Origin of the sequence: Thermobifida alba, assembly GCF_023208015.1 — a bacterium.
Taxonomy (GTDB): domain Bacteria; phylum Actinomycetota; class Actinomycetes; order Streptosporangiales; family Streptosporangiaceae; genus Thermobifida; species Thermobifida alba.
In genome coordinates this window covers 3,428,156-3,543,498 of sequence record NZ_CP051627.1, presented here as the reverse complement: position 1 = coordinate 3,543,498, position 115,343 = coordinate 3,428,156, and the positions used below count along the sequence as shown (strand labels likewise).

Sequence of the window (115,343 nt, the reverse complement as noted above, 5' to 3'; positions counted from 1 at the left end):
AGGAGGGCACTGGGGCCAAGATCATCGGGAACCCACCGGGGGGGTCGGGGGCGGGGGTGCGGATGGTGCGGGTGAGGAGGTTCAGGGGACGGTGTGACCACGGTCCGCGTCGGCCGGGGATCTTTGCTCTCTTGGATTCAAGAGTCGGTTCCCAGGTCTGTGTCGGAGGAGTGGAGTAGCATCCGGCCTGGCTTCTTCCCCGGGGCGGTCTTGTTGGTGCTGTGGTTGGGAACCTGAAGTGGTCATGGATTTACAGGGGGGTTCTCAAGGAGGTTTGTGTCTGCTTGGGAACTTTCACCCTTTTTTGAGTCGTGAGCGTCGCCAAGCAATGTGGTGTTTGCGCACTTCAGGTGCTGTGGCAGCCACCCTCCGGGGTGGCTGAGGATCGCAACCCCGCACCGGCTTGCAGCGTGTACACGGGACAGGTGTGGCAGCCACCCTCCGGGGTGGCTGAGGATCGCAACCCCACTACAGAACCAAGGCGTCGTCGTGCGGGAGCGTGTGGCAGCCACCCTCCGGGGTGGCTGAGGATCGCAACTCCATAACCGCTCCACTACGGAGTCCCGGCTGCTTTCTGCAAGGGCCCCAGGGCTGCGTTCGGCGAGGTCGTCGCGGATCGTGCGGAGTTCCGCCACGAGGGGCGCGATCGCGTCGATGCCCTGGGCACGGACGGCGTCCAGTTCAGCGCACACATAGCCCAGGGTGTCCAGGCAGGTCATCGGCGGCCACAGGCTGCTCACAAGCAGGTTCTGGTCGATCAGGCCGTCCAGGACCGCCCTGATCCGGTCCTCTCCCGCGGTGGGGAACAGTCGGGCGAGACGAGCGCAAAGCTCCCCGTAACGGATCGGGGTACGGGCCTCTTCTAGGGCCGCTGCCACAGGGCGAGTGCGGCGTACCGATACTTCGAGCGGAGCCATGTGCCGTGCGCGGCCGTCAGCGGGCGGTCCAGGCGCCACGAACCGGTCGCCCCGTGCCTGCCCGGTGTCGTTGGCAACGACATGCAGCCGTTCACGCAGCTCACGGCACTGGTCCAAGCGGCTGATGACGTCGGTGAGCCATTCGCCGTCCGGCCGGGCTGACACCTGGTGTTTTCCACCCCAGGCCACACTGGGTTCGTGTGCGGTTCCTACGGGGGCGACGCCCGCGAACAGACCGAAGGGGGTAGCGCGCCGCTGCCAGCGCAGCAGGTAGGAAACCAGCGAAAGGACGGTTCTGCGCACTCGCCGCGGTTCCGTGCATGCTCCTGACACCACGGCCTCGACCTGCCGACACAGTGCCGGGCTGGCGGCAGCCAAGGCGTCCCGTACGTCCTTGCGAGCCCAGACGTCAGCGATCCAGGCCCGTTGCCGGGGCACGGCCCCGTCGTCGAGCAGAGCCGGGTCGCGGGGCACGTCCAGTCCAGGGGGTGCAGTGCTGGCCCGCAGCAGCGCCCCGCCTCGCCACCGGTAGCCGACCGCTGACCGTCGCACTGCGGCTCCCTTCCTCAGGTGGAGCGCTGGTGTGCCGCACAGGACGTCCGGCACACCAGCACTGCGAACAAGTGATCAGGACAGGGGAGGCTCGATGCTGGAGTTGCAGGCCGAGGCGCCGTCGTTACAGGTGCTGCCGCAGCCGTCACTGGTGCTGCACTGCAGCTTGCCGTTGGGGTGGGTGGCCAGGACGACCTTCACATCGAGCGCGAACTCGTCGTCGATTCCGGGGGGATCGGCCAGTGCCGTGCTACCGCCAGCGAGGCTGGTGCTCATCACCGGTGATCGTCTCCTTCCGAAGAGGCGGGTGGAACGGCCTGGTCCGCGGCTGTTGCCGAGGGCCAGGAGAACGTGACGCGGCTGTGCTTCTTGTCGAGGACCAGGTGTCCCGGCAGTTGCTCGTCGGGGGTGCGGGCCGGGAAGACGCGGATCTGCGGGCCGGGACCGCCGCGGTGCTCGCGGGCCCAGGTCCGCACGTGTCCGGCCATCTTCTCGGCGAACGCCTCCCGCTGCGGGCCGAAGGCGTGGATGCCGTACTCCACGGACCGGTCGTCGGCTGTGGGACGGACCCGCAGGTAGGCGAAGTTGCCGCCGTCGACTGCCGCGAGGGAGAACGAGGGGTGGTTGGGCTCGACCAGGCCCGTGTCCAGTGCGGGGTCGACAGCCATGATGCAGAACCCGGGCAGGGCCGTGGCCAGGTACAACTGCAGGGTGTCGACCAGTTCGGTGCGCCCGACCACCACCCCGGTCCACACCTCCAGCCGGGGGGTGCGCACGGTGTTGTCCAGCAGGCTCGGGTCCCCCGGCAGCCCGTCGTCGAAACGCAGGCCGATCTCGTCCGTGCCGCACAGCAGTAGCAGTTGCTCCTGGTGGGCGCCGGCGCCTTGCATGGGGACGAATCCGCACGCCCGGGCGGAGAGGCCGAGCAGGTGGCCACCGCGGCGCTCGAACGCGATCGAACGGGTCAGGCCCCGCAGCCGTAGCGGCACCACGAGCCGCCCCCGCTCGGTCAGTTGCGTGATCCACGCCGGAGGGATGTCCCACGCCCCGGCGGTGACGATGATCCTGTCGTAGGGGGCGTGGGCAGCGAGTCCGTCCTCAGCATCGGCGAGGACGACGCGCACCTGCGGGTATCCGTTCTCCGCCAGCAGCCGCTCGGCCCGGGCCGTGACGTCCTGGTCGATGTCGACAGTGGTGACCTGGCCGGAATCGCCGACGAGTTCAGCGATCAGGGCTGCGTTGTAGCCGCCCGAACCGATCTCCAGAACCCGCATTCCCGGCTCGATGGCGGCCTGTTCAAGCATCATCGCCTGGATCTGGGGAGCTGAGACCGAACTGATGGAGATCCCGTGCTCATTCTTCTTGGTGACTACGGCCGCATAGGGGCGGTAGGCCTCCTCCACGGTTGCCTCCGGCGTGAACCGGTGCCGTGGAACCCTGCGCATCGCCGCCTCGACCTGTGGGGAGACGATCACGCCGTCCCGGATGAGGGTGTCCACGACCTGGTCCCTTAGTTCTGCCGCGTTCTCGGGATCGGCGGCCACATCAGTCATGGGCTTCCTTTGCTTGTTGGGAGTCGGTGAAGATTGGCGGCGCGGACAGCGAAGACACGCGGATTTCGATGCCGCCTTTTTTCGCCGTGCGATTGCGTGGACCAATGTACATCCCCCGGAGCCAATGCGTAAACGGGAATGGAGAAAACAGCTTCTACCAGTATCGATGTACCGCTGTCCTCTTTGTGGAAAGCGGGTCCTGAAAGGGTAAAAAAGGAGAGCTGTTCCAAGGTCGGACTGAAAATCCATCCTTGGCTTCTTTGGAGGATGCCGGGGAAATAGCCAGGGGTGAGGGCAGGGAAAAGGCAGTGGGAAGCAGTTTTCCAGAAGGTGTCTGAAAGCCCTGGAGCAGGCAGCGGGACGGGGGCTGGCGGAGACGGTCAGGATGTCCGGCAGCGTGCCTGCCCCGCTGGGCCACCGGGCGCGGAGCGGGAGGCGTCCACCGCGCCGGTCCAAGGATGGGACACCTGGCAGTGATCGCCGCGTGGTCGTCAGCGCACGGGCAGTCGGGCAGGCAGGAGGTGCCTGGTGACTGCTGCTTCGCCTGTGTCCAGTCCAGGCAGCCCAAGGCTGCGGTCGGCAGGCGTGAGCAGACTGGGCCCGGTGGTACGACGAGCGGAAGCCGGTGCCACGCAGGGCCTTCTGGAAGGCTGTCCGTTCAGGGGCAGAGAGTGAAGCCCTGGTGGGCACCAAGCGTGTGGCACCGGCGCTCAGCGGCAGGACTCGGACGGCGGTGTCTGGGCGCCTGGTGCGCCCTCCGGGCGGAGAAGTCGGGCGAGGCTGTCGTCGTGCCCGTCCCATCAATCATGCTGTTCGGCCCCGCTGCCGGTTGGGCGGGGAATGGACGAGCGGGTGCACGCCCGTTCCCTCCCCCGGCTCCTGTCGGTGCTGTCTGTGCTTCAGAGGGCTGCCAACGCGGGAGTCTCAGAGCGCAGCCAGGGGGCGGAGTTCGCCGTGGACGACTCCGGCGTGGAAGGCGTCCCATTCGGCGCGGGTGAAGACCAGGGTCGCTTGGGTGGCGGTGTCGCGCAGGATGAAGCCGCCGTCGGGTTGGAAGACGGGGATGAGGCGGCCGGAGTAGTCGGAAGTTCCGGTGGCGACCTGGTCGAGGAAGGTGGTCCAGTCGGTGTTGGTGACGGTGAGGACGGGGCCGTTGGGGTTCTTGGTGTCGCCGACGATGACGTGCCCGTTGCCGGTGGCGCGTACCTGGACGCATCCCTCTCCGGTGGTGGAGAAGGAGGACTTCGTCCACGGGCGGTCGCGGTGGGGTAGAGGTCCGCCAGCAGCCACGTCTGGCTGCCTGCGGGCAGCAATGCCAGCAGTCGGCGGGCGAACTTGTTGGTCGAGTTGAAGGTCAGCGGGCACGCCAGCACCACGTCGGCAGGGGGAAGGCTCTTTCCGGTACCGGGCCTGCGGAAGTCCACCCGCACCGGTTCCCCGGTCAGCTCCGCCAGCCGGTCCAGGTCATGGAAGCGGGTTCCGGCGGGTGTGGACAGCACGGTGATCCGCCACCCGTCTTCCTGGAAGAGTTCCACCAATTCGGGAACGCCCTCGGGAGCCGAGGAGCCGGAGACGACGAGGGAGCAGACACGCTGATCGGCCATGCCCGGCAGTGTAGACACCGTGTTCTCCCCCACTGTGGAGACGATCTGGACTCGAGGGTCGCTGGTCTGTGTACCGGGTCAGGCTCCGATGAGGCGGCTGGTGCATCCGGCTTTGACGAGCGCCTGGTAGGCGGTGTGGACGTCGTCGGGCACGTGCTGTTCGACGGCGAAGCTGCGGTCGGGGTATTCGATGATCCGTTGCGGGTCGCCGACCATGGTGTCGATGACGAGCCGGTCGTCGCCGATGCCCACCAGGGAGTCGCGGAAGGCCACCGGCTCACAGGCGCACACCACCTCCACCTCGGGCCAGACCTTGCGGGTGGTGGCGTAGCCGCGCCGCTGCATGGAGGGCATGGTCGCCAGCATCACCGAGGCCGGGCGGAGGCCCGCCCCGGCCAGCACCCGCCGGGAGAAGGCGATGTTCTGCCCGGTGTCGGCCGCATCAGGCTCCACCGGGATTGCCTTTGGTACTTTCGCTGATGGCTATCCGACCGGTGCACCGTTTTCCAGGTAGCGGGTGGTGTTCTCGACGCGGGCCTGGATGGCCTGGGTGATTCTGCGGGCCAGTCGGGGGATGGTGTGTTCGTGGATTCGGGTGGCGTCGCAGAACTCGTAGCTGGTCAGCTCGGCCGGATCGAGGGCGATCGCATCCAGGTACTCCTGCTCCAGCGGGCCGCCGTCGAAGACGAAGAGCTGCTTGTCGCCTTCGGTGGGGGTGGGGGCCCAGTCGACGACCAGTAGTCTGCCCAGGGGTGGGGTGATGCCCAACTCTTCGCGGACTTCGCGCTGCGCCGCCTGACGGGGAGTCTCGCCGTGTTCGACGTAGCCGCCGGGGATATCGCGGTAGTGCTTGTAGGAGGGCACCACCAACAGCACTCGGTCCTGCTCGTCGAAGAACAACACCCCGGCAGCCACCCGGGGCCGAGCAAAGGACTCTGCGGGATCAACGCTCATACGAAGACCTTAACGGCACAGTCAGAGAGCTTTCATCCGTATGGCCAGCGACACCAGGTCGCGGTTTCGCTTTCCGGACTTGGTCTGCAGCATCGCTGTGACTATCTGACGGCTCATCACGTGTCGCCGAGTCTGTTCGGGGGACAGCTTTTCTGCTTCGAGTACCTGGCCTACCGCCGCATCGATCTGGTTGCGCTTAACGTAGGCTGAAGCCAACTCCAGCGCGTGCCGCACCTGTCGTTCAATGGGGAGCCCTGAAGGATCGATTCTTCGACCGAGTTGGATAGCGGCGTCCACGTCACCGAGGGAGTTAGCCACCACTACACGGTGGACAGCGACGTTTGTCGGCCCGAAAGACGTCCACAGGTCGTTTCGATCTATCCCCAGACGCAAAGCCACCTTCTCGGACTCTTCCAGGTAGTCACGGGCCGCGCGTCGGTCTCCTTCGCGTGCGGCGGCAACGGCTCCGGGCAGCAGAAGAGTTCCGTACACGGAGAGTTCTTTAGGAGATGACCAGTCCATTTCTCCTCGAAGGTAAGCAGCGGCCTGCTCGGCCATCTCCACGGAGGTTGCGCCCTGCCCATAAGAGTGGAGCGAATGCACGCCTGACCTCAACAGCGAACCTATGACGGCAGTATCCCCGGATCGTTGCGCTGCCTGGAGTCCACGCTCCGCCGCGATCCAAGCCAGGTCGGTTTCTCCGAGCTTCGTCAGAATCATCGCTGCCGCTTGTGCGCTCAAAGCCAACAGTTGTTCCGCTGCGAGCAACTCCTTCCCTCCAACTTGTCACCCGGACCCGCCAGGGGTGAACAGCGCCAGAAGACCAAAGGGCTCCCAGGGGGAAGGCTCTGCGGATCGGCTGTCCAAGGATGGTCGTCGAGTCGTCTGTCCGCCAAGGGCACCGGACGGTCACGGCGTGGCCCTGCCGTGAGAGCGGGGTGAAGCCGTGGCTGTGATGTCCGACTTCTACTTCCGGCCTGCCCGGAGTTCCGTCGCTCGGTGTTTCGAGCGCCGGGCAAGTGTCCTGGCAGGGCCTTCGACCACTCATGTCCTTGCCCAGGCTTTCTACAGCGCTGATGCCTGAGGGTCAGATCGCTACCGGGAAGGCACCACCGGAGGGCCTTCGGGGCTGGCGTGGCCTGCCACGATGATGGAGCCGCCTGCCAGATCCTCTCAATTCTGTCGAAGGTTTCTCCACATAGGTTCTTCCGTCTTCACAGGGAACCCTTGAGGCCAGAAAAGCGGCAAACTGGTCAAATGGTGTGAAAAGCGGCTCTTTCTTGGTGGTGTGAAGAAGTACGCCGAAATTTATGACAGCTCGGCATGGACCTCCATGCCCCGTGCCCAGAAACTCGTTTTCACGTCACCTCTCCGCGTACCACTTCGGTGAAGACGAGGAGAGGGAACCCAATTTCACGAAGACCGGATTCCCCGTGCACCTCCAGCCGGTGGACTTCTCCCGCCGGCCCCAGAACGCGGAAGACCACCGAATGAGAGAACATCAAGATACGAAGACCAGCAGCACCGGCGAGACCGACCGCGCTGAGTACCTGCGCGAGAAGATGGTGGGTGAACTGCGTGATCTGGGAGCGGTCCGCAGCGATCCGGTCGCTGCTGCTTTCAGCGTGGTGCCGCGGCACCTGTTCGCCCCGGGCGAGCCGCTGGAGCGGGCCTACGCCACCATGACCACGCTGCACCGGAAGCAGGACGGTGCGGGGACGGCCACCAGCGTGGTGTCCGCGTCGGAGATCCAGGCCGTGATGCTGGAGCAGGCCCGGATCGAACCGGGCATGCGGGTACTGGAGATCGGTTCCGGCGGCTACAACGCGGCACTGATCGCCGAACTGGTCGGTCGGACCGGGAGAGTGGTCTCCGTCGACATCGATCCGGAGATCACCGGCCGAGCCCGACGCTACCTCGACGCCACCGGATACGGGTGGGTCGACGTGGCGCTGGGCGACGCCGCCCACGGTGTTCCAGAACACGCCCCGTTCGACCGGATCATCGTCACCGCGGGCGCATGGGACATCCCACCCGCATGGATCGAGCAGCTCACCGAGGACGGAAGGCTCGTCGTTCCGCTGCGGCTGCGCGGGCTGACGCGCTCGGTGGCCTTCGAGCGTGCAGGTGAGCGCCTGGTGAGCCGGGACTACCAGCTCTGCTCCTTCGTGCCGATGCAGGGAGCCGAGGCCCACAGCGAGCAGGTGGTCACGTTGGACGAGGACAGGGTCAGCCTGCTGATCGACACCGACCGGCCCGTTGACACCGACGGCCTGCGCAAGGCCCTGCTCGGACCGCGGACCGAGCGCTGGGGAGGCATGGAGTTCGGCGACAGCGAGCCACTCCACGACCTGGACCTGTGGATCGCCACCGTGGCCGACGGCTTCGGCTTGGTCAAAGCCACGAAAGAGGCGGTCGACAGCGGGCTGACCAGCAGGTCTGCGCTGTACGGCGGCAAAGCGATCGTGTCGGGGAGCAGTTTCGTCTACCGGGCCTCGGCACGTCCGGTCGACGAGAGCCGCACCAGGTTCGAGTTCGGCGCCTACGCACACGGCCCCGACTCCGAACGCCTCGCCGAGGAGTACATCGACCACATCCGGACCTGGGACCGCGACCACCGCGGGGGACCGGGAGCGCGCATCGAGGTGTTTCCCGCAGCCACCCCCGATGCCGCACTTCCCGCCGGAAGGGTCGTCGACAAGAAGCACACCCGCATCGTCGTCTCCTGGCCCTGACCGCAGGGAAGCCGGGCCGGAAGCCCTGGAACATTTCGGGCAACGTCACTACGAGGAGGAATGCATGACCGTCCAGACCCCTCAGACCGCGATCGATGGGGAAAACACCCAGTTCGACCTCGACATCAGCATCGTCGAGTCCGGTCCCGTCATCAACGACCTGATGCGGCTCACCGACGACGGGTGCGGGACCACCTGCGAGAGTGCCTGCCCGGCCCAGAGCGGTTGCTGACCCCTCCAGCCTCGACTCCCATACGCCGCGGGGTGGCGGACGCCACCCCGCGAGTACCCAACCCTGAGGAGTGGATTTGTACAGGTTCGTGGACGCGGCCGTGGTGCGAGCAGCAGCCCGTTGCCCCGGAAGCGTGCCACCGTGGCCGGACCTGACCGATGACGCGGAGAAAAACCTGACGTCCTGGGTGGACTGGCTGCGGCAGGTGTGGGCATCCGACGGGTTCGCGGCGAGTGTCGAGATCGCCAGCCCAGACCTGGCTCGTCGAGTCCAAGAGGTGTGTCAGGGGAGCCGAGTGCGGAGGCAAGAGGTCCGCCGAGCGGTGCTGTCGCTGATTCGGTACCTGTTACGGTCGACAAGCCGGGCGACACCGTTCGGTCTGTTCTCCGGGGTGGCACCTGTCCGGCTCGGTCACACACCTGCGGTGCGGTTCGGTGGAGGGCATCGCGCCGTCGCGCGGGTCGACTCCACCTGGCTCGACGGAGTGATCACGCGTCTGGAAGCCATCCCCGAGTTGAGGTACCGACTACTGGTCGTGCGCAACAACCTTGCGTTCGTTCGGGACGGACGGCTGGTGGTGGGATGTTGGCAGAGCGGAGCGGTGCACGGAACCGGGCCCGCAGAAGTATCGGTCCGCTACACCGAAGCGGTTCACACCGTTTTTCAGGCTGCTCAGACCCCGGTTCGTCTGGGGGACCTGGCCGACAAACTGGCATCCAACTTTCCGGACAAGCCGGACTCTGTGATCAACGAAATGCTGACCAGGCTGGTGGAACATCGTCTCCTGGTCACCAGTCTGCGTCCACCGATGACGGTCACCGACCCGCTGGGCCACGTCATTGAAGCGCTGACCGCGGTACAAGCCGACACGGTGCAGGGGGCGGCAGGTCTGCTGGACGAGTTGTGCGGGATCCACGCCGATCTGCTCCACCACAACGCGACCCCTCCTCTGCGGGGACGCAGTCTTCGATCGCATGTCTCCCGGAGAATGGCTGCCCTCTGTACCGCAGAGCGGCCGATCGCGGTGGATCTTCGGCTCGACGGTGACTTGGTCCTGCCGCATGCGGTGGTGCGGGAAGCCGAGCGTACGGCGGAGGCGCTGGCCAGGCTGGGACCGCACCCCCACGGAACTCCGGCCTGGCAGGACTACCACCGAAGGTTCTGCGAACGGTACGGACTCGGCTCCCTGGTCGGCATCCGGGAACTGCTCGATGCCGACAGCGGTCTCGGTTTCCCCCACGGTTACCGGAATTCACGTCTGGCTCCTCCGAGCGTTCCCGGCCTGTCCAAACGCGACATGGCCCTGCTCGTCTTGGCGCAGAACGCCGCGGTGCAGCAGCACACCGAAGTCGTCATCGACGACGCACTGGTCGACAACCTTGCGGCTGCCAGCCTTGGCGAGTACCGGGTGCAGCCGCATACCGAACTCCGGTGCCGCATCTACTCGCCCAGTACCGGTGCGCTCGGTCGAGGCGAGTTCCGACTTGCGGTCACCGGAATGTCCCGCGCGGCTGGCACCACGGCCGGGCGGTTTCTCGACCTGTTCGACACGGGTGACCAGGAACGAATGTTCCGGGCCTACGCCGAACTACCCGCAGTCTGTCAGAACGCACTGCGGGTGCAGGTGTCCGGCCCAACGGTGTCCCGGCGGGCCGAGAACATCACAAGAAGTCCCGCTGTGCTGCCTCTCCTGGTCCCCTTGGCCGAACAGTGCCCGGACGGCAAGGAAGCCGTCTCGTTGGACGACCTCGCGGTGACCGCTGATGCCCAGCGGCTCTACCTGGTCTCTGTGTCCCGCCGACAGCCGGTGGAGCCGATCCTGTTCAGCGCTGTGGAACTCACCCACCACGCTCAACCGCTCCTGCGGTTCCTCTGCGAGATCTCTACGGCTCGTACGGCAGCGTGCGTTCCGTTTTCCTGGGGAGCGGCCAGCAGGTTGCCGTTCCTGCCCAGAATCCGCTACCGGCGTTCGATTCTGTCTCCGGCTATGTGGACGCTGACTGCGACAGACTTTCCCGGTTCTGCCGAACCATGGCGGAACTGGAAGGACAGGTGGGACGCGTGGCGGGACCAGTTTCGTGTGCCCGCCTCGGTCTATCTCGGCGACGGTGATCGCCGAATCCGCCTGGACTTGGACGAGTCCGCCCATCTTGCTGTGCTCCGGGCCGACCTGGCGCGCAACGGACACGCAACCATACGCGAGGCACCGGAAGAAGATGAGATGGGGTGGATCGACGGACGCGCTCACGACATCGTCATCCCCCTAGCCGCCACAGCTCCACCCGCTGCACCGCAGCGAACCTGGTCGAGGTGCGTGCTCAGCCGTGCCCACGGGCACCTTCCCGGAAGCAGTGAGTGGCTCTACGTCAAGCTGTACGGGAACCCCGGCCGGCAGACCGCTCTTTTGACCTCGCATCTGCCAGCCCTGCTGGCCGCGTGGGAAAAGGAACCCGAGTGGTGGTTTCTCCGCTACCACGATCCGGACAAGCATCTGCGCTTGCGTATCCGACTTCGGGAAGCCGACGACTTCGGGCAGGTCGCTGCTCGGGTCACCGCGTGGACGACTGAGCTGTACGAGCGTGGCCTCGTGAGCCAGGTGCAGTTCGACACCTACTATCCGGAGACCGGGCGCTTCGGACAGGACGTGGCCATGGCTGCAGCAGAGTCGGTGTTTGCCGCCGATTCTGCCGCAGCAGTCGCGCAACTGCGAGCGGTCGACCACCGTGAGGGCCCGCATCTGCACGCCGTCACTGCCGCCAGCATGGTCGACATCGCCGTCACGGTCGCAGGCAGCGTCAGTGACGGAATGCGCTGGCTGATTCGTCACTGGCGCGCATCTTCAGCTCCCGCACCGTCTCGCGAAACACGCGACCAGATGATCCGCCTGGCAGACCCGAGTCGCGGACGGTCCGCGCTTCTGGAGGTGCCAGGTGGTGAAGACATCGCGGCGTCGTGGGAACTGCGGCGCGCGGCGCTTCTCCGGTACCGCGCGGCACTCACCGCCGAGAAGCAGATTTCCCCGGACACGGTGCTTGCAGACCTTCTGCACCTGCACCATGCCCGCATGGTGGGCATTTCCCCGGACTCGGAGTGGGCCTGCCGTCGTCTGTCCCGCGCCGCCGCCCTGAGCTGGACAGCGCGAACCCAAGGAGCCCTATGAACAGCCCTTGTTCGGAAGCGCTGGCCGCGGCCAGCGCTGTTGCCTCACGCCTGGTCGATCCGTCCGTAATCGGTAGTCGTGGCGTCGCTTCAGGGGGGAGAGGACGTCGGCGTCCCCAGTCACTGGCCGGGGGAGCGGCGGGAATCGCCCTGTTGCACATTGAACGCGCCTATACCGGCCATGGTGACTGGACGACCGTGCACACATGGCTGTCCGCTGCCGTGCACGAGGAGTTGAGCGCTGGTCCCAACGCCGGACTGTACTTCGGAGTTCCCGCCTTGGCGTTCGTGATCCGTGCCGCCGCAGGCCGGTCCAGCAGGTACAGGCATGCTCTCACCCAACTCGACACCGCCATCACGGCCATGACCCGTCATCGCCTCAGCCAAGCCCACACCCGCATCGACCAGGGAATCCGGCCCCGTATGGCCGAGTTCGATCTGGTTCGCGGCCTGACCGGTCTCGGCGTCTACCACCTGCTACGCCACCCCGATCATGAGATCACACAGGCCGTGCTGGCCTACCTCGTCAGGTTGACTGAACCGCTTCCGGAGCACGCCGACGACCTACCGGGATGGTGGACCGACGTCTCCCTCAACGGTGATCCTGCACCGGACTTTCCCGGAGGCCACGGCAACCTCGGCATGTCACACGGCATCGCGGCCCCGCTGGCACTGCTGTCACTGGCTGCGCTGAAAGGAATCACAGTCGAAGGGCACACCGAGGCCATCGGTCGTATCTGCGCCTGGTTGGACGTATGGCAGCAGGAACACCCCTGCGGCCCGTGGTGGCCGGGATTCGTCACCCGTGAACAGGCCCGTCGAAAGCACGTAGAGGCATCCAGCCGCCAACGTCCGTCGTGGTGCTACGGAACACCCGGGCTCGCCAGAGCCCAGCAACTTGCGGGCTTGGCCACTGGTGACCTCGAACGGCAACGCACAGCCGAGGCCGCTATGCTCGGCTGCCTCCGCGACCCCGCGCAGCTCAACCTGCTCCCAGACGCCGGCTTGTGCCACGGCACGGCTGGACTGCTCCAGGCCGCGTGGCGGATGGCGGATGACGCCAGCACACCGGACATCGCACAGGAGCTGCCCAGGCTTGCGGCGCGACTGCTTTCCCAGCTCCCATCCCTGCCCGAAGATGTCGAATTCCTCGACGGGCACGCAGGCGTGGCGCTCGCCCTGCACACCGCTGGAACCGGTACCGCCCCAATCAGCCGTTGGGACGCCTGTCTGCTTCTCATCTGATCGGGAACCGGATGAAAGGACCCCTGAGCGCATGAACCACGCCCCCGAAAGGGTACGGGAAGACGCCCTGTGGCACCAGGTGACCGTCAACTTCGCCGACTACTCCGTGGCCGAACACGTCGGTGCCGTCCACATCGGTCCGATAATGACCGGCGCAGAGACCGCTGGAAGGACCAGGGCATGGTTCTTCGTCAGAAAGGCCCCCTGCTGGCGGATTCGTTTCCTGGTAGCACACGGCACCGGCCAGGAAACAGTGGTTTTCCTCCACGAAAGACTCGACGCGTTGCGAGACGGCGGTCACATCGCCGGCTGGGCCCCAACCATCTACGAGCCGGAGATACACGCCTTCGGCGGTCCGTTGGGCATGGAGTTGACCCACCGTCTCTTCCACGTCGACAGCCGACACGTCCTCGCCTACCTCGGCCGTCAGGACGTCCCGCCCACCGGCCACGGCGACCAGCGGCGCGAACTGTCTGTTCTGCTGTGCAGCATGCTGATGCGCGGGGCAGGACAGGACTGGTACGAACAAGGAGACGTCTGGGCACGCGTCGCCGGAATCCGTCCGGATCCTCCCGACATCCCTGCGGAGCGGATGAACAGGTTGGAAGCCGACTTACGGCGGCTGATGACCGTGGACGCAGGCCCCACAAGCCCTCTCCTGCGCGAGAACGGACCGCTGGCTTTTCTGACCGAATGGGCTGTCGCTTTCGCTGAAGCCGGTCAGAGACTAGGTGGCCTTGCTCGAAACGGTCTACTCACCCGCGGATTACGAGCCGTCCTCGCTCACCAGATCATCTTCCACTGGAACCGGCTCGGCCTGCCATACACCGTGCAAAGCCTGATCGCCCACACCGCCAAGACAGTAGTCCTGGATCGTGACGAATGGCCTACCACTATGACGCCGCTGAGACTTCCAGGAGCCCGCGGTGACAGGAAGTGACGCCACCACGGCGGCCCCCGCACACAGTGCCACCCCGGACAGCAGGCACCAGAGACGTGAAGAAGTACACCCCATTGAGCTGTTCGCTTCCCGTTTCCCGCTCGTCGCTCGCCCTCGCCCGGTCTGCACTCCTCTTGCCCAGCGCGTGGCGGACCTGTGCGACCGGGCCCGCGCAGCCGAACGGGACAGCGACTTGGCCGCTGCCTCAGCCGTACACAACCTGGCAGCGCTCCTCGCTTCGGACTGCGGTCTGCCAGATCTGGCCCGGCAGTGGTGTCATCGGCACGCGAACGTCTACCTCCGCGCTCACCCTCTGGGGGCCCAAGCGGCACGTCATGCCCTCGAACCACTGATCAACCTCGCCCGCCTCCACATCCGTGACGGCCGGGGCGGGTGCGCTTCCGACCTCATCGACACCCTCTACACCGCGGTCTCCTCCTGCGCCAGCGCCACTGTCGACAGCGTCGAGCTCCCCGCTCGCCTCACCGACTCGCGAGAGGCGCACCAGCAAGTACGCCGTTGGCTGTGGGCGGTCATGCTGGCCACCACTTCCAGAGCACTCGCCACGGCCGGACTCTGGCAGGAGGCCTACAAACGCCTGCGTGACCACCGGGGCATCGGCCGCCGCATGCTCGACGGCCGCCAGGTCGCCGTCATCGCTCACGCCGCATCCGGAGACGGCGACGGGGCCCTCGCTCTTCTGGAAGACACCGAGCCAGGAGAGCCCTGGGAGAACGCCGTGACCGCCTGCCTCACCATCCGGTGTCGACGCAGCGGTTCAGACGACGCGGGTCTGGGGCCCTTGCTGGACCTGTACTACATGCTCGACACCTCGGCGCCGGGCCTGGCGGTCTTCCACACCCGGCTGGGCCTGTCCTTCATCGATGCCCTCGGCACTGCCGACAATCCCCATGCATACCGGATCGCCGCCGGCCTCATCCGCCGCACCGCTGCTTCACAGGACGGATACGCCGCCCGCGACCTACTCGACCACGGCGGTTGCCGCAATCTCCTGACCTCCGCCCAAGCGCAGGAACTGAACGCCCTGGTCGACACGTGCGCGCTCGGCCGCGGCACACTGCCCGCAGCTTTGCTGGACGACCTCACAACCGCACTGACCAGTGCCGAAGAGACCATCACACGCATAGTCAGCCGTTGAGAAGGGGAACGTTGGCTTCCCTGGACGAAGGGCAGGCCTCCTGACCGAGTCCGGCCTCGTGTGTCCCGGGGCGGGAATGCCGGAATACGGGCTGCAAGAAACCCCGTGAGCCCTGAGCGAATGCGGCCTCGGCGGTCTCAGAAGAGTCCGCCGTCGCACAGGGCTTTCCGGAAGGCTGTCCATGCGTCGCGGGTGAAGTGCAGGACCGCGTCTTCGGGGTGTTTGGAGTCGCGCAGCGCCATGCCGCCGGAGGGCAGGCGAGCCGCCTCGACGCAGTTGCCGCCGGCACCTCCGGAGTAGGAGGACTTGCGCCAGATGAGCGGGGAGCCGTCGAGCGTCACTTGTCTGTTCCTTATCTTCCGTATCTGCTGTTCAGCAGGTGTTGGATGCGCTTGGCCGACTCGCGGGGGTCCAGCGCGGTTGCCTGCAGCCGTTCGAAGACTCTGGAGAAGGGCTGGGTCTCCTGTTCTGCTTCGAGGTAGAGCGCGCCGACCCGGTACTCGATCAGCACGACATCTCCGAAGGTGACGTTCTCCAGCAGGCTGGGGAACTTCATGATGACGAAGGAGCCCTCGCTGGCCGTGTGCGCTCCGGATTCGAACGGCAGGATGCGTGCGTCGACGTTGGGAAGCTCCATCCGTTCCAGCAGGAACTTGAGTTGTTCGCGCATCACGTCGGTGCCGCCGACGCTGCGGTGCAGCGCGGCTTCGTTGACCACCACGTTGAAGGCGAGCGGAGGGTCGTCGGTGAGCCGCTGCTGTCGCCGCATCCGCACGGTGACCCGGCCTTCGATCTGGTCGGGGGACCTGCGCAGTCTGCGTCAGGTCCCTTCTCCGGTAGGGCGGTCAGGCGTCGAACTCGCCGGTCTTTACGCTTGCGAGGAACGCTCCCCATGCTTGCGTGGGGAACAGGAAGCCGCCGAGGTGGCGGTTCTGGCTGTCGCGAACAGCGTGTTGACCGTCGGGAAGGTCGGCGATCTCGACGCAGTTGGCGGCGGCGGTGGAGTAGTTGGACTTACGGAACAGGGGTTCGTAGTCGGTGGGGAAGAGGTCCATGGAAGTCGGCTCTCTAGGAAGACTGTCTGAGCAGGCCGCTCAGTAGCTCGATGGATTTCTCCGGCGGAAGCGCCCTGCCGCAGGCGTGGGTGAACATGGTGCGGTACAGGGCTACGTCTGCTTTGTCTTCAAGGTAGGCGCTGCGTGCCGCTGACTCGGTGTAGACGATCGAGAGATCGAAGTCGCCTGCGAAGTCGAGGAGGGTGAACGACGGTCCCAGCGCACCGTGCAGGCCCGACCGCAGTGGCATGACCTGGAGGGTGACGCGGTTGGCTGCCTCGGCCACGTCGATCAGGTGCTGGATCTGAGCTCGGGCGACCGGTGTGTCGACCAGGCGCTGCACCACGGCTTCCTCGATAACGAACGAGACTTCGGGCGGGGTGTCGCGGTCGAGGATCCGCTGGCGCTGCATCCGCGCCTCCACCCTGCGCTCGACCTCGCCGGCAGTGAGGAACGGGTAGGTGCGCAGTAGCGCGGCGGTGTACTCGGGTGTCTGCACCAGGCCGGGAATGACGGCGGGCTCATAGCTGCTGATCTGGGAGGCCTCGTCTTCGAATGCGGGCAGTGCACCATCGAGCGCGTCGCCGTACTCCACCCACCAGCCCCGCTTCTTGGCGTTGCGCATGAGGTCTTCCAGGGCGGTGCGCCGCTGCGGGTCGGTGACGCCGTAGAGGTCGAGCAGGGCGCGCAGGTCTGTGAGGTTGCCGCGGGTCCAGTGGCCGTTCTCCAGGTTGTGCACCTTGGTCTTGGCCCAGTCCAACTCCTCCGCGACCCGGTCGAGGGTGAACTTCGACGCCTCACGCAGTGACCGGAGTTCACGCCCGAGTTGCCGTTTGCCCACGGTTGGCATCACCGGTTGCCTCGCCACACCAGCCTCCCTTGCTTCTGTGTCGATCATAGATCTTCACACCAAGCTCCGAACGGGACATATCGGAAACATTGAACAGTGACTTGAAAACTATGAACTTCCTAGTTCAAGATTCTAAGTGAACGAGTTCCTTGTTGCGCCGTCTTTTGAGGTGCCTCTTCCCGAGTGGGTGAGCTGATGTCACACCGGGCCCGCATCCCCGAGTCGCTGAGCAGTTCCGAGCACAGCCCGATGACTGACTGGTGGCTCCCTCCTCCCTGGGTTGAGGTGGACCTCACCGGTCTTTCAAGGGCGCAGCAGATTGCATACGCCTTCGTTGAAGGCGTCATGCGGAAGCTGGGACTCGACGCGGACACCGCCCACAACGCGGGCTGGGCCAGTTCCGAACTCGTCGGCAACGCCATCCGCCACGCCACACGACCTCACCGGCTCCGCCTCCACGGAACAACGGGAAAGAGCATCACCGTGTGTGTCACCGATGGGCTTCCCAGTCCTGTCGACATCCAACTCCACGCCGCCTCTCCGCTTGAGTTGGGCCTGGACGACATCGACGCTCTGCCTTTCGACGCACCGGAGATCGAACACCGACGCGGGCTCTCCACCGTCGCGGCGATCAGCCAAGGGCGACTGGGCTGCCTGATAGCACCGGGAGAGAAAGGCGTGTGGTTCATGCTGCCCATCCTGGACAGCGCCGTGCTGGCCCCACAGCAGGTCGAGAGCCTCCTCAAAAGTTTGGACTGCCCTCCCGTCACATGGGCTGTCTCTCCTGCCACTGCCGTCGGTTTGGGGAGTCGGCCATGACCCTGAAGACACGCCCCGCCGAGCAGCGGCGGGTGGCTGCTGGTGGGGACGGGGCCTGTGTGTGCACCGTGGACGGGCGGTGGCTGCTGGATGCCACCGCCGCCGGTGACCGGGTGATTTTGGGCTATGGCTGGGATCCGCTGCGTGCTCTGGCCCGTACCGCCCGGCTGCCGCTGCTGCCCGAGGGGTACACGGCCCTGGCCGAACTGCTGCTGGTTGCGGACCTGCACGCCGTGACCGGGATGGCGCACGCGGTCCTGGTGGCCTCCGGGACGCGGGCGGCCGACAGCCTGGCCCGCATCGCCGCCACCGGCCCCGGCGGGCAAAGCGGTGCACTCGTGCACGTCGTGTTCGACCACGGCCCGGCCCGCCTCCGCCTCACCGGAAGCAGCAGCCGGGACGCATCCGCCGTGCCGGCCCCGGTCACCACAGGAGATCTGGTGGAGCGGGTGCGCTGGGCCATCGACCGCGCACACGCCACCGGCACACCGGTCCAAGGAATCGTGGTGCGCCTGCTGACCGCCGTGCCGCCCGAGGTCGAGACGATGCGAAAGCTGCGGGGACTGTGCGACGAGTACGGTCTTGTCCTGGCCTGGGACGAGACCCCTGTGGGTCTGGGGCGTTCCGGGGCGCTGACCCTGCTGGGCGGCCTGCCCGCTGATGCGCGCCCCGACGCGGCGGCTTTGGGCGACAGCCTGGTGGCCGGCTACGGCGCCTGCGGCGTCCTCCTGGCCGCCCCGCGCCTGGCCGCCGCCGTCGAGCACGCGGCCGACCACTGTCCCGACCAGGATCCGCATCCTTTCGCCGCGAGCGTGGCCGCCGAGGTCCTGCACCACCTCACCGGCCACGCGCTGAGCGCGCAGGCCGCCAAGGCCGGGGCCTTCCTCGCCGACCAGATCGAACGCCGCCTGGCCGACCGCATCCACACCACCCGCTACGGCTTGGACCTGCAGGTGGTACCGCTGGCCACCGACACCGCCCCCGCACCCCCGGTCGAGGCGGTGGTCGCGGCGGCCGCGACCGCGACCTGCTCCTGGGCCTTACCCACGGGCAGACGGGCCTGCGCCTGACCCCGCCGCTCACCAGTACCAGCGAACAACTGGAGGCCATCGCCGAGCACCTGGCCGCAGCCTTCGACCACGCCTGCGCCGAGACGGCGCACGGCGGCCGCTGAACCCCCGACCCGAGAAAAACCAAGACCCCGGCAGGCGCAGCAACCGCCTCCGGGGCACGGCCTCCGACCTGAGAGCACAGGTGGTGACATGGCACAGCGTATCGGTGCTGCCCGGCATCGGAAACCGAAACCGCCAGGTCCGTTCTGGCGGGCCTGCCAGTGGCTGGGCGCACTCCTGCGACACCTCTTCGTCAACGAACCCGCCGCGACCCAGCAGCCCCGCCCAAGAGCCAGGACCCGGGCAGCGGACATCGCAGCCGAAATCCGACAGCCCACGCCGGTGCGAGTCCCGCGCGGCCGCGTTCCTTCCGCGACGGTCGAGGGCGCCCCGCCCATCCAGCGACCGGTCGAGAAGCCGGGCCAGGACCCGGCAGACCACCAACTCGCCGCACTGATCCGCCAGTGGGCCGCCCAGCGCGACCACCAAAACCCTGCTCCCGGCCCCGGGCCGAACAGACAGCCCTACCGGGGACGCCACCGCGGAACCGAACCGGCCGCGGTTCCCACCCCCCGCCGATCCGCGGGCGTCGAAGACGACGACCCCGGACCACTCGTCCGCCCCTACCTGATCGCGGCAGAACAGGGCACATGGATGGCCGCTGCCGGTTGCCTCCGATGACGTGGAGAACCCGCGAGTAAGGGGTCGGCCCGCGCGGACGTTGGAGGTGCGAACTTAAGAGCCGACACGGAGCCGACACAGCGCGAAACCCCAGGCCGCGGAGCCGACGAAACCGGCTCTGACCTGGGGTTTTGTGGTGGGCCACCAGGGGATCGAACCCTGAACCCGCGGATTAAAAGTCCGCTGCTCTGCCAGTTGAGCTAATGGCCCGCGTGCCGCACCGCCCAGGGTGCCATACACGTCCCTTAAGCGTAACGGGTTTTCGGGCCGGATGCGGCATCCGGGGGCGTAAGACCGGGGTTGTGCCTTCCGAAGAGGAAGGTCAGGGCACGGCGGCGCCACGCGGTCCCACCTGGCCGCATGCGGTCAGCGGCGTTGGACGCCGGAATCGTGAACGTTACGGTGGGGAGCGCGCCGACTCCCGCGCCGGCTCCCGCGAAGACGGCGCGGGGACGGTCCGGAGAGGACACCGCCCACTGTCCGGGCGGGGCGCCGAACACCGCGGCGGTCCCGGTCACGCCCGGCACCGCCGCGACGCCCGGGTCCGCCCCGGGGGCGCCACCGGCCGGGGACGACCACCGCGGTTTCGAGTCGGCCGCCCGCGCCGCCGCACCCCGTGAACGGCGGACCGCCCCTCACCCCGAGAACACAGGGAAAGAAACCCGTGCATCCCCAACAGCCCACACCGCCGCCCCCGCCCGGGGACGGCGTACCGCAGTTCACCCCGCCGCCTCCGGCCCCCCACCCGCCGGGACCGCCCGCGGCGGCCCACCCCCGGGTCGTGGCGGCGCAGACGCCCCCGGACCGGCTCTACCAGGTGCCGTCCCCCGCGCCGGGGCATCCGCCGGTGCTGCCGCTCGCCGACCCCTTCATGCGCCTGCTCGCCCGCATCATCGACGGATTCGTGGCGTTCTTCTGCAACATCGTGGCCGGACTGGCGGCGACCGCCGGCCTCCTGCTGCTCAACGGCGGCGACATGGACAACGCGCCCCTGTGGCAGGCGCCCATCCTGGTGGGGGCGCTGGTCGGTTCGGGGTTCTGCTACGAGTGGCTGATGGTCCGCGCGGCCGGCCAGACCGTCGGCAAGCGCCTGCTGGGCCTGCGGATCGTCGACGCCGCCGACGGAGGCCGCCTCCCCTCCGGGCGGGCCGCGCTGCGGGCGCTGTGCTACTCCCCGAGCATCTACTATCCGATCAGCTGGTTTCCCGTGCTCGCCCAGCTCAACGTGCTGTGGATGCTGTGGGACCGGCCGGGGCGGCAGTGCCTGCACGACAAACTCGTCAAGACCGTGGTCATCGACGAGAAGCAACTCCACGCCCTCTACCCGCCGCAGCCCCCGGCCTTCCCCCCGCACCCGCCGCACCCGTACGGCGGCCCCCACCCGCAGTACCCGCAGCCGCCGCACGGCGGCTGACCACGCGGTCCGGGCGGCGGAAAAACGAGGTGCCGCCGCCCCGGGGTCCTGTTACGATGCCTCGCATGGGTGCATTCGCAGCATCCGGGTCCCACGCCGGTGCGGCGCCTCACGCTGCCCGGCTCCACCTGCCACGCGGAGCCACACCCATGTCCTCTCCTTCCCGTCACGGCGGACGCCACGAACTCGGTCAGAACTTCCTCACCGACCGGGCGGTCATCGCCGACATCCAACGCCTCGTCGCCGCGACCCGCGGGCCGATCGTCGAGCTCGCCGCGGGCGACGGCGCCCTCACCGTCCCCCTGGGCCGGCTGGGCCGCCCCGTCACGGCCGTCGAACTCGACCCCCGGCGCGCCCGGCGGCTGCGGCGGCGCGTCACCGGGAACGTCACCGTCGTCAACGACGACCTGCTGCGGTTCCGGCTGCCGAACGTCCCGCACGTCGTCGTCGGCAACCTCCCGTTCCACCTCACCACGGCCGCGCTGCGGCGCCTGCTCGCGGCGCCGCACTGGCGCACCGCGGTCCTGGTGGTGCAGTGGGAGGTCGCGCGCCGCCGGGCCGGGGTCGGCGGCGCGACGCTGCTGACCGCCTCCTGGTGGCCCTGGTACGAGTTCGCCGTCCACGCGCGGATTCCCGCCCGCGCGTTCCGGCCGGTCCCCTCGGTCGACGGCGGCCTGCTCACCGCCACCCGCAGACCCGAGCCCCTGGTCGCTGACCGGAAGGGGTACCAGCGGTTCGTGTCCCGGGTGTTCACCGGGCCGGGCCGCGGCCTCGGCGAGATCCTCCTCCGGACCGGGCAGGTTCCCCGTCCCGTGCTGCGCGGCTGGCTGCGCGCCCACCGGGTGTCCCCGCACGCGCTGCCCAGGGACCTCACCGCGCGGCAGTGGGCCGACCTGTGGACGCGGGTGCGGCCGGACGCGGACCCGGCCGGGCCGCGGCCCAGGGGTTTGACGGCCTCGCGGCGGGATGGTCATATCGAAGAATGGTGATCTCCGCTGGTCGAGGCGGCGACGAAGCCGTGGTCGAGCTGTCCGGCGGCCCGCTGCGTGCCCCGGGGCGGACCGGCCTGTGCCACCCGACGACGCCGTTGGAGCCCGGGCCGCGGGGCCGCCGCGCCCCCGGCCGGACGCGCGGCTCCCGTCGGCCGTGCTGACGCCGGAGCCCGGGGAGTACGACGTCGTCGTGGTCGGCGGCGGCCAGGCGGGCCTGGCCGCCGGGTACTTCCTGCGCCGCTCCGGCCTCACCCACGTCATCCTCGACGCCGAGCACCGCCCCGGCGGGTCCTGGCAGCACTACTGGGATTCGCTGCGGCTGTTCTCGGCCGCCGAGCACAGCCCGCTGCCCGGCTGGTGGATGCCGGAGCAGGAGGGGGAGGAGTATCCGACCGCCGACCACGTGGTGCGCTACCTCACCGCCTACGAGAAGCGCTACGCGCTGCCGGTGCGCCGCCCGGTGCGGGTGACGGCGGTGCGCCGCGCCGGGCGGCGGCTGGCCGTGGAGTCCGACGCGGGGACGTGGCGGGCGCGTGCCGTGGTGAGCGCCACCGGGACCTGGCGTGCCCCGTACGTCCCGCACTATCCGGGCCGCGACGTCTTCGCCGGAAGGCAGTGGCACACGGTCGACTACCGGCGTCCCGACCCGTTCGCGGGGCAGCGGGTGCTCGTCGTGGGCGGCGGCAACTCGGCGGCGCAGATCCTCGCCGAGCTGTCGCTGGTCGCCGACACCGTGTGGGCGACGCTGCGTCCGCCCCGCTTCCTCCCCGACGACGTGGACGGACGGGTGCTGTTCGACGCCGCCACCCGGCAGTTGCGGGCCCGCGCCGCGGGAGCGGACGGCGACGGCGGGACGGGGGAGCAGCCCGGTGGCATCGTGGTGGTGCCCCCGGTGCGGGAGGCGCGCGAGCGGGGCGTGCTGAAGGCCGAACCGGTGTTCGCGCGGCTGACCGAGCGCGGGGCGGTGTGGCCGGACGGAACCGCCCACGACTTCGACGCCGTGCTGTGGTGCACCGGGTTCCGCCCGGTGCTGGACCACCTGGCGCCGCTGGGGCTGCGCGGCCCGCACGGGCGGATCGCCACGGAGGGGACCCGCAGCACGGCCGAACCGCGGCTGCACCTGGTGGGCTACGGCGACTGGACCGGTCCGGCGTCGGCCACGATCATCGGCGCGGGCCGGGCCGCCAGGAACGCGGTCGCCGAGATCACCGCGGCACTGCGGGCGGACCCCTGACGCTCGGCACCGGTCCGCGACGGCACGGGGGACGCCGGGGCCGGTGGGCGGGGCCGCGGCGGCGCCGTCAGCGGCGGGAGGGGAGCGACCACGCCGCCAGGACGGTTCCGGTCGCCGTGACCGCCGCGAGCAGGACGAAGAGTGCCGGATAGCTGCCGAGGAGGTCGGCGAGCAGCGTGCCCGCCCCGGGGCCCAGGGCGATGGCGATGGTCGCCGGGGTGTGCAGGACACCGCTGAGGGTCCCGTAGCGGGCGGTTCCCCACCGGTCGCTGACGGCGGTGGCCTGGAACAGGATGAACAGTCCGCGTCCGGCGCCCGCCAGCGCGGAGACGGCGAACAGCGCCGCGGCCGGGCCGGGGACCGCGGCGAACAGCAGAACGGTGGACGCGCAGAGCGCGAGGACGGCGACCGAGCAGGTGCGGACGCCGGTGCGCCGGTGCAGCGGGCCGTAGGCGATCCGGCCGAGCAGTTGGCCGAGTCCGCCGACGCTCAGCACCCACGCCGCGACGCCCGTGTCCTGGCCGCGCTCGGCCAGCAGCGGCACCAGGTTCATCGGGACCGCGTAGGCGCCGAAGGCGGCCAGGGCCAGTGCGCCGGTCAGGGCGACGAAGGCGCGGCTGCGCAGGACGGAGCGGACGGTGTCGGAGTCGGGTGCGGCCTCTTCCGGCGGGGGAGCGGGGAGCGGCGGCCAGGGGAGGCGCAGCGCGAGGGCGTGCAGTGGCACGGCGGTGACCAGCAGGGCCGCCGCCAGCACCAGGTAGGTGCCCCGCCAGCCCAGCCAGTCTTCCAGGGCGGCGGCCAGGGGCGCGAAGATCGTGCTGGCGAGCCCGGCGGTCAGGGTCAGCGTGGTCAGCGCCCGTAACCGGTCGGGGCCGTGCCAGCGGGTGAGCGCGGCGAACGCGGGGGAGTAGGACAGGGCGGCCATCGTCGAGCCCGCCACGAGCCATCCCGCGGCGAAGCACCACAGGTCCGGTGCGAGCGCGACGACGACCAGGGCGGGGGCGGCGACGGCGGCGCCGAGGGTCATGACCACGCGCGGGCCCCGCCGGTCCAGCCACCGGCCCACGGGGATTCCGGTCACCGCCGCCACGACCTGGGAGAGGGAGAACACGACCGTGGTCGCCGCGAGCGGCCAACCGGTGTCGGCGGTGATGGGCAGGGCCAGTACGGGGAAGGCGTAGTACAGCACGCCGCGGCTGAGGGTGACGGTGACGCACAGGGCCACCAGGGGGGCGGTACCGCTATGGGAGAGTCTGTGAGCTGGGCTTATCGCATAAGAGTAATCTCCCGATTGCATAGGGTAATTTGACCACGGGTTGGCGTGTCGAGGTGGCGGTTCGCGAAACTTCGTCTCTTCGGGGCGCCCTGGTCCACCGTCGCGATCATGTCCCCGGAGTCACACTGCGCGTCGGGCATGGCCCTGGTGTCAGAACAGACGGTCGGGAAAGGGAGACCGCCCCGGAGGGGAGGAGGCTCCGGGGCGGTCTCGTGTTGTGGCTGGTCAGTGGGAGACGGCTTTCTCCGCTCCGGCGCCGGTGAGGGACCGGACCTCCATCTCGGCCTGCTTCTTGGCGTCGTGCTCCTTGGAGAGCACGGTGCCGAGCCAGCCGAGGAAGAAGGCCAGCGGGATGGAGACCAGACCCGGGTTGGACAGCGGGAAGAACGCGAAGTCCAGGTCCGGGAACATCGCCTTCTCCGAGCCGGACACCGCCGGGGAGAACACGATCAGCGTGATCGTGACGATCAGACCGCCGTAGATGCTCCACAGCGCGCCCTGGGTGTTGAAGCGCTTCCAGAACAGCGTGTAGAGGATGGTCGGCAGGTTCGCCGAGGCGGCGACCGCGAAGGCCAGCGCCACCAGGAACGCCACGTTCTGCTCCTTGGCGAAGATGCCGCCGACGATGGCCACCGCACCGATCACCAGGGAGGTGATCCGGGCCACCCGAACCTCGCTGCCGGGGGTGGTGTTGCCCTTCTTCACCACGTTGGAGTAGACGTCGTGCGCGAACGACGCCGACGCGGTGATGGTCAGGCCCGCGACCACCGCGAGGATGGTGGCGAAGGCCACCGCGGCGATGAAGCCGAGCAGCACCGGGCCGCCCAGGGCCAGCGCCAGCAGCGGAGCCGCCGAGTTCACGCCGCCGGGGGCCGACGCGATCTCCTCGGCGCCCACCAGCGCGCCCGAGGCGTAGCCCAGCACCAGGGTGAACAGGTAGAACAGGCCGATCAGGCTGATCGCCCAGACCACCGAGCGGCGCGCCTCCTTGGCGGTGGGCACCGTGTAGAAGCGCATCAGCACGTGCGGCAGGCCGGCGGTGCCCAGCACCAGCGCCAGGCCCAGCGACAGGAAGTCGAGCTTGGTGAGCGCGTTGACGCCGTACTGGGCGCCGGGGGCCAGCAGCGCTTCGCCCTTGCCGCCCTCCATGGCCACCGCGTCGGCGAGCAGGGAGGAGAAGTTGAACCCGTACATGCCCAGCACCCACAGGGTCATCCCCGCCGCGCCCGCGATGAGCAGCGCCGCCTTGATGATCTGCACCCAGGTGGTGCCGCGCATGCCGCCGACGAGCACGTACAGGATCATCACGACGCCGACGGTGGCGATGATCGCGTTCTGCGCGGCTTCGCCCTCGATGCCCAGCAGCAGGTTGACCAGCGCGCCTGCACCGGCCATCTGGGCCAGCAGGTAGAAGAAGGAGACCGCGAGGGTGGAGATGGCCGCCGCGGCGCGGATGGGACGCTGCCGCATGCGGAAGGCCAGCACGTCGCCCATGGTGAACTTGGCGGTGTTGCGCATCAGCTCGGCGACGAGCAGCAGCGCCACCAGCCAGGCCACCAGGAAGCCGATCGAGTAGAGGAAGCCGTCGTAGCCGTTGACGGCGATGGCGCCGCAGATGCCGAGGAAGGACGCGGCGGACAGGTAGTCGCCCGCGATCGCCAGACCGTTCTGCGCGCCGCTGAAGGACCGGCCGGCCGCGTAGTAGTCGGCGGCGGTCTTGGAGTTGCGGCTCGCCCGGAACACGATCACCAGGGTGATCAGGACGAACGCGGCGAAGACACTGAAGTTGAGGGCAGGGTTGACGGAGTCCAGGACCTGCGCGAACTGCATGTCGGTCACTTGTCCTCACCTTCGATCTCGTGACGGATCTTGTCCGCGATGGGGTCGAGGCGACCGCCGGCGTAGCGCACGTACAGGCCGGTGATGACGAAGGTCGACACGAACTGGAGCAGGCCGAAGACGAGGCCGACGTTGATGTTGCCGACGAGGCTGATCGCCATGAAGTCGGACGCGTAGGCGGCGACCAGCACGTAGAGCAGGTACCAGACGATGAAGAAGGCGGTCATCGGGAACACGAAGACGCGCAGCCGCCGGCGTAGTTCCGCGAAGTCGGGACTGGCCTGCACCGCCTCCCAGTCGGGTTCGGGGCGCTGTCGGACGGGTTTTCCGTACTCGGTATGGGTCACGGGTGGACCTCCCCAGCAGTGAGGATGTGCGGGAGAACACATGTGGCTTGCGCCACAGTAGGCGTGCCGGGGTAGGGGCGATAAGACCCGGAAGCTCGAAGGACGAGAGGTGCGACGAGGCGCACGACCAACGGTCGACGAACGGCATACGAACGTGCCGCAGCGGTCCGCAGCGGTGGGACCACCCCCGGTCGCCGTCGGGGAGGCGGGCGCACAGGGGTGCGCAGGGCCGTGGCGGCGGGGGCTCCCGCAGGAGTGGACGCCCGCCGGGCCCTAACGGTTCGGAGGATCGCTGCGGGGAGGCTCGTCCAGGTGCAGGCGGAGCATCGCGGTCCGCGACCACGGCGGAGCCTGGCCGCGCAGTGAGACCACCACCATCGTGGCGAACGCGAGCGGCACCGTCCACGGCGCCGGCTGGGTGATGAGGATCGCCTGCCAGCCCTCCAGCGGGGGGCCGAACAGCGCTGCCGCGATCGCGCCCAGCGTACTCGACAGCCCCACCAGCACCCCGCTGACCGCCCCCGCCTTGGTCAACCGCGGCCACCAGATGCCCAGCACCAGCAGCGGGCAGAACGTCGACGCGGCCACCGTGAACCCCCAGGTCACCAGCATGCCCGCGGCCAGCGGCGCGGACGGCAGCGCCAGCAGCACCAGCGCGGCCGCCGCCAGCAGCACCGTGATGCGCAGCCGGCGCAGCCCCCCGGGCAGCAGGTCGTAGGAGATGGCCCCGGAGATGACCAGCAGCAGCCCCACCGAGGTCGCCAGGAACGCCGCGAACGCGCCCACCGCCAGCAGCGTGGTCATCAACACGCCCACCCAGTCGCCCGACACCTGGGACGGCAGCGCCACCACCACGGTGTCGGTGACCCCCGACAGGTACAGTTCCGGCACCAGCACCCGGCCCAGGGCCCCGTAGACGCCGGGGAACAGGTAGAAGACCCCCAGCAGCGCCACCGTGAACGCGGCGGTGCGCCGCGCCGAACGCCCGTCGGGGCTGGTGTGGAACCGCATGAGGACGTGCGGCAGCCCCATCGTGCCCAGCGCGGTGGCGGTCAGCACCGCCAGGGTCGCCAGCAGCGGGTACCCGTAGTCGCTCAGGTTGAGCAGCGGGCGGTGCCACCGCTCGCCGCCCGGGACGCCGCCGCCGGCCACCTCGGGCACGGGCGCCCCCTCCGGGAACACCAGGGTCTGCTCCGCGGCCACGGGCACCTCGCCCGGACCGAGCACCGCCTCGGTCCCGTCGGGGGAGCGCACCGTCACCTCCTCGGACAGCGTCAACGTGACGCCCACCTGGAACTCCACGGCGGTCTCCGCCGGGAAGCGGGTGAACTCCACCGGGTGCACGGCCGCGTGCCGCACCTGCGGCCCCACCACCACGACCAGCCACACCGCGGGCACGATGAACAGCAGCAGTTTCACCAGGAACTGGAACGCCTGCACGTAGGTGGCGGCGCGCATGCCGCCGAGCGCCAGCGTCGCGCTCACCACCACGCCCGCGATGACCACGCCCACCCAGTAGGGCAGGTCGCTGACCGTGCTGAGCACCAGCCCGGCGGTGCGCAGCTGCGGCACCAGGTAGAGCGCCCCGATGACCAGCACCACCGCCGCGCTGAGGCGGCGCAGCCCCGGGGAGGCCAGCCGGGCCTCGGCGAAGTCCGGCACGGTCAGCGCCCCCGAGCGGCGCATCGGCGCGGCGACCAGGATGAGCATCGCGATGTACCCCGCGGTGAACCCCACCGGGTACCACAGTGCGCCGATGCCGTCGCGGACCACCAGGCCCGCCACGCCCAGGAACGACGCCGCCGACAGGTACTCCCCCGACACCGCCGCGGAGTTCAGCAGCGGCGAGACCCGGCGCGAGGCCACCAGGAAGTCCGAGGTGGTGCGCATGGCGGCCACCCCGTGCAGCCCGATCAGCAGGGTCACCACCATGACGGCGGCGACCGAGACCAGGGCCGCCATCAGCGCCGCTCGATCCGTTCGGCCCGGTGCAGCTGCCAGAAGGCCAACGCGGCCAGGGTCGGGTAGGGCAGCACCGCCAGCATCAGCCAGGACAGCGGGATGCTCCACAGCCGGACCTCGTCCAGCGCCGGCCAGGCGGCGAAGACCAGCGGCAGTCCCGCCAGCGCCGCCATGCCCGCCACCAGGGCGAGCAGGCCCTGCCCGCGCTGCTTCCGGTAGAGCACGGCCGCGCGTTCGGCGTCGTCGGGGTCCAGCCTCGGCACCCGCCACCGGCCGCGCGCCCTGCCGCGCAGGTGCGCGAGCCGGGTCTGCGGGCTCGTCACCGCCACCCGCTTGGGTCGGTGCGGCATCACGCCCCCCGCTCGGAGCCGTCGAACATGCCGGTCTGGGCCGCGCGGAGCAGCTGCTCCCGCAGTTCGCGGGCGTGGCGGCGGCTCACCGGGACGTCTCCCAGGTCGGTGTGGGCCAGCAGGCCGCCCGCGGAGTCGCTGCGCAGTTCCCGGATCGCGCCCAGCGCCACCAAGTAGCCGCGGTGCACCCGCAGGAAACCCGAGTCCGACCAGTACTCCTCCAACCGGGAGATCGGCATCCGCACCAGGTGGACGCCGTCGGGCGTGTGCAGGCGCACGTAGTCGCCGTTGGCCTCGACGAACCGCACGTCGCTGCGGCGCACGTAGCGGGTGCGTCCCGCCGTCTCCACCGGCAGCACCGCCATCGCGTCCGGCCGCCGCACGGGGCTCGGGGACGCCGGGGAGCCGCCGGCCGAGGCCATGCGCACCACCTTCGTCAACGCCGTGGCCAGCCGTTCCGCCCGCACCGGTTTGAGCAGGTAGTCCACCGCGCCGATGCCGTAGGCGGTGACCGCGTGCTCCTCGTGCGCGGTCACGAACACGATCACCGGCGGCTCGCTGAGCTTGGCCAGCAGCGAGGCGAGCTCCACTCCGTCGAGTCCGGGCATGGAGATGTCCAGGAACACCGCGTCGAACCGGTCGCCCTGGATGCTCCGGAGCGCGCTGATCGGGTCGTCGGCGGCGACCACCTCACCGACCTCCGGCGCCGCGCGCAGCAGGCGGCACAGTTCGGCCAGCGCCAAGGGGACGTCGTCGACCGCAAGCACACGTAGGCCGTTGGGGGAGGGCAGCATCACGGCATCACTCCTGGCTGGAATCTGGGGACGCGCACGACCACTCGGGTGCCCGCGTCCACCGCGGTCTCCACGACAAGTCCGTACCAGGGACCGTAGACGTGACGCAGTCGACGGTCCACGTTCGCCAGCCCCACGCTGTCGGAGCCGCCCCGGCCCGCCAGGATGGCCCGGGCGTGCTCGGGGTCCATGCCCACGCCGTCGTCCTCCACGCTGATCACGCAGTCGTTGCCCTCGGCCTCTCCGGTGACCTGGATCAGCCCGGCGCCCGCCCGCGGTTCGATGCCGTGCCGGACGGCGTTCTCCACCAGCGGCTGCAGCACCAGGTAGGGCACGGCCACCCCGAGGACCTCGGGGGCGACCCGGACCTGGACGCGGAGCCGGTCGCCCAGCACCGCCCGCTGCAGGGCGAGGTAGGTCTCGATGGCGTGGAACTCGTCGGACAGCGTCGTGTAGTCGCCGCGCTGGGCGAGGCTGTAGCGGGTGTAGTCGGCGAAGTCGAGCATCAGCTCGCTGGCCTGGTCCGGGTCGGACCGCATCAGCGAGGAGATCACGGTGAGCGCGTTGTAGACGAAGTGCGGGGAGATCTCGGCGCGCAGCGCCCGCAGCTCGGCCTGTTCGGCGCGGTCCACGGAGGCTTCCATGCGGCCGCGCTCCACCGCGTCGGCGACCCAGGCGGCGGCCTCGCGCACCGCGGAGCGGCGCACCTGGCCGACGACCACCAGCGCCCCGGCGAGTCCGTCGCCCGCGTACACCGGGACCGCCACCAGGGGCGGGCGGTCCTTGGCGGTCTCGCCGTGCAGCACCTGGTCGACCAGTGCGGAGACGGCGTCGGGGTCGGCGGTGCGCCCCGACCACACCAGGGTGCCGGACAGGTCGGCCAGGCCCAGGCCGGTGACGTTCAGCAGCCGCCGCAGCCGCCGCGCGGCCCGGCGGGCGCCCGGCCCCGAGAGCCCGTCCTTGAGGTCGGCCACGACGGCGCGTGCGGTGCGCAGCGTGTGCAGGGGGTCGTGGCGTGCTCGGGTCCGCCACGGCCTGGACGGCTCCCGGCGGGACGGTGGACCGGCCGACGGTTCTTGGGACGGCCTCAGCATCGATATGACCGGCGACTCCCGTGAGACGGATATGTCAAGGTAAATACTAGTTTGTGACCGGCCGCAGGGGGAGTCTTCACCGACCGTTCGTCCCGTTTCAACGACTTTCCGTCGCGAGAAACCCGCACTTCGCCGCACCACCTGTTTCCTATGAAACACCTCACGCCCTACGGTGGGGGACAGTAGCGTGCATCACACCGGTCAGGAGTTGACATGGGCGACGAAGTGCTGGCGAATCTGATGCAGCAGAGCCAGGTCTTCCCTCCCGACGAGGCGTTCGCGGCACAGGCCAACGCCACCGCGGACCTTTACGCCGAGGCGGAGGCCGACCGGGAGGCCTTCTGGGAGAAACAGGCCGAGCGGCTGCACTGGGAGACCCGGTGGAGCCAGGTCCTGGACTGGTCCGGCGCACCGTTCGCCAAGTGGTTCGTGGGCGGACGGCTCAACGTCGCCTACAACTGCGTGGACCGGCACGTCGCGGACGGCCACGGCGACCAGGTCGCCATCCACTGGGTGGGGGAGCCCGGCGACACCCGCGACATCACCTACGCCCAGCTGAAGGACGAGGTGTGCAAGGCCGCCAACGCGCTGTCCTCCCTGGGGCTGCGGGCGGGCGACCGGGTGGCCATCCAGCTGCCGATGATCCCCGAGGCGATCGTGTCCATGCTGGCCTGCGCCCGGCTGGGCCTGGTGCACAGCGTGGTCTTCGGCGGCTTCTCCCCGGCCGCGCTGCGCTCCCGGGTCGAGGACGCCGACGCCAAGGTCGTCATCACCGCCGACGGCCAGTACCGGCGCGGCAAGGCCGTCCCGATGAAGGAGAAGGTCGACGAGGGGCTCGCGGGCGTCGACACGGTCCGCAACGTCATCGTGGTCCGGCGGACCGGCATCGACGCGCCGTGGACCGAGGGCCGCGACCTGTGGTGGCACGACCTGGTGGACTCCCAGTCCACCGAGCACACCCCCGAGGCCTTCGACTCCGAGCACCCCCTGTTCGTCCTCTACACCTCGGGCACCACCGGAAAGCCCAAGGGCATCCTGCACACCTCCGGCGGCTACCTCACCCAGGTCGCCTACACCCACCACGTGGTGTTCGACCACAAGCCGGGCCAGGACGTCTACTGGTGCACCGCCGACATCGGCTGGGTCACCGGGCACAGCTACATCGTCTACGGTCCGCTGGCCAACCGCGCCACCCAGGTCGTCTACGAGGGCACCCCCAACACCCCGCACGAGGGCCGCCACTGGGAGATCGTGCAGCAGTACGGGGTGACGATCTACTACACCGCGCCCACCCTCATCCGCACCTTCATGAAGTGGGGCGAGCAGATCCCCGCGGGCTACGACCTGTCCTCGCTGCGCCTGCTGGGCAGCGTCGGCGAGCCGATCAACCCCGAGGCGTGGCTGTGGTACCGCAAGCACATCGGCAACGGCTCGCTGCCGATCGTCGACACCTGGTGGCAGACCGAGACCGGCGCGATCATGATCTGCCCGCTGCCCGGCGCCAGCGCGCTCAAGCCGGGCTCCGCGCTGCGGGCGCTGCCGGGCCTCAGCGCCAAGGTCGTCAACGAGAAGGGCGAGGAGGTCCCGCGCGGCTCCGGCGGCTACCTGGTGCTGGACCAGCCGTGGCCGGCGATGCTGCGCGGCATCTGGGGCGACGAGGAGCGCTACCGCGACACCTACTGGGCGCGCTTCGCCGACCTGGGCTTCTACTTCGCCGGCGACGGCGCCAAGTACGACGACGACGGCGACATCTGGCTGCTGGGCCGGGTCGACGACGTGATGAACGTCTCCGGGCACCGCATCTCCACCACCGAGGTGGAGTCGGCACTGGTGTCGCACCCCACGGTGGCGGAGGCCGCCGTGGTGGGCGCCTCCGACCCGACCACCGGGCAGGGCATCGTGGCGTTCGTGATCCCGCGCGGCGGCGTCGCCCAGGACGAGGCCAGCGGCGAGGAGGCGATCAAGGCGCTGCGCGACCACGTGGCCAAGGAGATCGGCCCCATCGCCAAGCCGCGGCAGATCATGGTGGTGCCGGAGCTGCCCAAGACCCGTTCCGGCAAGATCATGCGCCGTCTGCTGCGCGACGTGGCCGAGAACCGCGAGATCGGCGACGTCACCACGCTGGCCGACTCCTCGGTGATGGACCTCATCGCCAAAGGGCTGCGGGGCGGCAAGGAGGAGTGATCTGAGCTGACGGTCGGACGGGGCGTGCCGGGCAGGGGCCGGCGCGCCCCGTCGTCGTGGGATCGGGGCGTGGCGCTCCGGTGAAGAATCCGTGAATTCCTCCTGGGTGCGGTGACCGACTGTGGACGCTGCGGAGGTTTCTGCGAACACTGGGAGGCCCCGTCGGCAACCGGCCACCGAAGCAGCAGTGCCCCGGCGACACAGGAACCCTGATTGTCGGTGAACGATCCCCCTCGCCCACCGCGGACAGCCCCGCTCCGGGCCTCCCCGCCGCCCCCGGGCACGGCCGGAGGCGGCGCTGGAGCTCCCTGCCCCTCCTGAGCGCGCTCGGCATCGCCGGAACCCTCCTCACGGAACTGGGGGATCAGCTCCCCGGCGACAACTGGATGTGGAGCGTGCTCGTCCTCGCGGCCGGCGCGGTGCTCACGGTCGTCTTCGACCTCGTGCTGTCCCTCCGGGACGACGGCGGGGAGTCCCGGCCCGGGACCCGGTCGCCGCACCGCGTCCCCGGCCGCGTGCTCCGTGAGGAACTGCCGCCGCCCAGCGAGCACTTCACCGGCCACACCGAGACCCTCGACGAGATCGTGCGGCTGTTCCGCCGCTTCCCCCGCGGACGTGCGCGCTGGCGGACCAGGGTCCGCTCCCGTTTCACGCGCACCGCCGCCTCCCCCCTGGTCGTCGTGGTCACCGGAGAGGGCGGAACGGGCAAGACCGAGCTGGTCAACCAGGTGATCAGCCGGATCGAGGACCGGTTCCCCGACGGCAAGCTGGAGTTCCAGCTCTACGGCGAACCGGCCGAACCGCGCGACCAGAGGTACCGGGGGCTGGCACCGGCACGGCACACCCCCCGACGGCCCGAGCGGGTCCTCGCGCAGCTGCTCGCCCAGATCGGCGCCCCGCCCCACCCCGACCTGCCGCTGGACGAGCTGCGGGGGCAGTGGCGCACCCTCACCCGGAACCACCGCCTGCTGCTCGTGCTGGACAACGCCAAGGACTTCGCCCAGGTGGAGCCGCTGCTCCCCAAGGGGGCGGGCTGCGCGGTCCTCATCACCAGCCGGAACTCGTTCGCCGACAGCACCGGCTACACCGTGCGGCGGTACCCGCTGGACCGGCTCCCCGTGGCGCAGGGGGTGCGGCTGCTGCGCCGCCTGATGGGCGACGCCGCGGCGGCCCCCCGCGTCGCGGGGAATCGGCCGCGCGATCGCGATCCGGTTGGCGGAGGAGGGAGCCGACGTCGTCGTCAACTGGCACCGCGACGCCGAAGCCGCCGCCGAAACGGTCCGGCGGATCACCGACAGGGGCGGGAACGCCGTGGCGGTCCGGGCGGACGTGGCGGTCCGGGAGGACGTGGCGCGCCTGTTCGCCGCGGCCCGGGAAGCGTTCGGCGGCGTCGACGTGGTGGTCGGCAACGCGGGCCACAACATCGTCGGCGCCACCGCCGACCTCGACGAGGCCGAGTTCGACCGGGTGATCGCGGTCAACGTCAAGGGGATGTTCCTGGTGCTGCGGCAGGCCGCGGCCACGGTTCGCGACGGCGGCCGCATCATCATCGTCTCCAGCGGCAACACCCGGGCCACCCTCCCCGCCACCGGCGTCTACGCGGGCACCAAGGCGTTCGCCGAGCAGATGGGGCTGGCCCTGGCCAAGGAGCTGGGACCGCGCCAGATCACCGTCAACTCGGTGCTGCCGGGGCTCACCGACACCGAGGGGGTGCGGCCGGACATCCGCGCCAACGCGGAGGAGGTGATCGCCATGACCCCGCTGGGCCGCATGGGGCGTCCGGAGGACATCGCCGACGTCGTGGCGTTCCTCGCCGGGGACGACGCGCGGTGGGTCACCGGGCAGCGGATCGGGGTCTCCGGAGGGCTGGCCTGACGTTCCCGGCCCCCGTCAGGGTCGGTTCAGGGACGCTCCAGGGTGCTTCCCGATGGGAAAACCCGCCTGTAGCGGGCACGCTCGAAGTATGAACGAGAACCTCTCGAAGAAGAAGACCCTGCGACGCAGCAACAGCAACCGGATCCTCACCGGCGTGTGCGGCGGCATCGGCGAGTTCCTCGGCGTGGACGCCAACCTCGTCCGGCTCGCCTTCGCCGTCTTCACCCTGCTGGGCGGCAGCGGTGTCCTGGTGTACCTCATCGCCTGGCTGGTGATTCCGGAGGAGGGGGCGGGCTCCTCGGTGCTGGAGCACATCATCCGCACCTTCCAGGGCAAGGAGTCCAAGCTGTGAACTGGACCCTGCGCGCCCTGTCCGGACGGGTCTCCCGGCTTCCCCGCGACCTCTTCCAGCGGGCAGGGGAGCCGGGGGACACGACCGGAGCACCGGAGCGGTCGGAGTGCGCGTACCGACGGGACCGGCCGGAGGAGCCGGCCGACCGCCGCTGATCACTCGGGGTCGTGCATCATCTTCACGGCGCCGGCGGACAGGCGGGACCAGGGCAGGGCCAGGGCCGCGGCGCCCGCGGTGCCCACGACACCCGCCACGGTGACCACGAGGTGGGTGCCGACGTACTCCACCATGAGGCTGGCCACCGCGATACCGACCCCCTGGGCGACCTGGAGTCCTGCCGCCACCAGCCCGAACGCCGTGCCACGGCCCACCGGGGGCGCGCACAGCACGAAGGTGGCGTTGGCCACGAACTGGTAGGACGCGGCCATTCCGGAGACCACCAGGAGCAGCACCATCGCCCACAGTGGCGGCTCCAGCACCCACACCGTCAACGGGAACGACGCGACCACCGCCAGCAGGCCCAGCAGGCGGGTGCGCACCGGGGGCGGAACCATGCGGGTCAGCGGCAGGCCGCCGAGGACCGCCCCGATCGCCGGGGCCGCCATGACCAGTCCCGCGGTCGCCGGACCGCCGCCGATCTCGGCGGCCATCGGGGTGGCCACCCCGTAGGGGACGATGTAGCACCCGGCGAGCCAGGCGAGCAGCGCCAGGGTGCGCAGCCGGGGGTCGGTGAAGACCAGACGCGGGCCCTCCCGGGTGATCTGCCACAGGGTGGGGCGCTCGGACTCCCGGGCCGCGGGAGCGGGCCTCGGTCGCACCCACAGCGCGACGATGGCCGCCGAGGCCAGGAACGCCAGCCCGTTGCAGAACACGGCGAAACGCGCGTCGACGAGGGCGATCACCACGCCCCCTAGGGCCAGCCCCACCAGGGACCCCGCCTGGGAGGTGAGGTTGATGAGGGTGGAGCCGGCGACGAAGCGCTCGCCCTGGGCGATCTGGGTCAGCAGCGCGGCCCGCGCGGCGCCGAAGGGGATGGTCGGCAGCACCGAGCAGAACAGCAGCAGCCAGATGACCGCCAGCGGCAGTCCGGGGACGCCGATGCACATGACCAGCGCGGCGCGCACCACGTCGCTGGCGATCATGACGCGGCGGCGGGGCAGCAGGTCGGCCAGTCCCGACAGCAGCGGCCCCGCGATCAGCGGCGGCAGGAAGGTCAGCGCCAGGGTCAGGCCGGCGGCCAGGGCGGAGTCGGTGCGCTGGTACACGAGTACCGCGACGGCGATGTTCAGCAGGTAGTTGCCGGTCATCGAGAGGGCGTGGGCCAGCCACAGCGCCCGGAACTCGCCGAGGCGGAGCACGTCGCGGTAGCCGTTGCGCCAGTCGGAGCGGGGGGTCTCGACGGTCTCGGCGGCCGTGGGAGGATCGGGAACCTCGAAGGCGGGCAGTCGTTCGTGCCGCCCGTCGCTCTGTCGTGGAATGCCGTGGCCGAAGCCGCCTGCCCGCGGATCACGCACTCTTCGCCGACCCCTCACGTTCAATCACTTTATGTCGTCGTCTGATGACATAGCGTCCCTGGGAGGGGTGGGAATAGCAAGCGGTTTAGTGGAATTCCGCGGTCCTGTCGGTCGAATTCCGCTGTCGGCGCGGCGAAGACGGAGGTTTTCCGCCGTAATGTCGCCCCGGTCCTCCGGTCAGGACCACCCGAGTTCGTGCAGCCGGTCGTCGTCGATGCCGAAGTGGTGGGCGATCTCGTGGATCACGGTGATCCGCACCTCCTCCACGACGTCCTCCGCGGTGTCGCAGATCGCGAGGATCTCCCGCCAGTAGATGAGGATCTGGTCCGGCAGCACCCCGCCGTAGCTGTCGCCCCGCTCGGTCAGGGGCACGCCCTCGTACAGGCCGAGCAGCCCCGGGGTGGGCGGGTCCTCGGCCAGGGTGATCACCACGTTGTCCATGTAGGCCGTCAGTTCGGGTGGAATGGAGTCCAGGGCGTCCGCGACGAGCTCTTCGAAGTGGCGGCGGGAGGTTTCGATCACATCCCGTATTGTGCGCCACGGGGGTAGGGGAAGCGAAGAGGCCCGGCAGCGGCGTCCGGGAGCACAGGTGACCTTGGGAGGCGACGCTGTGGAGCGGCGAGCGGTCCTGGCCCGGATCGGGTCGGCCTTCCGGCCGGAGGCGTGGCGGAGGCAGCGGGACCGGTTCGCGCGGCTGCGCCGGGGCCGGTTCTGGCGGGTCGCGGCGGTCGTCCTCGCCGGGATCGCCGGGGGGTGGGTCGGCCTGGCCGTGGGCGGCCAGGTGCTCACCCCCATCGGCCCGGCGGACGTCAACCTGGGCGTCAGCCCGTCGTGGCGCGGCGAGACCGTCATCAACATCGCCCCGCTCGGCAAACTCGCCTTCGACACGCACGCCGCGCCGCTGCGGTTCGAGGCCACGATCGCCGAGATCCGGCTCGCCGCGGCCGAGGAGATGTTCCAGAACCCGGACTCGATCAACCGGCTCGGCGCGAGCATCGTCGCGGACCTGAAGCGGGGGGTCGTCGCCCTGGCGTGGCGGGCCGTGCTGTTCTCGGTCGGCACCGCGGCCCTGGTGTCGCTGCTGCTCTTCCGCAGTTGGCTGCGTTCCCTGGGGAGCGCCCTCACCGCGCTGGTGATGCTGGCCACGGCCGGCGGGGTGACATACCTCACCTTCAACCCGGGGGCGATCGCGGAGCCCCGCTACACCGGCCTGCTCGCCGGCGCCCCGCAGGTGGTGGGCAGCGCGGAGGACGTGATCAACCACTTCTCCGAGTACCAGGCGCAGCTGGCGGGCCTGGTCGGCAACGTCTCGCAGCTGTACCAGGTGACGTCGGCGCTGCCCGTCTACGAGGAGGACGCCGCCACCATCCGGGTGCTGCACGTCTCGGACCTGCACCTCAATCCGGCCGCGTGGGAGGTCATCGGCTCCCTGGTGGAGCAGTTCCAGGTGGCCGCGGTGGTCGACTCCGGGGACATCAGCGACCGCGGCAGCGCCGCCGAGGACGTCTTCATGGACCGGATCGCCGAGCTGGACGTCCCCTACGTGTGGGTGCGCGGCAACCACGACTCGATGGGCACCCAGCGCGCGGTCGCGGCCCAGCCCAACGCGGTGGTGCTCGACGACGACATCGTCGAGGTGGCGGGGCTGCGCTTCTACGGTGCGGGCGATCCCCGGTTCACCCCGGACAAGGCGCTGGAGAACCCGACCAACGAGGAGGTCGCGGCGCTCGGCGTGGAGCAGGCGCGCGGTGTGGCGGAGGCCGACCCGCCGGTGGACGTGGCGGTGCTGCACGATCCGCTGCAGGGGGAGGGGTTCAGCGGGGTGGTGCCGCTGGTGCTGTCCGGACACGGCCACGACCGCTGGACCGAGGTGCGCGAGACCGGCACCCGGATCTTCGTGCAGGGGTCCACGGGCGGCGCGGGGCTGCGGGGCCTGGAGCACGACGAGCCCACCCCGTACCAGGCGTCGGTGCTGTACTTCGACGCCGAGACCAAGCGGCTGCAGGCGTGGGACGACATCACCCTGGGCGGTCTGGGGCTGAGTTCGGCGCAGATCGAGCGGCACCTGGAGAGCGATCCGGACCGGGAGGTCACCCCGGCGGAGGAGACGCCGGGGCCGCTGGAGACGGTCGCGCGCACTCCCACGCCCACCGGGTCGCCCACCCCCGCGCCGTCTCCCACGGTCTCGGGGCCGCCGCAGTGACCTGCCGGGGAAACCGCTTTGGCACTTGGTCCCGATGTCCCCTATGCTTAACCCGTCCCCGACGGCAGGCGGAACGGGATTGTGACGACTCGGTCGTCGTCGAGGCCCCCATCGTCTAGTGGCCTAGGACGCCGCCCTTTCAAGGCGGTAACGCGGGTTCGAATCCCGTTGGGGGTACGAACGGTCTGAAGTACTGCCGAGGTCTGGCAGAATGAAGACCACGCGGAGGACGCGGAAAGCCTGATAGAATCAGGAAAGACGCGGACAAAGCGGACAAAAGAATACAAGGTCCTGTGGAGCAGTTTGGAGTGCTCGCCACCCTGTCAAGGTGGAGGCCGCGGGTTCAAATCCCGTCAGGACCGCTCGGCTCACGGTAGAGTGTGGCTGGGGCCAGGTAGCTCAGTTGGTACGAGCGTCCGCCTGAAAAGCGGAAGGTCGGCGGTTCGACCCCGCCCCTGGCCACTTCGACGGACATCGTCAAAGCCCGGAACCCTCGCGGTCCCGGGCTTTTCCGTGTACCCGAACAGCGCTCCCCCGCCGGCGACCGCCGTGTCCGTGCTTCCCGGCCCGCGATCCCACCGGGCCCGGGGCGGGAAGGCGCCCCGGCGGCCGCTCCGCCCGGCCGGCGCTCGCGCGGACCGGCCGCCGACGCCTCGGGTCAGTCCCCGGAGTCGCGTTCTCCGTTCTTCCGGGTGAGCCCGACTCCCAGGCCGGCGCCGATGCCGGCGCCCATGCCGATGCCGATGCCGAGGCCCAGGGCGATGTTGTCGAGCGCCACCCCCAGGGCCACGCCGAGACCCATGCCGATGGCGAGCCCCAAACCCGCTCCCACTGCCGTGCCGTTGTTCTGTGCGGACATCAGTCGCCTTCCGTGTCGCCTCTCCTCTCCGACGGCCGCGGCGGAGGTCCGGTTCCCCGGAAGGCGCCGCTAGTCGGGGAGGCGGGGGCGATCTCCCGGAGCCAGGCGTCCACCTGGTCGCGGTCGTAGCCGAACAGGGCCCGGCGGAAGGCCGCGGCCGCGATCTCCACGCGGGTGACGGGCTTGGCGGAGCCGTCGCGGGCGAGGGTCGCGACGACGCGCCGGACCACCGGGTCGACCCGGGTGCGGTCGTAGCCGCGCAGCACCACGTCGAACGCGGGAGCCGCGTATGTTCCGGGCAGCCGCACGCCCTCCCGGGCGGGGGCGGGGGCCGAGGGCGCGGACTCGCCCGTGGCCTCGGCGATCCACTGGTCCACCTGAGCGCGGTCGTAGCCGCGCAGCACGATGTCGAAGGACGGGGGACGGTGGCCGTCGGGAAGGGCCGAGGTGTCGCCGTCCGCGGCGCGCAGGAGCGCGACGAACTGGTCCACCTGGGCGCGGTCGTAGCCGCGCAGCACGATGTCGAAGGACGGGGCTGGGACGTTGGTGTGGGGCTTCTCCCATATGCACCCTTTCTTAATTTTCGCCCATCTAATCACATTCGGTGGCCGTGTCCCGACTCAAAGAGCACGGGCTCCGGAGGCATGCCGGGGGCTCACACCTCGGTCCCGCGCCTGCCGCACAGCACGCCGAGGAGGATCCCGGTGCTCGCCCCGGCGGCGAAACCGACCCCGATGCCCACGGGGACCACACCGAGCACCAGGCCCACCACGCTGCCCAGGGCGATGCCCATACCGGTTCCGATGCCCAGGCCCAGCGGAATCGACTGCCTCTGCTCCATCGCGCCTCCTCCTCCGCGGCCCGTTCCCCTCTACCCTTCCGATGGCCCGGAGTCGCACAGAGTTCCGAACCGGTGGCGGGAAGCGTTCGGGAGGCCGGAGGCGGCACGCCGCGGAGGACCGGCGGGGAGGGGGCGTTCGGCGCCCTCTCGGCCGCCCCGGACGGGGGCCCGTCCCCCGGAGGCCCCGCGCGACGGAATACCCCACGGGGGTATATTGGTTCTCGGGGGTGGTAGCGAATGCCGTCGACACCGGAGCAGCCGACCGTGAGCGTGCTGCGCAGACTCGGAATCTACGGGCTGGTTCTCGCGGCCGTGTTCGGAGTCGCCTTCTGGGCGGGGACGCTGGTCGGCTCCGCCGAGGCCGGGAGCGCGCCCGCGGCCGTGCGGGAGCAGGAGAGCAGATGAGCGACGACACCACACAGCGCCGCGGCGTCGAGCGGGTCGAACTCCTCATCGGCGGGATGACCTGCGCGTCGTGCGCCAACCGGGTCGAACGCAAACTCAACAAGCTCGACGGGGTCCGCGCCAGCGTCAACTACGCCACCGAGAAGGCGTCGGTGGAGTTCGGCGACGGCGTGACCACCGACGACCTGATCGCCACGGTCGAGAAGGCCGGGTACACCGCGGCCCTGCCCGAACCGCCCCCGACGGAGGAGAGCGGACCGCCGCCGCAGGCCGACCCGGTGGCCGCGCTGCGCACCCGGCTCCTCGTCAGCGCGGTGCTGTCGGTCCCGGTCATCGCCCTGGCGATGGTCCCGGCGCTGCAGTTCACCTACTGGCAGTGGGCCTCCCTCACCCTGGCCGCGCCGGTCGTGGTGTGGGGCGCGCTGCCGTTCCACGTCGCCGCGTGGAAGAACCTGAGACTGGGCGAGGCCACCATGGACACGCTGGTGTCCCTGGGGACCCTGGCCGCCTTCGCCTGGTCGCTGTACGCGCTGTTCCTCGGCGACGCGGGCATGCCCGGTATGACGCACCCGTTCGAGCTCACCATCGCCCGCACCGACGGCTCCGCCAACATCTACCTGGAGGTCGCCGCCGGAGTCACCACCTTCATCCTGGCCGGACGCTACTTCGAGGCCCGCTCCAAGCGGCGCGCCGGAGCCGCCCTGCGCGCCCTGCTGGAACTGGGCGCCAAGGAGGTCACGGTCCTGCGCGACGGCCGGGAGACGCGCGTCCCGGCCGACCGGCTCGCGGTCGGCGACCGCTTCGTGGTGCGGCCCGGCGAGAAGATCGCCACCGACGGCGTGGTGGAGGAGGGCGCCTCCGCGGTCGACGCGAGCATGCTCACCGGCGAGTCCGTGCCGGTCGAGGTCGGCGTCGGCGACCCGGTGACGGGCGCCACCGTCAACGCCGGGGGCCGGATCGTGGTGCGCGCCACCCGCGTGGGCGCCGACACCCAGCTCGCGCGGATGGCGAAGCTGGTGGAGGAGGCGCAGAGCGGCAAGGCCGAGGTGCAGCGGCTCGCCGACCGGATCTCCGGCGTGTTCGTGCCCGCCGTGATCGCGCTGGCCGCGGCCACGCTCGGATTCTGGCTGGGCCTCGGGGGGCCGGTGGAGGCGGCGTTCACCGCCGCGGTCGCGGTGCTCATCATCGCCTGCCCGTGCGCGCTGGGCCTGGCCACCCCCACCGCGCTGCTCGTGGGCACCGGCCGCGGCGCCCAGCTCGGCATCCTCATCAGGGGCCCCGAGGTGCTGGAGGACACCCGCCGCGTCGACACGGTCGTGCTCGACAAGACCGGCACCGTCACCACCGGCACCATGACCCTCGTCGACGTGGTCGCCGCCGACGGCGAGGACGCCGACGAGGTGCTGCGCCTGGCCGGAGCCGTGGAGCACGCCTCCGAGCACCCCGTCGCCCGGGCCGTCGCCCGCGGCGCCGCCGACCGGTTCGGCGACCTGCCGCCGGTGGCCGACTTCGCCAGCACCGCCGGTCTGGGGGTGCGGGGCGTGGTCGACGGCCACGCGGTCGTCGTCGGACGGGCCGCCCTGCTCGACGAGTGGTCGCTGAGCCTGCCCGAGGAGCTGGCGCGGGTCGGCGCGGAGGCGGAGGCGGCGGGACACACCGCCGTCGCGGTCGCCTGGGACGGGAAGGCGCGCGGAGTGCTCACCGTCGCCGACGCGGTCAAACCCACCAGCGCCGAGGCGGTGGCCCGCCTGCGCCGGCTGGGCCTGACCCCGATCCTGCTCACCGGCGACAACGCGGCGGTGGCGCGCACGGTCGCCGACCGGGTCGGCATCGCCGAGGTCATCGCCGAGGTGCTGCCCGCCGACAAGGTCGACGTGGTCAAACGGCTCCAGGACGAGGGCCGCACGGTGGCGATGGTCGGCGACGGCGTCAACGACGCCGCCGCCCTCGCCCAGGCCGACCTGGGACTGGCGATGGGCACCGGCACCGACGCCGCCATCGAGGCCGCCGACCTCACCCTGGTCCGCGGCGACCTGCGGGTGGCCGCCGACGCCATCCGGCTGTCGCGGCGCACCCTGGCCGTCATCAAGGGCAACCTGTTCTGGGCCTTCGCCTACAACGTGGCCGCGCTGCCGCTGGCCGCCGCCGGTCTGCTCAACCCGATGATCGCGGGCGCGGCCATGGCGTTCTCCAGCGTCTTCGTGGTCAGCAACAGCCTGCGGCTCCGCGGCTTCCGGCCGTCCGCCGCGGACTGAGCCGCCGGCCCCGGGGCGCGGAACCCCTTCCGCGCCCCACGTCCCGGGGGCGAGGGAGGCACGTGTCCCCCTCCGCGGTGTCAGCGCGGCGGACGCGACTCCCCCGTGATCCAGGCGTGGACGGCCTGCGCGGTCTCCTCCACCGCGGCGTGCGTGGTGTCCAGCAGCGTCATCGGCGGAGACATCGTCGCGGCGTTCTCCCGGATCCACTCCGCGTACTCCAGCATCTCCGCGATGCGCGGCTCGTCCCACTCCCGCCAGGCGGGGCGGGCCCGCAGCCGTTCGGCCAGCACGTCGGGGTCGCACATCAGGGACAGGTAGCGGATCTCGGAGAACAGCGCGCGTTCCGGCAGCGGCTCGAACTCCGGGGGGACGACCGTGCCGCACAGCACCACGGGACGGCCGCTCTGGTGGAGCATCGCGGCCATCCGCAGCCACGTCGACCGGAACAGCCGGTGGTGGTGGGAGGGGTCGCGCAGGCCGCCCACCCACAGGACGTCCTGCTCCACCACCACGTAGCGGTCGGACAGCCACTCGGTCAGCAGCCGTCCGACCGTGGACTTGCCGGTGCCGCTGGGGCCGGCCACGGAGAACAGTGGGAGCCGCCGGAACGGCTGCCGGTGCCCGCACTCGACGCAGCGGAGCACCGGCCCGTCCGGTTCGACCACGGGAGTGTCCGTGTACGCGCCGCAGCGCGCACAGATCAACAGGTTCACGGCCGGGGTCTAGTCGAACAGTTCCTCAAGGAAGCTCTTGCGACGCCGCTTGTACCCGTAGGGGCGAGGGGAGTCGCCGTAGTAGGGGCGGGGCGAGTCGGCGTAGCCGTAGGGGTGCGGCGAGTCCGGCCGGGGGTGGTACACCGGCGGCGGCGCGCCGTGGGGCGGGGGAGGAGGGGGAGCCGGAGTGTAGTGGCGCTGCTCGGCGGCGACGATCTGCTCCAGTTCGCCGGCGTCGAGGAAGATACCCCGGCATCGTTCGCACTGGTCGATGTGGACGCCCATGCGGTCGAAGGTGCGCATGCGGCCTTGGCACTTAGGACAAATCACGGTGCCATCGTATGCGGCGGGACGTTCCGGTGCGCGGTACCGTAGGCGAACCCGCGCGAACCGAAAACGGCAATGTCGGTTCTGTCCCTGAAAGATCGCAGGTCATCTCGGTTTTCTGGCCGGTGCGGCAGGAGAGGCGGCGATTGCGCCCGCGGGAAGGGGCTGTTGACGGGCCGATCCTTCTAAAATTCCGGATGGGGCGCCGCATTGGTAGGCCGCGCCAGCATCAGACCGAGGAAGCCGCCGATGAGCAATGATTCCCCCCGACCCCCCGATTTCCTTCTCGCCGGTCGGTACCGGCTGCACGGGCTCATCGGCGAGGGAGGGATGGGACGCGTCTGGGAGGGCGTCGACGAACTCCTGGACCGGCCGGTGGCCATCAAGGAACTCACCATCAACGAGCACCTGCCGCCGCAGGAGATCGAGGTCCTGCGCGCCCGGATGCTGCGGGAGGCCCGCAGCGCCGCCCAGCTCAGCCATCCGTCGATCATCACCGTGTTCGACGTGGTGGAGAAGGACGGTTTTCCGTGGATCGTCATGGAACTCGTCCAGGGCAGGTCCCTCAGCGAGATCATCAAGCAGGAGGGGACCATCACCCCCGAGCGGGCCGCCAACCTCGGGCTCCAGGTGGCCGCGGCGCTGTCGGTGGCGCACCAGCGCGGGATCGTGCACCGCGACATCAAGCCCGGCAACGTGCTCGTGGCCCGCGGGGACCGGGCGGTGCTCACCGACTTCGGCATCGCCTACCTGGAGGGCAGCAGCAAGCTGACCCGGACCGGGAACCTGCTGGGCTCGCCCAGCTACCTCGCCCCCGAGCAGGCCCGGGGGGAGCCGGCCAGCCCGGCCGCGGACATGTGGGCGCTGGGCACCACCCTGTACGCGGCCGTCCACGGGACCCCGCCGTTCCAGCGCGCCACCCCGATGGCGACCCTCACCGCGGTCGTGGTCGACGAGGTGCCCCCGCCGGTGCAGGCGGGGCCGCTGCGGCCACTGCTGGAGCGGCTGCTCAACAAGGACCCGCGGGAGCGCCCCACGGTGCACGAGGCCGTCGAGGAGTTGCAGCGGATCGTGCTGAGCGCGCCCCCGCAGAGTCCGACGGCCTCCTCCGGGGCGCGTCCCGCCCAGACGGGGGCCACGGTGGCCGCCGACGTCGTCGCGGAGCCCGTCGACGACACCAGTTCGCTGCCGCTGGCCACGGTGCCGGAGGGCGGGGGACGGCGCGGCGGGCTGGTGACCGCCGGCCTGGTGGCCCTGGCGCTCGTCGTGGTGGCGGCGGTGATCACGACCGTGGTGCTGCTGGTGCCCCCGGCAGGCGGGAGCCGGGCGGGCGGGGAGCAGACGGGAACGCAGACCCAGGAGGGGACCGGGGAGCCGGGGGAGGCGGAGACGGACCGTCCGGAGCCGGCGGACCCAGATGCGGAGCCGCAGCCGGAGGACGGCGGCGAGGAGGACGAGAAGGACGACGAGGAGGACGACTACTCCGGTCCGCCGCTGGTTCGGCACGAGGACCCCACCGGTTTCTCCCTGGACGTCCCGGAGGGCTGGTCGGTGGACCGGCGGGGCAGCAGCGTCTTCTTCCGCAACCCCGACGGCGGCTACCTCCAGGTCGACCAGACCGACTCGCCCGGCGACGACGCGAAGAGGGACTGGGAGAACCAGGAGCGGGGTGCGTCCGGACGGTTCTCGAACTACCGCCTGATCGGGATCGAGTACACCGACCATCCGGTCATGGAGCGCTACCTCACGGCCTCGGACTGGGAGTTCACCTTCACCAGCGGGGGGCGTCCGATGCACGCGCTCAACCGGGGCTTCCACACCGAGAAGAAGGGCTACGCGCTGTTCCTGGTGTACCCGGAGGACGACTGGGAGCAGACCGGAGCGGCGCTGCTGGACCGGATGACGGAGAGTTTCGAGCCCGCCGCGTGAGGCGGCGGGAAGAATTCGGGGCCGGGGCGCCCGCACGCACCCCGGCCCCTGGGCGGCTCAAGTCTCCAGGCGAGCTCTTTGGCGGTGAAGAGCCAGGGCGCCCGCACGCACCCCAACCCTTCCAGGGCTGGCTCAAGCCTTCGGAGACGAGCCCTTCGGGGGTGAGGAGCCGGGGCGCCCGCACGCACCCCGGCCCCTCCGGGAGTGGCTCTGGTGGGGGATGAGCCATCCGCGGTGAAGGTTCCGGTGACCTGGTCGGCCCTTCCCGGGAAGGGCCGACGGTCGGGGGGCTCAAAGATCTCCTGTTGGGGGATGAACGGTGGCCACCCTGAGGATGGGAGGAGTGGAGGAAGGCAGCCACCGCCCAACAAGGGATCTTCTCCTGACCTTTTGGGAGCGCTCCCAAGCGGTCGATACCCATTATTTGTGTCGCGCTTCATAGATGTCAATGGGTTCGGCGCAGGAAAGTTCGGGTTTTCCCCCGGACGGACACGATCTGGGAAAACGTCGCCTGTTTTCCCGAGGTCAGGTCTCAAAAGGGAAAACCTCCCGGCGGCCCCGTCCCCGACGCCGCGGAGAAACCCCCGCGCCGCGGGGAACCGGCGGCCCCGCCCCGCAGTCGAAACGGGGGGCTCCGCAGCGGGAGGCACGGGGGACGCCGCCGGCCGCCGACCCTTCGGAGCCCCCGGGCAGCGGCCGGTTGGGAGGACCGGCCCCACCTTGCCCGGCATCGACGCGGGCAGCGGCCGCCGGGGCGAGGGCCGGACCGGGCGAGAAGACCCGGAACCAGGGCCGCCCCGCGCCTGCGCCCCACGACCCGACCGGTTCCCGACCCCCACCGCGTCGGGAACCGACCCGACCTAGAGAGCAGGAGCATGAACGCCGAAGAACGCTGGAACGAGGCCGCCGCCTACGCCGTGGTGGCCGCGCTGGTCCCGCAGCGGATCCCGGGTTTCCACATCGGACGGGACGGACTGCGCAACGAGGACATCGGCAACGGCTGCTGGGGCATGAGCTGGATCGAGGGCGGACGCGCGGTCTTCTACGGCTACGACGCCGACCACAACGAACTGGCCCAGCACGTTCCCCCCGTGGACCTCCTCGCCGGGGCACCGGACTGGCTGCCCTGGGAGTGGCTCGACGAGGTCCTGCGGACGCTGCTGCTCGTCTCCTGCGTCGAGTGGTGGGACGGGACGGCGTGGTCTCGGGCGCCCTTCCCGGAGGGGGTGTCGTCGGGCGAGGGGGACTGGTTCGGCGGCTCCGCCGTCGAGCAGTGCTACCTGGACCTGGCCGACCCCGACCACGAGGAGGAGGCGGCGGAGGCGTTCGACGCCCTCAGGGAGGCGGCGCTGCGGCGCGCGGTGGACCGTTCGGTCGTCGAACCGCTGGCCGACGCGCTGGACCGGGAGGTCCAGCAGGACGAGGAGTGGGAGCCCGACATCGCGGGGGCGCTCGCCACGGCCGAGAGGCTCGGCGTGGCCCCCGGCTCGACCCGGCCGGAACTGCCCGCGGGCCGGGGCGAACCCGCGGACCGGCGCGTCGTCTCCGCATGCCCCCCGCAGGACCTGGTCTCCCATGTCATGCGCGGGGCGGCCGAACTGGACCGTCCCGCACCCGTCCCCGGACCGGCGCTGGACCGGGTGGCGGAGTGGCTGCGCGACCACCGCGCCGGCGCCGGGATCACGGTGGCCCACCTCGGCGGCCTCGAATGGCGTCCCGCCGGCTTCTTCGGCCCCCGCAGCGAGTTCCTCGACGCCGACGGGAAGTGGGTCGACCCGGAGCTGTCGGACGCGCTGTCCGCCTGGCGGGAGGAGGAGGCCCACCCCGAGCGGGGGCGCTGGCTGTACGCGCGGATCCGGCCGACCGGCGCCGGGGTCGAGGTCGACCGCGCCTACGACCACCTCCCCGCCTGGTGGGGCTCCTCCCTCGTGCTCCACAGCCAGTGGGGGGTGCTGCGCGCCGAGCTGCGCTCCCGCGACCCCCGGTGGCGGCCGGACTGGACGTCCCTGCTGGAGGAGGACCTCCGCCGGACAGGGGTGCCCCGGCACCTGTGCTGGCGTCCCACGGCCTGACCGGTCCCCGGCACCGGTGAGGCCGAAGCGGCGGGGTAGACGTGGACCATGACCACCGTCGCATCCCAGGAACACGCCCCGCTCGCCAGGGACCTCGCCGCGGCCGTGCGCGGCGAGGTGGACTTCTCCCCGCTGGCCCGGGCCCTCTACTCCGCCGACGCCTCGATCTATCGCCGTGTCCCCCTCGGCGTCGTCCATCCCCGCCACACCGACGACATCGCGGCCGTGCTGGAGATCTGCCGCGCGGCCGGGGTGGGCGTCACCATGCGCGGCGGCGGCACCTCCTGCGGCGGCCAGGCGCTCGGCGCGGGAGTGGTCGTCGACACCTCCCGTCACCTCAACCGCGTCCTCAGCGTGGACCCCGAGGCGCGCCGCGCCGTCGTGGAGCCCGGAACGGTCCTGGACACCCTGCACGCCGCCGTCGCCGCACACGGACTCACCTTCGGCCCCGACCCCTCCACCCGCAACCGGTGCACCCTCGGCGGCATGATCGGCAACAACGCCTGCGGTTCCCACTCGGTGGCCTGGGGCACCACCGCCGACAACGTCACCGCGCTGGAGGTCGTCACCGCCGACGGCCGCCGCCGCACCGTCACCGCCGACCGGATCGCCACCCCCGACGGCCTGCCCGACCGCGCCCTCATGGACGGCCTCGACGCCGTCGCCGCCCGCCACCTCGCGCCCATCCGCACCGAACTGGACCGCTTCCACAGGCAGGTGTCCGGATACCCGTTGCAGCACCTGCTGCCGGAACGCCGCGACTACGCGCGCAGCCTCGTCGGCACCGAGGGCGGGTGCGCCGTCGTCACCTCCGCCACCCTCGCCCTGGTGCCCGCCCCCGCGGCACGGGCGCTGCTGCTCGTCGGCTGCGCCGACCGCTACGCCGCCGCCGAGATCGCCCACGAGTTCCTGGCGTACGGCCCGCTCACCGTGGAGGGCATGGACACCGAACTGCTCGGCCCCCGCGTCGCCGACCTGCCCGAGGGCGGCGCGTGGCTGTACGTGGAGTTCGGCGGGGACACCCCCGCCGAAGCGGCGGCCGCGGCCCGCCGCGCCGAACGCGCCTTCGCCCCGCACGTCCGCTCCACCCTCGTCGTCGCCGACCCCGCCGACCGGGCCCGGCTGTGGCGCATCCGCGAGGACGCCGCCGGACTGGCCACCCGCCCGCCCAGCGGCGACGAAGCCTGGCCCGGCTGGGAGGACGCGTCCGTGCCCGCCGAGAACCTCGCCGCCTACCTGCGCGACTTCGACGCGCTCTGCCGCGAGGAGGGCCTGTCCGGCCCGGTCTACGGCCACTTCGGCGAAGGCTGCCTGCACGTGCGGCTCAACACCGACCTGACCAGCCCCGAGGGCGTGGCCCGCTACCGCCGCTTCGCCGAGGCCGCCTGCGACATCGTGGTCCGGCACGGCGGCGTGCCCTCCGGCGAGCACGGCGACGGGCAGGCCCGCTCCGAACTGCTGTCCCGGGTCTACTCGCCCGCCCTGCTCACGGCGTTCGCCGAGGCCAAACAGGTGTGGGACCCCGACGACACGCTCAACCCCGGCGCGGTGGTGCGGCCCCGCCCGCTCGACGCCGACGTGCGCCCGCTCGCCATGGCCGACCCGGTCCGCCCGGTCCTGCACCTCGCCGAGGACCGCGACGACTTCGCGCGCGCGGTGCGCCGCTGCGTCGGCGTGGGCAAGTGCCGCGCCCACACCGGGGCGATGTGCCCCAGCTACCAGGTGACCCGCGAGGAGAAGGACTCCACGCGGGGCCGGGCCCGCGTGCTGGGGGAGATGCTCGCCGGGGAGGTCGTCACCGACGGCTGGCGCTCCCCCGAGGTGCGCGAGGCGCTGGAACTGTGCCTGTCCTGCAAGGCGTGCGCGAAGGAGTGCCCGGTCGGGGTGGACGTGGCCGCCTACAAGTCGGAGTTCCTGCACCACCACTACCGGGGCAGGATCCGGCCGCGCGCCCACTACGCGCTGGGCTGGCTGCCGGTGTGGCTGAAACCCGCGGGCCTGGTGCCGGGGCTGGTCAACGCGGTGACCCGGTCTCCGCTGGCGGGGCTGCTCAAACGGGTCGCGGGCATCGACCGGCGCAGGGAGCTGCCGGTGTTCGCCTCCCGCAGCCGGCGGCGCGCCGCGCGCGCGGGCGGTGCTCCGCTGCGGCGCGGGTTCGCCGCGGACCGGCCGCGCGCGGTGCTGTGGACCGACAGCTTCAACCCAGCGTTCTCCCCGGAGGTGCTCGCCGACGGCCGCGCGGTGCTGCGGGACGCGGGCTGGGAGGTGCTGGACGCTCCGGCCCGCCTGTGCTGCGGACTGACGTGGACGTCCACCGGGCAGTTGGGGACGGCGCGGGCCGCGGCGGCGCGGACGGTGCGCGCCCTGCTGCCCGCCGTGCGCGCGGGCGCGGTCGTGGTGGGCCTGGAACCCAGCTGCACCGAGCAGCTGCGCCGGGAGCTGCCGCGCCTGCTCGGCACCGCCGAGGCCGCCGAGGTGGCGGGTGCGGTCCGCACCCTCGCCCAGGCGCTCGCCGAGTTCACCCCCGACTGGCAGCCGCCCCGGATCGGGGGCCGCGTGGTCGCGCAGGTCCACTGCCACCAGCGTGCCGGTTCGGGCTGGCAGGCCGAGCGCGCCCTGCTGGAGCGGGCCGGGGCCGCGGTGGAGGTGCCGCAGGATTCCTGCTGCGGCCTGGCGGGCGACTTCGGGTTCGTGGAGGGCCACTACGAGGTGTCGATGGCCTGCGCGGAGCAGGGACTGCTGCCCGCGGTGCGCGCCGCTGGGGCCGACGACACGGTGCTGACCGAGGGCTTCAGCTGCCGGGTGCAGGTGGAACAGGCCCACCCGGAGGCCCGTCCGGTCCACCTGGCCACCCTGCTGCGGGGAGGGGAGAGCGCCCGGAAGGAGGAGGCGGAAGGGTGACCTCCGCCGGGGGCCCGGAGACCCGGCGACCATGCCCCCGGGGCCGGAACCGGCGCCGGGCACGGCCCTGGGAACAGGACGGTCGGCGCCCGTGCGAAAGCGGGGAGGTCAGGAGACTCCCCGCCACTTTCAACTTACAACGCACCCGGGGGCTTGCGGCAAGCCCCCGGTCGTGCCGCAGAATCGCTGACCTGGACCTGGACCGGGACACGCGGAAACGGGGGGACCGTCATGATCGACGTGGTCGTCGTCGGTGGGGGACCGACCGGCATGATGCTGGCCGCAGAGCTGCGGCTGCACGGCCTGCACACGGTCGTGCTGGAGAAGGAGGCGGAACCGAGCCCGATCGTCCGCGGCCTCGGGCTGCACGTGCGCAGCATCGAGATCATGGACCAGCGCGGCCTGCTGGACCGGTTCCTCGCGCACGGCAAGCAGTACCGGATGGGCGGCTACTTCGCCGGGATCATCAAGCCGTGGCCGAAGCGGCTGGACACCGCGCACCCGTACATCCTCGGCATCCCGCAGCCCGTCACCGACCGCCTGCTGGCCGAACGCGCCGCCGAGCTGGGGGCCGACATCCGGCGCGGCCGCGCACTGGTCGGACTGGCCCAGGACGAGGACGGGGTGGACGCGGAACTGGCCGACGGCACCCGGCTGCGTGCGCGCTACCTCGTCGGCTGCGACGGCGGCCGCAGCACGGTGCGCCGGCTGCTCGGCGTCGGCTTCCCCGGCGAGCCCGCCCGGACCGAGTGGTTGCTGGGCGAGGTGGAGGTGACCGAGACCCCGGAGCGGATCGCCGCCGTCATGGCGGAGGTCCGCGGCACCTACCTGGGGTTCGGGATCGGGCCGCTCGACGACGGCGCGCACCGCGCCGTCGTGCCCGCGGCGCGGGTGGCCGAGGACCGCACGGCCCCGCCGACCCTGGAGGAGTTCCGGCAGCGGCTGCGGGAGGTCGCCGGCACCGACTTCGGCGTGCACTCGCCGCGCTGGCTGTCCCGCTTCGGCGACGCCACCCGCCTGGCCGAACGCTACCGGGTCGGCCGGGTGCTGCTCGCCGGCGACGCGGCGCACGTCCACGCGCCGCTCGGCGGGCAAGGGCTCAACCTCGGCATCCAGGACGCGTTCAACCTCGGCTGGAAACTGGCCGCCGAGGTGCGCGGCTGGGCCCCGGAAGGGCTGCTGGACAGCTACCACACCGAACGGCATCCGGTGGCCGCCGACGTGCTGGACAACACCCGCGCGCAGTCCGCGCTGATGGCCACCGACCCGGGGGCCCGGGCGGCGCACCGGCTGCTGTCGGAGCTGATGGACTTCGAGGAGGTGAACCGGCACCTGATGGAGAAGGTCACCGCGGTCGGGGTCCGCTACGACCTCGGGGAGGGCCACGAACTGCTCGGCCGCCGGCTGCGGGACATGCCCCTGGGGCGGGGCCGCCTGTACGAGCGGATGCGCCACGGCCGCGGGGTGCTGCTGGACCGGACCGGCCGGCTCTCGGCGGCGGGCTGGGCCGACCGGGTCGACCACGTCGTCGACGGCGACGCGGAGGTGGACGTGCCCGCGCTGCTGCTGCGTCCGGACGGCCACGTGGCCTGGGTCGGCGAGGACCAGCGGGACCTGCTCGACCACCTGCCGAGGTGGTTCGGCGAACCCGCAGCCTGACCCGCCCCGGAGAATTGACGATCATGCCCCCAGGGCCATCGGCACGGCCGATTCTGGCGCTGGGGGCATGATCACCGACGTCTCCCGCTCACCCGGGGCCGAACCGCCGGGCCGCGCGGTCGATGGCCTCCTCCACCGCGCCCACCCGGTCGGCGAGCAGGCCGACCGCGCCCACGGCCCGGACCAGCGGATCGTCCTCGGCGCCGCCCAGCGCCCGGGCCCGCCGGAACGCCGCCTTCACCTCGGCCCAGCGGGCCCGCTGCTCCTCCGACATCCGCCCGCGCAGCTCGGCCAGCTTCAGCAGGTTGGCCTCCGCGCCCGACGCCAGCGTCTGCGCCTCGCCCAGGTAGTGGTCGTCGATCAGCGACTCCACCTCGGCGTCGTTCATCACCGGCACGATCCGCTCCGCCATCGCGTTCATGTTCCGGTAGGAGCCCTGGAGCAGGAACGGCGGTTCGGTGCGCGCGGCGTCCGACTGCGCGGCCGAGGCGATGTAGGCGCGGTTCGCGGCCAGCACCACCTCCTGTACCCGCAGCAGCTTGCGCAGCACCGACAGGACCTGGTCCAGCTCCACCGCCGAGTAGGGGTGGGACAGCTGGTCGGCCTGGATCCCCTCCTCGCCGCGGGCCATCCGCACCAGCAGCCGCACGTCGCCGCGGTCCCGGGTGGACAGCGGCGCCAGCACCGGGTTGGCGGTCAGCGCGTTCTCCACGTAGCTCAGCGCGAACAGGTCGTCCCGGCCGCTGAGCACGTCGCCGAGGTTCCACACGTCGGCGCGGTTGGCGAGCATGTCGGGGATGCGGAACCGCTTGCCCTCCTCGGTGTAGGGGTTGCCGGCCATGCACACCGCGAACCGCTTGCCGCGCAGGTCGTAGGTGCGGGTGCGGCCGCCCCACACGCCCTCCATGCGGCGCTGGCCGTCGCACAGCGAGACGAACTTCTGCAGCAGCTCCGGCGAGGTGTGCTGGATGTCGTCCAGGTACAGCAGCACGTTGTTGCCCGCCTCCAACGCGAAGGAGATCTTCTCGACCTCCTGGCGCGCGGTGGCGTTGGGCGCCTCCTCCGGGTCCAGCGAGGTCACCGCGTGCCCCAGCGACGGGCCGTTCACCTTCACGAACAGCAGGCCCAGCCGGCTGGCCACGTACTCCATGAGCGTGGTCTTGCCGTAGCCGGGCGGGGAGATGAGCAGCAGCAGCCCCATCTGGTCGGTGCGCTTGCCGTCGCCGGTCGCGCCCAGCTGCTTGGCGAGGTTGTCGCCGATCAGCGGCAGGTACACCTCGTCCAGCAGCTGGTTGCGCACGAACGAGCTGAGCACCCGGGGGTGGTACTCGTCCAGGCGCAGCCGGGCGCGCTCGGCCGCCACCAGCTCGTTGCGCCGCCGCAGGTAGGCGCGGTAGGCGGGGACCCGTTCGGTGCGGAAGCGGCGCAGCCGCTCCCACGTCTCGTCCAGGCGCAGCTCCAGCCGCCGCTCCCGGACGCGCGGGTGTGCGCCCAGCAGGCCGTCGACCGTCGCGGTGAGCGCCCCCGGCGGCTCGTAGCGGTCCAGGCCGTCGGCGAGCAGCAGCGCGACCGCCTCGGGCTGGTCGGCGGCGGCCACGTCGTCGCGGGTGGCGCGGAACGCGGTCAGCCACGCGTCCGCCAGCTGGTGGCGGGCCGCCAGGTCCGCTCCGAGGGCGGCCAGGTCGTCGGTGAACGCGCGGCGCTCGGCCGAACCGGACGGTCCCAGGCCGCGCAGGAACCGGTCGACGAACGCGCGCGCCCCGGCGCTCACCGCGAACCCGCCGTCGTCGGCGGCCAGCTCCTCCACCAGGTACTCGCCCGCGGCCGCGGCGCGGTCGCGGTGGTCGGCCAGCGCGTTGGCGTCGAGGAACGCAGTGATGCGCGCCGCGAGCTCCCCGGCGAGCTCCGCGACCGCGCCGGCGGCCCCCGGCCCGAACACCGACCGCGCCCGCACCAGGGAGCGGGCCCGCGTCGCCCACGTCCGCCGGTCCGCCTCCTCGGTGCCGAACGCCCAGAACAGCTGGGCCGTGGCGCGCGCGGCCCCCGGGTAGCGCAGCAGTCCCGCGTCCTCGGACAGGCGCAGCAGCGCGGCCAGGATCGCGGCGGCGTCGTGGTCGTGCACGCCGCGCTCGTAGCCCTCGTCGTAGCGGGACTCCGCTTCCCGGCGCGCCACGGACAGCAGCCCGTCGGGGCTCTCCGCGGCCTGCCGCAGCGCGGCCGTGGACAGCCCGTCCCGTCCCGCCTCGGCGGCGGCGAGGATCTCCCCGGCCAGGTACTCGGCCCGGTACACCTCGGGCGACTCCGAGACCAGCGGCTGGTCCCAGAACGGCCGGGTCTCCGCGAAGCCGGGGTCGGCCACCGGGGACCGGTAGTCGGTGCCGGTGACGGTGAACGCCATGCGCTCCTCGTGCGGCACCATCGTCAGGTCCAGGGGCTGGGTGTTGACGGCGAACCGGTGGTGGCCCAGCCGGATCGTCTCGCCGCCGTCGGTGAACAGGTCGAGGCGGTCGCGCAGCGCCCGGCCGGCTTCCTGGCGGGCCGCCTTGACCTGCCCCTCGACCTCCTCGGCGCGCACCTGGTCGCCGAGGCCGCGCAGCTCCTCGGCGAGGGAGCGGAGCTTGGCCACCATCGCGTCGGCGGCGAAGTAGGTGTTGACCTCGTCGAGGGAGCCGAGGGCGGCGGCGCGGCGGCGCACACTGGCCAGGATGCGCTCGGCGGACTCGGCGAGCCGGTCGGCGCGCCGGGTCCGCTCGTCCAGCAGGGCCTGCTTGCGTGCGCTGAACGCCTCGTAGACGTCCTCGCGTTTGGCCTCCAGCTCGGCGAGGAAGTCGTCGAACTCCGCGAACCGCGACTCCAGGTTCTCCACCTGCAGCAGCAGGGTCCCCAGCTGCTCGTCGCACGCCTCGGGCGTGTCGGCCATCGCCAGCGCGCCGGCCACGGACTGCCCCAGCAGCGCGAACTCGGCGGCGAACGCGGCCCGCCCCTCCACGGACAGCAGTTCGCGGCGGCGCGCGTCCAGGGTGGCGCGCGCCCGGTTGACGGTGCCCAGCACCTCGGCGACCCGCTCCAGGATGCGGGTGCGCACGGTCGCGTCGGCGATGTCGAGGGAGCCGACGACCTCGGTGACGGTCTCCAAGCCCTCGGTCTGCTCGGCCAGGCGCTGCCGGACCGGTTCGGCAGCGGCGACGGTCTCGATGGCCTCGGCCTCGCCGACCAGGGCGTCCACCGCGGCGTGGTAGCTGGTGAACGCGTCCGCGCCGCTGAGGAACTCCACGGCGCGCCGTCCCGCGTCGGCGGTGTCGGCCTCCAGGGAGGAGACGAGGGAGTCCAGCCGCGCGGTGTCGACGTACCGCAGGTCGCGCAGGGTTTCCAGGTGGCCGCGGGCGCGGCGCAGTTCGGCGAGGCGGCGCACCCACTCGTCGGCGGAGGCGGGCGTCTCGGAGCGGACCCGGCGCACCAGGGCAGCGGCGTCGGCCTCCGCCTCGTCCAGCGCGCGGGCGGCCTGCGCGGTGAGCTCCTGGACCTTCTCGAACTCCTCCAGCACCTGCTCGGCGGTGGAGCGCACCTGCCTGAGCGGCTCCGCCAGGTCGTGCAGGTCCGGGTCGTCCAGCCAGTGGTACTGGTCGAGGGCGCGCGTGCAGGCGGCGATCAGCCCTTCGAACACCGGCGCGGACGGGGTCATCTCGTGCACCATGCGGGCCACCGACAGCGCGTCGGAGACGCCGCGCACCAGGTCGGCGTTGCCGACCCGCTCCAGCGGCCCGGTCCCGGCGGGCTGGCGGGCCGCGTACGCGTCGGACTGGAACGGCGTCTGCCACACCTGCATCGGATGGACCCGGGTGGGTTCGTCCGACAGGGCGCGGAACACCACCATGACGCCGTCGTCGAAGATCGAGTAGCCGTGGCAGGAGAGGGGGGTGGCGACCTCCTTGCGGATCACGTTGTAGGGCAGCAGCAGGCTGCGGCCCTCCGCCCGGGAGTGGAAGACGTAGAGCACGTCCTCGCCGTTGGGGGAGCGGACCAGCGCCTGGAACTCCAGGTCGGTGACGTCGGTGTCGAAGGTCTTGACCGTGCCCGTGGACAGGTAGTAGCCGCCGGGGAAGATCAGGCCCTGGTCGTCGGGGAGCCGCTGGCAGGCCTGTCCGATGCCGTCGAGGCGGACCACGTCCCGGGTGCGGGTGTTGAACACCAGGTGCCGGTACTCGGTCTCCTTGTACGGCAGGATGCGCAGCAGGATGAGCGGTCCGACCCGGGCGTAGCGCACGTCGGCGTCGGCGAGGCTCTGCAGCGGTTCGGCGACCGGTTCGCTGTAGACGCCCTCGCCGCTCTCCGTGTTGTTCTCGACCTTGACGGTCAGGTCGCCGCCGACCGTCTCCACGAACACCTCGTCGTCGATGGAGATGTGCGGGTGGCGGCCCGGCACGTGGTCGTCGCGGGTGGTCTCGATCCAGGTGAAGTCCTGCTGCGGGGGGAAGACGTGGTCCCGTTCGCCCTTGTTGTCCAGGTAGGACAGGGAGCCGTCGGCGCCGATCCGCCAGCGCAGCACCCGGATGTCGGAGACGGAGGGGCCGGTCTGGAACACCGCGAGCAGGCGGCCCTCGACGCGCCGCAGCTGCAGCAGCCGCGTGTCGCGGAAGTACCGGTACAGTTCCGCGAAGTCCCGCCGGAACCGCTCGTCCTCCAGCAGTTCCGGCAGTTCGCCCGCCTGCGCCTCGGTGAAGGAGAGGGCCCCGTCGGCGGAGTCGAAGCGGTGCAGGGAGAACACGTCGGCCACGTGCGTCTCGGTCTTCATGCCGATGAAGACGTTGTAGCCGAACAGCATCAGGTCGCCGACGGGCACGATGTCGCGCGGCACGCAGTGGTTGGCGGTGCGCACGCGCTCGGTGCCGAGCAGGCGCAGCTCGGTGCCGCCGAAGACCTCCAGCCGTGCGGCGTTGAGGGCTTCGGCGCGCCGCGCCAGCTCGGCGGCCTGTTCGCCCAGCCGGGCCCGGAGCACCTCGTAGGTGCCCATGTCGAGCCCGGCCCGGTCGTCGTCGGAAGCGGTGGTGACGAGGTCGGTCACACAGTCCTCACAGCTGCTTCGACGGGGTCGGCGCGGCGGAGGCGAGTTCGGACAGCGGCGTGTCGGCCAGGCCCAGCTTCCGGGCCGACTTCAGCAGGCTGGACAGGCCGGAGGCCTGGGGGCCGCCCTCGTTGATCAGCTTGAGCAGCAGCGCCGACAGGGTGAGGTTCTTGACGTCGGCGGAGTCGACCGCGCCCAGCATCCTGGTCAGGTCGGAGGGCAGGTCGCGGGAGCCGTCCAGCCACGGCCCGGCGAGGGTGCGGGCGGCCTGGGAGTGCTCCAGGAAGCCGTCCACGGCCTTGCCCGCGCCGACTGCGTTGACGACGCGGTCGAAGAACGCCCCGTCGCCGCCGACGATGTCGATGTCGGCGCTCTCCAGGCCCTTGCCGAGCACGTCGGCCTGGGCCGCGGCGATCTGGCGCTGCGCCTCGATCCCGGCGAGGCGGACCTCCTTGTCGGCCTCCAGGCGCAGGCGGTACTCCTCGTGCTCGCGGGTGGCTTCGTCCAGCGCGGCCATCGCCTCGGCCTTGTCGTGGATGCCCTCGGCCTCGGCCTTGAGCTTCTCGCGGACGGCCTCGGCCTCGGCGAGGGCCCGCTGCCGGTCGGCGGCGGCCTGCGCGAGACCGACCTTCTCGACCTCCTCGGCCTGGGCGAGCGCCTTCTCGCGGGCGACGACCGCCTCGGCGCGGCCCGTCTTCTCCAGGACCTCGGCCTCGCGTTCGCTGACCTGCACCCGGGCCAGCCCCTCGGCGGCGGCTTCGGCCTGCTTGCCCTCGGCCAGGCGGATGCTGGCGGCGGCGTCCAGTTCGGCGGCCTGCTGGCGCGCCTCGGCGAGGGTGAGCTGTTCGCGGGCGGCGTGCTCGGCGGCCTGCGCCGCGGCCTCGGCGGCCTTGATGTCCTTGACCAGCTGCTCCTGGGCCGCGCCCTCGGCGAGGATGACCGCGGACTGGCGCTGGCGCTCGGCCTCCTCGACCGCGCGCAGCCTCTTGATGCTCTCCTCCTGCTCGGCGACGGTCTTCTCCACGGCCACGCGTTCGCGGACGACCTCGGCGATCTCGCGCCGCTCGGCCTCCAGCTCCTTGTCCTTGGCGTAGCGCGACAGCTCGGTCTCGCGCTCCCGGGCGATGACCTCCAGCAGGCGGTCCTTCTCGATGCGCTCGCTCTCCACGGCGATGACCCGTTCGCGGTTCTTCGCCGCCACCGCGATCTCGCGCTCCCGGTTCTCCCGCTGCACGCCCAGTTCCTGTTCGGCGCGGATGCGGGCGGTCTCGGCGCGCAGCATCTCCTCGGCGCGCACGATCTCGGTCTCGGCCTCGGTCTGCGCGCGCAGCGACTCGACTTCGCGCTTCTGCTTGGCCTCGGCCTCCTCGCGGCGGCGCTCCAGTTCGAGGATGGTCTCGCGCGCCTCGACGTTCTGGCGCTCGATCTCCTTCTCCTCGTTGCGGCGGTGCTCGTTGGTGCTGACGTTCTGCTGCGCGGTCAGCTCGGTGATCTTGCGGATGCCCTGGGCGTCGAGGATGTTGGCCGGGTCGAGCTGGACCAGCGGGGTCTGCTCCAGGTAGTCGATCGCCACGTCCTCCAGGCTGTAGCCGTTGAGGTCGGTGCCGATGACGCTGATGATCTGGTCGCGGAACTCCGCGCGCTGGGTGTAGAGGTCCTCGAAGTCCAGGTGCTTGCCGACGGTCTTGAGCGCCTCGGAGAACTTCGCGTTGAACAGCTCCTGGAGGGTGGCCTGGTCGCTGGCGCGTTCGGTGCCGATGGCCTGGGCGACCTTGATGACGTCCTCGACGGTCTTGTTGACCCGCACGAAGAACGTGATGCGGATGTCGGCGCGGATGTTGTCCCGGCAGATGAGGCCTTCCTTGCCGGTGCGGGAGATCTCGATGGTCTTCACCGAGATGTCCATGACCTCAGCCTTGTGCAGCACGGGCAGCACGACCGCGCCGGTGAAGGTGACGTCGACCTTGCGGATCTTGGAGATGATCAGCGCCTTGCCCTGCTCCACCTTGCGGAACAGGCGGCTGATGACGATGAGCAGTCCGATCAGGACGAGGAGGAGGACAGCGACGAGTACGCCGGCCCCTGCGGCGATGGTGTCCATAGGCGGTTCCTAGGGTCGGGTGTTCGGAGTCTCGGGCGGGCCGCGGGCAGGGCGGCGGTAGGCGGCCGACCGCCGGGCACCGGAGGCGGCGGCCGCGGCGGTCAGGGGGTCGGGCGGTTCGGGTCGAGTTCGGCGTGGTAGGCGGTGACCCAGAAGAAGGAGCCGTCGGGATCGTGGTCGACGATCAGCGCGGTGCTGCCGGAGGTGAGGGCCTCCTCGCCGGTCTGCCGTACCTGGATGAGCGCGGTGGAGCCGTCGGCGGCGGTGACCTCGGCCTGGCCGAAGTCGGTGCCCACGCGTCCGGTGCGGACCACGCAGACCCGTCCGACGAAGTCGTGCCGGGAGGGTTCGCGGCCGCCCGGCAGGAAGCGCCGCCACAGCAGGGCGAAGAAACTGGCCGCGGCCCAGGCGCAGACCACGGCGAGGGCGAGGACGACGACCCCCAGCGCGATGGTCATCGGGTCGGACAGGTCGACGCCGTCCAGGAGGGCGGAGCCGCTGAGGGAGGCGAACCACGCCACGGCGATCATGACGGAGAGCGACACGGTGACCGGGACTCCTCTGAGACCGATGGCGGACATGGCTTCCGTGAGACCGCCCACGTCGGAGTCGGCGTCGGCGTCGAGCGTGTCGATCCCGAGCACGCCGAGGACGACGAGGCACCAGTAGCCGACGACCACGATCAGGGCGAAGCTGAACAGGGCGGTGGGAAACCCGAGGGCGGCCGTGAAGAAGTCGCTCATGCCGGTCTGCCGCAACCCCTCTCCGCGTGTCACGGTTCCGCGGGACGAGGCGGTGAGTGGAACCGCTGTGCCGGAACCTAGCCGGGGAGCCAGGGGAGGGCAATGGCACTGTCCACAACCGGTCATCGTCCGGTCCGGCGCTGTCGTGCCGGACCGGACGATAGTGCGCGCCCGCGATCGCCACCGCGTCGGCCGCGGTGGCGGTCTTGCGATGGTTGGGACGCTTCGGGGGAGGCTCCGGTTCCCGGTGAGCGCCAGAAATCCCAAGAAAAGTTGTTCGGATGCTCATCCGGTGACGAATTGGGGCGAAAAGGGTCGTCAAACGCGGGGTGATGGTGTACACAACGGGGTGAACAGTTGTTTACCCCGTTGGTTCACTGCCGTCCTCCCGACCGAGGGGAGTCCCCGTGCCCGAGGCGGTCCCCGTGCCCAGTCGCCGTCCCCGGCTGCTCGTCGCCGCGCTGGCCTGCGGAGGAGTGCTCACCGCGGCCGTCCAGACCGTCACCGTCCCGCTCCTGCCCCACCTCCCCGACCTGGTCGACAGCACTCCGGAGACGGTGAGCTGGGCGGTCACCGCCACCCTGGTCGTCGGAGCCGTCGCCACCCCGGTGCTCGGACGGCTCGGCGACCTGTACGGCAAACGCCGGATGCTGCTGTCCGCCCTGGCCATCCTGGTGGCCGGCTGCCTGCTGTGCGCGCTCAGCTCCCACGTCCTCGCCCTCGTCGCCGGCCGGGCGCTGCAGGGGGCCGCGGTGGCGGTGGTGCCGCTGGGCATCAGCGTCCTGCGCGACGTGCTGCCGCCCGAGCGGGTGGCGGCCGCGGTGGGACTGATGAGCGCCACGGTCGGGATCGGAGCGACCGTCGGAGTCCCCCTGTCCGCCCTGGTCGCCCAGTACGCCGACTGGCACGCGGTGTTCTGGGGCTGCGGGGCGCTCGGCCTGCTCTGCGCCGTGCTGGTGTCCGCCTCCGTTCCCCGGGCGGAGGCGCGGACCGGCGGCCGCCTCGACCTCCTCGGCACCCTCGGCCTCACCGTCGTCCTGGTCTGCCTCCTGCTCGCGGTGACCCAGGGGACCACGTGGGGGTGGACCTCCCCGGCGGTCCTCGGCCTGTTCGCCGTGTCCCTGGCCGTCGGCGCGGTCTGGGCCCGCCACGAGACGCGCGTCGCCGACCCCATCGTGGAGCTGCGGGTCATGGCCAGTCCGGCCGTGCTGCTGACCAACCTCGCCACCCTGCTGCTCGGCTTCACCACCCTCGCCAACTCCCTGGCCACCTCCCAACTGGTGCAGGAGCCCCCCGAGACCGGCTACGGCCTGGGGCTCTCCGTCTTCGCCGGCAGCCTGACCCTGCTGCCCGCGGGGATCACGATGCTGGTGTTCTCCCCGGTCGCGGCGTGGCTGTCGACGGCCCTCGGCCCCCGGTCCACCACCGTGCTCGGCGCGCTGGTCATCGCGGTCGGCTTCCTGGTGCGGCTGTTCACCAGCGAGAGCCTGGCCATGATCGTCGCGGGGGCCACGGTGGTCGGCATCGGCGGCGCCGTCTCCTACGCGGCGCTGCCCACCCTGCTCATGCGGCACGTCCCACGGGGGCGGACCGGGGCGGCCAACGGCGTCAACTTCCTGCTGCGGGCCGCGGGTCAAGCGGTCTGCAGCGCGGTCGTGGCCACCGTGCTGGCGGGCGTGACGGTGGACGCCGGCGGTGTGACCGCGCCCGCCTTCGAGGCGTACCTGCTGGTCTTCGCCCTGTCCGGGGTCCTGGCGCTGGCCGGGGCGGCCGCCGTGCAGTGCGTGCCCGAGCGGTCCCGCCCCGCGCCGTGACGCGGCGGCCGGACCGGGCCTCGACGGCGGCCGCCGATCGGGGGCGACTAGGATCCACTGGGGTGAACACTTGTTTACCCCAGTTCGACATGGTCCTCCGAGGCCGAAGGGAGCCCGCGTGACCGAAGCTTCCGCCAGCCCCGCCCCCATCCGCCGCCCCCGCCTCCTCCTCACCGCGATGGCCTTCGCCGGAGTGGTCACCGCGGTCATGCAGACCCTCGCGGTGCCGCTGGTGCCCACCCTCATCGAGGCCCTGGACACCACCCACGAGGCGGTGAGCTGGGTGGTCACCGCCTCGCTGATCGCCGGAGCCGTGTCCACCCCCGTCCTGGGACGCCTCGGCGACATGTACGGCAGACGCGAGGTGCTGGTGGCCGCGCTCCTCTGCCTCGTCGCGGGCTCCCTGCTGGCCGCCCTCAGCACGCACATCCTGCTCCTGGTGGCCGGACGCACCCTCCAGGGGGTCGCGTTGGCAGTGGTGCCGCTGGGCATCGGCATCCTCCGCGACGTGCTGCCCCCCGCCCGGGTGGCCTCCTCGGCGGCGCTGATGAGCACCACGATGGGCGTCGGCGCGGCCGTCGGCGTCCCGCTGACCTCGCTGATCGCCCGCTACGCCGACTGGCACGCGGTGTTCTGGATGAGCGGCGGGCTCGGCCTGCTCGCCCTGACGCTGGTGCTGGCCTTCGTCCCCCGGGCGGAGACGCGCACCGGCGGCCGCTTCGACGCCGCGGGCACCCTCGGGCTCACCGTCGTCCTGGTCTGCTTCCTGGCGGCGGTGTCGCGGGGAACGGAGTGGGGGTGGACCTCCCCGGCGGTCCTCGGCCTGTTCGCCGTGTCCCTGGCCGTCGGCGCGGTCTGGGTCCGCCACGAGACACGCGTCGCCGACCCCATCGTGGAACTGAGCAGCATGGCCAATCCCGCCGTGCTGCTGACCAACCTCGCCACCCTGCTGATCGGGTTCTCCTTCTTCGTCAACTCCCTGGTCACCTCCCAACTGGTGCAGGAATCCACCGAGACCGGCTACGGCCTGGGGCTCTCCGTCGTCGCCGGAGGACTGTGCATGCTGCCCGCCTCCATCACCATGCTGCTGTTCTCCCCGGTCGCCGCGCGGATCGCCGCCTCACGGGGACCCAAGGCCCCCATCGTGTTCGGCCTCGCGCTGATGGTCGTCGGCTACGTGCTGCGGCTGTTCACCAGCGAGAGCCTGGGCATGATCATCGTGGGGGCCGCGATCGTGGGCATCGGCACGGCCTTTCCCTACTCCACGCTGCCCGCCCTGCTCATGCAGCACGTGCCCCGGGCGCAGACCGGCGCGGCCAACGGCGTCAACGTCCTCATGCGGGCCGTGGGACAGGCGATCTGCAGCGCCGTCGTGGCCGCCGTCTTCGCCGGGATGACGATGGAGGTCGACGGCGGCACCGCGCCCACCTTCGGGGCCTACCTCACGACCTTCTTCCTCGCGGGCTGCGTGGCACTGGGCGCCCTGGTGGTCACCCTGCCGGTGCGCGACCTCGGGCCCGGTTCCGGTATACAGAAGAACCCCCAGCAGTCGTGACCGGGAGCCACGGGTGAATCACAGCAGCGGCCAGCAGACAGCCGAGTCGAGCCGTCCGGCGATCCTGCTGGCGGCACGCCGCGCCTTCGCGCTGCGCCCCTACGCCGAGGTAACGATCCGCGCCATCGCGGCCGACGCGGGCGTCAGCGCAGCCCTGGTCATCAAGCACTTCGGTACCAAGGAGCGGCTGCTGCGCGCCTCCGCGGACTTCGCGAAGGCCGCGGAACTACTGCTGGACGCGCCCCTGGAGCGGCTCGGCGAGCACATGGTCCGCACCCTGCTCGACCTGCGCGAGCGCAACGGGGCCGACCCGCTGCTGCGCGCGGTCTTCTCCAGTTCCGTCCAGGACGAGCGCGCCGTGGTGCGGGAGTACTTCCACACCCAGGTCACCGACGCGGTGGCGGCCCGCCTGCGCGGCCCCGACGTCCGCCTGCGCGCGGAGCTGGTCGTCGCCCACCTGCTCGGCCTGGGCGCCACCCTCAACATCCACTACCGGGCCACCGGCCGCACGGCCGACGCCGAGCGGCTCGTGGAGCTGTACGCGCCGGGCGTGCAGCGCCTGGTCACCCCGGGCTGACCCGGGGCCCGTCGCCGGGACGCCCGGACGCGGCCGCTACCCGGCGGCGGGGACGCGGTGGTTGGCGTGGAGCAGGCCGTGCGGGTCGTACCGGGCCCTGAGCCGGGTGAGCCGCTCGTAGTCCGCGGGCGCGAACGCGGAGCGGACCCCGTCCTGGTCGAGCGGCCCGAAGGAGAAGTTGAGCGAGCGGCCCACCGCGGCGTCGGCGAGCGGTGCCAGGGCGGCGCGGTGCACCTCGCGCACCGTCTCCCGCTCCCCCTCCCCCACCGGGGAGAGGACCGTCACCGAGTAGGCGGCGTCCCGGTGGCCGACGGCACCGGCGGTGCGCGGCGCACGCGCCAGCGCGCCGCCCAGGTGCCGCAGCCCCACCACGGTCAGCACCGGGGACGAGGGGGCGGCCGCCTCGGCCAGCCCGGCCAGGGCCCGCGGGGCGAGGTCGCGCACCAGGAGGTTCTGCGAACGGTAGGCGTGCGGCCGGTCGGGTTCGTCGAACACCGTGCCGGACTCGGTGTAGGGGAGGTCGCGCAGCGTGTCGCGCAGGACCGGGCCGAGGGAGCGCAGCGGCTCCACCAGCCGGCGGCCCTCCCGTGCGGAGCCGAGAAAGGCGATCTGGACCTGGGCGACCTGGCGTCCGCGCAGCGGTTCGGGCAGCACCGGCAGGTCCGGGTACGTCAGGGCCGTCACCCCCGAGGTCAGCTCCTCGGGCAGGTCCGCGGTCCAGCGGCGCCAGCCGTCCAGCACATCGGGAACCCGCGCCACGTCGAAGAACAGGCTTCCGCCGTAGATCCGGGAGACCGGCACCAGGCCGATCTCCATACCGGTGACCACGCCGAAGTTGCCCCCGCCGCCGCGCAGCGCCCAGAACAGGTCGGGCTCGGAGTCCGCCGTGGCCCGGCGGAGCCGCGCGTCGGGGGTGACCAGGTCGAACCGGCGCACGTGGTCGGAGGCGAAGCCGTACCGCCGGGCCAGCAGGCCCACGCCGCCGCCCAGCGTGTAGGGGACCGCGCCCACGTCCGGGAAGCTGCCCGACAGCGGAGCCAGCCCGTGCGGTGCGGCCGCCTCGATCACGTGCCGCCAGGTCGCGCCCGCCGCGACCCACGCGGTGCGGGCCCGCGGGTCGACCCGCACGGCGCACATGCGGCGCGTGCTGACCAGCACACCCCCGGTGGGGGCGGCCAGGCCGTGCCCGGCGGCCTGCACCGCCAGCGGGCGCCGGTGCGCGGCGGCGGCCTCCACCGCGGCACGCACGTCCTCGGCGCAGGCCGCGGCCACGACCACCGCGGGGCGGTGGGGGTCGAGGCGTTGGAAACCGCTCCGCTCGTCGTCGTATCCGTCCGTGCCGGGCAGGAGCACCCGGCCGCGCACACGCGCGGTGAGTTGCGTCGCCAGGTCGTTCATGCGGCTCACCCTAGGAGCCCTTGAGGACGCGGCCTGTCCTCAAGGAATGCCAGTCTGGTGTCCGTGAGCGAGGAGTCGGGACCGGCGCGCGGGAGTATGCCCGGACGCCTGCTGCGCCTGCTGTCGCTGCTGCAGGGCCGACGCGAGTGGTCGGGCGCCGAACTCGCCGAACGGCTCGGCGTCAGCACCCGTACCGTGCGCCGCGACGTCGACCGGCTGCGTGCGCTCGACTACCCGGTGGAGAGCACCACCGGCACCGCGGGCGGCTACCGCCTCGTGTCCGGCCGGAACCTGCCGCCGCTGCTGCTGGACGAGGAGGAGGCCGTCGCCGTCGCGCTCGGCCTGGTCACGGCGGGAGGCAGCGGCGTCGCCGGGCTCGGGGAGAGCGCGCTGCGGGCGCTGGCCAAACTGGAGCGGCTCCTTCCCGCCCGGCTGCGCCCCCGGCTGGCGGCCCTCGGCGGCAGCGCCGAGGCCGTCCCCGCGCGCGGCGCCCCCCGTGTCGACCCCGCGGTGCTGGCCGTCCTCGCCGCGTGCTGCCGCGACCGCAGGGTGCTGGCCTTCGACTACCTCGACCGCGCCGGAGCGGGCAGCGCGCGCCGCGTCGAACCGCTGCGCCTGGTCACCTTCGGAGGCCGGTGGTACCTGGTCGCCTACGACCCCTCCCGGGAGGACTGGCGGGTCTTCCGGGCCGACCGGATCACCGGTCCGCGGCCCTCGCACGACCGCTTCCTCCCGCGCCCGCTGCCGGCCCCGGACGCGGTCACCTACCTCACCCGGTCGTTTGCCGCCGCCACCTACCGCCACACCGCCCGGCTGGAGGTCGCACTGGGGGCCGACGCGGTGCGGGCCCGGCTGTTCTCGCACGTCCCGGGGGAGATCGAGGCGCGGGGGCCGAAGGCGTGCGCCGTCCGGCTCAGTGCGGACTCCGCCGAGCTGGTCGCGCAGTACGTCGCCGCGATCGCGGTGCTGGACGCCGCCGTCACCCTGGTGGACGCCTCCGAGGAGGTCAGGACCCTGCTGCGGGGACTCCGGGAGCGGCTGCCGGAGTGGTGCGGCCCGGCGGCGGACGGCGGCACGGACCCCCACGGGACCGGGTGACGCGGATCACACGCCCTTCGGAAGGCCGTCCTGCGTGGAGCGATGACCAGCCCTATGGCTCCCCCTCGAAACGCTGATGGGGTGGGGGAGGCGGTCGCCGTCTACCGTCGTGGGCGACAGCGGACCGCAGGGTCCACCACCGCGAACGAAGGGCGGACGACGATGCCGACTCCCCCCAGGCGCATCCTGCTCGCACTGACCAGCCAGGACCGGCTCGGCGACGGCGGCGGTCCCACCGGCTACTACGTTCCGGAGGCCGCGCACCCGTGGGAGGTGTTCCGCAGGGCGGGCCACGAGGTCTCCTTCGTGTCGGTCCGGGGCGGGCGGCCGCCCGAGACCGGCTACGACCCCGACGACCCGGTCCAGCGGGCGTTCCGCGACGACCCCGACGTGGCGAAGGCCCTGGCCGACACCCCCACGGCCGACCGCCTCGACCCGGCCGACTACGCCGCCGTGTACTTCGTCGGCGGCCACGGCACCATGTGGGACTTCCCCGACGCCGCCGACCTGGCCGCGCTGGCCCGCGACGTCTACGAGGCGGGCGGCGTGGTCGCCGCGGTCTGCCACGGACCGGCCGCGCTGGTCAACCTCACCCGGTCCGACGGCCGCCCGCTCGTGGCGGGCAAGGCGTTCGCCGCCTTCACCAACGAGGAGGAGGAAGCGGTCGGCCTCGCGGACACCGTGCCGTTCCTGCTCCAGGAGAAGCTGGAGGAGCGCGGCGGCGTCCATGTCCGGGCCCCGAAGTTCCAGCCGTGCATCGTGGCCAGCGAACGGCTGGTCACCGGCCAGAACCCGGCCTCGGCGGCCGGGGTGGCCGAGGCCGTGGTCAAGCTGCTGGCCGGCTGACTACCGTCCCCCGACCCCGGCCAGGAGCCTCTCGTGCACCGCCCGCACGTGCGGCAGGGCGAGCGTCCCCGCACGCACGGCCAGGTGCACGGTGTTGAGCGGCGGCAGCTCGGGGCGGTGCAGCACGGCCAGCTCGCCCCGGGCCAGCGCCCCGGAGACGAGGTAGTCGGGCAGGACGCTGATCCCCGCTCCGGCGGTGACCGCGGACAGCACGGCCCGCAGGTCCGGCACCACGACGGCGGCCCGCATCGGCGGACGCCGCTCGAACACGGTCAGCCAGTAGCGGCGGACGATCGGCAGCTCCTCGGCGTAGGCGACGACCGGCACGTCGTCCAGCGCCGCGCCGCCGTCCGCCGCAACGTCCCCGGGCAGCCGGTCCACCCAGTCGGGGTGGCCCACCAGCAGGAACTCCTCGTCCACCAGGGGAGTGGCCGACACCCCGCGCCGCCGCGGCGGCACGGTGCACAGCACCAGGTCGTGGCGGCCCGCGAGCAGGCCGTCCAGCAGCGGCTCCGGCAGGCCCGGGACCACCCGCAGCCGCAGCCCCCGGTCCACCAGCGGGGCGAGCGCGGGCAGGACGCGCGCGGCGAGCAGCTCGGCCGGTCCGCCGAGGTGCACCGGCTGCTCGGACAGCGGACGCCGCCGCACCTCGGTCTCCACGACCGCCGCCAGCCCGTCCAGGTGCGGGGCGACCCGCCGGGCCAGCTGGTCGGCCGGGCCGGTGGGGCTCACCCCGCCCGGGTGGCGGACGAACAGCTGCCGGCCCAGCTCCTTCTCCAACGTCCGGATCTGCGCGGTGACGGTGGGCTGGGACACGCCCAGCGCGGCGGCGGCCCTGGTGAACGAGCCCGCGCGGTGGACGGCGAGGAACGTGCGCAGCAGTTCGAGGTTCACCCGCACCCCTCCGGGGATCTCGACGGCATGGGGTCTTCCGGGCGCGCAGGATAGCCCCTGCCGTCACAGCCGTTCGGGGGAGGTGACGACCAGGACCGCCAGGGCGCGGGGACCGGGCACCCCCTCCACCCGGTCGAGTTCGATGTCGCTGGTGGCCGAGGGGCCGCTGATCCGGGTCAGCGGGCGGGTGGGGACAGCCGCGCCACCGCGTCGGGCACGTCCGCGACGATCTGGTCGGCGCGCACCACGCACAGGTGGTGGTCGGGCACCAGTGTCAGCGCCCGCCGCCCCTGGGCCGCCCCCCGTCCAGCACGATCGTGCCGGTCTCGGCGACGGCCACCGCGCATCCGGTGACCACGCCGTCCACCGCGTCCAGCACGGCCAGGTCGAGGTCGGCGTCGACGACCAGTCCGGTCCCGGTCCGCTCCGTCCACGCCCCGGGCAGGTCGGCGGGCACCGCCGCCCGTTCGGCCCCGCGCCGCCGCAGCGCCGCCGCGACCGCCTCGGGCAGGTCGGCGGCGCGCACCCGGTGCGGGCGCGCCCGGTAGTGCTCCAGACGGTCCACGAACAGGTCCACCAGTCCGTCCGCGGCGGCCCGGCCGCGCGGTACCGCGACCTCCTCCGGCTCCTCGCCGCGCGGCACGTCCCCCAGCGCCGCCCGCACCCTCGCCAGGATGCGCTTCCGCGATCGGCGCACCGGCTTCACCACCGGGGCCGCCGCCGGCCGGGGCGCCGGTGGGGCGGAATCGCGTCCGCCGTACCCCGCCCCACACCGCACTCCTCCGGAGGGAGGCGCGGGACAGTCGGGGACCTGTTCGTGGCAACGGCGGGGTGCGGCGGACGCGGCGGCCACCGGGTTCCCGCCCGGCCCGAAGGCTCCGATGGCGGGGCTCGCCCGGGCGGTCGGGGCGCGGCCGGTTCCTTCCCGCGGCGAGGCACAGAAAGTTCATGTGTCATACGCCACAGGAAAATTTCCTTTGTCTCCGTTTGGAGCGCGAGGCCGTGCGGAAGAGGGAGTAGCGGTTGCTCACTGACTGTGGCCGATGCGGGGCCGCTCCGGTGTCGCAGCGGACTCCGTGAGGACGTGACGGAGTCCCGGAGCGCGCGGACGAGGACGCACGGACCGTGCGCCGGAAGGCCGGCGAACCCCCGCTCCCTCGACGACCCCCTATCCGTGGAGTGTCCATGACAGACCCGTACCGCCTCGACCGGACCCCGGCCTCCGGTCCCGGTGGCCGCCGGAACGACCGCCGCGGCGACGGCAGGATGCTGCGTGCCCTGCTGTGGGCGGTGCTGATCATCAGCGCGGTGGGAAACGCCGTCACCTCGTTCGGCGGGTTCCCCCTCCTGGTGGCTCCGGCGTTCGGCCTGGTCACCGTCGCGTGCATCATGCTGCTGGTCGTCCACCACGTGCGGCACCGCAGGTGAGCACGGCGGCTCTCCACTGACCGGCGGCCGCTCCGCGACGGAATTCAACGCACCCGGTTCCGGATTCTCCCCGCCCATTCCGGAGCGGAACGCCTCCGAACGGGCGGCCCCGCGTGAAGGCCGGCGGTCGCACGACGGCCCCGGGGACGCCGAACGAAATTCCCATTTCGCTTCCAGTCGGAGCGGACACCGCGCCCGGCAGCGGTATTCCGTGAATTCACCACGGACCCGGACCGAAACGTACACAGAGATTTCCTGTGCTCACTGACCGGTGTTCCGAAGATCTACTCCGGGGCTGTCCGACGCTCTTCCCATCGGCTTCGGGAGTTCCGTCAGGAGTGAACTCTCCCCCCACCATCGGTTTCGGCAGCGCCGTAGCCCTGATACGGATAATCCGTATCCTTTCCGCGCGCGGGTTTCGGCCCGCCGTTCAGGTCCGCTCACCGCACCGACGGCCACGAGTGTGTTCGAGAAGGGCCGGTTCCGCGAGTTCCTTTCCCGGCCGTGCCCGCCGGCGGCATGACGGCCCTGCGCCGCACGGTGCCCGCCGCCAGGGGACGGGCCGATGAGAGATCAATCACACCGGAGGCGCTGCGCTCACCGGCGGGTGACCACCGCGGACCTCGGTGAAACACGTGGTCGAGGTGGGCAGTGGGACGCGGTGCTCCTCCCGGGCGGGACCCGTGCAGAGCCCACCGGCCGAACCGGGGCCGGGGCGGTCCCCGCGCCGCGACAGCCGGGGCAGCGGCTGCCGGAGCGGTGAAAACGAATCCCCCGAACCGCTGTCCGCCCTTCCCGAAGACGTTCCGGCGCGGCCGGTGGAACGAGGGCGGCGGATTACGAAGAGAATTCGAAGGCGAACCCGTTCTCGGAGGACACCACTTCTCCTTCCGCAGGCGCCGCTCCTGACGGATCGGCGGACCGGAATCCCCGGGACGTTCGGAAAGGAAACCGGGATTCCCGCCGAACACACCGGACTGTGCGAGACGAAGCACCGCGCGATGCCTTTGTCATCCCGAATGACGTTCACGCTCTCCCACCTGCGTGTTTCGGTCTACACCTGAATGCGCTTGCATATTCGGCCTGGTGTAGCTGATTCTCTGGACGAGGTAGGGCAAGCTCTACCAACTCGGTTATGTGTGTCTATACCACGTGGAGATCAGAGGAAATACTCGATCGCTCACATGCTCTTCAGGGGGAGAGAGTGGAACTCGACCGGATTTCTGGCCTGTTGGAGAAGCTCGCTGAACGGCATCGGGTCCCCGGCGCTCAGCTCGCGGTGTACCTGGACGGAGAGTTGCTCGAAGCGGTCCACGGCGTGACGCGGACCGGACGACCGGACCCGGTCACCCCCCGCTCCCGCTTCCCCTACGGATCGGTCAGCAAGATCTTCACCGCGGCCCTGGTCATGCAGCTGGTCGAGGACGGCGAGATCGAACTCGACCGTCCCGTCGCCGACCACCTGGCGTCCCACCAGATCCCCCACGGCCACCCGATGCGCTCGACCACCCTCCGCCACCTGCTCAGCCACACCTCGGGGCTGGTCTCCGACCACGAGGGCGCCCCGCTCCGCTCGGCGTCACTGCGCCGCCACTTCACCTCGGTCCTGGACACCGAGTGGATCAGCACGCCGGGGACCGCGTTCTCCTACTCCAACACCGGCTACGCGGTCGCCGCCTACGTCGTGGAGGCCGTGACCGGCCAGGACTGGTGGGAGGCCATCGAGTCCTACCTGTTCGGCCCGACCGGCCTGGACCTGGCCTTCGTCCACGACGCGCGCACCCCCTCCGCCCGCCCCGACACCGTCAGCGGCCACGCGGTGCACTCCGCGACCGGACACACCGAACCGGTCGACTTCTACGTCGAGCCCGCCCTCACCGCCGCGGGCGGCCTCGCGGGCAGCGCCACCGACCTCGTCGCCTTCGCGCGCGCGTTCATGGCCGCCGACCACGCCGCACTCGACACCGAGATCGCCGACCCCGAGGTGCTCGCGGAGATGGGACGCGAGGTCCGCGCCGCCGAGCCGTTCGGCCTGGCCGACGGATGGTGCGCGGGCTGGGGAGTCTTCCACGCGGACCGGACCCGCTGGCTCGGCCACGACGGCACCCTCGACGGCGGCACCTGCAACGTGCGCCTCGATCCGGCGGGCGGGGCCGCGGTCGCGCTCACCACCAACTCCACCACCGGCCTGGCGATGTGGGAGGACCTGGTCGACGAGCTGCGCAACCTCGGACTGCACGTCGGCCACTACCGCCAGCCGAGGCCCGCGTCCGGCACGTCCCTGCCCGACGCGCGGTTCACCGGCAACTACACCAACGGAGAACTGTCGGTGCGGATCACCCCCGACCAGGCCGGCGCCTTCCGCTTCAACATCTCCAACGGCCTCCACGGCAGCCTGGAGGCCGGGCCCGACCTCACCTTCAGCGTCGAAGCGGCCGAGTACGGCGGCCTCCTGCTCAGCGGCCGCTTCCTGCGCGCCCCCGACTCCGCCGACACGGTCGAACTCATGCAGTACAACGGCCGCACCCTGCGCCGCACCGACCAGGCCACCGCGGCCTGAGCGCCTCCTCCCCGCGAAGGGCCGCCCCGTGGCGGCCCCTCCTCCTGCCCGTCCCCGTTTCCGCCCGCCCAAGATCCGACAGGAGTGGGATCCGTGCCGTCCTTCCAGGAATCCGACCGTGCCAACCGCCCCGCGGACGCCCCCGAGGCGCCGCGGCCGCTGCCGGAACTGTTCGCCGCGCAGGCGCGACGCAACCCGGACGCGGTGGCGCTGGTGTCCGAGACCGGGACTCTGACCTACGGAGAACTGCACGAGCGCGTCGAACGACTGGCCGGCGCGCTGGCCGAGGCGGGCGTGGGCCGCGGTGACCGGGTCGGGGTGTGCCTGGAGCGCGGGACGGAGCTGGTGGTCGCCCTGCTCGCCGTGATGCGGGCGGGCGGTGCCTACCTGCCCCTCGACCCGGCCTATCCCCGGCAGCGCCTGGAGTTCATGCTCCGCGACTCCGCTGCGGCGCTGGTCGTCACGGACCCCGCCCGGAAGGGGACGCTCCTCGACGGAACGCGTGTGTTCACCGGAGAGCCCGCCGCGTCCGCCCCGGCCCCGCGGTTCGACCTCGGCCTGGACGACGCGGCCTACGTCATCTACACGTCCGGTTCCACCGGGACCCCCAAGGGGGTGGTGGTGACCCACCGCGGCATCGCCGCCCTGGCCCGTACCCAGAGGGTCCGCATGCGGGTGCGTTCCGACTCCCGGGTGCTGCAGTTCGCCTCGCCCAGCTTCGACGCCTCGGTGTTCGAGGTGTGCATGGCCCTGCTCAATGGTGCGGCCCTGGTGGTGCAGCCCAGGGAACGGCTCCTCGGCGACGCGCTGGTGCGGACCCTGCGCGGGCACCGCATCACCCACGTCACCCTGCCGCCCGCGGTCCTGCCCGGCCTCTCCCCCGAAGGACTGGACGACCTGGAGTCGCTGATGGTCGCGGGTGAGGCGTGCCCCGGGGAACTCGTCGACCTGTGGTCGCGGGGACGGTGCGTGTTCAACGGCTACGGCCCCACCGAGACGACCGTGTGCGCCACCATGAGCGCCCCCCTCAGCGGCGCCGGACGCCCCCCGATCGGCCGGGCCGTCGACGGCACCTCGGTGTACGTCCTGGACGACGCGCTGCGTCCGGTGGGTGCGGGGGTGTCGGGGGAGTTGTACATCGCGGGGGAGGGGGTGGCGCGTGGGTACCACGGTCGGTCGGGGTTGACCGCGTCGCGGTTCGTGGCTGATCCCTTCGGTCCTCCCGGGGCCCGGATGTACCGGTCGGGGGATCTGGTGCGGGTGCGTGCCGACGGTGAGCTGGAGTTCCTGGGGCGTGTGGACGACCAGGTCAAGATCCGCGGGTTCCGGGTCGAGCCGGGGGAGGTCGAGACCGCGCTCACCGCCCTGCCCGGGGTCCGCCACGCCGTGGTCACCGTCCGCGAGGACCGTCCGGGCGTGCGCCGCCTGGTCGGCTACGTCGTCGCCCCCGACACCCGGGTCGACCCCGACGAGGTGCGCGCGGCCCTGGCCGCGACCCTGCCCGACCACATGGTGCCCTCCGCGGTGGTACCGCTCGACGCCCTGCCCATGACCGCCAACGGCAAGATCGACCGTGCCGCCCTGCCCGCCCCCGACACCTCCGGACGCGACCACGTCGCCCCGCGGGACGACACCGAGCGGGCCGTCGCCGAGGAGTTCGCAGCGGTCCTCGCGGTGGACCGGGTGAGCGTCGAGGACGACTTCTTCTCCGACCTCGGCGGCGACTCCATCCTGGCCGCCCGCGCGCTGTCACGCATCGACGCCCGACTGGGCACGGCCCTGGACCGGCGCGTCCTCTTCGCCCACCCGACCGCCGCCCAGCTCGCCGAGCACGTGCGCGAGCACGGCGGGACAGCCGACCCCATCGAACGGACCGAGGAGGACGGACCGGCGCCGCTGTCCGCCGCGCAGCGCCGCCTGTGGTTCCTCGACCAGTACGAGCAGACCGGGACCGAGTACTACACCGGCACCGCCTACCGGGTGCGCGGACCGCTGTCCGTCCCCGCGCTGCGCGCCGCACTGGTCGACCTGGTCGCCCGCCACGCATCGCTGCGGACCGTCTTCGACGACGTCGACGGACACCCCCTGCAGCGGATCACCCCCGTCCCCGAGGCCGCCGACCTCCTCACCGAGGAAGACCTGTCCGACCGGCCCGCGCACGAACGCGACCGGGAACTGGCCCGCCTGCTCGAAGCCGAGACGCAGCAGCCCTTCGACCTCGCCCGCGGACCGCTGTTCCGGGCGCTGCTGGTCCGCATGGACGCACACGAGCACGTCCTCGTGCTGAGCTCGCACCACATCGTCAGCGACGGATGGTCGGTGGACGTCGTCAACCGCGACCTGGCCGCCCTCTACCGGAGCAGGGTCGACGGCGACGGCGGCACGCTGCCCGAACCGCGACTGCGCTACCTCGACTTCGCCGTCTGGGAGCAGGACCGCCGCGACACTCCCGAGACCCGCCGGCGCCTCGACCACTGGTCGCGGCACCTGGCCGACCCCCCGGTGCTGGAGCTGCCCACCGACCACCCGCGCCCCGAGATCCGGTCCACGGCCGGAGCAGTCCACCGGCACGTGCTCTCCCCAGCGGCGACCGACGCGCTGCGGCGCCTGGGCCGCAACGAGGACGCCACCCTGTTCATGACGCTGACCGCGCTGGTCCACCTGCTGCTCGTCGCCGCCTCGGGCAGCCGGGACGTCGCGCTGGGCATCGCGGCCTCCGGACGCGACCACCACCGGCTCGACGACGTCGTCGGATTCTTCGTCAACCCGCTGGTGATCCGCACGGCCCCCGAACGGTCGGCGACGGTGCGGTCCTTCCTGGCCGACATCCGCCGCACCGTGCTCGACGCCTTCGCCCACGAGGTGCCCTTCGACCTGCTGGTGGAGCGGCTCGTCGACGAACGCGACCCCTCGCGCACCCCCCTCTTCCAGGCACTGGTGGTGCTGCAGAACGCCCACTCCGGCGACCTCGACCTCCCCGGCCTCGACGTCCACGCCGTCGACCTTCCGCGCCGCTCCGCCCTCTTCGACCTCGTCTTCGAGTTCGAGGAGCGCGACGGCGGACTGCGGCTCACCGTCGAGTACAGCACCGCCCTGTACCGGCCCGAACGCATCGAGGCGCTCGTCGCCGCGTTCGACAGGATCGTCGACGCCGCGACGGCCGACCCCGACCTGCGGATCGCGGCGCTGGACCCGAGCGACGACGCCGCGCGCGACACCCTGCTGCGCTGGGCGGGCGACACCCCGGCCGCACCCCCGGCCACGGTCACCGACCTGTTCGCCGCGCAGGTCGCCGAACGGCCCGACGCGCCCGCCCTGGTCTGGGACGGCGGCGCCCTCAGCTACGCCGAACTCGACGCCCGCACCGACCGGCTGGCCCGACTGCTACGCGGCCAGGGCGTGGACGTGGAGACGCCGGTCGTCCTGGCCCTGGAGCGCGGCGCCCACGTCGTGGTGGCGATGCTCGCGGTCCTCCGCGCCGGAGGCGCCTACGTCCCCGCACACGCGGGCGACCCCGCCTCGCGGGTGCGCTGGCTGGTCGAGGACACCGGTGCGGCGTGCGTGCTCACCGACGCGGCCTCCGCCCACGTCACCGCAGAGGTGGACGTCCCGGTCCTGACACTGGACCGCGCCGGACGGCCCGTCGGGGAGAAGACGCTCCCCGACGGCTCCGACCTGCCCGCCGTCACGCCGCACCACCTCGCCTACGTGATGTTCACCTCCGGCTCCACCGGCACCCCCAAGGGAGTGGCCGTCACCCACGGGGACATCACCGCGCTCGCCAGCGACCACCGCTGGCGCGGCGGAGCGCACGACCGGGTCCTGTTCCACTCCTCGCACGCGTTCGACGCCGCGACCTACGAGATCTGGACGCCGCTGCTGACCGGCGGGACCGTGGCCGTCGCCCCGCCCGGCACCCTCGACCCCGAGGGCTTCGCCGACCAGGTCGCCCGCCACGGAGTGACCGGCGTGTTCCTGACGACCTCGCTGTTCAACCTGTTCGCCCACCAGGAGCCGACCTGCTTCGCGGGGCTGCGCGAGGTGCTGACCGGAGGGGAGGCCGCCAACCGGGCGGCCCTGGAACGGGTGTCGCGGGCATGCCCGGACCTGGACCTGGTCAACGTCTACGGCCCCACCGAGACGACGACGTACGCCACCACCGCGACGCTGCCGCGGGGCGGCGGGGTCCCGGAGCCGCCGCCGATCGGCGGACCCCTGGACGGCACCCGGGTCTACGTGCTGGACGGTTTTCTGCGTCCGGTGCCCGTGGGGGTGGTCGGTGAGCTGTATGTGGGTGGTGCCGGGGTGGCGCGTGGGTACCACGGTCGTCCGGGGCTGACCGCGTCGCGGTTCGTGGCGGATCCGTTCTCCTCGGGTGGGCGGCTCTACCGGACCGGGGACCTGGTGCGGTGGAACGCCGACGGCGAGCTGGAGTTCGCCGGCCGCGCCGACGACCAGCTCAAGATCCGCGGGTTCCGCGTCGAACCCGGGGAGATCGAGGCCGCGCTGCTGGCGGTGCCGGAAGTGGACGAGGCCGTCGTGGTGGTCCACGAGCCCGGGACCGGTGTGCGCCAACTCGTCGGCTACCTCGTCGGCGCCGACGCCGACGTCGAAGCCGTCCGCGCCGCGCTCGCGGGCAGGCTGCCCGACTACCTGGTCCCCTCGGTGCTCGTCCGCCTCGACGCGATGCCGCTCAACGCCAACGGCAAGGTGGACCGCTCCGCCCTGCCCGCCCCCGACGTCCGGGACACCGATGAGTATGTGGCTCCGCGTAGTGGGGTGGAGCGGGTGTTGGCGGAGGTGTTCGCGGTGGTGTTGGGGGTGGATCGGGTTGGTGTGTACGACAACTTCTTCGCGTTGGGCGGGGATTCGATTCTGAGTTTGCAGGTGGTGGCGCGGGCGCGGCGTGAGGGTGTGGTGGTGACGTCGCGGGATGTGTTCGCGCGGCAGTGTGTGGCGGCGTTGGCCGAGGTGGCGGTGGTTGAGGAGGCTGCCGGGGGTGGGGTGGACGGCGGGGCGGTGTCGGGTCCGGTGCCGTTGACGCCGATCATGCGGTGGTTCTTCGACGTGTATGCGGCCGGTGTGGACCATTTCGCGATGTCGGTGCTGGTGGATCTGGTCGAGGGGGTGGACCGGGAGGCGTTGGGGGTGGCGGTGGCCGCGCTGGCCGACCGGCACGCCATGCTCCGACTGCGCGCCGACGGCGACCGGGCGTGGCTGCCCGCCGAACCCGCCGACCTCACCCTGGAAACCGTCGACCTGTCCGGCCTCGCCCCCGAACAGGCCGACGAGGCCCTGCAGACCCGCATCCACCAGGTGCACGCGTCCCTCTCCCCGGCGAAGGGACCCGTGGTGCGGGCGGTGGTGTTCGACGGGGGTGTGCGGGGGGCGCGGTTGTTGTTGGCGGCGCACCACCTGGTGGTGGACGGGGTGTCGTGGCGGGTGTTGTTGGAGGATCTGGCGGCTGGTTACCGGAGTGCGGTGGCTGGTGAGCCGGTGGATCTGGGGGCGGGGAGTACGGCGTTCGCGGAGTGGGCGCGGCGGTTGGTGGAGTTCACCGCCGCGGGCGGCTTCGACACCGAACTCGACCACTGGACTGCCGTCGCCGCCGGCGCGGAGCCCGACGTCCCCCTCGACACCGACCTTCCCGCCCCCGGCGGACGCACCGCGACCGCCGCGACGCAGCGCACCGTCACCGTGGAGGTCCCCTCCCCTGCCGTGGAGGGGTTGTTGCGGGGGGCTGCGTCGGTGTTTCGGGCGCGGGTGGACGATGTGCTGCTGGCGGCGTTGGGTCGGGTGTTGTGCGGGTGGACCGGTGCGGGCCGGGTGTTGGTGGATGTGGAGGGCCACGGCCGCGAGGAGTTGTTCGACGGGGTGGATGTCTCGCGGACGGTGGGCTGGTTCACCAGTGTGTATCCGGTGGCGTTGGAGGACGACGCCGATCCGGTGGTGCTGTTGAAGCGGACCAAGGAGGCGTTGCGTGCGGTGCCGAACCGGGGGGTGGGGTTCGGGGCGCTGCGTTATCTGGGGGGTGAGCGGGCGCGGGAGGTGCTGGGTCGGGTTCCGGTGCCTGCGGTCGGCTTCAACTACCTCGGCCGCTTCGACACCGAGAGCGACAACGGACCGGTCGCCGGGCTGACCCTCAACCCCGGAGGCGAGTACGCGCCCGACTCGCCCCGCCCGCACGTGCTCGACGTCGTCGGCAGGGTCGTCGAGGACCGCCTCGTCTTCGACTGGATCTACTCCGAGGCGCTGCACGACCGGGAGACGGTGGTGGCGGTGGCGGAGCGGTTCGTGGCCGAGGTGGTCGCGTTGGTGGAGTTGTGCCGGTCCGGGGGTGTGGGGGGTGCGACGCCGTCGGACTTTCCGTTGGTGGCGTTGGACCAGGCGCGGGTGGACCGGTTGGTCGGTGACGGGCGTGGTGTGGTCGACGTGTTGCCGTTGACGCCGATGCAGGAGGGGATGCTGTTCCACTCGTTGTTGGAGCCGGATTCGGCGGCCTACCTGGAGCAGGTGGTCGTGGAGTTGTCCGGGGTGGACGATGTGGAGCGGTTGGCCGGGGCGTGGCGGCGGGTGATCCGGGCGACGCCGGTGCTGCGGACCACGGTGGTCTGGGAGGGGCTGGACTCCCCCGTCCAAGTGGTCCACCGCAGCACCGAACCGGAGGTGCGCGTCCACGACCTCAGCGACCACGACGCCGACTCCCGGCGTGCCCACCTGGAGCAGTACCTCGCCGCGGACCGGGCCGAAGGCATGGACACGTGGTCCCGTCCTCCCGTGCGTGTGGGGTTGGTGCGGTTGGCCGGGGGCCGTGTGGTGGTGGTGTGGACGTTCCACCATCTGTTGTTGGACGGGTGGAGTCTGCCGCTGGTGCTGTCGGACGTGTTCGCGGCGTATGCGGGGGAGGAGCTGCCGCGGCGTCGGCCGTTCGCCGACCATCTGGAGTGGTTGTCCGGGCGGGACACCGAGTCGGGGCTGGCGTACTGGCGGCGGGTTTTGGAGGGGGTCGAGGGGCCCACGGCGCTGCCCTACGACCAGGCGCCCCGCGACGTACGCACCGCCCGCTCCACCGCACGGATCGAGCACCACCTCCCCCAGCAGGACACCGCTGCCCTCCACCGGTTCGCCCGAACCCACCGGATGACGGTCAACACCCTGGTTCAGGGGGCGTGGGCGTTGGTGTTGTCGGCGTGGTCGGGGCAGCGTGACGTGGTGTTCGGGGCGACGACGTCGGGGCGTCGTGCCGAGGTGGCGGGCATGGACTCGGCGGTGGGCCTGTTCATCAACACGCTGCCGGTGCGGGTGGGGGTGGAGCCGGGGGTGCCGGTGGTCCGGTGGCTGCGTGCTCTGCAGGAGGCGCAGTTGGAGGCGCGTGAGTACGACCATGTGCCGTTGCACCGTATCCAGGCCGAGACGCTGGGTGCGCAGACGCCGTTGTTCGACAGTCTGGTGGTGTTCGAGAACTATCCGGTGGACACCGAGGCGGCCCGGGCCCACGGCATCACCGTGGAGCGGGTCGACGCCGACGAGGCCACCAACTATCCCCTGACCCTGGCCGCCTACGACGGCGACCACATCCGCCTGCACCTCAGGTACGATCCGTCCGCGTTCCACGCCGACACCGCCCGCCAGCTGCTGGACCGGGTGGCACGGCTGCTGCGCGAACTGACCGCCGACCCCGGACGCGGACTCGCGGCCCTGCCCCTCCAGGACCCCGACGAGCGCGCCCGCGTGCTCACCGAGTGGAACGCCGACCCCGGACCGCTGCGCGCGCAGACCCTGGTCGACCTGTTCGCCGCGCAGGCCGCCGAACGGCCCGACGCGCCCGCCCTGGTCTGGGACGGCGGCGCCCTCAGCTACGCCGAACTCGACGCCGCCGCCGACCGGTTCGCCGACCGGCTCGCCGCCCTGGGCGTGGGACGCGGCTCCGTCGTGGGCGTCTGCCTGGAACGAGGCCCGGACCTGGTCACCGCGCTGCTCGCCGCGGTCCGGATCGGGGCGGTCTACCTGCCGCTGGATCCCGACTACCCCGCCGACCGGCTGGCGTTCATGGTCGACGACTCCGGCACCGACACCGTCGTCACCGGTGACGACGCCCTCGACCTGCCCGCCGGGGTGCGCCGGGTGACCCTGTCCGACCCGGCGGACGCGCCGCCGCGTGCGCCGCGCCCGGACCTCACCCTGGACGACGCCGCCTACCTGATCTACACGTCCGGTTCCACCGGGACCCCCAAGGGGGTGGTGGTGACCCACCGCGGCATCGCCGAACTCGCCGCCGCCATGCGCGACCGGTTCGGCACCGAACCCGGCTTCCGGGTGCTGCAACTGGCCTCCGCCAGCTTCGACGCCTCCGTGATGGAGGTGCTGATGGCGTTCGGCGCCGGAGCCGCGCTGGTCCTCCCGCCGCCGGGCGGGCTCGTCGGGGACGACCTCGCCGACGTGCTGCGCGACCACCGCGTCAACCTCACCATCATCCCGCCGTCCGTGCTGGCCACCGTGCCCGAGGGCGACTTCCCCGACCTGCGCACGCTCGTCGTCGGCGCGGAGGCGTGCTCGGCCGACCTGGTGCGCCGCTGGGCGCCGGGCCGCAGGATGGTCAACGCCTACGGCCCCACCGAGATCACCGTCGCCGCCACCCTCAGCGGACCCCTCGCACCGGGGCGGACCCCGCCGATCGGCAGCCCGATCCTCGGCACCCGGGTCTACGTGCTGGACGGTTTTCTGCGTCCGGTGCCCGTGGGGGTGGTCGGTGAGCTGTATGTGGGTGGTGCCGGGGTGGCGCGTGGGTACCACGGTCGTCCGGGGCTGACCGCGTCGCGGTTCGTGGCGGATCCGTTCTCCTCGGGTGGGCGGCTCTACCGGACCGGGGACCTGGTGCGGTGGAACGCCGACGGCGAGCTGGAGTTCGCCGGCCGCGCCGACGACCAGGTCAAGGTGCGCGGCGTGCGGATCGAACTCGGCGAGGTCGAGGCAGCACTCACCGCGCTGCCCGGAGTCCGCCAGGCCGTGGCCGTGGTCCGCTCCGACCACCGGAACGCGAGCCGCCTCGTCGGCTACGTCGTCGCGGAGGCGGAGACCGAACTGGACGCCGCCGAACTGCGTTCGGCCCTCACCGCCTCGCTGCCGCCCGCCATGGTCCCCGACTCCGTGCTCGTCCTCGACACCGTCCCGGTCACCCGCAACGGCAAGGTGGACCGGTCCGCGCTCCCCGAACCCGACTGGAACGCGAACGCCGCCGATGAGTATGTGGCTCCGCGTAGTGGGGTGGAGCGGGTGTTGGCGGAGGTGTTCGCGGTGGTGTTGGGGGTGGATCGGGTTGGTGTGTACGACAACTTCTTCGCGTTGGGCGGGGATTCGATTCTGAGTTTGCAGGTGGTGGCGCGGGCGCGGCGTGAGGGTGTGGTGGTGACGTCGCGGGATGTGTTCGCGCGGCAGTGTGTGGCGGCGTTGGCCGAGGTGGCGGTGGTTGAGGAGGCTGCCGGGGGTGGGGTGGACGGCGGGGCGGTGTCGGGTCCGGTGCCGTTGACGCCGATCATGCGGTGGTTCTTCGACGTGTATGCGGCCGGTGTGGACCATTTCGCGATGTCGGTGCTGGTGGATCTGGTCGAGGGGGTGGACCGGGAGGCGTTGGGGGTGGCGGTGGCCGCGCTGGCCGACCGGCACGCCATGCTCCGACTGCGTGTCGAGGACGGTGCGGCACGCATCGACGACGCCGCGGCCGCCCCCGCCGTCGAGACCGTGACCCTCGACGCCGCGGACGACCCCGACACGGTGATCGCCGAGACCGCCGCCCGGGTGGAGGCCGAACTGTCGCTGACGGACGGCCCCGTGGTGCGGGCGGTGGTGTTCGACGGGGGTGTGCGGGGGGCGCGGTTGTTGTTGGCGGCGCACCACCTGGTGGTGGACGGGGTGTCGTGGCGGGTGTTGTTGGAGGATCTGGCGGCTGGTTACCGGAGTGCGGTGGCTGGTGAGCCGGTGGATCTGGGGGCGGGGAGTACGGCGTTCGCGGAGTGGGCGCGGCGGTTGGTGGAGTTCACCGCCGCGGGCGGTTTCGACACCGAACTCGACCACTGGACTGCCGTCGCCGCCGACGACGCCGAAGCCGAGGTGCCGGTGGACGCCGACGGAGCCAACACCGTCTCCACCCAGCGCACGGTGTCGGTCGCGCTTCCCCCCGATGTCGTGGAGGGGTTGTTGCGGGGGGCTGCGTCGGTGTTTCGGGCGCGGGTGGACGATGTGCTGCTGGCGGCGTTGGGTCGGGTGTTGTGCGGGTGGACCGGTGCGGGCCGGGTGTTGGTGGATGTGGAGGGCCACGGCCGCGAGGAGTTGTTCGACGGGGTGGATGTCTCGCGGACGGTGGGCTGGTTCACCAGTGTGTATCCGGTGGCGTTGGAGGACGACGCCGATCCGGTGGTGCTGTTGAAGCGGACCAAGGAGGCGTTGCGTGCGGTGCCGAACCGGGGGGTGGGGTTCGGGGCGCTGCGTTATCTGGGGGGTGAGCGGGCGCGGGAGGTGCTGGGTCGGGTTCCGGTGCCTGCGGTCGGCTTCAACTACCTCGGCCGCTTCGACACCGCCACCGGCACGCCCTTCACCTCGGCCGTACTGCGCGGCACCCAGGACCCCGACCACCCCAGGGCCCACCTGATCGACGTCGTCGGACGCCACGACGGCGACCGCCTCGTCTTCGACTGGGCCTACTCGCACGAGATCCACGACCGGGAGACGGTGGTGGCGGTGGCGGAGCGGTTCGTGGCCGAGGTGGTCGCGTTGGTGGAGTTGTGCCGGTCCGGGGGTGTGGGGGGTGCGACGCCGTCGGACTTTCCGTTGGTGGCGTTGGACCAGGCGCGGGTGGACCGGTTGGTCGGTGACGGGCGTGGTGTGGTCGACGTGTTGCCGTTGACGCCGATGCAGGAGGGGATGCTGTTCCACTCGTTGTTGGAGCCGGATTCGGCGGCCTACCTGGAGCAGGTGGTCGTGGAGTTGTCCGGGGTGGACGATGTGGAGCGGTTGGCCGGGGCGTGGCGGCGGGTGATCCGGGCAACGCCGGTGCTGCGGACCACGGTGGTCTGGGAGGGGCTGGACTCCCCCGTCCAAGTGGTCCACCAGAACCGGGAGGCGTCGGTGACCGTGCACGACCGGCGCCACTGCGACCGGGACACCGCCCTGAGGGAGTTCCTGGCCGAGGACAGGGCCCGGGAGTTCCGCCTCGCCGACGAACCCCCCGTGCGTGTGGGGTTGGTGCGGTTGGCCGGGGGCCGTGTGGTGGTGGTGTGGACGTTCCACCATCTGTTGTTGGACGGGTGGAGTCTGCCGCTGGTGCTGTCGGACGTGTTCGCGGCGTATGCGGGGGAGGAGCTGCCGCGGCGTCGGCCGTTCGCCGACCATCTGGAGTGGTTGTCCGGGCGGGACACCGAGTCGGGGCTGGCGTACTGGCGGCGGGTTTTGGAGGGGGTCGAGGGGCCCACGGCGCTGCCCTACGACCAGGCGCCCCGCGACGTACGCACCGCCCGCTCCACCGCGCGCCTGCCCCGCGAACTGTCCGTCGAACAGACCCGGAGACTGCGCGACTTCGCCCGTTCCCGTCGCATCACGCTGAACACCCTGGTTCAGGGGGCGTGGGCGTTGGTGTTGTCGGCGTGGTCGGGGCAGCGTGACGTGGTGTTCGGGGCGACGACGTCGGGGCGTCGTGCCGAGGTGGCGGGCATGGACTCGGCGGTGGGCCTGTTCATCAACACGCTGCCGGTGCGGGTGGGGGTGGAGCCGGGGGTGCCGGTGGTCCGGTGGCTGCGTGCTCTGCAGGAGGCGCAGTTGGAGGCGCGTGAGTACGACCATGTGCCGTTGCACCGTATCCAGGCCGAGACGCTGGGTGCGCAGACGCCGTTGTTCGACAGTCTGGTGGTGTTCGAGAACTATCCGGTGGACACCGAGGCGGCCCGGGCCCACGGCATCACCGTGGAGCGGGTCGACGCCGACGAGGCCACCAACTATCCCCTGACCCTGGCCGCCTACGACGGCGACCACATCCGCCTGCTGCTCGGCCACGACCCGTCGGCCTTCCACACCGACACCGCCCACCGCCTGCTCAGCGACCTGGTCGACGTCCTCGCCGGACTCGCCGCCGACCCCGATGCGCCCCTGGGACGGCTGCGGCGCACCACCGCCGCACCGGGCCCCGACGTCGTCCACGGCCCCCAGGCGCAGCCGCCGACCCGGTCGGTCACCGACCTGTTCGCCGCGCAGGCCGCCGAACGGCCCGACGCGCCCGCCCTGGTCTGGGACGGCGGCGCCCTCAGCTACGCCGAACTCGACGCCGCCGCCGACCGGTTCGCGGCGCGGCTGCGCGGCCACGGCGTCGGCCGCGAGGACCGGGTGCTGCTCCTCATGCCCCGGTCACCGCGGACCGTCGTCGCCATGCTCGCCGTCCTCAAGACCGGAGCCGCCTACGTCCCGGTGCACGTGGACTTCCCGCCCGACCGGATCGCCCGCGTCCTCACCGACACCGGCGCCCGCGCCGCGGTCGTCGACCCGGACCTGCGCGACCGCCTCCCCGGCGAACCGGCCGTCCCCGTCGTCGAGTTCGGCCCCCGCACCCCGCAGGGCCCCGACCCCGGCCCCGCGGCCGACACCGTGCCGGTCTCCCCCGCCACGGCCGCGTACACGATGTTCACCTCCGGCTCCACCGGCGTCCCCAAGGGCGTCGTGGTCGACCACGGCAACATCGTCGCCCTGGCCCGCGACCGGCACTGGACGTCCGGCCACGAACGCGTCCTGTGGCACTCCCCGCACGCGTTCGACGCCGCGACCTACGAGATCTGGGCACCGCTGCTGGGCGGCGGCACCGTCGTGGTCGCCCCGCCCGACGACGTCACCGCCGACACGCTCCGCCGCTGCGTCCGCGACCACGGCGTGACCGCGGTCTTCCTCACCACCGCCCTGTTCAACCTGTTCGCCCAGCAGGACCCCGGGTGCTTCACCGGGCTGCGCGAGGTGTGGACCGGCGGTGAGGCCGCCCACCCGGCGTCCTTCGCCAAGGTCCTGGCCGCCTGCCCCGACACCGAGGTGGTGCACGTCTACGGGCCGACCGAGACGACCACCTTCGCCACCTGCACCCCCATCAGCGCGGCCGAGGCCGAGCACGGAGCGGCCCCCATCGGCCGCCCGATGGACGGCACCCGCGCGCACGTGCTGGACGACTTCCTGCACCCGGTCCCCGTCGGCGCGGTGGGCGAACTGTACCTGGCCGGACACGGGACCGCCCGCGGCTACGAGGGACGGCCCGGACTGACCGCCGAACGGTTCGTGGCCGACCCCTTCACCCCCGGAGGACGGCTCTACCGCACCGGCGACCTGGTGCGGTGGAACGCCGACGGCCGCATCGAATTCCTGGGCCGCGCCGACGGCCAGATCAAACTGCGCGGCCACCGCATCGAACTCGGGGAGATCGAGAACGCGCTCGCCGCGTGCCCGGGGGTCGCCCACGCCGCGGCCGCCGTCGTCGACACGCCCTCGGGGTCGCGGACACTGGTCGGCTACCTCGTCCCCGAGCCCGGCGCCGCCCCCGACCCCGACGCCGTCACCGCGGAACTGGCGCGCTCCCTGCCCGCCTACATGGTTCCCGCGACGCTGCTGCTCCTCGACGAGCTGCCGCTCAACCGCAACGGCAAGGTGGACCGCCGCGCCCTGCCCCGACCGGACGGCTCCTCCGCGGCCCCCTACGAACCGCCCGAGACCGTCACCGAGGAGGTCGTCGCGCAACTGTGGGCCGAAGCCCTGGGCCGGGAGCGGGTCGGCGCGCGCGACAACTTCTTCGACATCGGCGGCGACTCGGTGGCCGGAATCCGGGTCGTCTCCGGAATCGAGTCCGCCTTCGGGGTGCGCGTCCCCACCCGGACGGTGTTCGACCACCCCACCCTCCGCGAGTTCGCGGCCGCGGTCGAAGAAGCCGTCCTGAAGGAGATGACCGACTGATCCCGCCGGGACACCGCCTGTCACCGACCCACGACCCCACCAGCGGAGGAGCAGACCCCATGACCGTCGACCGCGCGACGAATCGCACCGGTCAGACCGATGCCGCGACCAGGACCCGGCTCCAGGAGGAGATGCGGCGGCGACTGGCGGCGCGGCGCGAACGCACCGCGGAGATCCCCCGGGTGTCCCGGGACGCCCCGCTGCCGCTGTCGCACGCCCAGCAGCGCCTGTGGTTCCTCGACCGGATGAACCCCGGACGCACCGACTACAACTCGGGTTTCGCCCTCGACCTGCGCGGCGGCCTCGACGAGGACGCGCTGCGCCGGGCGGCCACCGCCCTGGTCCACCGGCACGAGTCGCTGCGCACCACCTTCCACGAGGTGGACGGCGAAGGCGTCCAGGTCGTGCACGCGCCCACGGACGCGGCGGTCGACGTCGTGCCGGCACCCCCGGGAGGCGAGGAGGCCCTGCGCGCCCTCGTCGACGAGTGCTACGCCCGCCCCTTCGACCTGGAGACCGGGCCGCCGCTGCGGTTCCACGTGGTCCGCGTCGCCGCCGACCGGCACGTGCTCCTCGCGGTCATGCACCACATCGTCACCGACGGCTGGTCCATCGGCCTGCTCCGCGGCGAACTGGACCGGCTGTACACGGCGGCCGCCGCCGCCCCCGGCCTGCGGGGAGCGGACCTGCTCGCCGCCGCGTCACTGGCGGACCCTCCCCTCCAGTACGCCGACTACGCCTCCTGGCAGCGCGGCCGGCTCAGCGGCGAGCGCCACGAGCGGTCCGTCGCCTACTGGCGCGACCGGCTCGCCGGAGCCGAGCCCCTCCAGTTCCCCACCGACCGGCCCCGCCCGCCGGTGCGCGGCGGCAGCGGCGACTCGGTCTCCTTCCGAATCCCCGCCGACACCGCCGCGGCCATGGAGCAGACCGCCCGCGAGCACGGCGCGAACCTCTTCACCGTCCTGGTCGCCGGAATGCGCCTGGCCATGGCGCGCTGGACCCGCGCCGACGACGTGGTGCTCGGCACGGTCACCGCCGGCCGTGACGACCCGCGCCTGCACGACGCCGTCGGGTTCTTCGTCAACACGGTCGCGCTGCGCGGCACCGTCGACGAGCGGCTCTCCTTCGGTGAGTTCCTGGAACGCGTCCGCGACGACGTGCTCACCGACCTCGACCACGCCGGGGTGCCGTTCGACGTCGTCGTGGACGCGGTGCTGGACGAACGCGACCCGGCCGTCCCACCGCTGGTGCAGGCCGCGGTGGTGCTGCAGAACGCCGGAGGCGACGCCCCGGCCTCGCTGGGCGGCCTGGACGCCCGGCCGTTCCCGGTGCGGCGCCGCGACTCGGTGTTCGACCTGACCGCCGAGTTCCACCCCCGGGACGACGGGATCGAGGCTGCCGTCGAGTACAACACCGAGATCTTCGACCGCGCCACCGTCGAGGCGCTGACCGCGGACCTGCGTGCGGTCTTCGCCGCGGTGCGCGATCCGCGGCCGCTGCACCGGACCGGCCCCTCCCACGAGGCGGAGGGAATCCGGCCAGGAGCGCCCGCTCCCGCGCCGCGTCCCCTGCCGCACCTGTTCGCCGACGTGGTCGCCGCCCACCCCGACGCCGTCGCCGTTGTCGACGCCGAGCGTGAACTCACCTACGCGGAGCTGGCGGAACGGGTGGAGCGGCTGGCCGCGGGGCTGCGTGCGCGGGGCGTGGGCCGGGGCGACCGGGTCGGGGTGTGCCTGGAGCGGGGCGCGGACTCGGTGGTGGCGCTGCTGGCGGTGGTGCGCGCGGGGGGCGTGTACCTGCCGCTGGACCCGGCGTATCCGGGGGAGCGGCTGGAGTTCATGGTGGCGGACGCCGGGGCCCGGCTGGTGGTGGCGGACGCGCGCACCGCCGACCGGGTGCCGGACGGGACCGCGGTGCTGCGCCCGGACGAGGAGAGGACCACCGGGGAGGCCGCGCCCGCCGCCGACGGGACGGGCCTGGACGACGCGGCCTACGTCATCTACACGTCCGGTTCCACCGGGACCCCCAAGGGGGTGGTGGTGACCCACCGCGGCATCGCCGCCCTCGCCCACACCCAGGGACGGCGGATGGAGGTCGGCCCCGGAACCCGCCTGCTGCAGTTCGCCTCCCCCAGCTTCGACGCGGCCATCGCCGAGCTGGTCGTGGCCCTCCTCAACGGCGGCACCGTGGTCATGCTGCCCCGGGACCGCGTCCTCGGCGACGGACTGCCCGCCGTGCTGCGCGGGTACCGCATCACCCACGTCACCCTGCCGCCCGCGGTCCTGCCCGGCCTCTCCCCCGACGACCTGGGCCCGGTCACCGACCTGATCGTCGCGGGTGAGGCGTGCCCCGCCGAACAGGTGGCGCGGTTCGCCCCGGGACGGCGCGTGTTCAACGGCTACGGCCCCACCGAGGCGACCGTGTGCGCCACCATGAGCGCCCCCCTCAGCGGCGACACGGCACCGCCCCTCGGCGACCCGGTGGCCGGAACCCGGGTGTACGTGCTCGACGACTGGCTGCGTCCGGTGGGTGCGGGGGTGTCGGGGGAGTTGTACATCGCGGGGGAGGGGGTGGCGCGTGGGTACCACGGTCGGTCGGGGTTGACCGCGTCGCGGTTCGTGGCTGATCCCTTCGGTCCTCCCGGGGCCCGGATGTACCGGTCGGGGGATCTGGTGCGGGTGCGTGCCGACGGTGAGCTGGAGTTCCTGGGGCGTGTGGACGACCAGGTCAAGATCCGCGGGTTCCGGATCGAGCCGGGGGAGGTCGAGACCGCGCTCACCGCCCTGCCCGAGATCGCCCAGGCGGTGGTGGTCGTGGACCGCACCCCCCTCGGCAGGCGGCTGGTCGGCTACGCGGTGCCCGCGACCGACGACGCGGCCGACCCCGAACTGCTGCGGAAACGCGCCGCCGACGTGCTCCCCGACCACATGGTCCCCGCCGCGGTCGTCCCCGTCGACACGATCCCGCTGAACGCCAACGGCAAGGTGGACCGCCGCGCGCTGCCCGCCGTCGACTGGAGCGGCGGCGCCGGGTACACCGCCCCGCGCGACGACACCGAACAGCGGCTCGCCGACCTGTGGACCGACCTGCTCGGCGTGGCGGAGGTCGGCGTCCACGACGACTTCTTCCGCTCCGGAGGCGACTCGGTCGGCGCGATCCGGCTGGTCTCCCGGATCGCCGACGTCTTCGGGGTGCGCCTGCCCCCGCGCACCGTCTTCGACCGCCCCACCGTCGCCGGACTCGCGGAGGCGCTGCGCTCCGCCGGAACCGCCGGACCGGTGTCCCGTATCACCCCCGTCCCCCGGGACGGGGAGCTGCCGATGTCCGCCGCGCAGCGCCGCCTGTGGTTCCTCGACCGCTACGAGTCGGGCGGAGCCGAGTACAACTCCGGCGGCGCGCTGCGGCTGACCGGCCCCCTCGACGCCACGGCCCTGCGGACCGCGCTCGACGCGCTGGTCCACCGGCACGAGGCGCTGCGCACCACCTTCCACGACCGCGGCGGCCGCCCCGTGCAGGTGGTGCACCCGCCGGCGGGCGCGCCCCTGGAGGTCGCGGACCTGTCGGCGCACCCCGACCGGGACGCCGAACTGGAACGGCGGCTCGCCGAACAGGTGAACACGCCCTTCGAACTCGACGCGCGACCGCCCGTGCGGATGCTGCTGGCGCGGACGGCCGAAGAGGAGCACGTGCTGCTGCTCGTCCTCCACCACATCGTCACGGACGCCTGGTCGATGTCGGTGCTCACCCGCGAACTCGGCGCCCTCTACAGCGCGGCGGCCGCCCATCCCGGCGAGTCCGCCGACCGGCTGGCCGACCGCGCGGGGCTGGACCCCGCTCCCCTCCAGTACGCCGACTACGCGGTGTGGCAGGAGCGCTACCTCGACAGCGCCGAGTTCGCCGGCGGCCTGGAGCACTGGCGGGAGCACCTCGACGGCGCGGTCCCGCTGGAACTGCCCACCGACCGTCCGCGGCCCCCGGTGCGCGGCACGGCGGGCGCCACCCGGAGCTTCGAGGTGCCCGCCGACGTCCTGGCGGGGCTGCGCACGCTCGGCCGCCGCTACGACGGCACGCTGTTCATGACGCTGACCGCGGCCGTCCAGGTGCTGCTCGCCCGCTACTGCGGCCAGGACGACATCACCGTCGGCACCGTCACCTCCGGCCGCGACCGCGTCGAACTGGAGAACGTCGTCGGGTTCTTCACCAACACCCTGGCGGTGCGTACCCGCGTCGACGAGTCCGGCACCGTCGAGGACCTGCTGCGCACGGTACGCGCCACCCTGCTGGAGGCGTTCACGCACGCCGACGTCCCCTTCGAGCGGGTGGTGGAGGCGGTGGCCCCCGAACGCGACCCCTCCCGGCCCACCCTCGTGCAGGCCGCCGTGGCCCTGCAGAACGCCCCCGAGCAGCGGTGGGAGTTCGCGGGGCTGGCCGCCGTCGAGCACCCGCTGACCCGGCAGCACTCCGTGTTCGACCTCAGCGTGGACTTCGCGGAGCGCGACGGCCGGCTCCTGGGGGCCGTCGAGTACGACACCGCGCTGTTCGACCCCGGCACGATCGACCGGTTCACCGGACACCTGTGCGCGCTGCTCGCCCGGTTCGCGGCCGACCCCGGCGCCCGCCTGCGCGACCTGGACCCGCTCACCGCCGAGGAGCACGCGGCCCTGCGCGCCGCGTCCCGCGGCCCGGCCCTGGACACCGGGGACGGACACGTCCTGCACGGGCTGGCGGAGACCGCGCGCGCCCACCCCGACCGGCCCGCGCTGACCGCCGGACCGGTGACGCTCTCCTTCGGGGAGCTGGACCGCCGGGTCAACCGGCTGGCCCGCTGGCTCGCCGACCGGGGGATCGGCCCCGGCGACCGGGTCGCCCTCCTGCTGCCGCGCACCGCCGACGCCGTGACCGCGCTGTTCGCGGTGCTGCGCGCGGGCGCGGCCTACGTCCCCGTCGACCCCGCCAACCCCGCCGAACGGGTGCGCGTCATCGTCGCGCAGGCCGGACCCGCCCTCGTGCTGGCCTCCCGGGAGACCGGGGAGGGCCTGGCCGACCTGCTCGGCGACGGCACGCCCGTGGCGGTCCTCGACGACCCCGCCGTCCGGGCGGAGACGGCCGGGCGGGACGACGCGCCGGTCACCGACGCCGACCGGGTCCGCCCGCTGCTGGACGACCACCCCGCCTACGTCATGTACACCTCCGGCTCCACCGGCCTCCCCAAGGGCGTGGTGGTCACCCACCGGAACCTGCGCGGAATGGTCCACGGCTACCGCGCGGCGGTCCCCGAGACCACCGCGGACCCGGAGCTGACCGCCGCCCACCTGGCGTCCTGGTCCTTCGACGCCTCCTGGGACCCCCTGGTGTGGCTGCTGTGCGGCCACCACCTGCACGTCATCGACGAGGACACGCGGATGGACGCCGAGGCGCTGCGCCGCTACCTCCACGAGCACCGCGTCGACTACTTCGACACCACGCCGTCCTACCTGGCCCAACTCGTCGAGGCGGGCCTGCTCTCGGACGCGGCCCACCGGCCGCGGGTGCTCACCGTCGGCGCGGAGGCGCTCGACGGCGCACTCCTCGCCGCACTGAACCGCGGCGGCGTGCGGTCCGCCTACAACTTCTACGGGCCCACCGAGAACACGGTCAACAGCGTCTACTGGCCGATCCGGAAGGGGGAGCGGCCCCTCATCGGCCGTCCGATGCCGGGGGTGCGCGCCCACGTCCTGGACGCCTTCCTGCGCCCCGTACCGCCGGGGGTGCCGGGAGAGCTCTACCTGGCGGGTGAGGGCGTCGCCCGGGGCTACGACGGCCGCCCGGACCTGACCGCGCAGCGGTTCGTGGCCGACCCGTTCTCCACCGGCGGGCGGCTCTACCGCACCGGCGACGTCGTGCGCTGGACGGCCGACTGGGAGATGGAGTTCCTCGGCCGCTCCGACGACCAGGTCAAGATCCGCGGGTTCCGGGTCGAACCCGGGGAGGTGGAGGCCGCCGTCGCGGCACTGCCCGGAGTCCGCGACGCCGCCGTCGTCGTGCGGACCGACTCCCCGGGGGCCCGGCGCCTGGTCGCCTACGCGCAGGTCGACCCCGACCAGGAGGACGCGGTGGCCGACGCCGCCGAGGCGCGGACGCGGCTGCGGGAGGTGCTGCCCGACTACATGGTGCCCGCCGCGGTGGTGCTCCTCGACGAGATGCCGCTGAACGCGAACGGCAAGGTGGACCGCCGGGCACTGCCGGAGGTGGACCGGGAGGCGTTCGGCGGCGGCCACACGCCCCCGCGGACCGGGACCGAGCGGACGCTCGCCGCGATCTGGGAGGACCTGCTGGGGGTGACGGGGATCGGGGTGGAGGACAACTTCTTCGACCTGGGCGGCGACTCCATCCTCACCATCCAGATGGTCTCGCACGCCCGCCGCGCCGGACTGGCCATGACCTCCAAGGACGTCTTCCTCCACCAGACGGTCGCCGAGCTCGCCGCCGCGCTGGAGCCCACCGGGGACCGCGCCGCGGCACCGGAGGAGAGGGGGCGCCCGGTCACCGGTGAGGTGCCGCTCACCCCGATCCAGCACTGGTTCTTCGACACCCACCCCCGCGCACCGTGGCACTTCGACATGTCGCTGCTCGTGGAGCTGGCCGCGGGAACCGATCCGGCTCTGCTGGAACGGGCGGTGGCGGCGGTCGCCGACCACCACGACATGCTGCGGGCGCGGTTCGAACGGAGCGGCGGGACCTGGCGGCAGCACCTTCCCGAACCGGACGGGCCCGCGGTCGGGTTCCGGGTGGTGGACGCGGCGGGACTGGACGGCGACGGACTGGACGCCGCGGTCGCCGAGGCCGCCCGGCGGGAACGCGGCCCGTCCCGGCTCGCCGAGGAGCCCCTGATGACGGCGGTGCTGTTCGACGCGGGACCCGACCGCCGCTCCCGTCTGCTGCTGTCGGCGCACCACCTGGTCGTGGACGGCGTCTCCTGGCGGATCCTCCTGGAGGACCTGGCCGCGGCCCACGGCATGCTCGCCGACGGCCGCACCCCCGACCTGGGCGCCCGGACCACCTCCTTCCGGGACTGGGCGGTCCGCCTCGCCGAGCACACCCGCCGGGGAGGCTTCGCCGCCGAACTCGACCACTGGACGCGGGTCGCCGAGGCCGCCGCGGACCCCGCCGCCGCGCTGCCCCTGGACTTCCCCGACGGGGTCGACACCGTCGCCGCACAGGACGTCGTCACCGTCGCGCTGCCGGAGGACGCCACGGCCCGCCTGCTGCACACGGTCCCCGGCCTCCTGCGCGGCCGGATCGACGACGTGCTGCTGGCGGCGCTCGGCCGGACGCTGGCCGCGTGGAGCGGATCGCCCCGGGTGCTCGTGGAACTGGAGGGGCACGGCCGCGAGGAGCTGTTCGACGACGTCGACCTGGCGCGCACGGTCGGCTGGTTCACCACGGTCCACCCGGTCCTGCTCGACATCGACGTCGACGCCGACTGGCGGCGGACCGCGAACGCGGTCAAGCGGCGGCTGCGCGCGGTCCCCCACCGCGGGATCGGCTTCGGCGCGCTGCGGTACCTGGACACCGGGGAGCACACGGCCCCGCTCCGCGCGATGCCGCCCGTCCCCGTGTCCTTCAACTACCTGGGGCGGTTCGACGCCCTGGACGGCGCGGGCGGGCTCTACCGGCGCTTCCTGCCCGCCCCCGGACACGACCACGCGCCGCAGGAGGCGCGGACCACCGCTCTGGACGTCACCGGGAGCGTGGTCGGCGGCCGCATGGAGTTCTCCTGGACCTACTCGACGAACCTGCACCGCCGCTCGACCGTCGAGCGCCTGGCGGAGGAGTTCGCCGCAAACCTGGGCGGGTTGGCGCGCTTCGGCGCCGGCCGGCCGGGGAACCGCTGAGAGCCGACAGAGGAGAGGAACAACCGATGAGCAACCCCTTCGACGACGAGAACGGCGTCTTCCTGGTCCTGGTGAACGAGGAGGGCCAGCACTCCCTGTGGCCCGCCTTCGCGGCCGTCCCCGACGGCTGGGAGGTCGTGCTCTCCGAGAGCAGCCGGGCCGAGGCGCTGGAGTACGTGGAGCGCAACTGGACCGACCTGCGGCCCAAGAGCCTCATCGAGGCGATGGGCGGCTGAGGCCCGGTCCCGGACGGGACCACGGGGGCTTTCGCGCTCAACGGCGCGCGCGGGAGCCCCGGAGGCCGGGAGGGGGCGCGAGGCCCCCGTCCCGGCCTCCGGACACCGCCGGGGCGCCCCGGTCAGGCGGGGCGTCCCAGGAGCTGCCCGGCCTGCGGTTCGCACTTGGCACACCACATCTCCTGCGGCTGCGCCGTGGCGTTCAGCAGCGTCGTCCCCAACGCCGTGGTGAGGTGGCGCACACTGTTGCTGGCGCGTGTGGTGGTGATCAGCCCCGAGGAGCGCAGGACCGAGGTGTGCTCGCTCACCGTCGTCGCCGAGATGTGCAGTTTCCTGCTGAGCCCCAGCGTGGAGCAGCCCTGGGTCAGGGAGGCCAGCACCGCCGCCCGGGTGCGGCCCAGCAGGCGGCACAGCGCCTCGGGGACCTCGGCGGAGTCCACGGTCAGCGCGTTGACCGCCTGGCCGTGCGGGCACACCGGAAAGACCAGCAGGCAGCGCGGCGGTCTCCCGTCGCCCTTCCGCCAGGTGAACAGCCGGGGCCTGTCGGTCAGGAACACCGACGGCGTCAGCACCAGGCCCTGCCCCTCGCAGAAGACCTCGCGCTCCTCGCCGTCGTCCACGAACAGGCTCCCCGACGACCAGCGCACCCCCTCGCCGGTCGACTCCAGCAGCGCGGCGACGCCCCGCTCGGCGGAGACCCGGCGTGCGGCCCGGTAGGCGCGCGAGTGCAGCCTGCGCACACTGGGCCAGTAGCGGTGGATCCCCGACCGCAGCACCTCCGACAGCACTTCCATCGGCCCGTGCAGCCGCTTCGGCCACTGCGTGACGACGCGCGCCTGCTCCCAGTCGCCGTTCCCGTACAGCAGGGGGACCAGTTCGCCGCCGAGGGAGACGGTCCGCTCCAGGGCGGCCTGCACGTTCGGCACCGTGGCCAGCCGTCTGCGGACGTAGTGGGTCCAGCTGCCCGGACGCGGCCGGTAGGGCAGACGGTGCAGGAGCTCCGCCGCGAAGAACGCCTCGACGGCCGGGTAGGTGGCGGAGGAGAAGCGGATCCGGGCGATGTCGTCGGGAGTGAAGCGCACGGTCGACAACGGAAACGTCCTTTCGGTGTGCCGCCCCGGGCAGGGCCCGCCCGGGGCGGCGGAAGCGCGAAGTCAACGGGAGCGACGCAGGTAGGCGCGGATCGCCAGGGGGAGCAGGACGGCGTGCAGCACGGCCACGGAGACCAGGCTCGCCAGCAGCGGCCCGGTGGTCGGCCCGCCGAGCAGCAGCCCGCGCGTGGTGTCCACGAAGTGCGTGACGGGGTTGACCGCGACCCACGCGCCCAGCCACTGCGGCATGGTCTCCGGCGCGGCGAAGATGTTGCTTCCGAACGTCAGCGGCAGGATCACCGCCAAGGTGATGCCCGGAACCGCCTGCGGTGTCCTGGCGACCATCCCCACCAGTACCGACAGCCAGCACAGGGTCAGCCCGAACAGGATCACCAGAGCCACCGCGAGCAGCGCGGACAGCGGGTCGGTGCGGATCCGGAACCCCAGCAGGAACGCCAGTGCGAGCAGCACGCCGACCGCGATCGCGTAGCGCACCACGTCGCCCAGGACCGCGCCCACCAGGGGCGCGGAGCGCGCGATGGGGAGGCTGCGGAACCGGTCGAAGACCCCCCTGGTGATGTCGGTGTTGAGCGCCAGCCCGGTGCCGACGCTGGCGTAGAGGGTGATCTGCACCATCAGTCCGGGGGTGAGCTGCTGGAGGTAGTCGTGCCAGTCCCCGGCGATCGCGCCGCCGAACAGGAACACGAACACCACGAGGAACAGCACCGGCTGGATGACGGTGTCGACCAGGGTCGAGGGGGAGCGGACGACGAAGCGGATGTTGCGCCCCGCGAGGGTGAGTCCGTGGCGGACGGCGCGCACCACGCCGATCCGGCGCGGCGCGGCGGACCCCGCGGCGGTGGCGGCGGCGGTCATGCCGGGGTCCTTTCCTCGGCCTCCGCGGCGGGGCGGGCGGTCAGGGAGAGGAAGACGTCGTCGAGGCTGGGCAGCCGCAGCGCCAGCTCGTCCGCGCCGACCGTGGCCTCGTCGAGACGGCGTACCAGCGCCGACAGCAGCACCGGGTCGTCCACCGGCGTGGTGAGCAGCCCGCTCTCCTCGTCGACGCCGGGGCGCGCACCGGTCAGTTCGGTCAGGATGCGCGCGGCACGGGGGAGGTCGGCCGGGTCGGTCGGCCGCACCTGGAGGGTCTGCCCGCCCACGCGCCGCTTCAGCTCCTCGGGGCGTCCCTCGGCGACCACCCGGCCGCGGTCGATCACGGTGATCCGTTCGGCCAGCTGGTCGGCCTCCTCCAGGTACTGCGTGGTCAGCAGCACCGACGTGCCTTCCGCGGCCAGGGAGCGCACGACCTGCCACAACTGGGTGCGGCTGCGGGGGTCCAGGCCGGTCGTGGGCTCGTCCAGGAACAGCACCCGGGGGCGGCCCACGAGGCTGGACGCCAGGTCGATGCGGCGGCGCATACCGCCCGAGTAGGTCCTGATCGGCCGGGACCCCGCCTCGACCAGGTCGAACATCTCCAGCAGCTCGGTGGCGCGGGCCCGGGCCTCCCGCCGGGGAAGCTCCAGGAGCCGGCCGATCAGCACCAGGTTCTCGAAACCGGTCAGCTCCTCGTCCACCGAGGCGTACTGGCCGGTCAGCCCGATCACGCCGCGCACCAGGACCGGGTCGCGCAGCGCGTCGTACCCGGCGACGCGGACCGCCCCCGCGTCGGGGCGCAGCAGGGTCGCCAGGATGCGTACGGTCGTGGTCTTCCCGGCCCCGTTGGGGCCGAGTACGCCGATGATGGAACCGGCGGGCACCGCCAGGTCGACCCCCGCCAGGGCGGTGACCGTTCCGAACCGTTTCACCAGGCCCTCCGCCTGGACAGCGAGTGTCATCGAACACCTCCGAGGTCGTCCGGTCCCCACCCTGGCCGCCCCGCCTGACAGGCCGCTGACAGGCCGCTGACACGCCGGTGGTCCGGGCGGCTACTCGCGCAGGGCGATCACCTCCACCGGTTCGGCGCGCATCGCCAGCCGGGCGGGGAGCAGCACCGACACCAGGCCCAGCACAGCGGTGGCCGCTACCGCTCCCAGGTACACCCACGGGGGGCCGGCGGGCAGCGGCCCGCCGAGGAAGGCGAGACTCAGCACGCCCAGCGGGACCACCGCGACGGCCGTGCCCAGCAGGACGGCCACGGCCACGAACAGCAGCGCCTCCACCCACACCACGCGCATGACCTGGCCGCGCGTCAGACCGACCAGCCGCAGCAGGGCGAACTCCCGGCCACGTCCCGCCGTCGCCATGACCAGCGTGTTCACCACCGCGATGGCGAGGTAGGCGACGATCATCGCCAGGCCCGCCAGGTTGATCCAGGCCGCCAGTTCCGCTTCGGTGCGGGACGCCTCGGCGGCCTGCGCGCGGTCGGTGACCGACACCGTCGGATACTCCTCCGCCAGCCGGCCGAGAGCGGCCGCGGTCTCCTCCGGATCGCCGTCGGAACGCACCAGGAGCCGGGTGGGCGCGTCCGCGGCGGTGTGGCCGTCCAGCACCTCCAGGGGGACGGTCACCGCGGCGAAGCCCATGCCGCGCTCGTAGACCGCGACCAGGCGGAGGGTCCGCTCCGAGCCGTCGCCCAGCCACACCTCCACCTCGTCGCCCACCCGCAGGCCCATCAGGTTCGCGCTGGAGCGTTCCAGGGCGAACGTCTCGCCCTCCAGGTCGGCGAGGTCGCCGTCGACCACCTCCAGGTCGACGGTCGCGGCCGGGTCCGCGCCGCGCAGTCCCCGGGCCGGACAGGTCGCGAGGTCCACGTCGTCGAAGACGCGGTAGGGGACGAACACCGTGGTGTCGACCAGTTCCGTGACGGCGGCGACGCCGGGGGCGGAGCGGACCGCGTCCACCACCTCGGGGGCCAGGCCGCCCGAGGCGGTGTCGGCGACCACCAGGTCGGCGACGAGCGCCCGGTCGGCCTGCTCCTGCGCGGTCGCGGCCACGACGCTCTGGGAGTACACCAGGGTCACCGTGAAGCCGAGCGCCAGCGCCAGGGGGGTCACCGACGCGTTCAGCCTCCGCAGGCCCGCCTCGGTGGCGGCCGCGGCGAGGAAGCCGCTGACCCGCGACCGGCGCAGCAGGGCGGCGGCGGGGGCGAGGAGGCGGCGCAGCAGGAACGGCCCCAGCAGCGCGACGCCGACCACCAGCAGCAGCGCCGCGCTCCCGGTACCGGCCGCGCCGAGCTCGCCGCGCACCGTGACGGGGACCATCGCGGTGCTCAGCCCCAGGACCAGGAAGACCAGGCCCACCGTCCGTCGCCACCGGGGCGTGTCCCGGGGCGGCGACGCCGACTCACGCAGTGCCTCGACCGGGCCGGCCACGGCTGGACGGACCGCCGCGGCCAGCCCGCCCGCCGCGGCGGCCAGCGCGGTCAGCGCCACCGAGGCCAGCACGGGCAGGGGGGAGAAGGCGAGGGGCAGGTCGGCCGGCAGGGCCCCGAGACGGACGAACAGCCCGCGCGCGAATTCGGCGAGACCGAATCCGGCGCAGGAGCCGAGGACGCCGCCGACCAGCGCCACCAGCAGGGCCTCGGAGGCGACCAGGCGGAGGATCTGGCCGGGGGTGGAGCCGAGCGTGCGCAGCACCGCGAACTCGCGGCGGCGCTGGTCGACGGAGAGCCCCAGGGTGGTGCCGACCACGAGCACGACGACCAGCAGGGCGGTGCCGCCGAAGGCGGAGGACACCAGCACGAGCAGGCTGCGCGAGGCTCCGACGTCGGCGAACTCCAGCGCACCGGAGTCGGCTCCCTCCCGCACGGTGAGCGGGGTGTCCGCCGCGTGCGCCACCGCCTCGGCGAGCGCTTCGGGATCGGCGCCGTCCGCGGCGATCACTCCGACCGCGTCGAAGTGCCCGGCGTGTCCCGAGAGCCGCCCGGCCTCCCGGTCGGTGAAGTAGACCGGGCTGGTGCGCGGGAACGCCACGCCTCCGGCGGGGGAGGAGATCCCGCTCACCCGGTAGAGCGACGGCACCGACCGGACGGTGATCTCGACGTCGTCGCCGACACCCAGCCCGGCCGCCGCCGCGGTGCCGGCGTCCAGGACGACCTCGGAGTCCGACTCCGGGGCGCGGCCGTCGACCAGTTCGAGCGGGGTGAGGGCGGCCGATCCCCAGCCGTGGCCGGACACGGCGGCGGGGCGCGTCGCGGAGCCGGGCGCGCGCACCGCCGCCGCCACCCGGTAGTCGCCGACGGCCGAGTCCACCCCGGGCAGCTTTGCGATCGCCGCGCGGACCTCCTCGGACAGGGTGACCGGTTCGGGGAGGCGCACCTCGGTGGTGACGTCCCCTCCGGGCGGGCGCAGCGACCGCTGCGCGCCGACCACCAGGGTCGCTCCCGCGTAGCGCTCGGAGGCGACCGTCGCGCGCAGGCCCGACTCCAGCAGCACTCCCGAAGCGGTCAGGACCGCGGCCCCGCACAGCAGCGCGACGAACGCGCCGACGAACGCGGCTCTGCTCCTGCGCAGGGTCTGCCAGGCGATCCGCAGCATGCTCACTCCTCCCCGAGTCGGGCCATGCGCTCGGCCACGGCCTCGGCGGTGGGGGACTCCAGCCGTTCCACCAGGCGTCCGTCGGCGAGGAAGAGCACGCTCTGGGCGTAGGAGGCGGCCACCGGGTCGTGCGTCACCATGAGGACGGTCTGGCCCAGCTCGGTCACGATGTCGCGCAGCAGGGCGAGGACCTGCCGGCCGGTCCGGGAGTCGAGGGCGCCGGTGGGCTCGTCGGCGAGGACCAGGTCGGGGCGGGTGATCAGGGCACGCGCGATCGCCACGCGCTGCTGCTGGCCGCCGGAGAGTTCGGAGGGCCGGTGGCGCAGGCGGTCCGCGATCCCGACCCGGGAGACGACCTGCTCGCTCCACGCGCGGTCCAGCGGAAGACCGCCGATCCGCAGCGGCAGGGTGATGTTGTCCTGCACGTCCAGCGCGTTGAGCAGGTTGTAGGCCTGGAAGACGAACCCGGTCCGCTCGCGCCGCAGCCGGGTCAGGCGGGCCTCGCGCATCCCGGACAGGGGAGTGCCGCCGAGCCACACCTCTCCGCGGGTGGGCCGGTCCAGTCCGGCCGCGCAGTGCAGCAGGGTGCTCTTGCCCGAACCGGACGGCCCCATTACCGCAGTGAAAGTGCCTCTGGCAAGCCTTACGGAAATATCCTGAAGAGCATCCACCCGGCCCTCTCCGGTGCCGTAGGTCCGGTAAACTCCCTCCATTCTCAGTGCGCTGTCAGAATTCGATTCAGTTTCCTTCCGGATGTGGTCCCGGAAGCCGATTCCCGTCACTCCGTGTTCTCCCGGATCACTTGTCATCAGACGTGACTGTCTGCATAATCGTCGTGACGGTACCATAGGCCGTTAAACCGTGCTCTGTGCTTTTTTCGGGGGCAGTGGTGGGGAGACGGAAAGAACGGTGGAAACATTTTCGGGTGTCCGGATCCGCAATTGTTTCCCACGGGGGGAAGCGGCTGTACCAACCGCGCGCAGGGTCGGGAGAAGCCTGCGGTACCTGGCCTCGTGCCATCTCGGCGCGCTCGCCGGGTGGCCGCTGATCTGCGGGGTGCTCCTCGCCCAGGGGCTGTCCGTGATCGTGGTCGGGATTCCGCTGGGCCGGTTCTTCCGCGGCATCGTGAAAAGGGTCGCCGAACGTGACCGCCGTCTCGCCGCGGAATTCCTCGGCAGGGGGACCGAAACGGTCCGTCCCGACGGGATCCGACCACCCGCGGACTTTCGCCCCTGGCGGGAACTCTGCTGGATCGCGGTGAACGCCGCCGTCGGGCTGCCGGCCGGATTCTTCGCGCTCGTCCTCATTGTCGGCGCGGCCGTCTCCCTGACGACCCCGCTGTGGTGGTGGGCGCTTCCCGAGGGAATCGCCGTCAATCCGGTCGGGCAGCCGGTCGAGTCCTGGTCCACGGCGCTGCTGACCCCCGTCGGCGGCCTCGGCTACGTCGCGGCGCTCGTCCTGGCCGTCCCGCGCATGGCCGAACTCCACGCCCGCACCGCCCACGGGCTGCTCACCGCCGTCGGCAGGGCCGGGGTCGCCGCGCGCCTGGCCGAGGTGACCGCCTCCAGGAGCGAGGCGCTGGAGGCGCACGGCGCCGAGCTGCGCCGCATCGAACGCGACCTGCACGACGGTACGCAGAACCGGCTGGTCGCCGTACGCATGCACCTCGGCCTGGTGGAGCGGATGCTGCACACCGACCCGGACCGGGCCGCGGAACTGATCCGGACCGCCCGGGGAGCCGCCGACGACGCGCTCGCCGAACTGCGGCAGGTCGTCCGCAGCATCTATCCGCCGATCCTCGCCGACCGCGGACTGGCCAGCGCGGTCTCCGCGCTGGCCGCACGCTGCCCCCTCCCGTGCACCGTCGAGACCGCCGGCCTGTCCCGGGCCCCCGCCGCGCTGGAGGCCACCGCCTACTTCGTCGTCGCCGAAGCCCTCACGAACGCGGTCAAGCACGCCGACGCGGCACACGTCCGGGTCGAGCTGCGCGGGACCGGCACGGCCCTGCACATCGAGGTCACCGACGACGGGAAGGGCGGCGCCTCCGAGGAGGACGGGACCGGCCTGGTCGGGATACGGCGCAGAGTGGCCGCCTTCGACGGGCGGACAGAAGTGGTCAGCCCCGCCGGGGGGCCGACAGTGATCCGGGTGGTGTTGCCGTGCGCGTCCTGATCGCCGAGGACGACACCCTGCTGCGCCAGGGACTCGTCCTGCTGCTGGAGACCGAGGGGTTCGAGGTCGTCGGAGCGGCCTCCGACCTCCCGGAGTTCTGGGGCATGGTCGAGGAGCGCGACCCCGACGTGGTCGTGGTCGACGTGCGGCTGCCCCCCGACTTCCGCGACGAGGGACTGCGGGCCGCCGCCGCGCTCCGGCGCGCCCGCCCCGGCTTCCCCGTGCTGGTCCTCTCGGCGCACGTCGAGGAGGGCTACGCGGCGGAACTGCTGGGCGACGACGCCGGGGGCATCGGCTACCTGCTCAAGGACCGGGTCGGAGACATCACCGAGTTCATGGGGGCGCTGCGCCGCGTCGCCGCGGGCGGCACCGCCCTGGATCCCGAGGTGATCTCCCAACTGCTCAACCGGCAGCACGCCGCCGACGACCCGCTGGCCTCCCTCACCGCCCGCGAACGCGAGGTCCTGGCGCTGATGGCCGAAGGGCACGACAACACCCGCATCAGCGGCCTGCTCGGGCTGTCCGGGGCCGCGGTCAGCAAGCACATCGGCAACATCTTCACCAAGCTGGGCCTGAACTCCACCACCACCGGGCACCGGCGGGTCCTGGCGGTCCTGGCCTTCCTGCGGCGGGAGAGCGTCTGCTGAACCCGTACCGCGGCGGTCAGTCGGCTCCCCGGCGCCCGGCCCGGTAGTTCCGCAGGTAGCCGTCGTCCCCGAGGGCGGCGCGCAGCGACGCGGTCAGGGAGCGCACCCGCGGACTGCCGTCGTCGGGCACCCCGCGCAGCCGCGCGGCCTCGCCGAGCAGCCGCGCGGCCCGCTCGGGGGCGCCTTCGGCCAGGGCGACCTCCGCCGCCGTTTCGGCGGCCTTCGCGCGCAGCGCCATGTCCCCGGACTCGGCGGCCAGCCGCGCGGCGGTGGCGGCGGCCTCCCCGGCCGCCGCCACCGCGCCCCGGTCCACCTCCAGCGCGGCCGTCCGACGCGCCACCTCCACCCGCAGCGGCAGCACGCCGAACACGGCGTCGTCGAGCAGGACCAGCGCCTCGTCCAGCAGGGCGCGGGCCTCGTCGGGGCGGCCCCGCGCCAACGCCAGCTCCACCCGTCCGACCAGGACCATGATCCGGTACTCGGGTGCGGGCGAGCGGGTCGCGGCCAGCGCTTCGGTGAAACTCCTCTCCGCCTCGTCGAGCAGTCCCGACCGCAGCCGCTCGGAGCCCAGCCGGATGAGCAGCGGGGTGAGGTCGTCGGCGGAGCCCACCTGCCGGACCGCCTCCAGCGCCTCCTCCAGGCCGCGCACGGCCTCGCGGTTGCGCCCGCCCAGCGACCGGAACTCCGACCACTGGCCGATCAGCTGTCCGTACATCCACCGGTCGCCGAGCGCGCGGAACCCCTCCAGGGCCGCGCTCACGTGCCGTTCGGCCGCGCCCACGTCCCCCGACGCCTCGGCGGCCAGGGCCAGGGAGGCCTCGCCCGCCGCGTTCACCCACGGGTCGGGGTGGCGCCGGGCGCGCTCGGCGCGGGCGGTCAGGCGCGCGTAGTCGCCCACGAGCAGCCAGCACTTGGGTTCGACGACGGCCATGACCGGGTGCTCGGCCACGGCGTCGGTCGCCTCGGCCAGCGCGGCGGCCTCGGCGGTCCTGCGGGCCCGGTCCGCGTCCAGCGGCACCGGGATCACCATGTGGGTGGTGGCGAACACCGCCCTGGCGTCCGGAGGGACCCGGTCCCCGAGAGCCGCCAGAGCCCCGAACCAGCGGTCCGCCTCGGCGTATCGGCCGCGCATCACCCAGTACCAGGTCAGGGCCAGGCAGAAGCGGACCGCGGTGGCGGTGTCGTCCGCGTCCACCGCCCGGCCCAGGGACCGGACGAGGTTGTCGTGCTCGGCGTCCAGCAGGGCGAGCGCCCGGGGCTGGTCGGCGCCGCGCAGCCCCTCGGCGGCGCGCTCGGCCAACTCCAGGAAGTAGGCGGTGCACGCGTTCTCGGTGGCGGCCAGCTCCCCCGCCTCCACCAGGCGCTCCCGGCAGTAGGCGCGGGTGGTCTCCAGCATCCGGTAGCGGGCCTCGCCCGGGGGCCGCTCCACCACCCGCACGAGCGACTTCTCGGCCAGGGACGACAGCAGGTAGAGCACGTCCTCGGGGGGCAGGTCCGCTCCCGCGCACACCCGCGCGGCCGACTCGGCGGTCGCGTCGCCGACCATGACCGACAGCCGCCGGGCCAGTGCGCGCTCGGCGTCTTCGAGGAGGTGCCAGCTCCAGTCCAGCACCGCGCGCAGGGTGCGGTGCCGCGCGGTCGAGGCGCGGCTGCCGGAGAGCAGGCGGAACCGGTCGTCGAGGCGGTCGGCGACCTGCTGGACGGTCATCGTGCGCATCCGGGCGGCGGCCAGTTCGATGGCCAGGGGCAGCCCGTCCAGTCGACGGCAGATCTCGACCACCGCCCGCACCGTGTCCGCGTCGACGGTGAACCCGGGACGGACCAGGCCCGCCCGGTCGCGGAACAGCTGGACCGAGGCGGACTCCGCCGCGTCGTCGGGGGAGGCGGGGACCGGGAGGGGGCCCAGCGGGCACAGCGCCTCCCCGGGGAGCGCCAGCGGCTCGCGGCTCGTCGCCAGCACGGCCAGCCCCGGGCAGCGGTCCAGCAGGCGGTGGACGAACACGGCGACCTCGTCGACCAGGTGCTCGCAGTTGTCCAGGACCAGCAGCGTCCGCTCCTCGGACAGGGCGGCGGCCAGTTGGTCGAGGCGGTCCCAGCCCGCGGACGGCGGTTCGGTCAGCGGCGGGCGGCTGACCCCCAGCGCGGCGGCGACCGTCTCGGCCAGGTCCGCGTCCCCGGGCGGGGAGGACAGTTCGACGAACCGGACGGGGCGGCCGGCCCGCTCCGACCGGAGGGCGTACTCGGCGGCCAGCCGGGTCTTGCCCGCGCCCCCCGGGCCGAAGAGGGTCACCAGCCGGGAACGCGTCAGCGCCCGGTCCAGTTCGGCGAGCTCCTCCTCCCGGCCGACGAACCGGGTCAGGCCGCTGGGCGGACGGGCGGCCGGGGCCGTCGGCGCGCGCCGCGCGGCGGGCCGGGCCGTGTCGTCGCGCAGCAGCTCCAGGTGGATTCCGGAGACCCAGGGGGAGGGGTCGACACCGAACTCCTCGGCCAGCGCGGACCGGAGGCGTTCGTGGACGGCGAGCGCCTCGGCGCGCCGGCCGCAGTCGCGCAGCGCGAGCATCAGCAGGCCCGCGGTGCGCTCGCGCAGCGGATGGTCGGCGTGCAGCGCGGTCAGCTCCGGCAGCAGTTCCGCGGCGCGGCCGAGGCGGAGTCCGGCCTCGAACAGGTCCTCCGCCGCGGCCGTCCGCAGTTCCGCCAGCCGGTCCGCGGCCGCCCGCGCGAAGTCGACGGCGGTGAACTCCACCAGGGCCGGGCCGCGCCACAGGTCCAGGCAGCGCCGCAGGGTGTCGGCGGCGCGTTCGTCGGCCGCCTCGCGCAGCAGCCGCCGCCCCTCGGCGGCCGCCCGCTCGAAGGCGACGGCGTCCACCTCCCCGGGGTCGACGCGGAGCAGGTAGCCGCCGCGCCGCGAGACGATCGCCAGGTCGTCCACACCGTGCTCCCGCAGCGCCTGGCGGGCGCGGGAGACCAGGCGCTGCACCGCGTTGGCGCCGCCCCGGGCGGAGGAGCCGTCCCACAGGTCCGCGACCAGTGTGTCGGTGGACACGAGCGTGCCGGGGGCCAGGGCGAGCCGCGCGACCAGGGCCGCGACCCTGTGTCCGCCCAGGTCGACAGGGTGGTGGCTCCTGTCCCGCAGTTCGAACGGACCCAGCATGGCGACACGCACGGCCGCCATTCTCCCAGACGCCGTACCGCGCCGGGGGGCAGAACGTATCCGGAACGGTGCGAGCCGTGTTTCGGGCCGTCCGGTACGGTGGGAGCTGGCCAGACGGCACTGTCCGAAATGTGAGACTCCTGGACGGAATGCTGAGACAGCCGTTAACCTCGTCAGCATGGTTGAGCTCGTCTCGCGCCGACACGTCGACTACGCACGCGTGAGCAGCATGCTCTGTCGCGGCATGCTCTGATAGCGACGCCTCTTCCCGCACCGCGTCCACCGCCACCGGCGCGCCGCCAACCAGCCGCACCTCGTTCCCGCACCGCCCACCGGATCCCGGACGGGTCCGGCCGTGCCCAGTGCCTTTCTCCAGTTCCAGCAGTGCGTTTCGACAGGAGCACCATGACCGCTGAAGACACCACGCCCCAGCCCGCCGAAGAGTGGTCGTTCGAGACCAAGCAGATCCACGCCGGAGCCGCACCCGACCCGGCCACGAACGCGCGGGCCACCCCGATCTACCAGACCACCTCCTACGTCTTCCGGGACACCCAGCACGGCGCCGACCTGTTCAGCCTGGCCGAGCCCGGCAACATCTACACCCGGATCATGAACCCCACCCAGGACGTGCTGGAGCAGCGTCTGGCCGCCCTGGAGGGAGGCGTGGCCGCGGTCGCGTTCGCATCCGGGTCGGCCGCCATCACCGCCGCCGTCCTCAACCTGGCGGGCGCGGGCGACCACATCGTGGCCAGCCCGTCGCTGTACGGCGGCACCTACAACCTGTTCCGCTACACCCTGCCCAAGCTCGGCATCGAGGTCACCTTCCTCAAGGACCAGGACGACCTCGCCGAGTGGCGCGCGGCGGCCCGCGACAACACCAAGCTGTTCTTCGCCGAGAGCCTGCCCAACCCGGCCAACAACGTGCTCGACGTGCGCGGCGTGGCCGACGCCGCCCACGAGGTCGGCGTGCCGCTGATGGTCGACAACACCGTGCCCACGCCGTACCTGCAGCGGCCCATCGAGCACGGCGCGGACATCGTGGTCCACTCGGCCACCAAGTTCCTCGGCGGCCACGGCACCACCATCGCGGGCATCGTGGTGGACGGCGGCACCTTCGACTTCGGCGCGCACGGCGACCGCTTCCCCGGCTTCGTCCAGCCCGACCCCAGCTACCACGGCCTGAAGTACTGGGAGGCGCTGGGACCGGGCGCCTACGCCGCCAAGCTGCGCGTGCAGCTGCTGCGCGACACCGGCGCGGCCCTCTCGCCGTTCAACAGCTTCCTGATCCTCCAGGGCATCGAGACCCTGTCGCTGCGCATGGACCGGCACGTCGCCAACGCCCAGGCGCTCGCCGAGTGGCTGGAGTCCCGCGACGAGGTGGAGAAGGTCTACTACCCGGGCCTGCCCTCCAACCCGTACCACGAGGCCGCCCAGAAGTACCTGCCCAGGGGCGCGGGCGCGATCGTCTCCTTCGAGCTGCGCGGCGGCGTCGACGCCGGACGCGCCCTCGTGGACGGCACCGAGCTGTTCAGCCAGCTCGTCAACATCGGTGACGTGCGCAGCCTCATCGTCCACCCGGCCAGCACCACGCACAGCCAGCTCACCCCCGAAGAGCAGCTCGCCAGCGGGGTCACCCCCGGCCTCGTCCGGCTGTCCGTGGGCCTGGAGCACGTCGACGACCTGCGCGCGGACCTGGAGGCCGGGCTGCGCGCGGCCAAGGCGCACCAGTGAGTCGAGACACCACCGGTTCCCTTCCCGCCACCGGCGCGTGGCGGGAGGGGGACCCCCCGGGGAACCGGCGCTGGGTCGAACTCGCCGACCCGCTGCCGCTGGAGAACGGCGGCGAACTGCGCGGGGTCCGGCTGGCGTACGAGACATGGGGGAGTCTCGACGCGGACCGCTCCAACGCGGTCCTGGTGCTGCACGCCCTGACCGGCGACAGCCACGTGGTGGGCCCCGAGGGACCCGGCCACCCCAGTCCCGGATGGTGGGAGGGCATCATCGGCCCCGGCCTGCCGCTGGACACCAACCGGTACTTCGTGGTCGCCCCCAACGTGCTGGGCGGCTGCCAGGGCAGCACCGGACCGTCGTCGACCGCGCCCGACGGCCGACCGTGGGGATCCCGGTTCCCCCGGATCACCATCCGCGACACCGTGCGCGCCGAACTCGCCCTGCTGCGCGAGTTCGGCGTCGACTCGTGGGCCGCGGTCCTCGGCGGTTCGATGGGCGGCATGCGCGCCCTGGAGTGGGCGGCCTCCCACCCGGAGCGGGTGCGCAGGCTGCTGCTGCTGGCCAGCCCCGCGGCCAGTTCCGCGCAGCAGATCGCGTGGGCCGCGCCGCAGCTGCACGCCATCTGGGCCGATCCGCACTGGCACGGCGGCGACTACTACGACCGTCCCGGCCCCGGACCGGTGGCCGGGCTGGGCATCGCCCGCCGTGTCGCGCACATCACCTACCGGGGCGCCACCGAGTTCGACGAGCGGTTCGGACGGGCCGCCCAGGACGGTGAGGACCCGATGGCGGGGGGCCGGTTCGCCGTCGAGTCCTACCTGGACCACCACGCGGCCAAGCTGGCCCGCCGCTTCGACGCGGGCAGCTACGTGGTGCTCACCCAGGCCATGAACACCCACGACGTGGGTCGGGGCCGCGGCGGGGTGGCCGCGGCGCTGCGCCGTGTCACCGCCCGCACCATGGTCGGCGGGGTCAGCAGCGACCACCTGTACCCGCTGGCCCAGCAGCGGGAACTGGCGGCGGGCATCCCCGACGCCGACGAGGTCCGCGTCATCGAGTCGGCGGCGGGCCACGACGGCTTCCTGACCGAGATCGGACAGGTGTCGATCCTCATCAAGGAGCTGCTGGCGGGCTGACGCCGGACCGTGCCGCCGCACGCCGCACCCGGATCGGGTACGGGGTGCGGCGGCACGGTCGTCCGGGTCCTCAACCGGCCGAGCGGTGCTCCCGGACCACCTTGTGGATCGTGTCGGCGGCCAGTACCGCCGGGACCGCGAGCAGGACCGCGGGCCAGACGAACCCCGGGGGGACCGTGCCGCCCAGCCGCCCGGCCAGCGACGGCACGGTGAGGAACGCCCACAGCAGCAGGACCTGCGTCCCGACCGCGCCCAGCAGCAGCGGGTTGCCCGACCAGGGTGCGGCGTCGAACGGCCGGGTCTCGCTGCGGCAGGCCAGCAGGGCGGCCAGCCGCCCCAGCACGGCGGTGGTGAAGGCCGCCCCCGAGGACTGGGCCAGCAGCAGGGGAGCGGGCGGCCGCCCCCACTGCCAGCCGCCGACCCACAGCACCACCCCGAAGGCGAACAGCGCGGTGACCGCCGCCACCGGGCCCAGCACCCCGGCGGCCCGCACCGCCAGCCGCCGGTCCACGAGAAAGGACGCGGACGGCGGCCGGCCGCGCGGGGCGCGCCGTTCGAACGGCTCCGAGCCCAGGGCGAGCACCGGAACCAGGTCGACGCCCACCGTCAGCGCGAGGACCTGGAGGAGGCTCAGCGCGGGCGGCACCGCGCCGCCGCTGAGCGCCCAGGCGAGGAACGGCGCGGCCGTGCCGACGACGCCGGTCAGGCAGTAGGTCAGGACGCGGCGGAGGTTGGCGCGCGCGCCGCGGCCCAGTTCCACGGCGGTGGCGGCCGCGGCGAGGCCGCCGTCGAGGAGGACGAGGTCGGCGGCGTCCCGGGCGGTGTCGCAGGCCGGTGCGCCCGCCGCCACGCCGACGTCGGCGCGGCGCAGCGCGTCGCCGTCGTGGGCCCCGCCGCCCGCGGTCGCGACGACGTGTCCGCGGTGCTGGAGGGCGACGGTCACCCGCCGCCGGTCCTCGGGGGAGGCCCGGGCGACCACGGCTCCGTCCCGGTCCAGCAGCTCCCCGATGCCGCGCAGGTCGTCGGGGAGTTCCGCGCCGGTGAGGACCGGGGCGTCGGCCGCGGCCAGCCCGACCGAACGGGCCACGGCCCGGGCGGTGCGCGGGTCGTCGCCGGTCACGAGCGCCGTCCGGACGCCCGCCCGGCGGCAGCGGGCCACCGCCTCGCGCGCGTCGGGGCGGGGCGGGTCCTCCAGGCCGACCAGCCCCAGCAGGGTGAGGTCGCGTTCGGCGTCGTCGGCCCGCTCCGGCGGGGCGGTGAGGTCGCGGCGGGCCACGGCCAGCACCCGCAGCCCCCGTTCCGTCAGGGCGGCGAGGGCCGCCTCGGCGCCCCCGGGGTTGCGGCAGCGCGGCAGCACGGCGTCGGGGGCGCCCTTGACGTGGACCGATCCCTTGGCGAACGCCGACGCCCGGAGGCGGTGCGGGTCGAAGGGGTAGCGCACCTCCACGGCGGACAGGGAGGTGTCCGCGCCGGCGCGCGCGGCCAGCACGTGGCAGGCGGCCTCCACCGGGTCGCCCACCGGCCGCCACCGGCCGTCGGCGAAGTGGATGCCGCCGCCGGAGCACAGCGCCGCGGTCATGGCCAGGTCCTGGGCCGCGGCCACGGCGGGACCGGTACCGTCCAGGCCGCCCTCGGGCGCGTACCCCTCCCCCGTGACGCGCACGGTGCCCTGCGGCGTCCACACCTCGACGGCCGAGGGTTCGCCGCGGGTGAGCACCCCGGCCTCGGGGACGCACAGGAACGTCACCGCGCCGAGCCGTTCGGTGGCTTCCGGACGGCGGGGCAGCGCCTTCGCGTGCGCCATCCGCTGCGCGGTCCAGGCCAGGCAGAGGTGGACGGCGGGGCGCAGTCCCAGCGGCACCAGGGCCACGGCCAGCCCCACGGCGGGCAGGAAAGCCGCGGCCGGCGGGACGCCCGACACGACCGGGAGCAGGAAGAGCAGCAGGGCGGTCACCGCCGCCGCGCCCGCCGCGAACGCGGTCAGGTCGCGCAGGTCCCCGGTCAGCGGGCCGGAGGGGCGCCGGGCCTGGCGGACCGGGGAGGCGGACTGGCCGAGCCGGGTCCGCGGGCCGGTGGTGACCACGACGCCCTCGGCCTCACCGGCGACGACGTGGGTGCCGGCGAACACGGTGTCGCCGTCGCCGTGCCGTACCACCGCGCGCCGCCCGGTGAGCGGGGCCTCGTCCACGGCCAGGCCGTGCGCCTCGGTGAGCCGGAGGTCGGCGGGGACGCGGTCTCCCGCGGTCAGCAGCACGACGTCGGCGGCCACCAGTTCGTCGGCGGGGACGCGGATCCGCCGGCCGTCGCGGACCGCGGTCGCGGTCGCGGGGAGGCGGGAGAGGAGCCGCCAGCCGATCCGGTCGGCCCAGGAGTCCTGGACGAACGCGAGGCCGCCGCTGACCACGACCACGGTGGCGATGGCCAGGGCCGCCTCCGGCAGTCCGCCGATGAGGGCCAGTGCCGCCGCGCCCCACAGCAGCAGGGCGAAGAAGTGGGTGAACTCGCCGACCAGCAGGAGGAAGGGGAGCGTGTACCGGGGTGCGGGCGGGGTGTTGCGGCCGTCGCGGCGCAGCCGTTCGGCGGCCTCGGCACTGGTGAGACCGTCGCGGACGGGGACGGGGCGGCCCCGCCGGGGGTCAGCTCCCGTGCCGTGCGCCATCACCGCAGCGGCGCGGCCCCGCCGCGCCGTCGAGTCGGAAACGGTGTCCCAGAACCGCCATCGCGGACCTCCCCGCCACCGGTGTCCGTCGTGCCTTCCCGCGATTCGACCGCGGGACCAGCTCTCCTACCCGGATCGTCCCCGGCTATCCGGGGTCGCCCCGGGGCCCCGGAGGGCTGCCCCGTTCCTTGAGTCCGAGAGAAGTCTTTTCGGTTGACTCAATCACTTTAGTATTCCTAAAGTGATTGAGCAGAACACCGAAGAAAGGAGTCCGCGATGGCAGAAGAGGCCCGTCCGCTCTCCCCGGGGGACGTCGCCCGGGCGGAGCGGCTGCGTGCGCGGGCGGCCGCCGACGGGCGGTGGTACGTCTGGTACCTGGCCGCGGTGGCGGTACTCTCGGCGGTGCTGGTCGTGGCGGTGGAGGCGTTCTTCGCCGACGGCTTCGCGCGCCACCTCGCGCTCGCGGGGTGGCTGCTGGCGACGCTGCCGGTCACCTGGTGGGCGGAACGGCGCCGCGTGCGTCCGCGGGGAGCCACCCGGTCCCTCACGGTCGCGGCCGCCGTCTGGTTCCTCGGCTACCTGCTGCTCGTCGGGCCGCTGGTGCGCTGGCAGTTCGACACCTCGCTCGCGGCGTGGAGCCTGGCCGCGGCCGGGATGTCGCTGCCCTTCGCGGCGGCCGCGGCGCTGATGTGGCGGAGGACCCGGTGAGCCACCCGCGCCGAGAGCTGGACCAGGTCATCCACTCGCCCGTGCGGTTCTCGATCGTCGCGACGCTCCTGCCGCTGGAGCAGGCCGAGTTCGGCTACGTCCGCGACACCGTCGAGGTCAGCGACTCCTCGCTGTCGCAGCACGTCACCACCCTGGAGCGGGCGGGCTACCTGAAGGTCGACAAGGCCCGGGCGGGACGGCGCGCCAAGACCTGGCTCAGCCTCACCCCGGAGGGCAGGAGGGCGTTCCGCCGCCACATGGAGGTGCTCAACCGGATCGCCGCGGCCGGAGCGGACGGGGCCGCAGCGGCCGGCGGGGACGCCGCCTCCGGGTGAGGCCCGGTCAGCCGTCGGCCCGGTGGATGGTCACCGACTCCAGGACGACGTCCTCGGTCGGCCGGTCGGCGCCGTCGGTGGGCACCAGCGAGATGGCCACGGCCACGTCGAGGCTGGCGTCGTCGGCGACCTCCCCGAAGATGGTGTGCCGGCCGTCCAGCCAGGGCGTGGCGACGGTGGTGACGAAGAACTGCGATCCGTTGGTGTTCGGGCCGGAGTTGGCCATGGCGAGCTTGCCCGGCTCGTCGAACACCAGGTCGGGGCGGATCTCGTCGGCGAAGGTGTAGCCGGGACCGCCCCGGCCGGTGCCCTCGGGGTCGCCGCCCTGGATCATGAAGTCGGGGATGACCCGGTGGAAGACCGTGCCGTCGTAGAACCGGTCGTCCCCGGTGGTCGGGTTGGTGGCCTTGCTCCCCTCGGCCAGCCCCACGAAGTTCGCCACCGTCTCGGGCGCCTCCTCGGGGAGCAGCACCACCTCGATGTCGCCGAGGCTGGTGTGCAGGGTCGCTCCCGTGACGTCGGAGACCGGGGAGTCCGGCCCCTCGTCGGTCTCGGACTGGCAGGCCGTGGCGGCCGCCAGGAGCACGCAGCTCAGCAGTCCTGCGGTCACGGTCGTGGGGAAACGGTTCATCGCGGCTGTGTCTCCGGCTGGGTGGGAAGGTTTGGAGGCACAGCGTAGCGGTACGACCGCGCCGTGTTCGCCCCGGGCTCCGGTCCCGCCGGCGGCGGGACCGGCCGGGACGGAGGTCAGGCCCCGGACTGCCCCGACAGGCCGAAGAACAGCAGGAGGAGGGAGAGCACCGCCAGGGCGGCGAGGACGGCGGCGACGATCTTGACGGCGCTGTAGGGCCGCTCGCCGTGGACCTCGCCGGTGCAGCCGTTGATCAGCACCTGCCAGCTCTTGCCGCCGTGCAGGTAGGAGGCGATCCACACGGGCAGCAGCACCAGTTTGCCGGTGACGTCCCGGTAGCGGGTCTCGACCGAGGACACGCGCTGGGTGTCGCCGCCGATGTCCTTCTCGCAGTCCCGCCGGATGACCGACGCCATCTGCTGCTTGGCGTCCTCCAGCCCCGCCCGGGGGTCGACGTCGTAGCGCAGGGTGTGGTGTCCGGCCAGGTAGTCCGGCCGGTAGGGGCGGGCCTCGCGCAGCGGCCACGGCTCCAGCGCCTTCAGCCGCCCGGTCGGCACCTTCTCGGTGCCGACGACGAGCACGTCGTCGAAGTCGCGCCGCACGGTCCCGGACGCGGGATACCACCGGACCTTGCGGACCTCGCGGCTGTTGCCCTCGTCGTCGGTCTCCTTCACGTAGTAGTACTCGCCGCGCTGGCCGGTGTAGTCGGAGACCGTCCTGGCGTCGAAGGTCCAGTGCGGCAGGTAGGTGCTCTTCATCGACTCCGCGTCGGCCACCTTCTTCAGGCTGCCCGGAGCGAACCAGCGGGACCTGGTCCACGTGCGCAGCGCCTCGCGGGCCGCGGACCGGTCGACCTGGAACAGCACCACCGCCTCGGGGGCGACCTGCTCGTCCCCGCCGGTGTCCGCGACGAGGGGGGCGGAGCAGAACTGGCAGGAGTGGGAGAGCGTGTCGGAGTGGGTGTGCGCTCCGCACCGGGAGCACACGAAGCGGTGGTGGGCGAAGTCCGCGGCGCTCTTCCGGTGCTGTTCCGCGAGCGCGGCGAAATCGTGCTCCCGCACCTCGCGGTCGGGGGCGGCGAGTTCCTTCCGGTGGCCGCAGTAGGGGCAGACCAGGCTGTTGGTTCCGGGCGCGAACTCGACGCGGGCGCCGCAGCCGTCGCAGGGCCGGGAGTACTGCGGCGAGGAGGCGGGGACGGGGGGTGGAGGACTGGACATGGGGACAACCTCGGCGCTCGCGCGGCCGTCGGGCCGCCGGTCGGTCGGGGAACGGGTCGGAGTGGGGGTGCGGGGGAGGACCGGAACGGGGCGTGACCGTTCCGGAAGGGGACTACTGCGGCGGCAGCGGGGGCGGGCCCTGCTGCGGGAAGAGCCCGGCGAGTTCGGGCACCTGGCGGGCGGGCGTCCACTGCGCCATCCCGGTCCGCCACACCAGCGTGTCGGGGGTGAGCGCGCCGGCGCCGACCTGGGCGCGCAGTCCGGACTGGTCGAAG

At 72.4% G+C, this 115,343-nt stretch carries 79 protein-coding genes, 4 tRNA genes and 3 pseudogenes (1 of these 86 cut by a window edge); 43 read left to right on the top strand and 43 right to left on the bottom strand.

Annotated features, from left to right (window positions below):
• Positions 1–242: 242 nt before the first annotated feature.
• The 8 genes and pseudogenes from FOF52_RS22185 to FOF52_RS15565 form a co-directional block, all read right to left on the bottom strand.
• Positions 243–1,355 (bottom strand): lantibiotic dehydratase family protein, encoded by a 1,113-nt coding sequence (locus FOF52_RS22185; protein WP_425265554.1) that lies wholly within the window; start codon positions 1,353–1,355, stop codon positions 243–245.
• A gap of 189 nt (positions 1,356–1,544) precedes the next feature.
• A complete protein-coding gene (locus FOF52_RS15595; RefSeq protein WP_248590673.1) occupies positions 1,545–1,745 on the bottom strand; it encodes an FxLD family lanthipeptide in 201 nt (66 codons plus the stop codon).
• Positions 1,745–3,022 carry a methyltransferase, FxLD system gene (gene fxlM / locus FOF52_RS15590; protein WP_248590672.1) on the bottom strand — a complete coding sequence of 426 codons (1,278 nt, stop codon included), beginning with the start codon at positions 3,020–3,022 and terminating at the stop codon, positions 1,745–1,747. The genes FOF52_RS15595 and fxlM (FOF52_RS15590) overlap by 1 nt, the downstream gene beginning before the upstream one ends.
• Before the next feature lie 924 nt (positions 3,023–3,946).
• Positions 3,947–4,312 (bottom strand): DUF397 domain-containing protein, encoded by a 366-nt coding sequence (locus tag FOF52_RS15585; RefSeq protein ID WP_248590671.1) that lies wholly within the window; start codon positions 4,310–4,312, stop codon positions 3,947–3,949.
• Between the two features lie 38 nt (positions 4,313–4,350).
• A pseudogene (locus FOF52_RS15580) lies at positions 4,351–4,626 on the bottom strand (flavoprotein); the annotation flags it as partial.
• A gap of 78 nt (positions 4,627–4,704) precedes the next feature.
• Complete coding sequence (locus FOF52_RS15575) at positions 4,705–5,079, bottom strand: YdcF family protein (RefSeq protein WP_248590670.1); 375 nt, start codon at positions 5,077–5,079, stop codon at positions 4,705–4,707.
• Positions 5,080–5,109: 30 nt separating this feature from the next.
• A complete protein-coding gene (locus tag FOF52_RS15570; protein ID WP_248590669.1) occupies positions 5,110–5,580 on the bottom strand; it encodes an NUDIX domain-containing protein in 471 nt (156 codons plus the stop codon).
• A 21-nt stretch (positions 5,581–5,601) separates the two neighbouring features.
• A complete protein-coding gene (locus FOF52_RS15565) occupies positions 5,602–6,138 on the bottom strand; it encodes a hypothetical protein (RefSeq protein WP_248590668.1) in 537 nt (178 codons plus the stop codon).
• Between the two features lie 932 nt (positions 6,139–7,070).
• Here FOF52_RS15565 and fxlM (FOF52_RS15560) point away from each other — a divergent pair.
• From fxlM (FOF52_RS15560) to FOF52_RS15535, 6 genes are all read left to right on the top strand, one after another.
• Positions 7,071–8,315 carry a methyltransferase, FxLD system gene (gene fxlM / locus FOF52_RS15560; RefSeq protein ID WP_068756887.1) on the top strand — a complete coding sequence of 415 codons (1,245 nt, stop codon included), beginning with the start codon at positions 7,071–7,073 and terminating at the stop codon, positions 8,313–8,315.
• Positions 8,316–8,379: 64 nt separating this feature from the next.
• A complete protein-coding gene (locus FOF52_RS15555; RefSeq protein ID WP_083948129.1) occupies positions 8,380–8,547 on the top strand; it encodes an FxLD family lanthipeptide in 168 nt (55 codons plus the stop codon).
• A gap of 70 nt (positions 8,548–8,617) precedes the next feature.
• Positions 8,618–11,707 carry a lantibiotic dehydratase gene (locus tag FOF52_RS15550; protein ID WP_341849688.1) on the top strand — a complete coding sequence of 1,030 codons (3,090 nt, stop codon included), beginning with the start codon at positions 8,618–8,620 and terminating at the stop codon, positions 11,705–11,707.
• A gap of 68 nt (positions 11,708–11,775) precedes the next feature.
• On the top strand, positions 11,776–12,951 hold the full coding sequence (locus FOF52_RS15545) for a lanthionine synthetase C family protein (protein ID WP_425265553.1): 1,176 nt from the start codon (positions 11,776–11,778) through the stop codon (positions 12,949–12,951).
• Between the two features lie 31 nt (positions 12,952–12,982).
• Complete coding sequence (locus FOF52_RS15540; protein ID WP_083948133.1) at positions 12,983–13,891, top strand: thiopeptide-type bacteriocin biosynthesis protein; 909 nt, start codon at positions 12,983–12,985, stop codon at positions 13,889–13,891.
• Between the two features lie 145 nt (positions 13,892–14,036).
• Complete coding sequence (locus FOF52_RS15535; protein ID WP_248590667.1) at positions 14,037–15,050, top strand: hypothetical protein; 1,014 nt, start codon at positions 14,037–14,039, stop codon at positions 15,048–15,050.
• 137 nt (positions 15,051–15,187) lie between these two features.
• On the opposite strand, the gene FOF52_RS15530 is transcribed toward FOF52_RS15535, so the two are convergent.
• Genes FOF52_RS15530 through FOF52_RS15515 form a run of 4 tightly spaced genes read right to left on the bottom strand, consistent with a single transcriptional unit; the run spans position 15,188 to position 16,973 of the window.
• Positions 15,188–15,391 carry a DUF397 domain-containing protein gene (locus FOF52_RS15530; protein ID WP_248590666.1) on the bottom strand — a complete coding sequence of 68 codons (204 nt, stop codon included), beginning with the start codon at positions 15,389–15,391 and terminating at the stop codon, positions 15,188–15,190.
• A gap of 11 nt (positions 15,392–15,402) precedes the next feature.
• On the bottom strand, positions 15,403–15,864 hold the full coding sequence (locus FOF52_RS15525) for a DUF5753 domain-containing protein (RefSeq protein ID WP_282574074.1): 462 nt from the start codon (positions 15,862–15,864) through the stop codon (positions 15,403–15,405).
• Positions 15,865–15,895: 31 nt separating this feature from the next.
• Entirely contained in the window at positions 15,896–16,105 is a 210-nt protein-coding gene (locus tag FOF52_RS15520; RefSeq protein WP_248590664.1) for a DUF397 domain-containing protein, read from the bottom strand.
• A gap of 13 nt (positions 16,106–16,118) precedes the next feature.
• Complete coding sequence (locus FOF52_RS15515) at positions 16,119–16,973, bottom strand: helix-turn-helix domain-containing protein (protein WP_248590663.1); 855 nt, start codon at positions 16,971–16,973, stop codon at positions 16,119–16,121.
• Between the two features lie 165 nt (positions 16,974–17,138).
• Here FOF52_RS15515 and FOF52_RS15510 point away from each other — a divergent pair, with 165 nt between their 5' ends.
• Both FOF52_RS15510 and FOF52_RS15505 read left to right on the top strand, forming a co-directional pair.
• On the top strand, positions 17,139–17,774 hold the full coding sequence (locus FOF52_RS15510; protein ID WP_248590662.1) for an ATP-binding protein: 636 nt from the start codon (positions 17,139–17,141) through the stop codon (positions 17,772–17,774).
• Positions 17,771–18,844: an aminotransferase class III-fold pyridoxal phosphate-dependent enzyme gene (locus tag FOF52_RS15505; protein WP_248590661.1), complete on the top strand. Its 1,074-nt coding sequence runs from the start codon at positions 17,771–17,773 to the stop codon at positions 18,842–18,844. Before FOF52_RS15510 ends, FOF52_RS15505 begins: the two co-directional genes overlap by 4 nt.
• An 857-nt stretch (positions 18,845–19,701) precedes the next feature.
• Here FOF52_RS15505 and FOF52_RS15500 read toward each other — a convergent pair.
• A tRNA-Lys gene (locus FOF52_RS15500) sits at positions 19,702–19,777 on the bottom strand.
• A gap of 454 nt (positions 19,778–20,231) precedes the next feature.
• Between FOF52_RS15500 and FOF52_RS15495 the strand changes: the two genes are divergently transcribed.
• The 3 genes from FOF52_RS15495 (at position 20,232) to FOF52_RS15485 (ending at position 23,207) form a co-directional block, all read left to right on the top strand.
• Positions 20,232–20,981, top strand: coding sequence for an RDD family protein (locus tag FOF52_RS15495; protein WP_248590660.1), 750 nt, complete (start codon positions 20,232–20,234; stop codon positions 20,979–20,981).
• Between the two features lie 149 nt (positions 20,982–21,130).
• A complete protein-coding gene (gene erm / locus FOF52_RS15490; RefSeq protein ID WP_248590659.1) occupies positions 21,131–21,970 on the top strand; it encodes a 23S ribosomal RNA methyltransferase Erm in 840 nt (279 codons plus the stop codon).
• Between the two features lie 157 nt (positions 21,971–22,127).
• Positions 22,128–23,207 carry an ArsO family NAD(P)H-dependent flavin-containing monooxygenase gene (locus tag FOF52_RS15485; RefSeq protein WP_248590658.1) on the top strand — a complete coding sequence of 360 codons (1,080 nt, stop codon included), beginning with the start codon at positions 22,128–22,130 and terminating at the stop codon, positions 23,205–23,207.
• A gap of 67 nt (positions 23,208–23,274) precedes the next feature.
• On the opposite strand, the gene FOF52_RS15480 is transcribed toward FOF52_RS15485, so the two are convergent.
• From FOF52_RS15480 to FOF52_RS15450, 7 genes are all read right to left on the bottom strand, one after another.
• Entirely contained in the window at positions 23,275–24,432 is a 1,158-nt protein-coding gene (locus FOF52_RS15480; RefSeq protein WP_248590657.1) for an MFS transporter, read from the bottom strand.
• 276 nt (positions 24,433–24,708) lie between these two features.
• Positions 24,709–26,313, bottom strand: coding sequence for a solute symporter family protein (locus FOF52_RS15475; RefSeq protein ID WP_248593885.1), 1,605 nt, complete (start codon positions 26,311–26,313; stop codon positions 24,709–24,711).
• Positions 26,314–26,318: 5 nt separating this feature from the next.
• Positions 26,319–26,669: a DUF485 domain-containing protein gene (locus tag FOF52_RS15470; RefSeq protein WP_248590656.1), complete on the bottom strand. Its 351-nt coding sequence runs from the start codon at positions 26,667–26,669 to the stop codon at positions 26,319–26,321.
• A 273-nt stretch (positions 26,670–26,942) separates the two neighbouring features.
• Positions 26,943–28,631: a sodium/solute symporter gene (locus FOF52_RS15465; protein WP_248590655.1), complete on the bottom strand. Its 1,689-nt coding sequence runs from the start codon at positions 28,629–28,631 to the stop codon at positions 26,943–26,945.
• Complete coding sequence (locus tag FOF52_RS15460) at positions 28,631–28,981, bottom strand: hypothetical protein (RefSeq protein WP_248590654.1); 351 nt, start codon at positions 28,979–28,981, stop codon at positions 28,631–28,633. Before FOF52_RS15460 ends, FOF52_RS15465 begins: the two co-directional genes overlap by 1 nt.
• Positions 28,981–29,775, bottom strand: a complete 795-nt coding sequence (locus FOF52_RS15455; RefSeq protein ID WP_248593884.1) for a LytR/AlgR family response regulator transcription factor — start codon at positions 29,773–29,775, stop codon at positions 28,981–28,983. Before FOF52_RS15455 ends, FOF52_RS15460 begins: the two co-directional genes overlap by 1 nt.
• Positions 29,775–30,770 (bottom strand): sensor histidine kinase, encoded by a 996-nt coding sequence (locus tag FOF52_RS15450; protein ID WP_248593883.1) that lies wholly within the window; start codon positions 30,768–30,770, stop codon positions 29,775–29,777. Before FOF52_RS15450 ends, FOF52_RS15455 begins: the two co-directional genes overlap by 1 nt.
• Before the next feature lie 312 nt (positions 30,771–31,082).
• Between FOF52_RS15450 and acs the strand changes: the two genes are divergently transcribed.
• The 5 genes and pseudogenes from acs to FOF52_RS15430 all read left to right on the top strand — a co-directional run bounded on the left by acs (position 31,083) and on the right by FOF52_RS15430 (position 35,435).
• Positions 31,083–33,053: an acetate--CoA ligase gene (acs, locus tag FOF52_RS15445; RefSeq protein WP_248590653.1), complete on the top strand. Its 1,971-nt coding sequence runs from the start codon at positions 31,083–31,085 to the stop codon at positions 33,051–33,053.
• A gap of 386 nt (positions 33,054–33,439) precedes the next feature.
• Positions 33,440–34,036: pseudogene (locus tag FOF52_RS22180) on the top strand (hypothetical protein); the annotation flags it as partial.
• Between the two features lie 205 nt (positions 34,037–34,241).
• Positions 34,242–34,928 carry an SDR family oxidoreductase gene (locus tag FOF52_RS15440; protein WP_282574073.1) on the top strand — a complete coding sequence of 229 codons (687 nt, stop codon included), beginning with the start codon at positions 34,242–34,244 and terminating at the stop codon, positions 34,926–34,928.
• Between the two features lie 88 nt (positions 34,929–35,016).
• Positions 35,017–35,280 (top strand): PspC domain-containing protein, encoded by a 264-nt coding sequence (locus FOF52_RS15435; RefSeq protein WP_248590651.1) that lies wholly within the window; start codon positions 35,017–35,019, stop codon positions 35,278–35,280.
• A complete protein-coding gene (locus FOF52_RS15430; protein WP_248590650.1) occupies positions 35,277–35,435 on the top strand; it encodes a hypothetical protein in 159 nt (52 codons plus the stop codon). The genes FOF52_RS15435 and FOF52_RS15430 overlap by 4 nt, the downstream gene beginning before the upstream one ends.
• Here FOF52_RS15430 and FOF52_RS15425 read toward each other — a convergent pair whose 3' ends face one another.
• Positions 35,436–36,794 carry an MFS transporter gene (locus tag FOF52_RS15425; protein WP_248590649.1) on the bottom strand — a complete coding sequence of 453 codons (1,359 nt, stop codon included), beginning with the start codon at positions 36,792–36,794 and terminating at the stop codon, positions 35,436–35,438. It lies immediately after the preceding gene.
• A 177-nt stretch (positions 36,795–36,971) separates the two neighbouring features.
• Positions 36,972–37,316 (bottom strand): metallopeptidase family protein, encoded by a 345-nt coding sequence (locus tag FOF52_RS15420; RefSeq protein ID WP_248590648.1) that lies wholly within the window; start codon positions 37,314–37,316, stop codon positions 36,972–36,974.
• Positions 37,317–37,404: 88 nt separating this feature from the next.
• Between FOF52_RS15420 and FOF52_RS15415 the strand changes: the two genes are divergently transcribed.
• The 4 genes from FOF52_RS15415 (at position 37,405) to FOF52_RS15400 (ending at position 39,459) form a co-directional block, all read left to right on the top strand.
• Positions 37,405–38,997 carry a metallophosphoesterase gene (locus FOF52_RS15415; RefSeq protein WP_425265495.1) on the top strand — a complete coding sequence of 531 codons (1,593 nt, stop codon included), beginning with the start codon at positions 37,405–37,407 and terminating at the stop codon, positions 38,995–38,997.
• A gap of 104 nt (positions 38,998–39,101) precedes the next feature.
• Positions 39,102–39,174: transfer RNA gene (locus FOF52_RS15410), tRNA-Glu, on the top strand.
• 110 nt (positions 39,175–39,284) lie between these two features.
• Positions 39,285–39,359 (top strand) — tRNA-Asp (locus FOF52_RS15405).
• A gap of 26 nt (positions 39,360–39,385) precedes the next feature.
• A tRNA-Phe gene (locus tag FOF52_RS15400) sits at positions 39,386–39,459 on the top strand.
• Between the two features lie 196 nt (positions 39,460–39,655).
• Here FOF52_RS15400 and FOF52_RS15395 read toward each other — a convergent pair.
• The 3 genes from FOF52_RS15395 to FOF52_RS15385 all read right to left on the bottom strand — a co-directional run bounded on the left by FOF52_RS15395 (position 39,656) and on the right by FOF52_RS15385 (position 40,697).
• On the bottom strand, positions 39,656–39,856 hold the full coding sequence (locus tag FOF52_RS15395; protein WP_248593979.1) for a hypothetical protein: 201 nt from the start codon (positions 39,854–39,856) through the stop codon (positions 39,656–39,658).
• On the bottom strand, positions 39,856–40,374 hold the full coding sequence (locus FOF52_RS15390) for a DivIVA domain-containing protein (protein ID WP_248590646.1): 519 nt from the start codon (positions 40,372–40,374) through the stop codon (positions 39,856–39,858). Before FOF52_RS15390 ends, FOF52_RS15395 begins: the two co-directional genes overlap by 1 nt.
• A gap of 137 nt (positions 40,375–40,511) precedes the next feature.
• On the bottom strand, positions 40,512–40,697 hold the full coding sequence (locus FOF52_RS15385) for a hypothetical protein (protein WP_248590645.1): 186 nt from the start codon (positions 40,695–40,697) through the stop codon (positions 40,512–40,514).
• 237 nt (positions 40,698–40,934) lie between these two features.
• Here FOF52_RS15385 and FOF52_RS15380 point away from each other — a divergent pair, with 237 nt between their 5' ends.
• Complete coding sequence (locus FOF52_RS15380) at positions 40,935–41,102, top strand: hypothetical protein (protein WP_248590644.1); 168 nt, start codon at positions 40,935–40,937, stop codon at positions 41,100–41,102.
• Positions 41,099–43,357, top strand: a complete 2,259-nt coding sequence (locus FOF52_RS15375) for a heavy metal translocating P-type ATPase (protein WP_248590643.1) — start codon at positions 41,099–41,101, stop codon at positions 43,355–43,357. Before FOF52_RS15380 ends, FOF52_RS15375 begins: the two co-directional genes overlap by 4 nt.
• Positions 43,358–43,437: 80 nt before the next feature.
• Here the strand turns inward: FOF52_RS15375 and FOF52_RS15370 are convergent, their stop codons facing one another.
• Together FOF52_RS15370 and FOF52_RS15365 are read right to left on the bottom strand one after the other, a co-directional pair.
• Entirely contained in the window at positions 43,438–44,073 is a 636-nt protein-coding gene (locus FOF52_RS15370; protein WP_248590642.1) for an AAA family ATPase, read from the bottom strand.
• Positions 44,074–44,082: 9 nt separating this feature from the next.
• On the bottom strand, positions 44,083–44,346 hold the full coding sequence (locus FOF52_RS15365; RefSeq protein WP_248593882.1) for a TFIIB-type zinc ribbon-containing protein: 264 nt from the start codon (positions 44,344–44,346) through the stop codon (positions 44,083–44,085).
• On the opposite strand from FOF52_RS15365, the gene FOF52_RS15360 reads away from it, so the two are divergent.
• The 5 genes from FOF52_RS15360 to rox all read left to right on the top strand — a co-directional run bounded on the left by FOF52_RS15360 (position 44,266) and on the right by rox (position 52,961).
• Complete coding sequence (locus tag FOF52_RS15360) at positions 44,266–44,448, top strand: hypothetical protein (protein WP_248593978.1); 183 nt, start codon at positions 44,266–44,268, stop codon at positions 44,446–44,448. The two genes, FOF52_RS15365 and FOF52_RS15360, sit on opposite strands and share 81 nt — an antisense overlap.
• A gap of 201 nt (positions 44,449–44,649) precedes the next feature.
• Complete coding sequence (locus tag FOF52_RS15355; RefSeq protein ID WP_248590641.1) at positions 44,650–46,329, top strand: serine/threonine-protein kinase; 1,680 nt, start codon at positions 44,650–44,652, stop codon at positions 46,327–46,329.
• Positions 46,330–47,204: 875 nt separating this feature from the next.
• Positions 47,205–48,401: a hypothetical protein gene (locus tag FOF52_RS15350; protein ID WP_248590640.1), complete on the top strand. Its 1,197-nt coding sequence runs from the start codon at positions 47,205–47,207 to the stop codon at positions 48,399–48,401.
• Between the two features lie 48 nt (positions 48,402–48,449).
• Positions 48,450–51,302, top strand: coding sequence for an FAD-binding and (Fe-S)-binding domain-containing protein (locus FOF52_RS15345; RefSeq protein WP_248590639.1), 2,853 nt, complete (start codon positions 48,450–48,452; stop codon positions 51,300–51,302).
• 231 nt (positions 51,303–51,533) lie between these two features.
• Entirely contained in the window at positions 51,534–52,961 is a 1,428-nt protein-coding gene (gene rox, locus FOF52_RS15340) for a rifampin monooxygenase (RefSeq protein WP_248590638.1), read from the top strand.
• 88 nt (positions 52,962–53,049) lie between these two features.
• On the opposite strand, the gene FOF52_RS15335 is transcribed toward rox, so the two are convergent.
• From FOF52_RS15335 to FOF52_RS15325, 3 genes are all read right to left on the bottom strand, one after another.
• Entirely contained in the window at positions 53,050–57,972 is a 4,923-nt protein-coding gene (locus tag FOF52_RS15335) for a DNA repair ATPase (RefSeq protein WP_248593881.1), read from the bottom strand.
• 58 nt (positions 57,973–58,030) lie between these two features.
• Positions 58,031–60,124 (bottom strand): flotillin family protein, encoded by a 2,094-nt coding sequence (locus FOF52_RS15330; protein ID WP_248590637.1) that lies wholly within the window; start codon positions 60,122–60,124, stop codon positions 58,031–58,033.
• A 101-nt stretch (positions 60,125–60,225) separates the two neighbouring features.
• The gene (locus FOF52_RS15325; protein ID WP_425265494.1) at positions 60,226–60,900 is read right to left on the bottom strand and encodes a hypothetical protein; all 675 of its coding nucleotides are present in this window, start codon (positions 60,898–60,900) and stop codon (positions 60,226–60,228) included.
• A gap of 374 nt (positions 60,901–61,274) precedes the next feature.
• On the opposite strand from FOF52_RS15325, the gene FOF52_RS15320 reads away from it, so the two are divergent.
• The 3 genes from FOF52_RS15320 (at position 61,275) to FOF52_RS15310 (ending at position 64,813) form a co-directional block, all read left to right on the top strand.
• A complete protein-coding gene (locus tag FOF52_RS15320; RefSeq protein WP_248590636.1) occupies positions 61,275–62,681 on the top strand; it encodes an MFS transporter in 1,407 nt (468 codons plus the stop codon).
• 118 nt (positions 62,682–62,799) lie between these two features.
• A complete protein-coding gene (locus FOF52_RS15315) occupies positions 62,800–64,236 on the top strand; it encodes an MFS transporter (protein WP_248590635.1) in 1,437 nt (478 codons plus the stop codon).
• Between the two features lie 13 nt (positions 64,237–64,249).
• Entirely contained in the window at positions 64,250–64,813 is a 564-nt protein-coding gene (locus tag FOF52_RS15310; RefSeq protein ID WP_248590634.1) for a TetR/AcrR family transcriptional regulator, read from the top strand.
• Positions 64,814–64,849: 36 nt separating this feature from the next.
• On the opposite strand, the gene FOF52_RS15305 is transcribed toward FOF52_RS15310, so the two are convergent.
• Positions 64,850–66,211, bottom strand: a complete 1,362-nt coding sequence (locus tag FOF52_RS15305; protein ID WP_248590633.1) for an FAD-binding oxidoreductase — start codon at positions 66,209–66,211, stop codon at positions 64,850–64,852.
• A 57-nt stretch (positions 66,212–66,268) separates the two neighbouring features.
• Here FOF52_RS15305 and FOF52_RS15300 point away from each other — a divergent pair, with 57 nt between their 5' ends.
• Both FOF52_RS15300 and FOF52_RS15295 read left to right on the top strand, forming a co-directional pair.
• Entirely contained in the window at positions 66,269–67,309 is a 1,041-nt protein-coding gene (locus tag FOF52_RS15300) for a helix-turn-helix transcriptional regulator (RefSeq protein WP_425583719.1), read from the top strand.
• A gap of 162 nt (positions 67,310–67,471) precedes the next feature.
• On the top strand, positions 67,472–68,155 hold the full coding sequence (locus FOF52_RS15295) for a type 1 glutamine amidotransferase domain-containing protein (protein ID WP_248590632.1): 684 nt from the start codon (positions 67,472–67,474) through the stop codon (positions 68,153–68,155).
• On the opposite strand, the gene FOF52_RS15290 is transcribed toward FOF52_RS15295, so the two are convergent.
• Both FOF52_RS15290 and FOF52_RS15285 read right to left on the bottom strand, forming a co-directional pair.
• Positions 68,156–69,049, bottom strand: a complete 894-nt coding sequence (locus FOF52_RS15290) for a LysR family transcriptional regulator (protein ID WP_248590631.1) — start codon at positions 69,047–69,049, stop codon at positions 68,156–68,158.
• A 63-nt stretch (positions 69,050–69,112) separates the two neighbouring features.
• Positions 69,113–69,746: pseudogene (locus tag FOF52_RS15285) on the bottom strand (LutC/YkgG family protein).
• Positions 69,747–70,234: 488 nt separating this feature from the next.
• Between FOF52_RS15285 and FOF52_RS15280 the strand changes: the two are divergent.
• The 5 genes from FOF52_RS15280 (at position 70,235) to FOF52_RS15240 (ending at position 95,115) form a co-directional block, all read left to right on the top strand.
• Positions 70,235–70,477: a hypothetical protein gene (locus FOF52_RS15280; protein ID WP_248590630.1), complete on the top strand. Its 243-nt coding sequence runs from the start codon at positions 70,235–70,237 to the stop codon at positions 70,475–70,477.
• A 1,204-nt stretch (positions 70,478–71,681) separates the two neighbouring features.
• Complete coding sequence (locus FOF52_RS15275) at positions 71,682–73,037, top strand: serine hydrolase domain-containing protein (RefSeq protein ID WP_248590629.1); 1,356 nt, start codon at positions 71,682–71,684, stop codon at positions 73,035–73,037.
• 93 nt (positions 73,038–73,130) lie between these two features.
• The gene (locus FOF52_RS21955) at positions 73,131–87,005 is read left to right on the top strand and encodes a non-ribosomal peptide synthetase (RefSeq protein ID WP_282573515.1); all 13,875 of its coding nucleotides are present in this window, start codon (positions 73,131–73,133) and stop codon (positions 87,003–87,005) included.
• A 59-nt stretch (positions 87,006–87,064) separates the two neighbouring features.
• A complete protein-coding gene (locus FOF52_RS15245; protein WP_248590628.1) occupies positions 87,065–94,879 on the top strand; it encodes a non-ribosomal peptide synthetase in 7,815 nt (2,604 codons plus the stop codon).
• A gap of 26 nt (positions 94,880–94,905) precedes the next feature.
• On the top strand, positions 94,906–95,115 hold the full coding sequence (locus tag FOF52_RS15240) for an MbtH family protein (protein WP_248590627.1): 210 nt from the start codon (positions 94,906–94,908) through the stop codon (positions 95,113–95,115).
• Between the two features lie 122 nt (positions 95,116–95,237).
• On the opposite strand, the gene FOF52_RS15235 is transcribed toward FOF52_RS15240, so the two are convergent.
• From FOF52_RS15235 to FOF52_RS15215, 5 genes are all read right to left on the bottom strand, one after another.
• Positions 95,238–96,206, bottom strand: a complete 969-nt coding sequence (locus tag FOF52_RS15235) for an ArsR/SmtB family transcription factor (RefSeq protein WP_248590626.1) — start codon at positions 96,204–96,206, stop codon at positions 95,238–95,240.
• Positions 96,207–96,269: 63 nt separating this feature from the next.
• On the bottom strand, positions 96,270–97,082 hold the full coding sequence (locus tag FOF52_RS15230; RefSeq protein WP_248590625.1) for an ABC transporter permease: 813 nt from the start codon (positions 97,080–97,082) through the stop codon (positions 96,270–96,272).
• Complete coding sequence (locus FOF52_RS15225) at positions 97,079–98,041, bottom strand: ATP-binding cassette domain-containing protein (RefSeq protein ID WP_248590624.1); 963 nt, start codon at positions 98,039–98,041, stop codon at positions 97,079–97,081. The genes FOF52_RS15230 and FOF52_RS15225 overlap by 4 nt, the downstream gene beginning before the upstream one ends.
• Positions 98,042–98,131: 90 nt before the next feature.
• Positions 98,132–100,681 carry an ABC transporter permease gene (locus FOF52_RS15220; RefSeq protein ID WP_248590623.1) on the bottom strand — a complete coding sequence of 850 codons (2,550 nt, stop codon included), beginning with the start codon at positions 100,679–100,681 and terminating at the stop codon, positions 98,132–98,134.
• 2 nt (positions 100,682–100,683) lie between these two features.
• Positions 100,684–101,394 (bottom strand): ABC transporter ATP-binding protein, encoded by a 711-nt coding sequence (locus FOF52_RS15215; RefSeq protein WP_282573513.1) that lies wholly within the window; start codon positions 101,392–101,394, stop codon positions 100,684–100,686.
• Between the two features lie 343 nt (positions 101,395–101,737).
• Here FOF52_RS15215 and FOF52_RS15210 point away from each other — a divergent pair, with 343 nt between their 5' ends.
• Complete coding sequence (locus FOF52_RS15210) at positions 101,738–102,853, top strand: sensor histidine kinase (RefSeq protein WP_248590621.1); 1,116 nt, start codon at positions 101,738–101,740, stop codon at positions 102,851–102,853.
• Complete coding sequence (locus tag FOF52_RS15205) at positions 102,841–103,500, top strand: response regulator transcription factor (protein WP_248590620.1); 660 nt, start codon at positions 102,841–102,843, stop codon at positions 103,498–103,500. The genes FOF52_RS15210 and FOF52_RS15205 overlap by 13 nt, the downstream gene beginning before the upstream one ends.
• A gap of 16 nt (positions 103,501–103,516) precedes the next feature.
• Here the strand turns inward: FOF52_RS15205 and FOF52_RS21950 are convergent, their stop codons facing one another.
• On the bottom strand, positions 103,517–106,663 hold the full coding sequence (locus tag FOF52_RS21950) for an ATP-binding protein (protein ID WP_282573511.1): 3,147 nt from the start codon (positions 106,661–106,663) through the stop codon (positions 103,517–103,519).
• A 393-nt stretch (positions 106,664–107,056) separates the two neighbouring features.
• Between FOF52_RS21950 and FOF52_RS15190 the strand changes: the two genes are divergently transcribed.
• Together FOF52_RS15190 and metX are read left to right on the top strand one after the other, a co-directional pair.
• Entirely contained in the window at positions 107,057–108,382 is a 1,326-nt protein-coding gene (locus FOF52_RS15190; RefSeq protein WP_248590619.1) for a bifunctional o-acetylhomoserine/o-acetylserine sulfhydrylase, read from the top strand.
• Positions 108,379–109,518, top strand: coding sequence for a homoserine O-acetyltransferase MetX (gene metX, locus FOF52_RS15185; RefSeq protein WP_248590618.1), 1,140 nt, complete (start codon positions 108,379–108,381; stop codon positions 109,516–109,518). Before FOF52_RS15190 ends, metX begins: the two co-directional genes overlap by 4 nt.
• 70 nt (positions 109,519–109,588) lie before the next feature.
• On the opposite strand, the gene FOF52_RS15180 is transcribed toward metX, so the two are convergent.
• On the bottom strand, positions 109,589–112,177 hold the full coding sequence (locus FOF52_RS15180; RefSeq protein ID WP_248590617.1) for a cation-translocating P-type ATPase: 2,589 nt from the start codon (positions 112,175–112,177) through the stop codon (positions 109,589–109,591).
• A gap of 276 nt (positions 112,178–112,453) precedes the next feature.
• Here FOF52_RS15180 and FOF52_RS15175 point away from each other — a divergent pair, with 276 nt between their 5' ends.
• The gene (locus FOF52_RS15175) at positions 112,454–112,885 is read left to right on the top strand and encodes a hypothetical protein (RefSeq protein ID WP_248590616.1); all 432 of its coding nucleotides are present in this window, start codon (positions 112,454–112,456) and stop codon (positions 112,883–112,885) included.
• Complete coding sequence (locus FOF52_RS15170; RefSeq protein WP_248590615.1) at positions 112,882–113,220, top strand: winged helix-turn-helix domain-containing protein; 339 nt, start codon at positions 112,882–112,884, stop codon at positions 113,218–113,220. Before FOF52_RS15175 ends, FOF52_RS15170 begins: the two co-directional genes overlap by 4 nt.
• A 7-nt stretch (positions 113,221–113,227) precedes the next feature.
• Here the strand turns inward: FOF52_RS15170 and FOF52_RS15165 are convergent, their stop codons facing one another.
• The 3 genes from FOF52_RS15165 to FOF52_RS15155 all read right to left on the bottom strand — a co-directional run.
• Positions 113,228–113,851, bottom strand: coding sequence for a peptidylprolyl isomerase (locus FOF52_RS15165; protein WP_248590614.1), 624 nt, complete (start codon positions 113,849–113,851; stop codon positions 113,228–113,230).
• A 116-nt stretch (positions 113,852–113,967) separates the two neighbouring features.
• Complete coding sequence (locus FOF52_RS15160) at positions 113,968–115,068, bottom strand: TFIIB-type zinc ribbon-containing protein (RefSeq protein ID WP_248590613.1); 1,101 nt, start codon at positions 115,066–115,068, stop codon at positions 113,968–113,970.
• 112 nt (positions 115,069–115,180) lie between these two features.
• Positions 115,181–115,343 carry the final stretch of an SPFH domain-containing protein gene (locus tag FOF52_RS15155; protein WP_248590612.1) on the bottom strand. The gene runs 956 nt beyond the window's last position, so 163 of the gene's 1,119 nt are visible here — the last part of the coding sequence; the start codon falls outside the window, past its right edge; its stop codon occupies positions 115,181–115,183.

Excerpts from the sequence above, each read along its gene's own strand:
- FOF52_RS15595 (WP_248590673.1), bottom strand. The coding sequence starts at position 1,745 with ATGAGCACCAGCCTCGCTGGCGGTAGCACGGCACTGGCCGATCCCCCC.
- fxlM (WP_248590672.1), bottom strand. The coding sequence starts at position 3,022 with ATGACTGATGTGGCCGCCGATCCCGAGAACGCGGCAGAACTAAGGGAC.
- FOF52_RS15570 (WP_248590669.1), bottom strand. The coding sequence starts at position 5,580 with ATGAGCGTTGATCCCGCAGAGTCCTTTGCTCGGCCCCGGGTGGCTGCC.
- FOF52_RS15565 (WP_248590668.1), bottom strand. The coding sequence starts at position 6,138 with ATGGCCGAGCAGGCCGCTGCTTACCTTCGAGGAGAAATGGACTGGTCA.
- fxlM (WP_068756887.1), top strand. The coding sequence starts at position 7,071 with ATGAGAGAACATCAAGATACGAAGACCAGCAGCACCGGCGAGACCGAC.
- FOF52_RS15555 (WP_083948129.1), top strand. The coding sequence starts at position 8,380 with ATGACCGTCCAGACCCCTCAGACCGCGATCGATGGGGAAAACACCCAG.
- FOF52_RS15540 (WP_083948133.1), top strand. The coding sequence starts at position 12,983 with ATGAACCACGCCCCCGAAAGGGTACGGGAAGACGCCCTGTGGCACCAG.
- FOF52_RS15520 (WP_248590664.1), bottom strand. The coding sequence starts at position 16,105 with ATGGACCTCTTCCCCACCGACTACGAACCCCTGTTCCGTAAGTCCAAC.
- FOF52_RS15505 (WP_248590661.1), top strand. The coding sequence starts at position 17,771 with ATGACCCTGAAGACACGCCCCGCCGAGCAGCGGCGGGTGGCTGCTGGT.
- erm (WP_248590659.1), top strand. The coding sequence starts at position 21,131 with ATGTCCTCTCCTTCCCGTCACGGCGGACGCCACGAACTCGGTCAGAAC.
- FOF52_RS15475 (WP_248593885.1), bottom strand. The coding sequence starts at position 26,313 with ATGCAGTTCGCGCAGGTCCTGGACTCCGTCAACCCTGCCCTCAACTTC.
- FOF52_RS15465 (WP_248590655.1), bottom strand. The coding sequence starts at position 28,631 with ATGGCGGCCCTGGTCTCGGTCGCCGCCGTCATGGTGGTGACCCTGCTG.
- FOF52_RS15460 (WP_248590654.1), bottom strand. The coding sequence starts at position 28,981 with ATGCCGCACCGACCCAAGCGGGTGGCGGTGACGAGCCCGCAGACCCGG.
- FOF52_RS15455 (WP_248593884.1), bottom strand. The coding sequence starts at position 29,775 with ATGCTGCCCTCCCCCAACGGCCTACGTGTGCTTGCGGTCGACGACGTC.
- acs (WP_248590653.1), top strand. The coding sequence starts at position 31,083 with ATGGGCGACGAAGTGCTGGCGAATCTGATGCAGCAGAGCCAGGTCTTC.
- FOF52_RS15435 (WP_248590651.1), top strand. The coding sequence starts at position 35,017 with ATGAACGAGAACCTCTCGAAGAAGAAGACCCTGCGACGCAGCAACAGC.
- FOF52_RS15395 (WP_248593979.1), bottom strand. The coding sequence starts at position 39,856 with ATGTCCGCACAGAACAACGGCACGGCAGTGGGAGCGGGTTTGGGGCTC.
- FOF52_RS15385 (WP_248590645.1), bottom strand. The coding sequence starts at position 40,697 with ATGGAGCAGAGGCAGTCGATTCCGCTGGGCCTGGGCATCGGAACCGGT.
- FOF52_RS15380 (WP_248590644.1), top strand. The coding sequence starts at position 40,935 with ATGCCGTCGACACCGGAGCAGCCGACCGTGAGCGTGCTGCGCAGACTC.
- FOF52_RS15375 (WP_248590643.1), top strand. The coding sequence starts at position 41,099 with ATGAGCGACGACACCACACAGCGCCGCGGCGTCGAGCGGGTCGAACTC.
- FOF52_RS15355 (WP_248590641.1), top strand. The coding sequence starts at position 44,650 with ATGAGCAATGATTCCCCCCGACCCCCCGATTTCCTTCTCGCCGGTCGG.
- FOF52_RS15350 (WP_248590640.1), top strand. The coding sequence starts at position 47,205 with ATGAACGCCGAAGAACGCTGGAACGAGGCCGCCGCCTACGCCGTGGTG.
- FOF52_RS15345 (WP_248590639.1), top strand. The coding sequence starts at position 48,450 with ATGACCACCGTCGCATCCCAGGAACACGCCCCGCTCGCCAGGGACCTC.
- rox (WP_248590638.1), top strand. The coding sequence starts at position 51,534 with ATGATCGACGTGGTCGTCGTCGGTGGGGGACCGACCGGCATGATGCTG.
- FOF52_RS15335 (WP_248593881.1), bottom strand. The coding sequence starts at position 57,972 with ATGGGCACCTACGAGGTGCTCCGGGCCCGGCTGGGCGAACAGGCCGCC.
- FOF52_RS15330 (WP_248590637.1), bottom strand. The coding sequence starts at position 60,124 with ATGGACACCATCGCCGCAGGGGCCGGCGTACTCGTCGCTGTCCTCCTC.
- FOF52_RS15305 (WP_248590633.1), bottom strand. The coding sequence starts at position 66,211 with ATGAACGACCTGGCGACGCAACTCACCGCGCGTGTGCGCGGCCGGGTG.
- FOF52_RS15295 (WP_248590632.1), top strand. The coding sequence starts at position 67,472 with ATGCCGACTCCCCCCAGGCGCATCCTGCTCGCACTGACCAGCCAGGAC.
- FOF52_RS15280 (WP_248590630.1), top strand. The coding sequence starts at position 70,235 with ATGACAGACCCGTACCGCCTCGACCGGACCCCGGCCTCCGGTCCCGGT.
- FOF52_RS15245 (WP_248590628.1), top strand. The coding sequence starts at position 87,065 with ATGACCGTCGACCGCGCGACGAATCGCACCGGTCAGACCGATGCCGCG.
- FOF52_RS15240 (WP_248590627.1), top strand. The coding sequence starts at position 94,906 with ATGAGCAACCCCTTCGACGACGAGAACGGCGTCTTCCTGGTCCTGGTG.
- FOF52_RS15230 (WP_248590625.1), bottom strand. The coding sequence starts at position 97,082 with ATGACCGCCGCCGCCACCGCCGCGGGGTCCGCCGCGCCGCGCCGGATC.
- FOF52_RS15225 (WP_248590624.1), bottom strand. The coding sequence starts at position 98,041 with ATGACACTCGCTGTCCAGGCGGAGGGCCTGGTGAAACGGTTCGGAACG.
- FOF52_RS15220 (WP_248590623.1), bottom strand. The coding sequence starts at position 100,681 with ATGCTGCGGATCGCCTGGCAGACCCTGCGCAGGAGCAGAGCCGCGTTC.
- FOF52_RS15215 (WP_282573513.1), bottom strand. The coding sequence starts at position 101,394 with ATGGAGGGAGTTTACCGGACCTACGGCACCGGAGAGGGCCGGGTGGAT.
- FOF52_RS15190 (WP_248590619.1), top strand. The coding sequence starts at position 107,057 with ATGACCGCTGAAGACACCACGCCCCAGCCCGCCGAAGAGTGGTCGTTC.
- FOF52_RS15180 (WP_248590617.1), bottom strand. The coding sequence starts at position 112,177 with ATGGCGCACGGCACGGGAGCTGACCCCCGGCGGGGCCGCCCCGTCCCC.
- FOF52_RS15175 (WP_248590616.1), top strand. The coding sequence starts at position 112,454 with ATGGCAGAAGAGGCCCGTCCGCTCTCCCCGGGGGACGTCGCCCGGGCG.
- FOF52_RS15165 (WP_248590614.1), bottom strand. The coding sequence starts at position 113,851 with ATGAACCGTTTCCCCACGACCGTGACCGCAGGACTGCTGAGCTGCGTG.
- FOF52_RS15160 (WP_248590613.1), bottom strand. The coding sequence starts at position 115,068 with ATGTCCAGTCCTCCACCCCCCGTCCCCGCCTCCTCGCCGCAGTACTCC.